The sequence below is a fragment of the Streptomyces sp. NPDC059668 genome, from assembly GCF_042734135.1.
In the GTDB taxonomy this organism is placed as follows: domain Bacteria; phylum Actinomycetota; class Actinomycetes; order Streptomycetales; family Streptomycetaceae; genus Streptomyces.
Genome location: NZ_JBHWEL010000017.1, coordinates 11,172 through 126,514, shown reverse-complemented (window position 1 = coordinate 126,514; position 115,343 = coordinate 11,172). Strand labels below are relative to the sequence as shown.

90 protein-coding genes and 1 pseudogene are annotated in these 115,343 nt (G+C 72.8%); 48 read left to right on the top strand and 43 right to left on the bottom strand.

What is annotated here, in order from left to right:
• Positions 1-273: 273 nt before the first annotated feature.
• From ACFV2J_RS15650 to ACFV2J_RS15630, 5 genes are all read left to right on the top strand, one after another.
• A complete protein-coding gene (locus tag ACFV2J_RS15650; RefSeq protein ID WP_385091954.1) occupies positions 274-1,329 on the top strand; it encodes an ABC transporter substrate-binding protein in 1,056 nt (351 codons plus the stop codon).
• A 35-nt stretch (positions 1,330-1,364) separates the two neighbouring features.
• Positions 1,365-2,375, top strand: a complete 1,011-nt coding sequence (locus ACFV2J_RS15645) for a FecCD family ABC transporter permease (RefSeq protein ID WP_385439087.1) — start codon at positions 1,365-1,367, stop codon at positions 2,373-2,375.
• A 23-nt stretch (positions 2,376-2,398) separates the two neighbouring features.
• Positions 2,399-3,490, top strand: coding sequence for a FecCD family ABC transporter permease (locus ACFV2J_RS15640; protein WP_385098228.1), 1,092 nt, complete (start codon positions 2,399-2,401; stop codon positions 3,488-3,490).
• Complete coding sequence (locus ACFV2J_RS15635; protein ID WP_385439082.1) at positions 3,487-4,299, top strand: ABC transporter ATP-binding protein; 813 nt, start codon at positions 3,487-3,489, stop codon at positions 4,297-4,299. The genes ACFV2J_RS15640 and ACFV2J_RS15635 overlap by 4 nt, the downstream gene beginning before the upstream one ends.
• Positions 4,300-4,484: 185 nt before the next feature.
• A complete protein-coding gene (locus ACFV2J_RS15630) occupies positions 4,485-6,215 on the top strand; it encodes a RecQ family ATP-dependent DNA helicase (protein WP_385097732.1) in 1,731 nt (576 codons plus the stop codon).
• A 330-nt stretch (positions 6,216-6,545) separates the two neighbouring features.
• Here the strand turns inward: ACFV2J_RS15630 and ACFV2J_RS15625 are convergent, their stop codons facing one another.
• Positions 6,546-9,794, bottom strand: a complete 3,249-nt coding sequence (locus ACFV2J_RS15625; protein WP_385095733.1) for a cytochrome P450 — start codon at positions 9,792-9,794, stop codon at positions 6,546-6,548.
• 152 nt (positions 9,795-9,946) lie between these two features.
• On the opposite strand from ACFV2J_RS15625, the gene ACFV2J_RS15620 reads away from it, so the two are divergent.
• From ACFV2J_RS15620 to ACFV2J_RS15610, 3 genes are all read left to right on the top strand, one after another.
• Complete coding sequence (locus ACFV2J_RS15620) at positions 9,947-10,570, top strand: PAS domain S-box protein (protein WP_385095736.1); 624 nt, start codon at positions 9,947-9,949, stop codon at positions 10,568-10,570.
• A gap of 305 nt (positions 10,571-10,875) precedes the next feature.
• Positions 10,876-11,685, top strand: coding sequence for a TNT domain-containing protein (locus ACFV2J_RS15615; protein ID WP_385439076.1), 810 nt, complete (start codon positions 10,876-10,878; stop codon positions 11,683-11,685).
• 91 nt (positions 11,686-11,776) lie between these two features.
• Complete coding sequence (locus ACFV2J_RS15610; RefSeq protein ID WP_385439074.1) at positions 11,777-12,052, top strand: hypothetical protein; 276 nt, start codon at positions 11,777-11,779, stop codon at positions 12,050-12,052.
• Positions 12,053-12,189: 137 nt separating this feature from the next.
• Here the strand turns inward: ACFV2J_RS15610 and ACFV2J_RS15605 are convergent, their stop codons facing one another.
• Positions 12,190-13,227 (bottom strand): NAD-dependent epimerase/dehydratase family protein, encoded by a 1,038-nt coding sequence (locus tag ACFV2J_RS15605; protein ID WP_385439071.1) that lies wholly within the window; start codon positions 13,225-13,227, stop codon positions 12,190-12,192.
• Positions 13,228-13,350: 123 nt separating this feature from the next.
• Here ACFV2J_RS15605 and ACFV2J_RS15600 point away from each other — a divergent pair, with 123 nt between their 5' ends.
• Positions 13,351-13,926 (top strand): TetR/AcrR family transcriptional regulator, encoded by a 576-nt coding sequence (locus ACFV2J_RS15600; protein WP_385090374.1) that lies wholly within the window; start codon positions 13,351-13,353, stop codon positions 13,924-13,926.
• 155 nt (positions 13,927-14,081) lie between these two features.
• Here the strand turns inward: ACFV2J_RS15600 and ACFV2J_RS15595 are convergent, their stop codons facing one another.
• Positions 14,082-15,083, bottom strand: a complete 1,002-nt coding sequence (locus ACFV2J_RS15595; RefSeq protein ID WP_385090371.1) for a zinc-binding alcohol dehydrogenase family protein — start codon at positions 15,081-15,083, stop codon at positions 14,082-14,084.
• A gap of 135 nt (positions 15,084-15,218) precedes the next feature.
• On the opposite strand from ACFV2J_RS15595, the gene ACFV2J_RS15590 reads away from it, so the two are divergent.
• The 4 genes from ACFV2J_RS15590 to ACFV2J_RS15575 all read left to right on the top strand — a co-directional run bounded on the left by ACFV2J_RS15590 (position 15,219) and on the right by ACFV2J_RS15575 (position 19,738).
• The gene (locus ACFV2J_RS15590) at positions 15,219-15,839 is read left to right on the top strand and encodes a CGNR zinc finger domain-containing protein (RefSeq protein WP_385090369.1); all 621 of its coding nucleotides are present in this window, start codon (positions 15,219-15,221) and stop codon (positions 15,837-15,839) included.
• A gap of 206 nt (positions 15,840-16,045) precedes the next feature.
• A complete protein-coding gene (locus tag ACFV2J_RS15585) occupies positions 16,046-17,308 on the top strand; it encodes an FUSC family protein (RefSeq protein WP_385090366.1) in 1,263 nt (420 codons plus the stop codon).
• Positions 17,309-17,361: 53 nt separating this feature from the next.
• Positions 17,362-18,408, top strand: a complete 1,047-nt coding sequence (locus tag ACFV2J_RS15580; RefSeq protein ID WP_385439066.1) for a hypothetical protein — start codon at positions 17,362-17,364, stop codon at positions 18,406-18,408.
• 112 nt (positions 18,409-18,520) lie between these two features.
• Positions 18,521-19,738, top strand: a complete 1,218-nt coding sequence (locus tag ACFV2J_RS15575) for a lactonase family protein (RefSeq protein ID WP_385090360.1) — start codon at positions 18,521-18,523, stop codon at positions 19,736-19,738.
• Here the strand turns inward: ACFV2J_RS15575 and ACFV2J_RS15570 are convergent.
• Both ACFV2J_RS15570 and ACFV2J_RS15565 read right to left on the bottom strand, forming a co-directional pair.
• Positions 19,706-20,431, bottom strand: a complete 726-nt coding sequence (locus tag ACFV2J_RS15570; protein ID WP_385090380.1) for a DUF2470 domain-containing protein — start codon at positions 20,429-20,431, stop codon at positions 19,706-19,708. The genes ACFV2J_RS15575 and ACFV2J_RS15570 overlap by 33 nt on opposite strands.
• A 98-nt stretch (positions 20,432-20,529) precedes the next feature.
• Positions 20,530-21,147, bottom strand: a complete 618-nt coding sequence (locus ACFV2J_RS15565) for a TetR/AcrR family transcriptional regulator (RefSeq protein ID WP_385439062.1) — start codon at positions 21,145-21,147, stop codon at positions 20,530-20,532.
• A gap of 108 nt (positions 21,148-21,255) precedes the next feature.
• Between ACFV2J_RS15565 and ACFV2J_RS15560 the strand changes: the two genes are divergently transcribed.
• Positions 21,256-22,740, top strand: coding sequence for a cytochrome P450 (locus tag ACFV2J_RS15560; protein ID WP_385090357.1), 1,485 nt, complete (start codon positions 21,256-21,258; stop codon positions 22,738-22,740).
• On the opposite strand, the gene ACFV2J_RS15555 is transcribed toward ACFV2J_RS15560, so the two are convergent.
• Entirely contained in the window at positions 22,702-23,556 is an 855-nt protein-coding gene (locus ACFV2J_RS15555) for a pentapeptide repeat-containing protein (protein ID WP_385090354.1), read from the bottom strand. The genes ACFV2J_RS15560 and ACFV2J_RS15555 overlap by 39 nt on opposite strands.
• A gap of 173 nt (positions 23,557-23,729) precedes the next feature.
• On the opposite strand from ACFV2J_RS15555, the gene ACFV2J_RS15550 reads away from it, so the two are divergent.
• Positions 23,730-24,605 carry an SDR family oxidoreductase gene (locus ACFV2J_RS15550; RefSeq protein ID WP_385439057.1) on the top strand — a complete coding sequence of 292 codons (876 nt, stop codon included), beginning with the start codon at positions 23,730-23,732 and terminating at the stop codon, positions 24,603-24,605.
• Positions 24,606-24,608: 3 nt separating this feature from the next.
• On the opposite strand, the gene sigJ is transcribed toward ACFV2J_RS15550, so the two are convergent.
• The 9 genes from sigJ to ACFV2J_RS15505 form a co-directional block, all read right to left on the bottom strand.
• On the bottom strand, positions 24,609-25,502 hold the full coding sequence (gene sigJ, locus ACFV2J_RS15545) for an RNA polymerase sigma factor SigJ (protein WP_385439054.1): 894 nt from the start codon (positions 25,500-25,502) through the stop codon (positions 24,609-24,611).
• 160 nt (positions 25,503-25,662) lie between these two features.
• Positions 25,663-26,496: an enoyl-CoA hydratase/isomerase family protein gene (locus tag ACFV2J_RS15540; RefSeq protein WP_385439051.1), complete on the bottom strand. Its 834-nt coding sequence runs from the start codon at positions 26,494-26,496 to the stop codon at positions 25,663-25,665.
• Between the two features lie 47 nt (positions 26,497-26,543).
• Positions 26,544-27,845, bottom strand: coding sequence for an alpha/beta fold hydrolase (locus tag ACFV2J_RS15535; RefSeq protein ID WP_385097290.1), 1,302 nt, complete (start codon positions 27,843-27,845; stop codon positions 26,544-26,546).
• A 121-nt stretch (positions 27,846-27,966) separates the two neighbouring features.
• Positions 27,967-28,992, bottom strand: a complete 1,026-nt coding sequence (locus ACFV2J_RS15530) for a LacI family DNA-binding transcriptional regulator (protein WP_385439047.1) — start codon at positions 28,990-28,992, stop codon at positions 27,967-27,969.
• Between the two features lie 368 nt (positions 28,993-29,360).
• Positions 29,361-29,681 carry an L-rhamnose mutarotase gene (locus ACFV2J_RS15525; RefSeq protein ID WP_385091898.1) on the bottom strand — a complete coding sequence of 107 codons (321 nt, stop codon included), beginning with the start codon at positions 29,679-29,681 and terminating at the stop codon, positions 29,361-29,363.
• Positions 29,682-29,698: 17 nt separating this feature from the next.
• Complete coding sequence (gene rhaS / locus ACFV2J_RS15520; RefSeq protein WP_385091895.1) at positions 29,699-30,781, bottom strand: rhamnose ABC transporter substrate-binding protein; 1,083 nt, start codon at positions 30,779-30,781, stop codon at positions 29,699-29,701.
• A 29-nt stretch (positions 30,782-30,810) separates the two neighbouring features.
• Complete coding sequence (locus tag ACFV2J_RS15515) at positions 30,811-31,803, bottom strand: ABC transporter permease (protein ID WP_385439042.1); 993 nt, start codon at positions 31,801-31,803, stop codon at positions 30,811-30,813.
• On the bottom strand, positions 31,796-32,836 hold the full coding sequence (locus tag ACFV2J_RS15510) for an ABC transporter permease (RefSeq protein WP_385091888.1): 1,041 nt from the start codon (positions 32,834-32,836) through the stop codon (positions 31,796-31,798). The genes ACFV2J_RS15515 and ACFV2J_RS15510 overlap by 8 nt, the downstream gene beginning before the upstream one ends.
• 28 nt (positions 32,837-32,864) lie before the next feature.
• Positions 32,865-34,382 carry a sugar ABC transporter ATP-binding protein gene (locus ACFV2J_RS15505; protein ID WP_385091885.1) on the bottom strand — a complete coding sequence of 506 codons (1,518 nt, stop codon included), beginning with the start codon at positions 34,380-34,382 and terminating at the stop codon, positions 32,865-32,867.
• A gap of 308 nt (positions 34,383-34,690) precedes the next feature.
• Between ACFV2J_RS15505 and rhaI the strand changes: the two genes are divergently transcribed.
• The 7 genes from rhaI (at position 34,691) to ACFV2J_RS15470 (ending at position 43,636) form a co-directional block, all read left to right on the top strand.
• On the top strand, positions 34,691-35,851 hold the full coding sequence (gene rhaI, locus ACFV2J_RS15500; protein ID WP_385091882.1) for an L-rhamnose isomerase: 1,161 nt from the start codon (positions 34,691-34,693) through the stop codon (positions 35,849-35,851).
• Between the two features lie 144 nt (positions 35,852-35,995).
• Positions 35,996-38,035 carry a bifunctional aldolase/short-chain dehydrogenase gene (locus ACFV2J_RS15495; RefSeq protein ID WP_385439037.1) on the top strand — a complete coding sequence of 680 codons (2,040 nt, stop codon included), beginning with the start codon at positions 35,996-35,998 and terminating at the stop codon, positions 38,033-38,035.
• Complete coding sequence (locus tag ACFV2J_RS15490) at positions 38,032-39,480, top strand: rhamnulokinase family protein (RefSeq protein WP_385439033.1); 1,449 nt, start codon at positions 38,032-38,034, stop codon at positions 39,478-39,480. Before ACFV2J_RS15495 ends, ACFV2J_RS15490 begins: the two co-directional genes overlap by 4 nt.
• Before the next feature lie 95 nt (positions 39,481-39,575).
• Positions 39,576-40,331 (top strand): (Fe-S)-binding protein, encoded by a 756-nt coding sequence (locus tag ACFV2J_RS15485; RefSeq protein ID WP_385083553.1) that lies wholly within the window; start codon positions 39,576-39,578, stop codon positions 40,329-40,331.
• Positions 40,328-41,815: a LutB/LldF family L-lactate oxidation iron-sulfur protein gene (locus tag ACFV2J_RS15480; RefSeq protein WP_385083554.1), complete on the top strand. Its 1,488-nt coding sequence runs from the start codon at positions 40,328-40,330 to the stop codon at positions 41,813-41,815. Before ACFV2J_RS15485 ends, ACFV2J_RS15480 begins: the two co-directional genes overlap by 4 nt.
• Positions 41,812-42,459 carry a lactate utilization protein C gene (locus tag ACFV2J_RS15475; RefSeq protein WP_385083555.1) on the top strand — a complete coding sequence of 216 codons (648 nt, stop codon included), beginning with the start codon at positions 41,812-41,814 and terminating at the stop codon, positions 42,457-42,459. The genes ACFV2J_RS15480 and ACFV2J_RS15475 overlap by 4 nt, the downstream gene beginning before the upstream one ends.
• 22 nt (positions 42,460-42,481) lie before the next feature.
• Positions 42,482-43,636: an ABC transporter ATP-binding protein gene (locus ACFV2J_RS15470; RefSeq protein WP_385083556.1), complete on the top strand. Its 1,155-nt coding sequence runs from the start codon at positions 42,482-42,484 to the stop codon at positions 43,634-43,636.
• A 196-nt stretch (positions 43,637-43,832) separates the two neighbouring features.
• On the opposite strand, the gene ACFV2J_RS15465 is transcribed toward ACFV2J_RS15470, so the two are convergent.
• The 4 genes from ACFV2J_RS15465 to ACFV2J_RS15450 form a co-directional block, all read right to left on the bottom strand.
• A complete protein-coding gene (locus ACFV2J_RS15465; RefSeq protein WP_385083557.1) occupies positions 43,833-44,768 on the bottom strand; it encodes an ABC transporter substrate-binding protein in 936 nt (311 codons plus the stop codon).
• Positions 44,765-45,436, bottom strand: a complete 672-nt coding sequence (locus ACFV2J_RS15460; protein WP_385083558.1) for an ABC transporter permease — start codon at positions 45,434-45,436, stop codon at positions 44,765-44,767. Before ACFV2J_RS15460 ends, ACFV2J_RS15465 begins: the two co-directional genes overlap by 4 nt.
• A complete protein-coding gene (locus tag ACFV2J_RS15455) occupies positions 45,433-46,113 on the bottom strand; it encodes an ABC transporter permease (RefSeq protein WP_385083559.1) in 681 nt (226 codons plus the stop codon). The genes ACFV2J_RS15460 and ACFV2J_RS15455 overlap by 4 nt, the downstream gene beginning before the upstream one ends.
• A 504-nt stretch (positions 46,114-46,617) precedes the next feature.
• Positions 46,618-47,412 carry a SigB/SigF/SigG family RNA polymerase sigma factor gene (locus ACFV2J_RS15450; protein ID WP_385083560.1) on the bottom strand — a complete coding sequence of 265 codons (795 nt, stop codon included), beginning with the start codon at positions 47,410-47,412 and terminating at the stop codon, positions 46,618-46,620.
• A 651-nt stretch (positions 47,413-48,063) separates the two neighbouring features.
• Here ACFV2J_RS15450 and ACFV2J_RS15445 point away from each other — a divergent pair.
• Positions 48,064-48,837, top strand: a pseudogene (locus ACFV2J_RS15445) (hypothetical protein); the annotation flags it as partial.
• 38 nt (positions 48,838-48,875) lie between these two features.
• On the opposite strand, the gene hypE reads toward ACFV2J_RS15445, so the two are convergent.
• The 15 genes from hypE to ACFV2J_RS15370 all read right to left on the bottom strand — a co-directional run bounded on the left by hypE (position 48,876) and on the right by ACFV2J_RS15370 (position 63,763).
• Positions 48,876-49,931, bottom strand: coding sequence for a hydrogenase expression/formation protein HypE (hypE, locus tag ACFV2J_RS15440; RefSeq protein WP_385439101.1), 1,056 nt, complete (start codon positions 49,929-49,931; stop codon positions 48,876-48,878).
• Positions 49,932-49,956: 25 nt separating this feature from the next.
• Complete coding sequence (gene hypD, locus ACFV2J_RS15435) at positions 49,957-51,081, bottom strand: hydrogenase formation protein HypD (protein ID WP_385095045.1); 1,125 nt, start codon at positions 51,079-51,081, stop codon at positions 49,957-49,959.
• Complete coding sequence (locus ACFV2J_RS15430; protein WP_385095042.1) at positions 51,078-51,386, bottom strand: HypC/HybG/HupF family hydrogenase formation chaperone; 309 nt, start codon at positions 51,384-51,386, stop codon at positions 51,078-51,080. Before ACFV2J_RS15430 ends, hypD begins: the two co-directional genes overlap by 4 nt.
• Positions 51,387-51,500: 114 nt before the next feature.
• Entirely contained in the window at positions 51,501-54,002 is a 2,502-nt protein-coding gene (gene hypF / locus ACFV2J_RS15425; RefSeq protein ID WP_385439025.1) for a carbamoyltransferase HypF, read from the bottom strand.
• Positions 53,999-54,778, bottom strand: a complete 780-nt coding sequence (hypB, locus tag ACFV2J_RS15420; RefSeq protein WP_385439022.1) for a hydrogenase nickel incorporation protein HypB — start codon at positions 54,776-54,778, stop codon at positions 53,999-54,001. The genes hypF and hypB overlap by 4 nt, the downstream gene beginning before the upstream one ends.
• 3 nt (positions 54,779-54,781) lie before the next feature.
• Positions 54,782-55,177 carry a hydrogenase maturation nickel metallochaperone HypA gene (gene hypA / locus ACFV2J_RS15415; RefSeq protein WP_385095036.1) on the bottom strand — a complete coding sequence of 132 codons (396 nt, stop codon included), beginning with the start codon at positions 55,175-55,177 and terminating at the stop codon, positions 54,782-54,784.
• Between the two features lie 288 nt (positions 55,178-55,465).
• The gene (locus ACFV2J_RS15410) at positions 55,466-55,570 is read right to left on the bottom strand and encodes a DUF6893 family small protein (protein ID WP_381242641.1); all 105 of its coding nucleotides are present in this window, start codon (positions 55,568-55,570) and stop codon (positions 55,466-55,468) included.
• 10 nt (positions 55,571-55,580) lie between these two features.
• Complete coding sequence (locus tag ACFV2J_RS15405) at positions 55,581-56,141, bottom strand: hydrogenase maturation protease (RefSeq protein ID WP_385098178.1); 561 nt, start codon at positions 56,139-56,141, stop codon at positions 55,581-55,583.
• On the bottom strand, positions 56,138-57,568 hold the full coding sequence (locus tag ACFV2J_RS15400) for a hypothetical protein (protein ID WP_385439017.1): 1,431 nt from the start codon (positions 57,566-57,568) through the stop codon (positions 56,138-56,140). The genes ACFV2J_RS15405 and ACFV2J_RS15400 overlap by 4 nt, the downstream gene beginning before the upstream one ends.
• A complete protein-coding gene (locus tag ACFV2J_RS15395; RefSeq protein ID WP_385439015.1) occupies positions 57,565-58,257 on the bottom strand; it encodes a DUF6084 family protein in 693 nt (230 codons plus the stop codon). Before ACFV2J_RS15395 ends, ACFV2J_RS15400 begins: the two co-directional genes overlap by 4 nt.
• Positions 58,254-58,913: a DUF5947 family protein gene (locus ACFV2J_RS15390; RefSeq protein ID WP_385439012.1), complete on the bottom strand. Its 660-nt coding sequence runs from the start codon at positions 58,911-58,913 to the stop codon at positions 58,254-58,256. The genes ACFV2J_RS15395 and ACFV2J_RS15390 overlap by 4 nt, the downstream gene beginning before the upstream one ends.
• A complete protein-coding gene (locus tag ACFV2J_RS15385; RefSeq protein ID WP_385439009.1) occupies positions 58,910-59,512 on the bottom strand; it encodes a hypothetical protein in 603 nt (200 codons plus the stop codon). The genes ACFV2J_RS15390 and ACFV2J_RS15385 overlap by 4 nt, the downstream gene beginning before the upstream one ends.
• Positions 59,509-61,293 carry a nickel-dependent hydrogenase large subunit gene (locus tag ACFV2J_RS15380; RefSeq protein ID WP_168531503.1) on the bottom strand — a complete coding sequence of 595 codons (1,785 nt, stop codon included), beginning with the start codon at positions 61,291-61,293 and terminating at the stop codon, positions 59,509-59,511. Before ACFV2J_RS15380 ends, ACFV2J_RS15385 begins: the two co-directional genes overlap by 4 nt.
• An 85-nt stretch (positions 61,294-61,378) precedes the next feature.
• Positions 61,379-62,467 (bottom strand): hydrogenase expression protein HypE, encoded by a 1,089-nt coding sequence (locus ACFV2J_RS15375; protein WP_385439006.1) that lies wholly within the window; start codon positions 62,465-62,467, stop codon positions 61,379-61,381.
• A 504-nt stretch (positions 62,468-62,971) separates the two neighbouring features.
• Positions 62,972-63,763: a hypothetical protein gene (locus ACFV2J_RS15370; RefSeq protein WP_385091506.1), complete on the bottom strand. Its 792-nt coding sequence runs from the start codon at positions 63,761-63,763 to the stop codon at positions 62,972-62,974.
• A gap of 325 nt (positions 63,764-64,088) precedes the next feature.
• Between ACFV2J_RS15370 and ACFV2J_RS15365 the strand changes: the two genes are divergently transcribed.
• From ACFV2J_RS15365 to ACFV2J_RS15320, 10 genes are all read left to right on the top strand, one after another.
• Positions 64,089-64,904 carry a Crp/Fnr family transcriptional regulator gene (locus tag ACFV2J_RS15365; protein WP_385091503.1) on the top strand — a complete coding sequence of 272 codons (816 nt, stop codon included), beginning with the start codon at positions 64,089-64,091 and terminating at the stop codon, positions 64,902-64,904.
• Positions 64,905-65,284: 380 nt separating this feature from the next.
• Complete coding sequence (locus ACFV2J_RS15360; RefSeq protein ID WP_385091500.1) at positions 65,285-67,024, top strand: hypothetical protein; 1,740 nt, start codon at positions 65,285-65,287, stop codon at positions 67,022-67,024.
• On the top strand, positions 67,021-67,602 hold the full coding sequence (locus tag ACFV2J_RS15355) for a hypothetical protein (protein WP_385091497.1): 582 nt from the start codon (positions 67,021-67,023) through the stop codon (positions 67,600-67,602). Before ACFV2J_RS15360 ends, ACFV2J_RS15355 begins: the two co-directional genes overlap by 4 nt.
• Before the next feature lie 154 nt (positions 67,603-67,756).
• Positions 67,757-70,405, top strand: a complete 2,649-nt coding sequence (locus ACFV2J_RS15350) for a hypothetical protein (protein ID WP_385439003.1) — start codon at positions 67,757-67,759, stop codon at positions 70,403-70,405.
• Between the two features lies 1 nt (position 70,406).
• The gene (locus tag ACFV2J_RS15345; protein WP_385096350.1) at positions 70,407-73,892 is read left to right on the top strand and encodes a hypothetical protein; all 3,486 of its coding nucleotides are present in this window, start codon (positions 70,407-70,409) and stop codon (positions 73,890-73,892) included.
• The gene (locus tag ACFV2J_RS15340) at positions 73,892-75,706 is read left to right on the top strand and encodes a hypothetical protein (protein WP_385438999.1); all 1,815 of its coding nucleotides are present in this window, start codon (positions 73,892-73,894) and stop codon (positions 75,704-75,706) included. The genes ACFV2J_RS15345 and ACFV2J_RS15340 overlap by 1 nt, the downstream gene beginning before the upstream one ends.
• 3 nt (positions 75,707-75,709) lie before the next feature.
• Positions 75,710-77,137: a hypothetical protein gene (locus ACFV2J_RS15335; protein WP_385438996.1), complete on the top strand. Its 1,428-nt coding sequence runs from the start codon at positions 75,710-75,712 to the stop codon at positions 77,135-77,137.
• Complete coding sequence (locus tag ACFV2J_RS15330) at positions 77,134-78,480, top strand: protein phosphatase 2C domain-containing protein (RefSeq protein ID WP_385438993.1); 1,347 nt, start codon at positions 77,134-77,136, stop codon at positions 78,478-78,480. The genes ACFV2J_RS15335 and ACFV2J_RS15330 overlap by 4 nt, the downstream gene beginning before the upstream one ends.
• Before the next feature lie 139 nt (positions 78,481-78,619).
• Positions 78,620-80,020, top strand: a complete 1,401-nt coding sequence (gene lpdA / locus ACFV2J_RS15325) for a dihydrolipoyl dehydrogenase (protein WP_385095808.1) — start codon at positions 78,620-78,622, stop codon at positions 80,018-80,020.
• Between the two features lie 18 nt (positions 80,021-80,038).
• On the top strand, positions 80,039-80,773 hold the full coding sequence (locus tag ACFV2J_RS15320) for a hypothetical protein (protein WP_385095811.1): 735 nt from the start codon (positions 80,039-80,041) through the stop codon (positions 80,771-80,773).
• 42 nt (positions 80,774-80,815) lie between these two features.
• Here ACFV2J_RS15320 and ACFV2J_RS15315 read toward each other — a convergent pair whose 3' ends face one another.
• Entirely contained in the window at positions 80,816-83,296 is a 2,481-nt protein-coding gene (locus tag ACFV2J_RS15315; protein WP_385438988.1) for a SpoIIE family protein phosphatase, read from the bottom strand.
• A 647-nt stretch (positions 83,297-83,943) separates the two neighbouring features.
• On the opposite strand from ACFV2J_RS15315, the gene ACFV2J_RS15310 reads away from it, so the two are divergent.
• Positions 83,944-85,062 carry a PP2C family protein-serine/threonine phosphatase gene (locus tag ACFV2J_RS15310; protein WP_385438986.1) on the top strand — a complete coding sequence of 373 codons (1,119 nt, stop codon included), beginning with the start codon at positions 83,944-83,946 and terminating at the stop codon, positions 85,060-85,062.
• Between the two features lie 90 nt (positions 85,063-85,152).
• Here the strand turns inward: ACFV2J_RS15310 and ACFV2J_RS15305 are convergent, their stop codons facing one another.
• Entirely contained in the window at positions 85,153-87,876 is a 2,724-nt protein-coding gene (locus ACFV2J_RS15305) for a SpoIIE family protein phosphatase (protein ID WP_385438983.1), read from the bottom strand.
• 687 nt (positions 87,877-88,563) lie between these two features.
• On the opposite strand from ACFV2J_RS15305, the gene ACFV2J_RS15300 reads away from it, so the two are divergent.
• Together ACFV2J_RS15300 and ACFV2J_RS15295 are read left to right on the top strand one after the other, a co-directional pair.
• Entirely contained in the window at positions 88,564-90,378 is a 1,815-nt protein-coding gene (locus tag ACFV2J_RS15300) for a M1 family aminopeptidase (RefSeq protein ID WP_385087696.1), read from the top strand.
• 458 nt (positions 90,379-90,836) lie between these two features.
• The gene (locus tag ACFV2J_RS15295) at positions 90,837-92,768 is read left to right on the top strand and encodes an N-acetylmuramoyl-L-alanine amidase (RefSeq protein ID WP_385438980.1); all 1,932 of its coding nucleotides are present in this window, start codon (positions 90,837-90,839) and stop codon (positions 92,766-92,768) included.
• An 80-nt stretch (positions 92,769-92,848) separates the two neighbouring features.
• On the opposite strand, the gene ACFV2J_RS15290 is transcribed toward ACFV2J_RS15295, so the two are convergent.
• Entirely contained in the window at positions 92,849-94,966 is a 2,118-nt protein-coding gene (locus ACFV2J_RS15290) for an FUSC family protein (RefSeq protein ID WP_385087692.1), read from the bottom strand.
• A gap of 269 nt (positions 94,967-95,235) precedes the next feature.
• On the opposite strand from ACFV2J_RS15290, the gene ACFV2J_RS15285 reads away from it, so the two are divergent.
• On the top strand, positions 95,236-96,450 hold the full coding sequence (locus ACFV2J_RS15285) for an alpha/beta hydrolase family protein (RefSeq protein ID WP_385087690.1): 1,215 nt from the start codon (positions 95,236-95,238) through the stop codon (positions 96,448-96,450).
• Positions 96,451-96,612: 162 nt separating this feature from the next.
• On the opposite strand, the gene ACFV2J_RS15280 is transcribed toward ACFV2J_RS15285, so the two are convergent.
• The 3 genes from ACFV2J_RS15280 to ACFV2J_RS15270 all read right to left on the bottom strand — a co-directional run bounded on the left by ACFV2J_RS15280 (position 96,613) and on the right by ACFV2J_RS15270 (position 99,302).
• Positions 96,613-97,827: a chitinase gene (locus ACFV2J_RS15280; RefSeq protein WP_385087689.1), complete on the bottom strand. Its 1,215-nt coding sequence runs from the start codon at positions 97,825-97,827 to the stop codon at positions 96,613-96,615.
• Positions 97,828-98,078: 251 nt separating this feature from the next.
• Complete coding sequence (locus tag ACFV2J_RS15275) at positions 98,079-98,504, bottom strand: hypothetical protein (RefSeq protein WP_385087687.1); 426 nt, start codon at positions 98,502-98,504, stop codon at positions 98,079-98,081.
• 36 nt (positions 98,505-98,540) lie between these two features.
• Entirely contained in the window at positions 98,541-99,302 is a 762-nt protein-coding gene (locus tag ACFV2J_RS15270; RefSeq protein ID WP_385087685.1) for a hypothetical protein, read from the bottom strand.
• A gap of 236 nt (positions 99,303-99,538) precedes the next feature.
• On the opposite strand from ACFV2J_RS15270, the gene ACFV2J_RS15265 reads away from it, so the two are divergent.
• The 8 genes from ACFV2J_RS15265 to ACFV2J_RS15230 all read left to right on the top strand — a co-directional run bounded on the left by ACFV2J_RS15265 (position 99,539) and on the right by ACFV2J_RS15230 (position 109,524).
• Positions 99,539-100,018, top strand: a complete 480-nt coding sequence (locus tag ACFV2J_RS15265) for a carboxymuconolactone decarboxylase family protein (RefSeq protein ID WP_385087683.1) — start codon at positions 99,539-99,541, stop codon at positions 100,016-100,018.
• Between the two features lie 355 nt (positions 100,019-100,373).
• Complete coding sequence (locus ACFV2J_RS15260) at positions 100,374-101,324, top strand: ATP-binding cassette domain-containing protein (protein WP_385098119.1); 951 nt, start codon at positions 100,374-100,376, stop codon at positions 101,322-101,324.
• Positions 101,321-102,169, top strand: a complete 849-nt coding sequence (locus ACFV2J_RS15255; protein WP_385098122.1) for an ABC transporter permease — start codon at positions 101,321-101,323, stop codon at positions 102,167-102,169. Before ACFV2J_RS15260 ends, ACFV2J_RS15255 begins: the two co-directional genes overlap by 4 nt.
• Positions 102,170-102,259: 90 nt before the next feature.
• Complete coding sequence (locus ACFV2J_RS15250) at positions 102,260-103,552, top strand: sensor histidine kinase (RefSeq protein WP_385096648.1); 1,293 nt, start codon at positions 102,260-102,262, stop codon at positions 103,550-103,552.
• Entirely contained in the window at positions 103,549-104,223 is a 675-nt protein-coding gene (locus tag ACFV2J_RS15245; protein WP_385096651.1) for a response regulator, read from the top strand. The genes ACFV2J_RS15250 and ACFV2J_RS15245 overlap by 4 nt, the downstream gene beginning before the upstream one ends.
• Before the next feature lie 140 nt (positions 104,224-104,363).
• Positions 104,364-105,179: a hypothetical protein gene (locus ACFV2J_RS15240; protein ID WP_385096653.1), complete on the top strand. Its 816-nt coding sequence runs from the start codon at positions 104,364-104,366 to the stop codon at positions 105,177-105,179.
• Positions 105,176-107,347: an ABC transporter substrate-binding protein gene (locus ACFV2J_RS15235; protein ID WP_385438971.1), complete on the top strand. Its 2,172-nt coding sequence runs from the start codon at positions 105,176-105,178 to the stop codon at positions 107,345-107,347. The genes ACFV2J_RS15240 and ACFV2J_RS15235 overlap by 4 nt, the downstream gene beginning before the upstream one ends.
• Before the next feature lie 2 nt (positions 107,348-107,349).
• Positions 107,350-109,524 carry a bifunctional serine/threonine-protein kinase/ABC transporter substrate-binding protein gene (locus ACFV2J_RS15230; protein WP_385438968.1) on the top strand — a complete coding sequence of 725 codons (2,175 nt, stop codon included), beginning with the start codon at positions 107,350-107,352 and terminating at the stop codon, positions 109,522-109,524.
• Positions 109,525-109,600: 76 nt separating this feature from the next.
• Here ACFV2J_RS15230 and ACFV2J_RS15225 read toward each other — a convergent pair whose 3' ends face one another.
• The 3 genes from ACFV2J_RS15225 to ACFV2J_RS15215 all read right to left on the bottom strand — a co-directional run bounded on the left by ACFV2J_RS15225 (position 109,601) and on the right by ACFV2J_RS15215 (position 112,305).
• Positions 109,601-110,140, bottom strand: coding sequence for a DUF302 domain-containing protein (locus tag ACFV2J_RS15225; protein ID WP_385087860.1), 540 nt, complete (start codon positions 110,138-110,140; stop codon positions 109,601-109,603).
• A gap of 8 nt (positions 110,141-110,148) precedes the next feature.
• Positions 110,149-110,655 carry a 4-oxalocrotonate tautomerase family protein gene (locus ACFV2J_RS15220; RefSeq protein WP_385087858.1) on the bottom strand — a complete coding sequence of 169 codons (507 nt, stop codon included), beginning with the start codon at positions 110,653-110,655 and terminating at the stop codon, positions 110,149-110,151.
• Positions 110,656-111,120: 465 nt separating this feature from the next.
• A complete protein-coding gene (locus tag ACFV2J_RS15215) occupies positions 111,121-112,305 on the bottom strand; it encodes an MFS transporter (RefSeq protein ID WP_385096682.1) in 1,185 nt (394 codons plus the stop codon).
• A 166-nt stretch (positions 112,306-112,471) separates the two neighbouring features.
• On the opposite strand from ACFV2J_RS15215, the gene ACFV2J_RS15210 reads away from it, so the two are divergent.
• The 3 genes from ACFV2J_RS15210 (at position 112,472) to ACFV2J_RS15200 (ending at position 115,210) form a co-directional block, all read left to right on the top strand.
• The gene (locus ACFV2J_RS15210; RefSeq protein WP_385096679.1) at positions 112,472-113,314 is read left to right on the top strand and encodes an IclR family transcriptional regulator; all 843 of its coding nucleotides are present in this window, start codon (positions 112,472-112,474) and stop codon (positions 113,312-113,314) included.
• A gap of 181 nt (positions 113,315-113,495) precedes the next feature.
• Positions 113,496-114,260, top strand: coding sequence for an SDR family NAD(P)-dependent oxidoreductase (locus ACFV2J_RS15205; RefSeq protein ID WP_385096676.1), 765 nt, complete (start codon positions 113,496-113,498; stop codon positions 114,258-114,260).
• Positions 114,261-114,736: 476 nt separating this feature from the next.
• Positions 114,737-115,210 carry a hypothetical protein gene (locus tag ACFV2J_RS15200; RefSeq protein ID WP_385096672.1) on the top strand — a complete coding sequence of 158 codons (474 nt, stop codon included), beginning with the start codon at positions 114,737-114,739 and terminating at the stop codon, positions 115,208-115,210.
• Positions 115,211-115,343 lie beyond the last annotated feature (133 nt).

Here is a 115,343-nt window from a genome sequence, read left to right as displayed (position 1 = left end):
CCGTCATGGCCCTGACCCTATGCACCGGACGCCCCGGCGATGGGGCCAATTCCCGGGTGACGGACGGGACCAATCCGCTGTCGGGTCCGCCGCGGCAGGGCGGTGCGACGGGGTGCGCGCGGCCGTCCGGGCGCCGCGGTGGCCTGCGGACCGGCGGCTTCCCGGGTGCGCGGGCCGGCTCCCGCACCCCCGCTTGCATGCTTCACACAGGTTTCTCATAAGGTTAGGCTCGCCTAATAATTCGCACGTGCATCACAGCTAGGAGCCCGTCACATGTCTCTTCGGCGCCGCGGCACAGCCGCAGTCGCTCTCGCCGTCGCCGCCGCGCTGTCGCTCGCGGCGTGCGGCGGTGACTCCTCCGGGAACGGGAACGGCAGCGCCTCCGCGCGGGCCGGGTCGGGCGCGAAGGACTCCAAGTCGGTGGCGAAGGGCGGCAAGGACTTCGCGGACGCGGCGGAGAAGACGGCCGCCCTGGGCACGGACGCCAAGGCGGGCCAGTGGCCGCGCACGGTCAAGCACGCGATGGGCAGCACCGAGATCAAGGCGCGCCCCGAGCGCGTGGTCGTGCTCGACGTCGGCGAGCTCGATAACGTTGTCTCCCTCGGTGTGAAGCCGGTCGGCCTGGCCCCGACCGAAGGCTCGCCGGAGCTGCCGTCGTACCTGAAGAAGGACGCGGGCGACCCGAAGAACATCGGCACCATCAACAGCCTCAACCTGGAGGCGATCGCGGCGCTCAAGCCGGACCTGATCCTGGGCAGCCAGCTGCGCGCGGCCTCCTCCTACGACGAGCTGTCGAAGATCGCGCCGACCGTCTTCTCGATCCGCCCCGGCTTCACGTGGAAGCAGAACTACCTCCTCAACGCGGCCGCGCTGGACAGGACGGCGCGGGCCGAGGCGAACCTCGCCGCGTACGAGAAGCGTGCGAAGGCCCTCGGCGACAAGCTCGGCACCCACAAGCCGACCGTGTCGATGGTCCGTTACCTGCCCGACGGCGTCATCCGGCTCTACGCCAACGACTCCTTCATCGGCACGATCCTCAAGGACACCGGCATCCCCCGCCCGAAGAACCAGGACATCGCGGACCTGGCGGCGGAGATCAGCCCGGAGAACATCGACCAGGCCGACGCCGACTGGATCTTCACCGGCGTCTACGGCGACGCCAAGGCCACGGACAAGAGCAAGGCGCAAGCCAACCCGCTGTGGAAGAACCTGAAGGCGGTCAAGGACGGCCACGCCCACGACGTGCCCGACGAGACCTGGTACCTGGGGCTCGGCGTCACCGCCGCGAACGCGGTGCTCGACGACCTCCAGAAGTACCTGACGGCCTGAGAACAGAGTCCGAGAACAGAGAGCGAGCGCGGCGCATGTCGCCACCCGATCCCACCCGCCGCCGGACCGCCCTGCTGCTGGCCTGTACGGCGATGCTGCTGGCCGCCGTCCTGCTGAGCCTCGCCGTGGGCAGCCGTCAGATCGCACCGGGCGAGGTGGTGCGGGCGCTGCTGCACGGCGGCACCGGCGACGACGCCCAGGTGGTGCGGTCGTTGCGGGTGCCGCGCACCGTCATCGGCGTGCTGGCGGGCGCCGCGCTCGCGCTCGCCGGGACGGTGATGCAGGGCGTCACCCGCAACCCCATCGCGGAACCGGGCATCCTCGGTGTCAGCCAGGGCGCGTCGGTGGGCGTGGTGTGCGCGATCGCGTTCTGCGGCGTGCACACGCTCGACGGCTACGTGTGGTTCGCGTTCGCGGGCGCGGCGCTGGCGGCGGTCGGTGTGTACGCCGTCGCCAGCGGCGGCCGGGGCGGCGCCTCACCGGTCAAGCTCGCGCTCGCGGGCGCGGCCATGAACGCCTTCCTCGCCTCGCTCGTGTCCGGGATCGCCACCACCGACGCCCGTGCCCTGGACGAGTTCCGCTTCTGGCAGGTCGGTTCCCTCAGCGGGCGCGGCACCGAGGTCATCGGCCAGATCTGGCCGTTCCTGCTGGGTGGTCTTGTCCTGGTCGCGGCGACGGCCCGGGGACTCGACGCCCTCGCGCTCGGCGACGACGCCGCCAAGGGCCTCGGCCACAACGTCGGTCTGCTGCGCGTGCTCGGCGCGCTGGGGGCGACCGTGCTGACGGGAGCGGCGGTGGCCGCCGTCGGCCCGATCGCCTTCACCGGCCTCGCCGTTCCGCACATCGCCCGCGCCCTGGTCGGCACCGCGCACCGCTGGGTGCTGCCGGTGGCCGGGCTCCTCGGGCCGGTGATGATCCTCGGTTCGGACGTGCTCGGCCGTATCGTCTTCCCGCCCTCGGAGGTACCGGTGGCCGTCATGACCGCCCTGATCGGCGTGCCGTTCCTGATCGCGCTGGTGCGGCGCCGCGCGGTGGTGCCCGCGTGAGCCCCGCGGACCGGGCACACCCCATGAGCCCCGTGAAGCGCACCGGGACCGTCGGAGGCCGGGCGGCCGTACGTCCCGCCGGGTACGCCGTCCTGCGCGGGGGACGCGCCAGCTTCCTCGTGCACCGCAGGGCGGTCGTGGTCGCGACGGCGCTCGCGGCACTGCTCGCCTGCGCGGTGGTGGCCTACCTGTGCGTCGGCGAGTCCTTCGTCGCACCGGAGGAGGTCGTCCGCGTGCTGTTGGGACGGCCGAGCCCCGACGAGCTGGTGGTGGGCACCCTGCGCCTGCCGCGACTGGTCGTCGGGCTGCTGGCGGGGGCCGCGTTCGGCGTGGCGGGCGCGCTGGTGCAGACCGTCGCGCGCAATCCGCTGGCCAGTCCCGACGTCATCGGCGTCACGCACGGCGCGGGCGCGGCGACCGTCGCCGCGATGAGCTTCGGCGCCGTCGGCCAGGGCGCGCTGCCGTACGTCTCCGTCGCCGGCGGTGTCGCGGCGGCCCTGCTGGTGTACGCCTTCGCGTGGCGGGGCGGGCTCAACTCCTCACGCTTCGTGCTGGTCGGCATCGGCGTGTCGGTCGCGCTCGGCTCGCTGACGCAGCTGTTCCTCACCAAGGGCGACTATCTGGTGGCCCAGCAGGCCAAGGTGTGGCTGACCGGGTCCCTCAACGGCCGCGGCTACGAGGAGGCGCGCCCCCTCGCGCTCGTGCTGCTGATCGGCGTCCCGGTGGCGCTGTGGGCGGCGCGCGCCCAGCGCGGCGCGTCCTTCGACGACGACACGGCCACCGCCCTCGGTGTGCGTCTGGACCGGGTCCGTCTCGGTCTGACCGCGTTCGGCGTCGTCCTCGCGTCGGTGGCGACCGGCGCCGCGGGACCGGTCGACTTCGTCGCGCTGCTCGCCCCGCAGATCGCGCGCCGGCTCACGCGCACGGCGCAGATCCCGCTGCTGTCCTCGGCGTTGGCCGGCGCGCTGGTCGTCGTGGTCGCGGACCTGCTGGCCCGCCGTCTGTTCTCCCCGATCGAGCTGCCCGTCGGCGTTCTCACCGCCGCGGTGGGCGCCCCGTACCTGATGTGGCTCATCGTCCGTACCCGCAGCCGTACCGGAGGCATCTCCTCATGAGCCGTCCGCCCGTCAGCCGCCTGTCGGCCCACGACCTGACCCTGGCCTACGAGGACCGCACCGTCGTCGAGGGGCTGGACCTGGAGATACCCGACGGCCGGGTCACGGTCGTCGTCGGTCCGAACGCCTGCGGCAAGTCCACGGTCCTGCGGGCGCTGGGCCGCCTCCTGAAACCGCGCGGGGGTGCCGTCCTGCTGGACGGCGCCGAGCTCGCCCGGGTCCCCGCCCGCCAGATCGCGCGGACCATCGGGGTCCTGCCGCAGTCCCCCACCCCGCCGGACGGCATCACCGTCGCCGACCTCGTCGCCCGCGGCCGCCAGCCGCACCAGAGGTGGTGGCAGCAGTGGTCGGAGGCCGACGAGCGGGCCGTCACCGACGCGCTGGAACGCACCGACACGGCCGACCTCCACGACCGGCCGGTGGACGAACTGTCCGGGGGCCAGCGGCAGCGGGTGTGGATCGCCCTGGCCCTGGCCCAGGACACGGATCTGCTGCTCCTCGACGAGCCGACGACGTACCTGGACATCGCGCACCAGGTGGAGGTCCTCGACCTCGTCCGCAGGCTCAACCACGAGCGCGGCCGCACCGTCGTCGCCGTCCTCCACGACCTCAACCAGGCCGCCCGCTACGCCGATCACCTCGTGGCCATGAAAGCGGGCCGCGTCGTCGCCCAGGGCCCGCCGGCCGAGGTCGTCACCGCCGAACTGGTCCAGGACGTCTTCGGTCTCTCCTGTGTCGTCGTCCCCGACCCGGTCACCGGCGGGCCGCTCGTGGTCCCCGCCCGGGTGTGGGAGGCGCGGGCGCGCTGACCAACGGACCGGCCGCGCGGCGGGGGCACGGCCGCTGCCGCCGTCAGCCAACGCGCCGTCCGGCGGACGCCGGCCCGTCGTGCCCGAGGACACGGAACGGCAACTCCCCCGCGAGCGGCCCGTTTTTCGTCCCGCCGGGGGTACACGGGCGCCGAACACCACTGGAGAGCGGCGTCAGGAGTGCCATGCGTGTCAAGGTCGGATACTTCAGGACCAGGTCACTCAGGCGACGCCTGCGCCGCTGCGCCCGTGAGGTGTTCGGCTGGGAGAGCCTGCGTCCGTCGCAACTCGACGCCATGACAGCCGTGATGGCGGGGCGCGACACCATCGTGGTGATGCCGACGGGTGCGGGGAAGTCGGCCGTGTACCAGGTGCCGGGTGTGCTGCTGGAGGGGCCGATCGTCGTGGTCTCGCCCCTGATCGCGCTCCAGCGGGACCAGGTCGCCCATCTCGCCCGTATCGAGGGGTCCGGCGCCTTCGCCGTCAACTCCGCGCAGCGCGCACGGGACAACGAGGCCGTCTGGGAGCGCGTACGCGAAGGCGGCCTGGACTTCCTGTTCGTCTCGCCCGAGCAGCTCGCGAAGGACGAGGTGGTGGAGCAGATCGCCGCGGCCGCTCCCGCGCTGATGGTGGTCGACGAGGCGCACTGCGTGTCCTCGTGGGGATACGACTTCCGGCCCGACTACCTCTCCCTGGGCCATGTCCGCGAACGCATCGGCCGGCCCCCGCTCCTCGCCCTCACCGCGAGCGCGGCGGCCCCCGTACGGGCGGACATCGTGGAGCGGCTCGGCATGCGCGACGCGTACGAGGTGGTCGCGGGGTTCGACCGCCGCAACATCACGCTGGAGGTCGTACGGCACCGGGAGAACGCGGGGAAGCGGCGGTGGGTGGTGGAACGGGCGGCGGCCGAGGCCAAACCGGGCATCGTCTACGCGGGAACGCGGCGGGAGGCCGAGGAGTACGCGCAGGAACTGTCGGCGCTCGGATTCGACAGCGCCGCCTACCACGCGGGGCTGCCGGCGGCTGAGCGCTCCCGGACCCATGACCGCTTCCAGGAGGGCGGACTCGACGTGGTCGTCGCCACTTCCGCGTTCGGGATGGGCATCGACAAGCCGGACATCCGCTTCGTGCTGCACGCGTCGGTGCCGGGTTCCCTCGACACCTACTACCAGGAGATCGGACGGGCGGGCCGCGACGGAAAACCGTCGAAGGCGATCCTCGCGTACCGGCCCGAGGACCTAGGCGTGCAGCGGTTCCGGACGGGCGCGCACCCCGACCCGGAGGCGCTGGGCGGGCTGATCGACGCGGTGCGCGAGCATCCGGAACCGGTCACGGCGACCGGGCTGCGCGAACGTACCGGGCTGTCCCAGACGCCGCTGACGTCGATGCTGCACCTGCTGGAGGAGGCCGGAGCCGTGACGACGCGCAAACGCGGCGGCGTTCGGGCGGTGCCCGGGGCGCGGCGGGACGTCTGCGTCCGCGAGGCGATGCGGATCGCCGCCTCCCGTGTCGATCTGGAGCGTTCCCGGGTGGAGATGATGCGGGCGTACGCGGAGACGAACGGCTGTCGCCGGCGCCACATGCTCGGGTACTTCGGCGAGGCACTGGCAGAGGGCGGCTGCGCGGGCTGCGACACGTGCGCCCGTACACAGGAGGTGAAGGAGGCCCCCGTCCGGACCGGAGACATCCTTTCCGGTACCGGCCCCGCCCCGCTCGGACCCGTGGCGGCCGACGGCGCCTATCCGCCCGGAACGCGGGTGGGACACACCGCGTGGGGCGAGGGCGAGGTGATGAGCGAGGAGGGGAACAGGATCACGGTGCTGTTCGAGAGCGTGGGTTATCGCACCCTGTCCCTCCCCGCCGTCCGGGCACGAGGTCTGCTGACGCCGGTGCCGTCCGCCGAGCCGAGGAGCTGACGCCGTCCCGGTGTCGTCGAAGGTCATGTGAACCGGGCGGGATCACCTGGTGCTTCGCGCCGTCGCCGGAGACCCTCACCGAGGGGACCGGCCTGCTCGCGCCGCGTACCCCGCCGCCGGCCTCCGGCGCCGTCCGGGGCCGCCCGGAGGTCTGCGTCCCGCCCCGGACGGCCGCGGCGCGGGATGCGCGCCACGAAGGTGCCGCGGCGTTCCGGCACCAGGTGCCCGCCCGCTCTCCGGACCCGCGTCGTGCCGGAAGCCGGTGGTGACCGCCTCGCGCGGCCACCACCCCCACATCGAAGGGCGTTCGGCGTCCGGCGGACGACGTGTCTACCGGGCCGTGTACACGTCCTCGACGTAACGCCCCTGGGTGATCAGGCCGTCGAGCCAGCGTTCCGCGTCCTCGCCGGGGGCCCGCTCCGCGTACAGGGCCCGGAAGGCGCTCCGCACGCCCGGTGCCATGCGTGAGCCGTCGCCGCACACGTACACCCGGGCCCCGGACTCCAGCAGGTCCCACACCTCGTCCGCCTCGGCGGCGATCCGGTGCTGCACGAAGCCGGCGCCCCCGGCGGGGGCCGTGCTGAAGGCCGGGCGCAGGGAGACCGCTCCGGCGGCCTCGGCGGCCCGGAGCTCCCCGGCGTGCAGATAGTCGGCGTCCGGGGCGTCGCAGCCGAAGTAGCAGAGCGCGGGCGGAAGCTGTTCGCCCGCCCCCAGCCGGGCGAGGCGGTCGGCGACGGCCGCACGGAACGGGGCGAGTCCGGTGCCCGCCGCGATCATGACGGCCGGTGCCGAGCCGTCGATCCGGAAGGCCTCCCGGCACGGCTGGACACGGGCGAGCACGGTGTCGCCGGGCTTGACGGCGTTCAGGTAGCCGGAGCCGACCCCTGTGTACGTGCCCCCGCCCGAGCGTGCCGGCGCCTCCAGCAGGGAGACCATCAGGTCGGCATGGGCCGGATCCGTGACCGGCGAGGAGGAGACCGAGTAGGAGCGGGGGCGCAGCGGGGTGAGGAGGTCGAGCAGCGCGGGCCAGCCGAGCGCGCCGCGCAGGGCGGGGTGTGCCTCGATCACCTCGGTCAGGGTCCGGGGGTCGGCCGCCGGTGTCCCGGAGGCCGCGGCGAGGGCCGCGAGAGCGGCGCGTTCCGGCGGGCACGGGTTGGCCGCGGCGAGGGCGGACAGCTGGCGGGCGGTCGGACGCGTCTGCAACTCGACCTGGTGGGTGAGGAGATGACGGGCCGTCACGGGACGGTCCACCACCGGGCCGTCGCGGTGGGTGCGGCCGGCCCGGATGTCGAGGAGCGTGTCCAGGTCGAGGCCGAGGGCGGTGGCGGTCCGCGCGACGAGGACCGGGTCGTTGACGGGGAGCACCGTGAGGTGGTCTCCGCTGCGGTAGGAGGTGCCCTCCGGCAGGGCCAGGCGGACGAAGCGCTTGGTGCGCGGGTACCCGGGCGCGGTGAGGTCGTACGCGTCGGTGACGGTCATGGGGACCAGGCCGTGGCGTGCGGCGAGGGCGTCCAGCGGGCCGCCGGTCAAGGCGCGGACCTCGTACGCCGTCGTGGGCTCCGCCGCGTCCGTGGGGGGTGTGGCGCGCGGGTCGCCGTGGCGCTCCAGGAGGGCGGTGCGCAGCCGGGCGGTGAAGGCGCGGACCGTGCCGGTGAGGTCGCCCGAGGCGTCGGCCGCCGTGCGCTCCAGGAGCCGGGTGCCGCCGCGTTCCGCGAGGCGTTCGTCGATGCGTGTGGGAACGTGCTGGTAGGTGGCGGCCCAGTTGCGGTCGCCGACACCGAGGACGGCGTACGTCACTCCGGCGGCCTGCGGATCCGCCTGGAGCCAGGCCTCGAAGGCGGTGGCGTCGTCGGTGGGCCGGCCGTTGTAGGACGCGGCGGTGATGACGACGGCCCGGTCGGTGGGCAGGCCGCCGGCGTACGCGTCCAGGGGTGCCACCTCGGTCGCGCAGCCGATCGCGGCGGCCTCCTCGGCGAGCGAGGCGGCGAACTCGCGGCAGGTGCCGTAGTTGCTGCCGTGCAGGAAGAGAACGCGGGTGCCGGGGTGCACCCGGGCGGGCAGGGACCGTGCGTCGGCCGGGGTCCGTCCGGGGGTCGGGATGACGCCGGGCAGTGGCGGGTGGACGCGGTCCGCTGCGGTGCGCGGGGTGAGGGCGAGGGTGAATCCGTCGGGCTTGAGGGTGAGCGTCTCCTTGACCGTCAGCGCGTAGTCGGCGTGGTCGTGCAGCCGGTAACGGTGGACGAGCATGGCCAGCAGCATGGTCGCCTCGTGCAGCGCGAACTGCCGCCCGATGCAGGCGCGTTCACCGGTGCCGAACGGCTTGAAGGCGTGCGGTGGGCGCGTGGCCTCCGCCTCCGGGGTGAACCGGTCGGGGTCGAACAGCTCGGGGTTGTCGCCCCACACCGGTTGACGGTGCAGCATCGGCGCCAACACGGTGACCGGCTGACCGGCCCGCACCGGGATGCGGCCGCCGAGCAGCGTGTCCTCGCGGGCGTGCCGGCTGAACGCGGCGGCGGTCGGCCACAGCCGCAGCGCCTCGTTCAGGACCTGTCGGGTGTAGGTGAGGCGCCCGATCTCGTCGAACGTGGGCTCGGGGTCCGCCGTGTCGCCCCAGAGCGCGTCGGCCTCACGTTGTACGAGGTGGAGCACGGCGGGGTGCTTGGTCAGGTGGTGGAGCGCGAAGGACATCGCGCCGGAGGTGGTCTCGTGTCCGGCGATCAGGAAGGTGATCACCTGGTTGCGGATGTTGGCGGTGTCGAGCGTGGTGCCGTCGGCCGGGTGCTCGGCGGTGAGCATCAGCCCGAGGAGATCGTCGGCCTCGTCGCGCCCGGTCGTGCCCCGTCCGGCGGCGACCCGGGCGGCGATCACGTCGTCGACGACCCGCGCGAGGTGGTCCGCGTCCGTGCGGAACGCCGCGTCCGCCGCCGCGTGGTCGCTGCCCGGTGTCCTGCTCAGCCGGTTCATGCTCCACTCCAGACAGCGGACCATGGACTCCACGAAGGGGTGCGGTTCGTCGCGGCCGAAGGAGCCGAAGTCGTAGCCGAACCCGGCGAGTCCGATGGTGTCGAGCGTCATCCGGGTCATGTCGTCGGGGACGTTCACGGGCCGCCCGTCGCGGGCTCCGCGGTCCCAGGACTCGATCAGCCGGCGTGCCACGCGCAGCATCACGGGGTGGTAGGTGCGCATCGAGCCGAGCGCGAAGGCGGGCATCAGGATGTCGTGCGCCTTGGCCCAGTTCGGCTCGTCGTTGTACGCGGTGAAGAGGCCGTCGGCGGCGAACTCCCGGACGTTCTCCAGCGCGGGCCCGACCGCCTTGGCGAAGCGCGTCTCGTCCGCCAGGTCGGTGACCAGGTCCAGGTCGCTCACGAACAGCGCGTCCCGGCCGTGCAACCGCCGTACGAGCACGGGACCATGACGGCGCATCAGGCCCATCATCTGCTGGAGCGGGGTACGGCCGGGGCCGAACTCGGAGATGTCGACGACCGGTACGCCGGAGGGGGAATCCGTGGGCCACAGGTCGGCGGCCTGCCGGTCGGTGGGCTGCGGCTCGGTGGGCTGCGGGTGCGCGGTGGGGGGCATGGCGCGACAACTGCCTTTCGCGGTACGGAGGTCCTGCCCGTCCAGCTTGGTCCCGGCACCCGGCGCGACCGCACCGGATCACTGCATGATTGTGTAGTCACCGGGGCCGCGAGGTGCTTGCCACGGCCCGACCGGGATGGCAGGAGGCGCGGATGGACGCGGTGGTGTGGCGCAACCGGGCGATGACCCTGTTCGACCGCATCCCGATGCCGGTCGCGGTCTGCGACGTGTACGGGGCCATCGTCCTGGCCAATCCCGCGATGGCGACGGAGTGGGGCCCTACGCCGAGCGGTCTGCGGGGACGAGACGTGCTGGAACTCTTCCGCCCGCAGGAGCCCCTCCAGATCGAGCGGATCGCGCAGGCACTGCGACTGCGCCATCGCTCGCGCTATCCGGTGGCGGTGCGCTGGGACGCGGCCGACGGCACCCGGCGCGCCGGTGAACTGACCGCGGACCCGGTCAGCGACTCCACGGAGGCGAGCACCGCGCTGCTGGTGACGGTACGGGTGCTCGGCGAGTGCCCCGACGCACGGCGGCCGCCCGGGCGGTGGGCCTCCACGGCCGAGGCGCGTGTGCTGGAACTGCTCGCGGGGGGCGCGACCACGGCGCGGGCCGCCCGGGACACGGGCCTGACCGTGGACGGCGTCAACTACCACCTGCGGCGCCTGTCCGAGCGCTGGGGAGCCGCCAACCGTACGGAACTGGTCGCCCGCGCCTACGTGCTCGGCGTGCTGGCGCCGGGGGTGTGGCCCCCCACCGCCGTCCCCGTGCCCTGAGGTGTGCGGCGCGGGGAGCTGCCGCCCGGCCCCACCGCCCCTGGACCGGATCGTCCCGCCTCCGCCCGCACCGGCCGGTGCGGGAGCGGACTTGCCGCTCCCGCACGGCTCCGTAGAGCCGGACGGGTCGGCATGGATGAAGCAACGGGATGAAGCCCGGACCCGTTCGGACGCGCTTCGGCACGTCCGCTCGCTCGGTCGGACCGCTTTGGCTTGTGTGAGTCCCGACATTCCGGTAGGCCCCACGACGCCCTCCCAGGGTGCGCGGCGGTGTGCTCCGGACACCCGTTCCCGCAGGAGGTTTGGTGAGATCGTCACATTGGTGTGCGAGTCTGGCGGCGGTGGGAGGCCTGGCCGGTTCCCTGGTGATGGGCGCCTCCGTCTCGTCGTCCGCGGTGCCCGCGGACAGGGACGGCGGCCGTCCCGGTGCCGGCACGCACGCCTGGCCCGTCAACCCGGCGCCCGCGTCGGCGGGTTCCTCCGCCCAGCGGAAGGCCGTACTCGGCGGGTCGGTCCAGCCGCGGGTGTGCAGGGGGCTGGTGCCCGCTCCCCTCGTACCCGCGCTGCGCCCGTACTTCTTCTGCGGTGACTGGCGGCTGGGCCCCCGTTGGCTGCCGACCCAGGGAGCCCTGGGACACATCCTGTACAGGTACGACCGGCTCGGCGGCCTCACGGCCGTGCGCTTCCTGGACCGGTGGTGGGACCCCTCCGCCGACTCGGGCCAGGGCGACTGGCGTTACCCGCCGGACGACGGTTACACGCACAGGAACCAGACGGTGCTCGCCGCTCCCTACAAGCTCCGCGTGGGCCAGAAGGTGGACCGTTTCGGCGCCGAGGCGGGCCGGTTCCTCGCCCCCGTGGGCACCAAGTACGGGAAGCGGTCGATCCCGCCGTCGAGCCTCAACACCATGGACCCGCGCTACCCGTACGACTACCACGTGTACAAGGTGCGCAAGAGCGTGACGGTGTGCGCGGGGAAGACCGCCCCCGGGTTCGAGCAGCCGGGCCTCGGCGTCCAGTACGTGACGTCGAGCCAGTTCTGTCCCGGCATCCCGCGGACCACGGTGGGCGACCTGGTGCGCAACGGCACCCTGGCACGGGTCAACAGGTACTAGTCCCGCCCTCGGGCCACCACGCAGGATCCCGCCGAAGCCGGGCCCGGTCGTCTCCGGGCCGGGCTTCGGCCCTGATGAAGGACTTGACGCCATGGACCGGTTCGAGCTGTGCCAGGCCCTGCGTGCGGCCGGGGTCCCCTCCGCGTACTACGAGATCCCGGACTGCCCCGGCGAGCATCGCGCGGCGGACCGCTACTTCCTCGAAGAACGTGACGGGGAGTGGCTGGTGGGCGTCCACGAGCGGGGACGGCGAGAGGTCTTCGAACGGTTCACCGACGAGGCCCGGGCGTGCGCCTGGCTCTACGAGCGGCTCGCCGACCAGGGACCGGCCCCCGGATCCGGTCAGCCGCACGGTACGGCGGGATGAGCCGAGTCCGCACGCCGGCCTCGGGCCGCGGACCGCGGTTCGTCGGCGACCCCGGCACCGGAATCGCGGCGGGGATCGCGCCCACGTGACACCACGGGCGTCCTCGCCTCCGCCGGACGGCCGGCCCGGCCCGGCACCTACGCCCGGACGTGTTCGACGGCGCCGTGCTCGATGAGGCTTCTGGCGCAGTCGAGTACGGCCTCGCGGGCGGGCCGGGGCTGCCAGCCGAGGACCCGCGCCGCCTTGTCCGTGCTGTGGCGGTTGCGGCGACCGAGGGCCGGCGTGATCTCGCGCAGCGACGGGTCCCGGAACCGGGCCGCGAGCCGGACCGCGAAGTCCGGGACCTGCCGGGTGGAGACCCGGCGGCCGTCGGCGCCGAGGCCGTCGCGCAGGATGCGGGCCATCTCCGTCATCCAGGTGAACTCCCCGGTGGCGAGGAAGCGTTGACCGGCCGCGTCCGGCGACGTCATCGCCCGGATGTGGACGTCGACGAGATCACGGACGTCCACGATCTCCAGTCCGATCCGCGGGATGCCGGACATGGCGCCGGAGACCATGCGTCCGACGATGCCGACGGAACCGATGTTGGCCGTCGTGAGGATGGGTCCGAACACGGCGCCGGGGAGCACGGTGGTCAGTTCGGTGGGGCCCGGGTGGCTGTCCACGAAGTCCCACGCCGCCCGCTCGGCGAGCGTTTTCGCGCGGCGGTAGGGGATCAGGGTGGGGTCGTCGGGGTCGGTCCACAGCGTCTCGTCGGTCACGCCCTCCGTCGCGTAGGACGACGGGCTCGCGGCGTTCGCCGCCGAGGTCATCACCACGCGTCCGACCCCGGCCCGGGTCGCGGCGCGCAGCACCCGCAGCGCGCCGTCGCGGGCCGGGGCGATGAGCGCGTCCGGGTTTCCCGGGGCGGCGCCGCCGAGCGGGGAGGCGACGTGCAGTACGCGGTCGACGCCCTTGACCGCGGCGTCCCAGCCCTCGTCCGCCGTGAGGTCCGCGACGGCGAAGCCGAGGCGGCCGGCGGGATCCACGACGGTCGACACGGCGTCGACGACGGCCTGCCTCTTCCCCTCGTCCCGTACGGTCGTGCGCACTTCGTAGCCGCCGCGCAGCAGCTCGGCGATGCACCAGCCGGCGATGTAGCCGCTGCCACCGGTCACCAGAACCACTTCGGCCATGGCCGTTCTCCGCTTCGTCAGGTGGGTGTGGGAAAATGAAACGGAAGCCCCTCCGTTACGGCTTCGAACGTACCGGAAGCCCTTCCGTTTCGCAATCCGCACCCGAACGGACCACTGACACCCGTGAACTCGCTGCCACCGAAGCCGACGCGTTCCGACGCCCGCAGCAACCGGGCGCGCATCCTGGCCGCCGCCACCGAGGCGTTCTCGGCCTCCACCAGCGCCTCCATGACCTCCATCGCCAAGCAGGCCGGGGTGGGCGTCGGAACCCTGTACCGGCACTTCCCGACCCGGGAGGCCCTCGTCGTCGAGCTCTACCACCAGGAGATCCAGAAGCTCATCGACCTCGCCCACACCCTGGCCGGCTCGCTCCCGCCGCTCGCGGCCCTGCGCGGCTGGTTCGAGGAGGTCGCCCGGTACGGCCAGCTCAAGTACGGAGTGGCCGAGGTGATCCACGCCGCGACCAACGGCGGCCTCGACGACGAGCACTACGAACCCTTCCTCGGCGCGATCACCGCCCTGCTCGACGCGGGCGCCGCCGAGGGCACGCTGAAGCCGGGGACGGACCCGGAGGACGTCCTCCTTCAGCTCAGTGTGCTGTGGCGGATCCCCCCGGGGGCCGGCAGCCAGGAACGGGCCGCGCGGATCCTCGACCTCGTCGCCGACGGCCTCCGCACCCGGCCGCCGGAATCCGCCTAGGACCTGGCAGGATCAGCGCCTCGCGTGCACGCGTCCGGGACGACCGCCGACACGGCCGAGTCCGTCCCGGACGGCCACCCCCGCCCGGCCGATCCCGACCGGTACCGGGCACCGGCCGGGGGCATGCCCCGACCGGCCCACGCGCCCGCCCGGAGTCACGCCCCGCCCTCGACGGTGAGCACGATCTTGCCGCGGTGCTCCCGCCGCTCCAGACGCTCGTGCGCGGCGCGTGCCCGCTCCAGGGGGAACACCGCCTCGACCGGCACCCGGTACCGGCCCGCCGCCACCCGTTCGGCGAGTTCCCGCAGGTCCGCGCGCGGGTCGTAGCCATGGATCTGGAGGTTGGTGAGCTGGAAGCCGAGGATCGACGCGTTCTTCGGATAGAAGTCGCGGGTGTCGACGACGCTCGGCTCCAGGGCCACGTTGGCGAGGGCGACCACCCGCCCGCCGTGGCCGACCTCGCGCAGACTCCGCCCGAAGGCGGGGCCGCCGACGGTGTCGAGGACGATGTCCGCACCGCGCCCACCGGTCAGCCGCAACACCTCGTCCACCTCGGCGTCGTCGGGGTGCGCGGAGGTGTCGAGGGTGTCCTGCGCACCGAACCCGGCCGCCCACGCGGTCTTCTCCGGTGAACCCGCCGACGCGATGACACGGGCGCCGGCTCCGGCCGCGATCTGCACGGCCGCGCTGCCGACCCCGCTCGCCGCGGCCTTCACCAGGACGGTGTCGCCCTCGGTCACCTCGGCCAGCCGGAGCAGGCAGTACCAGGCGGACAGCCACGCCACGGGCAGGGTGGCGGCCTGCGTCAGCTCGACGCCCTCCGGGAGCACGGTCACCCGCTCGGCCGGTACGACGACCAACTCGGCGTAGAAACCAGGTGCGTTCACCCCGTCCAGGGCCATGACCCGCTGTCCGGCCCGGACCCCGGTCACCCCCTCCCCCACGGCCTCCACGACGCCGGACGCCTCGACGCCCGGGATCAGCGGCGGCCGTCCTGCCCGGTGGTACACCCCGGCCCGCACGAGCGCGTCCGCCCGGTTCACCCCGGCCGCCGCGACCCGAACCAGCACCTGACCGGGGCCCGCGACCGGGTCCGGCACCTCCACCGGGACCAACACCTCGGGCCCGCCGAACTCGTCGATCCGCACCGCACGCATACCGCACCTGCTCCCTCGGGAAATCGGGACGTACCGGAGCACCCCGCGCCGGGCGGGCGCGTACCGTGACACCGGTTGAAGTGGTGTCACTCTGCGACACCTCATGAACTGGTGTCAAGGCGTTAGACTCGGGCCATGCCCGCAGCCCCCGCCTCCGCCCCCGAGCCGCAGACGGCGTTCCCCTTCCTCGGCGGCCGCCCCGCCCTGAACTTCGTCGCCACGCTCGGCAAACGGCACACCACGCCGCTCGAACGGCTCCCGGACCCCGAGGCCCTCGCCCGCTGGATCACCGAGGCGGGTCTGCACACGGGAGCGGACGACGGGCCGGTGCGGATCAGCGAGGCGGACCTCGGCGGCGCCCGCACGCTGCGCGAGGCCGTGTACCGCCTCGTGCGGGCCGCGATGCTCGAACAGACCCCGGACCCGGACGACGTCACGCGGGTGAACGAAGCGGCGGCCCTGCCCGATCTCGCGCCCCAGTTCGCCGACCCGTACGACGGACCGCGCCCGGTCCTGTGCTGGACGGCCGCGCGTCCCGGCCCCGCGGCCCTCGCGACCGTGGCCAGGGACGCCGTCCTCCTGATCGGTGGCCCCCTGCTGGGAAGGATCAAGGAGTGCGAGAACCCCACATGCTCACTGCTCTTCCTCGACGACTCCCAGGCCCGCCGGCGCCGCTGGTGCTCCATGGACCGCTGCGGCAACCTCGCCAAGGTGGCCGGCTACCGGTCCCGCGGACGCGCCGCCTCCGCCCGATGAAGGCGCCCACCCGATGAAGGGGCCCACCCCGTGAAAGGGAGGGCGCGCGAGGCGGCGCATCGCTGACCCCCGCGTGTCGATCTTCGGTGCGTCGGCGGGGCAGATCAGGGAAGGGGCCGGGCGAGGACAAATTTGGCCTCAATGCGGACAGTTACGGCCCTCGATCAGCACGTTCGGTACAGGGGCGAAAGGGGAAAAGGCCAAGGATGCGAGACGTACGTGGTGTGTGGGCCGTGGTGGGGCCACAGTTCCGGAAGTGGCACCAGGAACCCGTGGTCGTCCAGTCGGTACGGTCGGCCGCGGCGGCGAGCATCGCGTATGTGATCGCGGTCCGGCTCAGCCCCGAGCCCGCGCCGCTCACCGCCCCGCTGACCGCGCTCCTCGTCGTACAGGTCACGCTCTACTCCACCCTCACCACCGGCATCCGCCGGGTGAACTCCGTGGTGGCCGGCGTCATGGTCGCCATCGGCTTCAGCCTGCTCGTGGGGCTGACCTGGTGGAGCCTGGCGCTGCTCATCCTCGCCTCACTGGCCGTCGGCCATCTGGTCCGGGTCAGCGAGTTCGTGCCCGAGGTGGCGATCAGCGCCATGCTCGTCCTCGGCGTGACCCGGGTCGGGGACACGGCCTGGGCCAGGGTCCTGGAGACGCTGATCGGCGCGGTGGTCGGGCTCGGCTGCAACCTGCTGTTCGCTCCCCCGGTGTGGGTGGGCGCGGCCGGCCAGTCCATCGAGGACCTGGCTCGGCGCGTACGCCAGTTGATGCTGCGCATGGGGGAGGAGGCGGCGGGCCGCACCCCCGTGGAGCACGCCACCGCACGGCTGCACGAGGCACGGCGCCTGGACCACGACATCGTCGGGGTGGACGCGGCACTCCGGCAGGCCGAGGACAGCCTGAAACTCAATCCCCGCGTCCGTGAGGGCCTGCTGCACCGGATCGTGCTGCGCACCGGACTCGACACGCTGGAGATCTGCACGGTGGTGCTGCGGGTGCTCGCGCGCACCCTCACCGACCTGGCCAAGGAGCGCGATCCCGAGCCCCTGTTCGAACCGCAGGTGGGTGCGGTGCTGGAACAACTGCTGAGCGAAGTCGCCGACGCCGTGGTGAGTTTCGCCGTCCTGGTGACCACGGACGTCAGCCACAACGCCGAGTCGGCGGAGACCCGGCTCGCCGCGGAGCTGACCACGGCGTCGGCGACCCGCGACAAACTCGCCCAGCTGCTGCTCGACGGGGTCCAGCGGGACGCCCGTCAGTGGCATCTGCACGGCGCCGTCCTCACGGAGGTCAACCGCATCCTGGACGAGCTCGACACCGAGCACCGGTCACGGCGCCTGATGGAGGAACTCGACCGCGGCGCGCGTGAACAGCGCGAACGCCGCCCGCACCTCACGCGTCTGCGCGACCGATTGCGCGTCCCGCTGCCGCCGCGCCGGAACCGGAACCGTCCGGCGGCCTCGCGGCGTTCTATGTGAAAGGCCCGTGCCACGCCGGGGAGGTGCGGCGCCGACGACCAGGGGGAGCGCGGATGACCGAGGGCACCGTACGGATCGAGGAGAACTCGCTGCTGCTGCCGGGGGGTGTGCGCGTCCGCTTCATGCGGACGCTGCGCCTGCCCGAGACGGGTACGCACGGACTGCCGCCCGGCCTCGGAGAGTTCCCCCTGCGCCGCGTCGAGGACCACGCGGACACGGTGCCCGCCGAGTGGCGTGCGCGGGGCGGTGTGATGCTGCCGGTCCATCTGCGCGAGGCGATGTGGCTGAGCTTCGCGGGTTCGGCGGAACCGGCCGCGTTGCAGGTCGGGGTGGGCAAGGTCTGCGCGATCTCCGGCGAGCCGTGGAGCCCCCGGCTGTCCCTGACCCCGCAGAACCACGTGGTGCTGCCGCGTCAGCCCTGGCTCGACGGCATCAACTCCGGCAGGGGGAAGGTCCGCCAGTTCGTGGCCGTGCCCCTCGGGCTGGGGGCCACGGTCGAGGGACAGGTGACCGGCGAGGAGGTGTGGGGCGGCATCCAGCTGCAGTCGTTCCCGCTCCGTGCGGCGGAGCTCGCGAAGTGGCGCGAGCAGGAGCGGCGCCGGGCCGAGATCAGCCGGTCGGCCGCGCTGATGTCCGGCTACGGGGCCCCTCCCCCGGCGCCGGGCGGCGTGCCGGCCCCCATGGCCGCGCCCGCCGCCGCGGGGCGTGCGAGGAGCGCGCCGGCCATGGGGCTCGGTGTGGGCGGCTCGATGCGCCAGGAGATCCACCCGTCCGACCGGCCCCTCGACGCCTGGGCCCCGGAGCCGGCCGGCCGTGTGTTCGTCCACCTCGTGACGCCTCCCGAGTGGCGGCGCGTCACGGGCGAGGCTCCCCCGCCGTCGCCGGTGGACCGCGCGGCCTACACCCGGGCCGGGCTGCCCTGGTTCGAGTACTACGACGAGGACGCCGGGGATGTGGCCCCCACCGACACGCTGGGCGCGGTGCGGCCCGTCGGCGAGTGGCTCGGCGCCGACCACGAACCCTGGCAGCCGCCCTCTCCCGACCAGGTGATCCAGCTCGGGGACGCGCCGGGCAAACCGGTCACGGACGGTGACTGGTAGGAAGCGGTGCGGGTGCGCGGCGCGCACCCGCAGGCGCCGCCTTTGCGCCGCGCGGGTGTCGCACGCCATGGTGGGTGTCACGGCTGAGGCAACCGACACCCGAGGTGCAGGCATGAGCAGTGGTGCAGAACCCGAGCGTGGCGCGGGCGGCGGCTGGAGCAGGCGCCGGTTCGTCGGGGCGCTGACGGGAGCCGTCGCGGCGACGGCACTGCCCGCGCCCGCGGCCCCCCGCGCCGAGGCAGCGCGAGCCGAGGCAGCGCCCACCGTCGGCTCGCCCCCGACCCGCCGCTCGGCCGCCCCCGCCGTCCGTCCCCTGTTCATCGGCACGTACACCTCGGTCGACGGCGGCGGGAAGGGGATCGGACTGGCCACGTACGACTCCGGCACCGGCGCCATCACCGCCACCGGCACGGTGACCGGCGTCGCCGACCCCTCGTACCTGGCCGTGCATCCGGACGGCCGCACCCTGTACGCCGTCGACGAGCGGCCCGAGGGCGGGGTGACGGCCGTACGCCTCGCGGGCGACAAGGTGCTCGGCACCCGGAGCACCGGCGGCTCGGGCCCCTGCCACCTGTCGGTGCACCCGAGCGGGCACTGGCTGCTGAGCGCCAACTACGGCTCGGGCAGTGTGGCCGTGCACCCCATCGACGCCTCGGGCGCGCTCGGTGAACGCACGGCGCTGGTCAAGCACACCCGCCCGGCTCCCGGCCCCGGCCAGCAGGGACCGCACGCCCACCAGTTCATCACCGGCCCGGACGGCAGCCACGTCCTCGCCGTGGACCTGGGTACCGACACCGTCTACACCTACCGCCTGGACCCGTCCGAGGGCACTCTCGCCGAGGTGTCCCAGGCGCACACCCGTCCGGGCGCGGGTCCGCGCCACCTCACCTTCCACCCCGGCGGCCGCTTCGCCTATCTCGCCAACGAGGTGGACAACACGGTCGTGGTCTGCGGGTACGACCGGACGAGCGGGCGCGTCACCGTGGGGAAGGCGCAGTCCACGGGCACGGGGACGGGCACCAACTACCCGGCGCAGTTCCTGGTGACGTCGGACGGCGCGTACGCCTTCCTGGCCAATCGCGGCGCCAACTGTCTGACGCGCTACGCGGTCGAGGCGGACGGCGCGCGCCTGAGGCTCCTGGACACGGTGCCGGTCGGCGGCGACTTCCCGCGCCAGATCGCCTTCTCGCCCGACGAGCGGCTGCTGTTCGCCGCGAATCAGCGCTCCGGCACGGTCAGCGTCTTCCATGTCGACGCCGGGAGCGGTGGCCTGCGGCGCGCGGGCGAGCCGTTCGCGTCACCCGTCGCCGTCTGCGCGCTGCCGCTGTAGCGCGCGGGGGCAGGCGGTGGAGCTCGCCTGCGTGAGCAGCGCGTGCATCCGCTCGGTGAGCTGGGAGACGTCGTCGGCCGGCGCGTGGAAGGGCAGTCGCACGTCTCCGTCGCCCCGTGCCCGCTCGATGCGCAGGGTCAGGCCGTGCCGGTCGACGGCGAGCGGCTGGACGCGGACCGCGCCGTGCAGGCTCTCCGGCTCGACGAGGCGGGTCAGCCGCTCGACGGCGTCGGGGTGCGTGTCGGCGAGGTGGGTGAGCAGAGCGGCCTCGGCCGTGGCCAGCGGATCGGGGCCGGCGTCGGCGAACTCGTCGAGGTCGACCACGACGGCGCCGGACGCGTCACGCAGCACGGCACGCGAGGCCTGGAACCCCAGATGCCCCTCCCCCACCACGAGCCGGCCGGCCATCCAGAGGCGGGTGCGGATCCGGCGACGCACCGGGACCGGCGCGACGTCCGCGAACTCCAGGACGGCCGACGGCTCGCCGCGGGGCGCGCAGACGGCGGCGGCGAGCAGCGCGCTGTCGTCCGGCACCCGCAGCAGGATCCTGCCGTCCGCGGTGACGCTGTGCGCGCCGAGGAGCTCCTCGCGGCCGCCCTCGGCGGTCACCGCGCAGGACCAGGCCGCGGCGAGCACCGAGCGGGCGCGCTCGGCCACGGCGGGCGTGGCCGTCCAGACATGACGGTCACCCATTCGGTCACCCATCCCAACCTCCATTAGGTAAGCCTTGCCTAACCTATCGAAGATCCGGGTGTACGCCAACCGTGCCGCACCCACGGCACCCTCAGGGGTTACGGAGCGATCGCGCCCAGCAGCGCCCGCGCGCAGAGATCACGCAGCTGCTCCCGCGTCAGTTCCGCCCCCCGCAGCCACTCCAGACACACGGCCGTGGTGAAGGCGAGCCAGCCGCGCACGGCGATCCGCAGTTCGGGCCGCTCCACGGCCGCGCGGCCGAAGTCCGGGTCCGCGGCCAGCGCCTCCAGGATCTGCCGCTCCTGAGCGGCCAGGGACCGCCGGTAGACCGCGCGCACCGCCTGGTCACCGGCGGCGTCGGCGCGGTGGAAGGCGCGGAAACCGTGGGCATGCGTCTCCACGTACGCCAGGAAGGTGTCCAGCGCGGCGCCGAGCTGCTCCCGCACGGCGACCCCGGGCACCGCCGCCGTCATGCGCAGCATGCGCTCGCTCTCGCGCTCCACGACCGCGGCGAAGAAGTCCCGTTTGGTCGGGAAGTAGTGGTACAGGAGACCGCGCGACACCCCGGCGATCTCCGCGACCTGCTCGATCCACACCTCGTCGTAGGGACTCTCCGAGAACAGCCGCGCCCCCACCGACAGAAGCTGCTCCCGGCGCTCCCCGGTACTCAGCCGTCGGCGTGCGCGCTCCTCCCCTTCCCCCCGTTTCCCGGCCATGTCCGCACCTTACTTGACGTCGGTTCAGCAACGGGAACAGACTGGAATCCGCTATTGAACCCGCGTACAACAGAGCCGAACGGCCGCAGGCACAAGGGAGATCGCGTGATGGCGGAGACGACAGGGGCCGCACTGCCCAAGGGGTTCCGCAGTGCCGAGCTGGGCTGGCCGGAGCTGCACCGCATCCCGCATCCGCCGTACCGGATCCCGGTCGTCGGTGACGTGATCGGCTCCAACGTCCGCTCCCCGCTACAGGATTCGATGCGCTTCGGGCGGCGGCTCGGGCCGATCTTCCGGCGCAGGGCCTTCGGCAAGGAGATCGTCTTCGTGTGGGGCTCGCGGCTCGCGGCCGAGCTGGCGGACGAGACCCGGTTCGCCAAGCACGTGGGACTCGGGGTGGCCAACCTCCGGCCGGTCGCCGGGGACGGCCTGTTCACCGCCTACAACCACGAGCCGAACTGGCAACTGGCGCACGACGTGCTGGCCCCCGGGTTCAGCCGCGAGGCCATGGAGGGCTACCACCCGATGATGCTGGCCGTCGCCGAGCGGCTGACCGACCGCTGGGACCGGGAGCGGGCCGCCGGACGCGCGGTCGACGTGCCCGCCGACATGACGAAGCTGACGCTGGAGACGATCGCCCGCACCGGCTTCGGCCACGACTTCGGCTCCTTCGAGCGCTCCCGGCCGCACCCCTTCGTGACCGCGATGGTCGGCACCCTGACCTACGCGCAGCGCCTCAACGTGCTCCCCGCGCCGCTGGCACCCGTGGTGCTGCGCGGCGCCACCCGGCGCAACGCGGCGGACATGGCGTACCTGAACCACACGGTCGACGGTGTCGTGGCGGCCCGCCGTCGATCCGCCGGCGAAGGAGACCTGCTCGACCGCATGCTGGAGACCGCCCACCCCGAGACCGGGGAGCGGCTGACGCCCGAGAACATCCGCCGTCAGGTCATCACGTTCCTGGTCGCGGGTCACGAGACGACCTCGGGCGCGCTCTCGTTCGCCCTGCACTACCTCTCCCGGCACCCCGGCATCGCCGCCCGCGCCCGGGCCGAGGTGGACCGCGTCTGGGGCGACACGCCCCGGCCCGGCTACGACCAGGTCGCCAAGCTGCGGTACGTGCGCCGGATCCTCGACGAGTCGCTGCGACTGTGGCCGACGGCGCCCGCCTTCGCGCGCGAGGCCCGGGAGGACACCGTGCTGGGCGGCGTCCACCCGATGCGGCCGGGAGCGTGGACCCTGGTCCTGACGGCGATGCTGCACCGCGATCCGGACGTCTGGGGAGCCGATGCCGAGGCCTTCGACCCGGACCGCTTCGACGCACAGGCCGTACGGTCCCGGCCCGGCCACACCTTCAAGCCGTTCGGGACCGGCGCCCGCGCCTGCATCGGCCGGCAGTTCGCGCTGCACGAGGCGACGCTGGTCCTCGGGCTGCTGCTGCGCCGCTACGAACTGCACCCCGAGCCGGACTACCGGCTGCGGATCGCCGAGCGGCTCACGCTGATGCCGGAAGGACTGCGGCTGCGCCTCGAAGAGCGCGCGCCCGCACCGGAGTCAGCCCCGGACCGTCCAGTGATCCGGTCGGCCGACTGAACCCGGCAGCCTGGTACCGGACCCGCCCCGGGCCGCGTTCACCTGGGGCTGGGTCAGGAAGAACGCCCCGGTCAGGTCGGCGTCCGTGAGATCGGTGTCCCGCAGGTCGGCGCCGATCAGGTCCGCGCCCCGCAGATCCGCGCCCGTGAGGTCGGCGGCGATGAGGTAGGCGCCGCGCAGGTCCGCGCCCCGCAGATCGGCACCCTTGAGACGGGCGCCCATCAGGTCGGCACCCCGGCGGTCCTTCTTCCTGCCGTCCTTCCCGCGTCCGGCTCCCGCCCGTACCAGTTCGCTGGTCCGCAGCAACAGCACGTTGACCTCCTGCCGGTGCGCGCCGACGTCCAGCTCCCCCAGTTCGCCGGGGGTCAGGCGGGTCAGCCGTTCGGTGGTGGCCAGCGCGCGGCGGACGTCGGCGTGCACCGGGCCGGCCGCGGGCAGCGTGAGCGTCTCGTTCAGGTACCAGAGCAGTTCGTGGAGTCCGCGGACGACCGGGAACACGTCGAACATCTGCCGGGCGCGCTCCGCCGGGACGGAGTGCCAGTCCTGGCCGCCGAAGGTGACCTGGGAGACCTTCTGTCCGGCGCCGAAGCAGTCGTACACCGTGCAGCCCGTGAAGCCCTTCTGGCGCAGCCGCGTGTGGATCCCGCACCGCGAGTCGGCCGCCAGGTTCGGGCACGGCTTCCCGGCGTCCTTGTCGATCGCGAAGTCGGCCGAACGGGCGAAGGGCAGCGCGACGCAGCACAGCCCGAAACACTCACCGCAGTCGGCCCGCAGCTCCAGGAGCCGGTCCGTGGCTGTTGCGCTGTCTTCCTGCATGCCCCCAGCCTACTGACCCGCGAACAACCGCCTGAACTGGGCCGATGACATGACCGGCCACCGGGTGGGTGGAGCCCGGGGACGGTGCGGGGCGGCGCCCGCGGGGGACGGGGCCGGGACAAGGAGTGCTCCGGCTCTGGAGGTTTTCGGCCGCACCGGGTATCGAGGCGGCCATGGACGACACACTCCCGCGCGGCCTGCCCCTCCCTCCTCCGCTGGGCGCGAGCGCGCTGCCGCCCGGAACGTACGACGGCACGCTGGTCCTGGTCACCGGCGGCGGCACCGGACTGGGCAAGGCGATCGCCGCGGAGTTCGCGCGGCTCGGCGCCGATCTGCTGCTGGTGAGCCGCGGCACGGAACATCTGCGCACCGCCCGGGCCGAGCTGGCCGGCCTGGGCACCCGGGTGACGACGGCGGTGTGCGACGTACGGGACGCGGAGCGCGTCGCGGAGGTCTTCGACGGGTCTCCGCTGCCCGGGGTCCTGGTGAACAACGCGGCGGCCAACTTCCCCGTGCCGGCCGAGGACATGACGCCGAACGCCTGGCGGGCGGTCGTCGACATCACCCTCACCGGAACCTTCCTGATGACGCGCGAGTTCGGCCGCCGTCATCTGGCCGCCGGCACACCCGGCTCGATCATCGACGTCGGTGCCTCGTACGCCTGGACCGGCGGCCCGGGCTACGCGCACAGCGCCGCGGCGAAGGCGGGGGTGCGCAATCTGGTGGAGACCCTGGCCGTGGAGTGGGGACCGTACGGCATCCAGGTCAACGGGCTGGTGCCCGGGCTGATGCCGCACGGGGACATGACCGCCGACATCCGGGGTGCGCTGGACCGGGCGGGGACGCACGACGCGCGCCAGCCCGCGCTGCGGGTCGGCGCACCGCGCGAACTCGGCTGGGCGGCCACCTTCCTGGCCTCCCCCTACGCCCGTTTCATCACCGGCCACACCCTGGTGGTGGACGGTGCGAACTGGCAGCGCAGGGGACTCGTCGGCGCACCGGTGGTGCCGGTGCGCGACCAGCTGGGCCTCGGCCCGTTCACCGGCTGACGGTCAGTCGGCGAACGGGGAGAGGTCGAGCCGTGCCAGCCGCTCGGGGTCGGACAGGATGTACATCCCGGCGATCCTGCCGTCGGCGACGGTGACGCCCATGACCGCAAGGGGCGAGCCCCCGGGCGCCGTCACCACGCCGATCGCGCCGTTGACGAGCGCGAGCCGCGAGGAGTCCGCGAACTGCCGGAACACGAGGGCCTGCCGGGCGACGGTCGCGGCACCGCGCACCAGCTTGGACGCGGCCGCGCCGCCGACGACGGCGCCGGAGTCGGCGCGCAGCACGACCTCGGGGTCGAGGACGGCGAGCAGCGCCTCGAAGTCCCCCGCGCGTGAGGCCGCGAGGAAGGCGTCCAGGACCTTCTTCTGCCGGCCGAGGTCCGGCTCGGTCTCCGGGGCGGCTCCCTGAACGCGGCGCCGCGCACGGCTGGCGAGCTGCCGGGTCGCGGCCGAGGAGCGGCCCACGACGGGCGCGATGTCGTCGAAGGGCACCGCGAACATGTCGTGCAGCACGAACGCGAGCCGCTCGGCGGGCTCCAGCGTCTCCAGCACCACGAGCAGGGCGAGCCCGACCGAGTCGGCCAGCAGCGCCTCCTGCTCGGGATCGACCCGGTCCAGGGGACTCACGACCGGATCGGGGACGTAGGTGTCCATCGGCTCCTCGCGACGCGCGGTGCGGGAGCGCAGCATGTCCAGGCAGACCCGGCCGGCCACGGTGGTCAGCCAGGCCGCCAGGTTCCTGATGCCGCTCGCGTCGGTCCGGCTCAGCTTGAGCCAGGTCTCCTGCACGGCGTCGTCGGCCTCGCTCAGCGAGCCGAGCATCCGGTAGGCCACCGCTCTCAGGCGGCCCCGGTGCTCCTCGAACCGCTCGGCGAGAAGCCCTTCGTCGTCCCCCACCCGTCCCCCTTCCCCTCCGCCCGCGACCCCGCGCGGAGCCGTTCGCCGTCCGGACCGGGCGTCCGCCGGGCCGGACGGAGCGCGGAGCCGGTCACGTGACAGGTCCGGTGTCCACCGGGCCCGACGCCGCTCACCACCGCGTCCGATCAAAGCACGCCGGTCACTTCCCCTCGAACCTCGGCACGCGGCGGGCGCCCCTCGCCGCGTATCCCTCGCGGCAGTCCTCGGAGGCCAGGGTGAGCGCCGCCGATCCCGCGGTGCGGTCGAGGGCCGCCGCGAGGCCCGCGTCGGCGTACGCGTCGATGTCCTGTTTGATGCCCCGCACCGCGAGCGGCGCGTTCGCCGCGATCTCTGCCGCGACGGCACGGGCGGCCTCGTCCAGTTCGCCGCGGGCGACCACGAGTTGGACCAGGTGGAGCCGCTCGGCGGTGCCGGCGTCCAGCGAACGGCCCGTCAGGGCGAGGTACTTCGCCCACCCGGCGCCCGCCTCCCGGGCGATCCGCAGATCACCTCCCGCGTCGACGGCGACCCCGAGCCGTGCCTCCGGCAGCGCGAACACCGCGTCGTCGGCGGCGATCCTGACGTCCGCCATCAGTGCCAGCTCGAAGCCGAATCCCAGACAGTACCCCTGGACGGCCGCGACCACCGGCTGCGGCAGACCGGCGAAGACCGCGAACCGCTCGTGTGCCCAGCGGATCCCCTCGTAGTAGTTGCGGGCCCGCTCCGCGTCCGTGCGCCCCTCGATCGCGCCGCCCGGCGCCGTCACGTCGATGCCCGCGCAGAAGGCCCGCCCCTGTGCCCGCAGCAGGACCACCCGCACCGATGCGTCGAAGCGGATCCGGTCGGCCAGCAGGCCGAGTTGGCGCGTCGACTCCCAGCTCCACGCGTTGAGCCTGCCCGGACGGCAGAGGGTGAGGACGCCGACCCCGTCCTCGACCTCCAGGCGCAGCCGCTCCTCACCCTCCGGGACGTCGGTGCGCAAGGTGTCGATCATCCGTGCCCCCTCTCGGTTCTGACAACCCGTCAGAACCGTAGGGGACCTCAGACCTCGTCGCGCGTCAACGCCAGCAGACGGTCCAGTACGCGGGACCCGCCGGCCCGTACGCCGTCGTGCTCGAACTCGTCGGTCACCCAGGTGCGCAGACCGCCGATGGCGCGGGCGGTGCGCAGCGCGTGCTCCGTGTCGACGTACATGTCGTCGTGGTAGACGGCCGCGGCCACCGGGACCTCGTTGGCGGCGAGGCGGGCGGGATCGTACAGCGGTCCCCAGTCGGTGCGGGCGGCCAGTTCCTCGGCGGTCTCGCGCAGTGGCCGCAGCGCGGGGTCGGTGTCGAACATCCACGGGTGCACGGACTCGCCGGTGAACAGCAGCGGTCCCTCGTCCGCCAGAGTCTTGGCCGCGTCGAACTGCGGGAACTCGGCGCGCACCCGCTCGGCGGACCAGGCGGTGGGCCGGTCGTCCTGCCCGTAGATCGCCTCGTGGATCAGCGCGTACAGCGGGTGGCCCGCGTGCGAGAGCAGCCCCTGCACCTCCTCCTGGAAGGCGTCGGAGAGGGCCGGGCCCTGCGGGGTGCGGACGAAGGCGTCCTCCAGGAGGTAGTGCAGCCGGTGGCTCCCCTCACTGCCGCCGAGGAGGATGCCGAGCGACTGGAAGGCCTCGACGGTGAGCCGGTAGCCGCCACTCAGGACCGGCTCGTGCCGTACCAGGTACTCGGCGATCTGCCGGGCGCGCTCCACGTCCTGAGGGTAACGCGCGTAGTGTGCCGCGACTTTGCGTTCGATACGGGGGTACGCGGCGCGGTAGACGTCGTCCGCGTGCGCGTCCAGTCCCGGCAGTCCGCCGGTGATCAGGACCGCGCGCAGGCCCTCGGGGGCCGTCGAGAGGTAGTTGACCGCGCAGAAGCCGCCGAAGCTCTGGCCCAGTACGGTCCAGGGCGCGCCGCCGGTGAGCCGGGGGCGGATGGCCTCGCAGTCGCGGACGATGGAGTCGCCGCGGAAGTGCGCGAGGTAGTCCGCCTGTGCGCGCGGGCCGCCCCGCAGCGGGAGTGTCTGGCGGTTGGCGGGCGTGGAGTGGCCGGTGCCGCGCTGGTCCAGCAGCAGGACCCGGAACTCCTTGAGCGCGCGGCCGAGCCAGGCCTGCTTGCCGACGAAACGGTTGGCGCCGAAGCCGGGGCCGCCCTGGAGGTAGACCAGCCAGGGGAGGTCCTGGTGCGCCTTCTCGCTCGCGACGACCGCGCGGGCGAACAGCGAGATGCTCTCCCCCGACGGCTCGTCGTGGTCGAGGGGCACGGTGAAGCGGTGGTCGGTCAGGACGACACCGGGCTGACGGTAGCTGACGGTCAACGGGACTCCCCAGACGTACGGATTCCAGGCTGCGTCCCAGTTGAACACATGCTCCCCGGCCGGCGGAGCCCGGGGATCAAGAAACCGTACTGAATGACCGCTCAGCACCGGGCGGGGGGATTCAGCGTGCGGACAGGCTGGAGCGGCGTACCACCAGCTCCGGCTGGAGGACCACCCGGCGGTGCTCGTGCGGCACCGGAGCCGTCTCGGCCTCCGTCTCCTCCAGCAGCAGCTCGGCGGCGAGGGCACCCATCGTCATGGCGGGCTGGCGCACCGAGGTGAGCGGGACGGCCGCCGCGGCGGCGAACTCGATGTCGTCGTACCCGACGATCGCGAGGTCGTCGGGGACGCCGACGCCTGCCGCGTACATGGCCTGAAGGACGCCGAGGGCGAGCAGGTCGTTGGCGCAGAAGACGGCGGTCGGGCGCACGGCCAGGCCGAGGAGCCGGGCGCCGGCGTCACGGCCCGCGGCGACGTCCAGTCGCTGGGTCGGCAGCTCCCTGAGCGCGCTGGGCGGCAGCCCGGCCTCGGCCAGCGCGTTCAGCGCACCGGTGCGCCGGTCGGTGACCTGGTTCAGTCCGGGCGGTCCGCTGACGTACGCGATCGAGCGGTGACCGGCGTCGACGAGGTGGCGTACGGCCAGCGCGCCGCCCTCCACGTCGTCGACCGAGACCGAGCACTCGGTGGTGCCCTCGGCGACCCGGTCGACCAGTACGAAGGGGATGCCGTTGCGGCGGAAGGTCTCGATGTTGCGCCCCGTCGCGTCGGCGGGGGTGAGCAGCACCCCGCGGACCCGCTGCTCGGCGAAGAGCGACAGGTAGTCGGCCTCCTCGCTCGCGCTCTGCGCGCTGTTGCAGACCATCACGCCGAGCCCGGCGTCCCGGGCGGCCCGCTCGGCGCCGCGCGCCACGTCGACGAAGAAGGGGTTTCCCATGTCTAGGACGAGCAGGCCCATGATCCGGCTGCGCCCGGCCCGCAGCTGGCGCGCCGACTCGCTGCGGACGTAGCCCAGCCGGTCTATGGCCGACTGGACCCGCGCCCGGGTCTCGGAGGCCACCGTGTCCGGGCGGTTGATCACGTTCGAGACCGTGCCCACGGAGACTCCGGCGGCGCGGGCGACGTCCTTGATACCCACCGACTGAGCCATCAGGCAGGAACCTCCAGGTAAACGAGAAGCGGCGGGCGGGCCTTCACATTACCCGCGCACTCCTGGGGACCGGCGCTCATGCGGGCAGCCGGGACGCGACGACGTGAGGTGCCCGGGGCGCCGTGCCGCCGGGCTCTCTCCCGTACGAGAACGACGGCGTCCCGGCCCTCGGGACGCGGGTCTCGCCGATGACGGACTCCTCGGTCCGGGCGCCCGCCGCGGTCCTGCCGGGGCCGAGCGCGCCGACGACGGGCACCGCCGCCGGTGACGGGGCCCGGGCCGGCGGGGGCGGCCCGGCGCGGACCCGCGACGGCGCCCGCCGGCACCGCCTCGCGCGGGGTGCGTCGTCTCATGTACGGAACTCCTGGTCAGGCGAGATGGAAGACTTCGGTGAGGGGTTTCATCGCCTCGTCGGGTCCGGCGCCGTCCAGCGATTCGAAGAACGGCGCCATCTCCGCCTGCCAGCGGGCGTTGACGTCGGTGGCCTCCATGGCGGCCCGGGCGGCCGCGAAGTCCTCGGTCTCCAGGTAGCCGACCAGCAGCCCGTCCTCGCGCAGGAACAGCGAGTAGTTGTGCCAGCCGGTGGCCGAGAGTGCCTGGAGCATCTCGGGCCACACGGCGGCATGCCGCTCGCGGTACTCGTCGAGGCGGTCCGCCCGGACCTTCAGCAGAAAGCACACACGCTGCATCAAGGACCCTTCAGCCCCTAGAAGTTGAACTGGTCGATGTTCTTGGCGTCGAAGACGGTCGGCTTGCCCAGGTTGATCACGCCGTCCTTGCCGATGGTGAAGCTCCCCATGTCGCCGGCCTTGAAGGTCTCGCCCTCCTTGCCGCTGATCTGTCCCGACACCAGCGCGACGGCGGTGCGGGCGGCGAGCTCACCGAGCTTCGCCGGGTCCCACAGCTCGAAGCCGTCGACGGTGCCGTTCTTGACGTACTTGCGCATGTCGTTGGGGGTGCCGAGGCCGGTCAGCTTGACCTTGCCCTTGTACTTGGAGCCGGACAGGTACTGGGCCGCCGCCTTGATGCCGACCGTGGTCGGGGAGATGATCCCCTTGAGGTTCGGGTGCTCCTGGAGAAGGCCCTGGGTCTGCTGGAAGGACTGCTGTGCGTCGTCGTTGCCGTAGGCGACCTTGACCAGCTTGACGTCCTTGTACTTGGGGTCCTTCAGCTCGTCCTTCATGAAGTCGATCCAGGTGTTCTGGTTCGTCGCGGTCTGCGCGGCGGACAGGATCGCGATCTCGCCCTTGTAACCGATCTGCTCGGCGAGCAGCTGCACCTCGGTGCGGCCCAGGTCCTCGGCGCTGGCCTGCGAGACGAAGGCGTTGCGGCACTCGGGCTTGGTGTCGGAGTCGTAGGTGACGACCTTGATCTTGTTGCTCATGGCCTGCTTGAGCGCGGTGCACAGGGCGCCCGGGTCCTGTGCGGACACGGCCATCGCGTCGACCTGCTGCTGGGTGAGCGTGTTGACATAGCTCACCTGGCCGGACGTGTCGGTGGCGCTGCTGGGGCCGACCTCCTTGTACGTGGAGCCCAGTGCCGTCAGCGCCTTCTCGCCACCCTTGTCGGACGAGGTGAAGTACGGGTTGTTGACCTGCTTGGGCAGGAACCCGACCGTCAGGCCCTTCTTGGTCGCCGCGTTCGGGTCGGCCTTGCCGGCCGTGGCGTTCGAACCGCTGTCGGCCTTCACGTCCTTCTTCGTGGTGCCACCGCAGGCGGTGGCCGCCAGGGCGAGCGAGGTGACGGCGGCGAGCGCCACGCAGGTGCGGCGGATCGTTGACTTGCGCATGGCGGAAGTTCCTTTACGAGGGTGGGCGGTTACGAGGTCGGAGTCGAGGCGGCTCTGCGGCCCGCCCTCGCTACGGAGATCTGCCGCGCGACCCGGGGGCCGAGCACGGAGACGACGAGCAGAACGCCGGTGACGACGATCTGCGACTGCGCGGAGACGTTGGAGAGGCTCATCACGTTCTGCAGCGCGCCGAGCAGGAAGACCCCCGCGATCGCGCCGCCGAGCGTGCCCTTGCCGCCGTCGAAGTCGATGCCGCCCAGCAGGACGGCGGCGACGACGGAGAGTTCGAGGCCGGTGGCGTTGTCGTAGCGGGCGCTGGCGTAGTGCAGCGCCCAGAAGACGCCGGTCAGCGAGGCCATGAAGCCGGTGGCGACGAAGAGGATCAGCTTCTGCCGCTTGACCCGGATGCCGGCGAACCGCGCGGCCTCCTCGTTGGCGCCGACGGCGAAGGCCGAGCGTCCGAACGGGGTGGCGTGCAGGACGACCACGGCGATCGCGAGGAGCACCAGGAAGGGCAGGAAGGCCTGCGGGACGAAGGTGTTCCCGATGCGCCCGGCCGCGAAGTCCTGGTACTGCGTGGGGAAGTCGGTCACCGCGTCCGAGCCGAGCACGATCTGCGCGATGCCCCGGTAGGCGGCGAGCGTGCCGATGGTGACGGCGAGGGAGGGCAGCCCGAGCCGGGTCACCAGCAGGCCGTTGACCAGTCCGCACACCACGCCGAGCAGCAGGCACAGCGGGATGATCGTCTCGATCGCCATGCCCTGGTTCCACAGGGCGCCCATCACCGAGCCGGACAGACCGGCCGTGGAGGCGACCGAGAGGTCGATCTCGCCGGCCACCACGAGCAGGGTCATCGGCAGCGCGATCAGCGCGATGGGCAGGGTGTTGCCGATCAGGAACGACAGGTTGAGGGCGTTGCCGAAGCCGTCGACGAAGCCGAAGGAGAACAGCAGCAGGACGATGAGGAGGGCGCCGACGACCGTGTCCCAGCGGACGGCGCGCGCGAGGGGCGAGTCAGCCATGGCGGGCGTTCCTCTTCTTCAGTGCGGAGGCCACGCGCAGCGCGACGATCCGGTCGACCGCGATGGCGAGGATGAGCAGCACACCGTTGATGGCGAGCACCCAGACGGAGCTGACGCCGAGCGCGGGCAGCACGCTGTTGATGGAGGTGAGCAGCAGCGCGCCGAGCGCGGCGCCGTAGACGCTGCCGGAACCGCCGGTGAAGACGACACCGCCGACCACCACGGCGCTGACGACGGTGAGTTCGTAGCCGGTGCTGGTGCCGGAGTCGACGTTGCCGAACCGGGCGAGGTACAGCGCGCCGGCGAGGCCGGCGAGGCCGCCGCAGACGACGTACGCGGTCAGGATGCGCTTGCGGACCGGGATGCCGGCCAGCCGCGCGGCCTCGGGGTTGGAGCCGAGCGCGTACAACTCCCGTCCGCTGCCGAAGTGCTTGAGGCAGTAGGCGGTGACCAGCAGTACGGCCAGGGCGATCAGCGCGAGGTAGGGCACCGCCGAGATGCCGCCGGAGCCGAAGTCGACGAAGCTGCCGGGGAGGTCGGCCGCGGTGATCTGCCGGGAGCCGACCCAGATGGAGTCGATGCCGCGGATGATGTAGAGCGTGCCGAGGGTGACGACGAGCGCGGGCACCTGGCCGAGGCTGACCAGCAGACCGTTGACGAGTCCCCATCCGACGCCGAGCAGCACCGCGAGGAACACCGCGACGACGGGGTTCCCGCCGCCCTGAAGATAGGTGCCGGCCGCGAAGGCGCTGATGCCGAGCGTGGAGCCGACCGACAGGTCGACGTTCCGGGTGATCACCACCAGCGACTGGCCGGTGGCGACCAGCACCAGGATGGTCGCGTTCAGCAGCAGGTCCTTGATGCCCTGTTCGGACAGGAACTGGCTGTTGCCCAGCTGGGTGATGACGATCATCACCAGGAAGACGGCGAGGATGGCGAGTTCGCGCATCTTGAAGACGCGGTCCACCAGCCGGGTTCCGCTCGACCGGGGGACCTCGGCGGCGGGGGCGGGGTTGGGCGCGGTCACCGTCATGCGGCGGCCCTCCCGGTGTCGGTCGGCGTCATGCGGCGGCCCTCCCGGTCGCTGCGGCCATCACGGATTCCTCGGTGGCTTCGGAGCGCGGGATCTCCGCGGTGAGCCGGCCCTCGTGCATCACGAGGACCCGGTCCGCCATGCCGAGGATCTCCGGCAGGTCGGAGGAGATCATCAGGACGGCGACGCCGTCCGCGGCCAACTCGCTGAGCAGCCGGTGCACTTCGGCCTTCGTCCCGACGTCGATACCGCGCGTCGGCTCGTCCACGATCAGGACCTTGGGGCCGGTGGCGAGCCACTTGGCCAGCACGACCTTCTGCTGGTTGCCACCGGAGAGCGTGGCCACCGTATCGGCGATCCGGGCGTACTTGACCTGGAGCTTGACGGCCCAGTCGAGGGAACGGCTGCGCTCGGCGCCCCGGTCCATCAGGCCCGCCCTGACCGTCGTACGGAGCCCGGTCAGGCCGATGTTGCGCTCGATGGACATGTCCATCACCAGGCCCTGGGCGCGCCGGTCCTCGGGGACGAGGGCGAGGCCCGCGGACATGGCCGTCGAGGGCGCGCCGTTAGTGAGCGCCCTGCCGTCGACCTCCACCTCCCCGGCGTCCCAGCGGTCCACGCCGAAGACGGCCCGGGCCACCTCCGTACGGCCCGCGCCGACGAGCCCGGCGAGACCGACGATCTCACCGCGCCGGACGTCGAAGGAGACGTCGGTGAAGACGCCCTCGCGGGTCAGACGGCGCACGCTGAGGGCGACCTCGCCCGCCTCGACGTCCTGCTTGGGGTAGAGCTCGTCGAGGTCGCGGCCGACCATCCGGCGTACGAGGTCGTCCTCCGTCATGCCCTCCAGCGGCTCGCTGGATATCAGGGCGCCGTCGCGCAGGGTCGTGACCCGCCGGCAGATCTGGAAGATCTCCTCCAGCCGGTGCGAGATGAACAGCACCGCCGAGCCCTGCTCGCGCAGGGTGCGCACCACGCCGAACAGGCGCGCCACCTCGCTGCCGGTGAGGGCGGCGGTCGGCTCGTCCATGATCAGGACCCGGGCGTCGAAGGAGAGCGCCTTGGCGATCTCGACGATCTGCTGGTCGGCGATGGACAGTCCGCGCGCCGGGCGCTCCGGGTCGAGTTCGACGCCGAGGCGCTTCATCAGTCCGGCGGTCGCGGCGTGGGTGGCCTTGTGGTCGATGCGGCCGAGCGCGCGCCGGGGCTGGCGGCCCATGAAGATGTTCTCGGCGATCGACAGGTCGGGGAAGAGCGTGGGCTCCTGATAGATCACCGCGATACCCGCGTCGCGGGCGTCGGCGGGACCGTGGAAGACAGTGGGCTCGCCGTCCAGCAGCACCCGACCGGCGTCCGGTCGGTGCACGCCGGCGAGCGTCTTGATGAGGGTCGACTTGCCCGCGCCGTTCTCACCGGCGAGTGCGTGCACTTCGCCGGGGAACAGTTCCAGGGACACGTCCCGCAGGGCGCGCACCGCGCCGAAGGACTTGGAGATGTCCTCCAGCGCCAGTACGGGGGCCGGACCCGCGTCGGACCGGTGGGTCATGGGAGCTCCTCAACGACGCGGGCGGAGAGGCCTCACGACGTCGTGAAAGGTTTCAACTAGGTTGCCGGGACGTTAGACATGTAGCCCAGGTCACGTCAATGGGTTCAGGTCGAAATTCTCGATAGCCAAAGGTCACAACCGAGTCACGGCAAGCAGTCCTCGCCCAGGGGGTTGACAGCCCTTCAGGGTGCTCATAGCTTCAGCTTTCTGAATCGTTTCAGACCACCCCTGTTCAGATCGAAGCCGTCCGGACCGAAGTCGCCGTCGCTCAGACCCGACGTCACACCCGAAGTCACAGGAGCCCCGAAGTGACCGAGCTCGCCGCGGTGAAGGCCGCACTCAAGACCCAGGCAGTAGAGACGCCGTCATGGGCGTACGGGAACTCGGGAACCCGCTTCAAGGTGTTCGCCCAGCCCGGCGTGCCGCGCAGCCCGCGGGAGAAACTGGACGACGCCGCCCAGGTGCACGCCCACACCGGCGCCGCGCCGTCCGTCGCGCTGCACATTCCCTGGGACAAGGTCGAGGACTACAAGGCCCTGGCCGAGTACGCCGGGGAGCGCGGCCTGCGGCTGGGCACGATCAACTCCAACACCTTCCAGGACGACGACTACAAGCTCGGCAGCGTCTGCCACCCGGACGCGACGGTGCGCCGCAAGGCTCTCGACCACCTGCTGGAGTGCGTCGACATCATGGACGCGACGGGCTCGAAGGACCTGAAGCTCTGGTTCGCCGACGGCACGAACTATCCCGGCCAGGACGACATCCGCGAGCGCCAGGACCGGCTGGCCGAGGGCCTCGCCCAGGTCTACGAACGGCTCGGGGACGACCAGCGGATGCTCCTGGAGTACAAGTTCTTCGAGCCCGCCTTCTACACGACGGACGTGCCGGACTGGGGCACCGCGTACGCGCACTGCCTCAAGCTCGGCCCCAAGGCGCAGGTCGTCGTCGACACCGGGCACCACGCGCCCGGCACCAACATCGAGTTCATCGTCGCCACGCTGCTGCGCGAGCGGAAGCTCGGCGGCTTCGACTTCAACTCGCGCTTCTACGCCGACGACGACCTGATGGTGGGCGCCGCCGACCCCTTCCAGCTCTTCCGGATCATGTACGAGGTGATCCGCGGTGGCGGCTTCGCCCCGGACGTCGCCTTCATGCTGGACCAGTGCCACAACATCGAGGCCAAGATCCCCGCGATCATCCGTTCGGTGATGAACGTGCAGGAGGCCACCGCGAAGGCGCTGCTCGTGGACCGGGACGCGCTGGCCGCCGCGCAGCGCGAGGGTGACGTGCTCGCCGCCAACGCCGTGATCATGGACGCGTACAACACCGACGTACGGCCGCTGCTGCGCGAGGTCCGCGAGGAGCTCGGCCTGGACGGCGACCCGGTGGCCGCGTACCACCGCTCCGGGTGGGCGGGGAGGATCGCCGCGGAGCGGGTGGGCGGGCAGCAGGCCGGCTGGGGGGCGTAACCACCGCGCCGCGTCCGCCGGGTGACCCCGGCGGACGGCCGCGGACCGTGGGCCGCAGGCCGCACGGACGCCCGGTCCCCGCCGGTGGGCCACCGCTCTCGTACGTCCTCTCTCTTCACTCCTCTTTCTCTAAGGACCAGGAACATGGCACCCCATCCCGAAGCCGCCGCTCTGCTGGCCCGTTCGCACCGGCTCGGCGCCGACCCCCGCAACACCAACTACGCGGGGGGCAACACGTCCGCGAAGGGCACCGACACCGACCCCGTGACCGGCGGCGACGTCGAGCTGATGTGGGTGAAGGGGTCGGGCGGCGACCTCGGCACGCTGACGGAGTCCGGGCTCGCCGTGCTGCGGCTGGACCGGCTGCGGGCGATGACGGAGGTCTATCCCGGTGTGGAGCGCGAGGACGAGATGGTCGCCGCGTTCGACTACTGCCTGCACGGCAAGGGCGGCGCGGCCCCGTCCATCGACACCGCGATGCACGGTCTGGTGGACGCCGCCCACGTCGACCACCTGCACCCGGACTCCGGCATCGCGCTGGCCTGCGCGGCCGACGGCGAGAAGCTGACCGCCGAGTGCTTCGGCGACACCGTGGTCTGGGTGCCCTGGCGCCGGCCCGGCTTCCAGCTCGGCCTGGACATCGCGGCCGTCAAGAAGGCCAACCCGCGGGCGATCGGCTGCGTACTGGGCGGCCACGGCATCACCGCCTGGGGCGACACGGCCGAGGAGTGCGAACACAACTCGCTCCACATCATCAGGACCGCCGAGGCGTTCCTCGCCGAGCGCGGCCGGCCCGAGCCCTTCGGACCCACCGTCGAGGGCTACGCGGCCCTGCCCGTGACCGAGCGCCGCGAACGCGCGGCCGCCCTCGCGCCGTACGTCCGGGCGCTGGCCTCCCAGGACCGCGCCCAGGTCGGCCACTTCACCGACTCCGACGTCGTCCTCGACTTCCTCGCGCGCGCCGAGCACCCCCGTCTCGCCGCGCTCGGCACCTCCTGCCCCGACCACTTCCTCCGTACCAAGGTCCGCCCGCTCGTCCTCGACCTGCCGCCGACCGCCGGGCCCGCCGAGGCCATCGCCCGCCTCAAGGAGCTGCACGCCGCGTACCGCGAGGAGTACGCGTCCTACTACCGACGGCACGCCGACGCCGACTCTCCCGCGATGCGCGGCGCGGACCCGGCGATCGTGCTGATCCCCGGCGTCGGCATGTTCTCCTTCGGCAAGGACAAGCAGACCGCCCGCGTCGCGGGGGAGTTCTACGTCAACGCGATCAACGTGATGCGGGGCGCCGAGGCCGTCTCCGCGTACGCGCCGATCGAGGAGTCGGAGAAGTTCCGCATCGAGTACTGGTCGCTGGAGGAGGCCAAGCTCCGGCGGATGCCCCGGCCCAAGCCGCTCGCCACCCGGGTGGCGCTGGTGACCGGCGCGGGCAGCGGCATCGGCAAGGCGATCGCCGGCCGGCTGGTGGCCGAGGGTGCCTGTGTGGTGATCGCCGACCTGAACGCGGAGAACGCCGCCGAGGTCGCCACCGCGCTGGGCGGCCCCGACAAGGCCGTCGCCGTGACCGTCGACGTGACCTCCGAGGAGCAGATCGCCGAGGCCTTCCGGACGGCGGTGCTCGCCTTCGGCGGCGTCGACCTGGTGGTCAACAACGCGGGCATCTCCATCTCCAAGCCGCTCCTGGAGACCACCGCGAAGGACTGGGACCTCCAGCACGACATCATGGCCCGCGGTTCCTTCCTGGTCTCCCGCGAGGCGGCCCGGGTGATGATCCAGCAGGAGCTGGGCGGCGACATCGTCTACATCGCGTCCAAGAACTCGGTCTTCGCCGGCCCCAACAACATCGCCTACTCCGCGACCAAGGCCGACCAGGCCCATCAGGTCCGGCTGCTGGCGGCCGAGCTGGGCGAGCACGGCATCCGTGTCAACGGCGTCAACCCCGACGGGGTAGTACGCGGCTCGGGCATCTTCGCCGGCGGCTGGGGCGCCCAGCGCGCGGCCACCTACGGGATCGAGGAGGAGAAGCTCGGCGAGTTCTACGCCCAGCGGACCATCCTCAAGCGGGAGGTGCTGCCCGAGCACGTCGCGAACGCGGTGTTCGCGCTGACCGGCGGGGACCTCACGCACACCACCGGTCTGCACGTCCCGGTCGACGCCGGTGTCGCGGCGGCATTCCTGCGATGAGCGAGCGGCACACGACCTTCGCCGCGGTCGACCTCGGCGCGTCCAGCGGGCGCGTCATGGTCGGCCGCGTCGGCCCGGAGGCCCTGGACCTCACCGAGGCCCACCGCTTCCCGAACCGGCCGGTACGGGTCCCCGAAGGGCTGCGCTGGGACATCCTCTCGCTGTACGCGGGAGTGCTCGACGGACTGCGCGCCGCCGGGCAGGTCGACTCCGTCGGCATCGACAGCTGGGCCGTGGACTACGGACTGCTGGACGCCGACGGCGCCCTGCTCGGCAACCCGGTGCACTACCGCGACACCCGCACCGAGGGCGTCGCGGAACAGGTGTGGGCCACGGTGCCCGCCGCCGAGCTGTACGCGACGACGGGGCTCCAGTACGCCCCGTTCAACACGCTCTACCAGCTCACCGCCGCCCGCTCGACGGCCCAACTCGCCCACGCCGAACGGCTGCTGCTCATCCCCGACCTGCTGGCCTACTGGCTGACGGGCGAGGCGGGCACGGAGCTGACCAACGCCTCCACCACCCAGCTGATCGACCCGCGGACGGGCACGTGGGCCCACGACCTCGCGGGGCGGCTCGGCATCGACCTGAGGCTGTTCGCGCCGCTGCGCCGGCCCGGCGACCCGGCAGGCCTCCTGACGCCCCAGGTGCTCGAGGAGACCGGACTGACCGGCCCGGTCCCGGTGACGACGGTCGGCTCGCACGACACCGCCTCCGCGGTGGCCGCCGTCCCCGCCGTCGGCGAACGCTTCGCCTACATCTGCACCGGCACCTGGTCCCTGGCGGGCCTGGAACTCGCCGCACCGGTCCTCACGGAGGCCGGCCGCGCGGCCAACTTCACCAACGAGCTGGGCCTGGACGGCACGGTCCGCTACCTCCGCAACATCATGGGACTGTGGCTGCTCCAGGAGTGCCTGCGCGAGTGGGACCACCCCGACCTGGGCGCCCTGCTCCGGGCCGCCGCCGAGATCCCCTCGCTGCGGTCGGTCGTGGACGCGGGCGACGCCGCCTTCCTCGCCCCCGGCCGGATGCCGGCCCGGATCGCCGACGCCTGCCGGGCGTCGGGGCAGCCGGTGCCCGTGTCCCGCGCCGAGATCACCCGCTGCATCCTCGACTCCCTCGCGCTCGCCCACCGCCGGGCGGTCGCCGAAGCGCAGGAGCTGGCCGACCACCCGGTCGACGTCGTGCACATCGTCGGCGGCGGCACCCGCAACGAACTGCTCTGCCAACTGACCGCCGACGCCTGCGGACTGCCGGTGGTGGCGGGCCCGGCGGAGGCGGCCGCGCTCGGCAACGTCCTCGTCCAGGCGCGTGCCCGGGGACTGGTCGGCGACCGTGCGTCGATGCGGCGGCTCGTCGCCCGTACCCAGCCCCTGCGGCGGTACGAGCCCAGGGGCGACGCGGCCGTCTGGCGCGCCGCGCAGGACCGGCTCGTCCGTCCGTGAGCGAGGAGCCGCCCGACTCCCTGAGCGAGGACTCCCCTGACGCCCGCCCGCCGCGTACTCTGCACTCATCCGATGATCGATCCCTAGGAGCCGCGATGCGTGTCGCTCTGTTCCTGACCTGTGTCAACGACACGCTCTATCCCGACACCGGTCGCGCCGTGGTGAAACTGCTGACCAGGCTGGGCGTAGAGGTCGACTTCCCGATGGCCCAGACCTGTTGCGGACAGGCGCACTACAACACCGGGTACCGTCACCAGGCCGAACCACTGGCCCGTCATTTCTCCGATGTCTTCGGTGGGTACGAGGCGATCGTGACGCCTTCCGGTTCGTGCGGGGCGATGGTGCGGGAGCTCTATCCGCGGATGGGCGAGCGGGCCCGGGCCGAGGGCCGCGGCGACACCCTCGCGGCCACGCTCGCCCCGGTCGTGCCGAAGACCTACGAGCTCACCGAGTTCCTGGTGGACGTGCTCGGGGTGACGGACGTGGGCGCGTACTATCCGCACACCGTCACCTACCACCCCACCTGCCACGGGCTGCGCGGTCTGGGGCTCGGCGACCGGCCGCGCCGGCTGCTCCAGGCCGTCAGGGGACTCGAACTGCGCGAGCTGCCCGGCGCCGACGAGTGCTGCGGCTTCGGCGGCACCTTCGCCGTCAAGAACCCCGACGTCTCCGCGGCGATGGGCGCCGACAAGGTGCGCAACGCCGAGTCGACCGGCGCGGACGTCCTGTGCGCCGCCGACAACTCCTGTCTGATGCACATCGGCGGCACGATGACCCGGCTGAGCACGGACATGCGGCCGGTCCACATCGCGGAGATCCTCGCGAACACGGAAGGGGAGCAGAGCGCGTGAGTGGCACCTTCGTCGGCATGCCGGCGTTCCCCGAGGCCGCCCACGAGGCGGTCGCCAACCCCACCCTGCGCGCGAATCTGCGCCACGCGACCCACACGATCCGCGCCAAGCGCGCCGTCGCCGTGTCCGAACTCGACGACTGGGCGGCCCTGCGCGAGGCCGGCAAACAGATCAAGGACCACACACTCCGTCATCTCGACCGCTACCTCGTGCAGTTGGAGGAGTCCGTCACCGCGGCTGGCGGCATCGTGCACTGGGCCGCCGACGCCGACGAGGCCAACCGGATCGTCGTCGAGCTGGTCAGGGCGACCGGCGAGAGCGAGGTCGTCAAGGTCAAGTCGATGGCCACACAGGAGATCGGTCTCAACGAAGCCCTGGAAGCGGCCGGCATCGCCGCCTTCGAGACCGATCTCGCCGAACTCATCGTGCAGTTGGGCAAGGACCGGCCCTCGCACATCCTGGTCCCCGCCATCCACCGCAACCGTGGCGAGATCCGCGACATCTTCGCCCGCGAGATGGGCGAATGGGGCCGCCCGGCGCCCGAGGACCTCACCGACACGCCCGCCGAACTGGCCGAGGCCGCCCGGCTGCATCTGCGCGAGAAGTTCCTGCGCGCCAAGGTCGGCATCTCCGGCGCCAACTTCATGGTCGCCGAGACCGGCACGCTGATGGTGGTCGAGTCCGAGGGCAACGGGCGGATGTGCCTAACCCTGCCCGAGACGCTGATCTCGGTCGTCGGCATCGAGAAGACCGTGCCGACCTGGCAGGACCTGGAGGTCTTCCTGCAGACCCTGCCCCGCTCCTCCACCGCCGAGCGCATGAACCCGTACACCTCGATGTGGACGGGCACCACGGACTCCGACACGGCGGACGGACCGCGGGTCTTCCATCTGGTCCTGATCGACAACGGCCGCACCGACACGCTCGCCGACGAGGTCGGCCGCCAGGCTCTGCGCTGCATCCGCTGCTCGGCGTGTCTCAACGTCTGCCCGGTGTACGAGCGGGCCGGCGGTCACGCCTACGGCTCGGTCTACCCCGGCCCGATCGGCGCCATCCTCAGCCCCCAGCTCCGGGGTACCGGGAGCGCGGTCGACGCCTCCCTGCCGTACGCCTCCTCGCTGTGCGGCGCCTGCTACGAGGTCTGCCCGGTCGCCATCGACATCCCGGAGGTCCTCGTCCACCTGCGCGAACGGATCGCCGAGGGCGGCCAGGTGACGCGGGAGGGCAACAAGGTCGTCCTCAAGCCCGCCAAGGGGCACGCCGCCGAGCGGGCCGCCATGCGGGCGGCGCGCTGGGCGTTCGGCCACCCGGGCGCGCTGCGCACCGGTCAGCGGCTGGCGTCCCGGACGCGCCGTTTCCATCCACGGACGCTGCCCGGACCCGGCCGGGCGTGGAGCGACACCCGGGATCTGCCGCCGGTGCCCGCGGAGCCGTTCCGCGACTGGTGGCAGCGGACCCGAGGCGGAAAGGACGTGCCGAAGTGAGCAGCAGGGAGCTGATCCTGGGGCGGGTGCGACGCGCGCTCGCCGACGTCCCCCGGGACGACACGCCGTACGAGCAGGCCGTACCGCGGGAGTACCTGCGCGAGCACGGCGACCGGAGTGTCGCCGAGACGGTGGATCTGTTGGCCGAGAACCTGGCGGACTACCGGGCCCTCGTGCATCGCTGCACGGCCGGCGAACTGGCGGCGACGATCGCCGGGCTGCTCGCCGCGCACGGCTCGGCCTCGGTGGTCGTACCGGGGGGTCTGGACGGGACCTGGCTGGCCGCGACCGAGGTGACACGGGTGACCGACCGGGCCGAGGACACCCCGGCCGAGCTGGACCGCGTCGACAGCGTGGTGACCGGGTGCGCGCTGGCGATCGCGGAGACGGGCACCCTGGTGCTGGACGGCGGGCCGGATCAGGGGCGCCGGCGCATCACGCTGGTCCCGGACCACCACATCTGCGTCGTCCGCGTCCCCGGGCAGGTCGTCGCCTCCGTGCCCCAGGCTCTGGAGCGCCTGGACCCGGCCCGCCCGCTGACGTGGATCTCCGGCCCGTCGGCGACCAGCGACATCGAACTCGACCGGGTCGAGGGGGTGCACGGTCCGCGCACCCTGGAGGTGGTGCTGGTGAGCGGCGGGTGACGGGCGCGGTTAGCGTGAGGGGATGATCCGGTTCGAACAGGTCACCAAGCGCTATCCGGACGGCACGACGGCCGTGGACGGCCTCTCGTTCGAGGTCGCGGAGGGCGAACTCGTCACGCTCGTCGGCCCGTCGGGCTGCGGCAAGACGACCACCATGATGATGGTGAACCGGCTGATCGAACCGACCTCGGGCCGCATCCTCGTGAACGGCGAGGACGTCGCCAGGGTCGACCCGGTCCTGCTGCGCCGGCGGATCGGCTACGTCATCCAGCAGGTGGGCCTGTTCCCGCACCGGACCGTCCTCGACAACACGGCGACGGTCCCTACGCTCGTCGGCTGGAAGAGGTCGAAGGCCCGGGCCCGCGCCGCCGAGTTGCTCGACCTGGTGGGCCTGGACCCGAAGACGTACGGATCCCGCTATCCGGACCAGCTGTCGGGCGGTCAGCGCCAGCGGGTCGGCGTGGCGCGGGCGCTCGCGGCGGACCCGCCCGTCCTCCTGATGGACGAGCCCTTCGGGGCCGTCGACCCGGTGGTCCGCGAGCAGTTGCAGGACGAGTTCCTGCGGATGCAGGAGGCGGTGCGCAAGACGGTGCTGCTCGTCACGCACGACATCGAGGAGGCGGTCCGGCTCGGCGACCGCATCGCGGTGTACGGGCAGGGGCGCATCGACCAGTTCGACACGCCGGGGGCCGTGCTGGGCAGCCCGGCCACGCCGTACGTCGCCGAGTTCGTCGGGGCCGACCGCGGGCTGAAGCGGCTGTCGGTCACCGAGATCCAATACGACGACCTGGAACAGCCGCCCGTCGCCCGCATGGACGAGTCCGCCGGGCGGGCCGCCGAGCGGTTGCGTTCCGGGAGCGCCCGGTGGGCGGTGGTGCTGGACGCGGAAGGTGATCTGCACGGCTGGGTGGGTGCCGACGAGCTGACCGGGGACGGCTCCGTCGGGGACCACGTCCACCGGATGAACTCCTGGGTGCCGGTGGGTGCCCCGCTGAAACAGGCCTTCGGTGTCATGCTCCAGCACGACGCGGGGTGGGTCGCGGTGCTCGAAGGCGCGCGTTTCCTCGGTGTCCTGACCCCGGCGAAGCTGCACGAGGCGCTACGGCGCTCGGTGGACGCCGACGCGCGGGGGGTCGCGCGGGGGCAGGTGGCGTTCGACTCGGTGCCCAAGGGGTGACGCTCCGCCGGGTTTCGGGGGTGTGCGTGCGGGTGGGATCAGCCGGGGGTGGGGTTGGCTGGGGTGCGATCCGGCTGCGGGCGGGTGGGGGCTGGGCGCACCGCTCCCCGCGCCGGCTGGCGGGGCGCTCCGTGAACCGGGGTGTGCCGGGTCCAGCGGCCTTCTGCCGTCGCTCGGGCCGGTCATGTCCTGCCGGTCACTTCAGCAGGCCCTTCTCCTTCAGATAGGCGCGTGCCACGTCCTCCGGGAGCCGTCGCCAGCTGTCCACCTGCTGGTTCATGGACGCCAGGTCCGCGGTCGTCAGGACGCCGTTGAGCGCGCCGAGCGCCTTGGTGACGCCCTGGCTGCCCGCGCGCGAGCGGTTGACGACGGGCACGATGTAGTCGGCGTTCTGCAGGTGCTTGTCGTCGGCGAGCAGGACGAGCCCGAACTCGTCCAGGGTCGCGTCCGTCGTCGTGGTGAGCAGCATCTGGTCCCGGCCGCTCCGCACCGCCTGCTTCGCCTGGGTGGTGCCGACGCCCTTCGGGTCGACCGCGGTGATGTCGATGCCGTACGTCTTCTTCAGGCCCGGTTCGCAGTAGGGCCGCACGACGCACTCGTCGCCCGCCGCGAGCCGCACCTTCAGACCGGACGCCCCGAGGTCGCTGAGGTTCCTCAGCCGGTGCCGCCCGGCATACCGCGCGGTCACGGCGAAGGCGTTCTGGTCGACGGCCCTGCCGGGGTCGAGGACGGTGAGCCCGCGGGGTGTCGCGAGCGACCGCAGGGCCTTCATCGTCGCGGTGAGGTCGGGCGAGCCGACCGGTGGCGCGTCGGCCCCGTGGGTCTTGGCGTTCAGCCAGTCCGCGAAGGTGGCCGCGTACTCCGGGACGACGTCGATCTGACCGGACTCCAGGGCGGGTTCGTAGAGTTCACGGTTGGCGACCGTGAGCATGGAGGTCCTGTATCCGGCCCGCTTCAGCAGCAGGGCGTACATCTGGGCCAGCAGGTCGCTCTCGGTGAATCCGGCCGAGCCCACGGTCAGGTGCTTGCTGTCGCCGGGCGGCGCGGTGACGGCGCCGCGGTTCTCCAGGGACGGGCCGGTGGCGCAGCCGGCCAGCAGGAGCACACCCGCGAGGACGGCGTGTCGCCTCATCGCGAGCCTCTCGCCAACCGGGGCGCGAGCCGTTCGGCGGTTTCGAAGACGCCCTCGACGATCAGCGCGAACCCGGCGACCAGGACGGCACCCGCGACGACCTGCGGGGTGCTCGCGAGGTTGAACCCCGCGGTGATGATCCGGCCGAGTCCGCCGCCGCCCGCGAGCGCGGCGATGGTGGCCGTCGCGACCAGCTGGACGGCGGCGATCCGTACGCCGTTCATCACCATCGGGAGGGCGAGGGGCAGTTCGACCCGCAGCAGCATCTGCCGCCCGGTCATCCCCATGCCGCGTGCCGCCCGCACCACGCTGCGGTCGACCTCGCGCATGCCGACGTACGCGTTGGTCAGCAGCGGCGGGACGGCGAACAGCACGAGCGCGACGACCGTGGGCCCCTCGCCGTATCCGCCGAGCGGGGTGAGCAGCAGGAGGACGAGGACGGCGAAGGTGGGGACGGCCCGGCCGACGTTGGAGATGTTGACCGCGAGCGCGCCGCCCTTGCCGAGATGGCCGAGGACGAGGGCGACGGGCAGGGCGATCAGGCAGCTGATGACGAGACAGACGGCGGTGAGGACGAGGTGCTGGGTGAGCCGGTGCCAGACGCCGTCGTCGCCCGTCCAGTGCGCGGGGTCGGCGAGCCAGTGCCAGGCCTCGGCGACGGTGTTCATCCGCGGGCTCTCCGGGTCCAGGGGGTGATGAGCCACTGCACCCCGAGCAGCAGGAGGTCGGCCGCGACGGCGATGACGACGCACAGCACGGACGCGGTGAGGACCTGCGCCTTGAAGTAGGTGTTCATACCGGCGTAGATGAGGTTGCCGAGGCCTCCGAAGCCGACGATCGCGCCGACGGTGACCAGGGAGACGGCCGACACGGTGGCGATCCTCAGGCCGGCCATCGCGGCGGGTACGGCGAGCGGCAGTTCCACGGTGAGCAGCAGCCGGACGGGCCCGTATCCCAGGCCGCGCGCGGCCTGCCGGGTCTCCTCGGGGACGGCGCGCAGACCGGCGAGGATGTTCCGTACGAGAAGGGTCAGCGAATAGAGGACGAGACCGGCGACGACGAGTGCCGCGGAGAGTCCGTACACGGGCAGGAGCAGCGAGAACATCGCCAGCGACGGGACGGTGTAGAGGACGGTGGTCACCGCCAGCACCGGGCCGGCGGCCCAGCCCCAGCGGCGGGCGAGGACGGCCAGCGGCACCGCGACGACGAGTCCCAGGAGGACGGCGATCGCGGTGAGCCGCAGGTGCTGGGCGACGGCGTCGAGGAGGATCTGGCGGCGGGTGGTCAGATACGCGCCGCAGATCCACTCGTTGCGCGCGAGGCAGTCGTCCGGAGGCGCCGTCATCTGTCCATTGCAGCGGGCCCGCAGGGGTGCTGCGCGTTCTGGTGACCCGTACGGGGAGTCACCGGCTGCCCGCGTCGGCGCCGGTTCCGTGCCCGTCGTGGCCCAGGGGCGGGCGGCGGTGGAGAACGGGGCGGAATCCGACGGTGTCGGAGCGCGGAGATTTTTTCCGCCTGCGCGTCGGATCTTCCGGCCGATATTCGCGTGCCACGGGAATGGAGGGCCGGAAAGGGCGCGGACCGAGCGGAAATCGGGCGGCGGCGCTCGCAACCCGTCGCCCGGAATTTGTTTGGATCGGGCCCACCCAGGTAGTTCGAAGAGAGGCGGTCCGCTGGCCAGCCATTCCCGGGAGGGTTCGGCAGTGAGCCCGCCCCCCGGCCGCCCGGATGGGGCGACCCACCGGACGGCCGGGCAGCCCCGCGCCTCTGGGCTCCGCGCCACTGGGCTCCGCACGACCGGGCTCGGCGGCACCGGGCTCGCGCCGCCCCCGCTGCCCGACCTCGGCTGCTACGCGGCCTCGGCGAGCAGTTGCTCGCGCAGGGTGGTGCAGCACGTGCTGAGCAGCCGCGAGACGTGCATCTGCGAGATCCCGAGCTGCTCGGCGATGCTGAGCTGCGTCATTCCGCGGAAGTAGCGCAGGTAGAGGATGGTGCGCTCGCGTTCCGGGAGGTCGCGCAGCGCGGGCTTGACCGCCTCGCGGTCGATGACCAGGTCGAATCCGGCATCCGGCTCGCCCAGCGTGTCGGCGAGCGCGCATCCGTCGTCCTCGCCGGGCAGCTCGGCGTCCAGCGAGAGGGTGGCGAAGCAGTCCAGGGCTTCGAGCCCGAGGCGTACGTCGTCCTCGCCGAGGTGCGCGCACTCGGCGATCTCGGTGACGGTGGGCTGCCGGCCCGGTGTGGTCTGCGAGAGCTCCTTCAGCGCCGTACGCACCCTGGCGCGCACTTCCTGGACGCGGCGCGGCACGTGCAGCATCCACATGTGGTCGCGGAAATGGCGCTTGATCTCGCCGGTGACGGTCGGGACGGCGTAGCTCTCGAAGGCGTTGCCCCGGGTGGGGTCGTAGCGGTCGACGGCCTTGAGCAGGCCCAGAGCCGCGACCTGCGCGAGGTCCTCGACGGCCTCTCCCCTGCCCCGGTAGCGGCCGGCGACGCGCTGCGCCATGGGCAGCCAGGCCCGGACGATCTCGTCCCGCAGCGCCTCCCGCTCGGGCCCCTCGGGAAGTCCGGCGAGCCGCACGAAGGCCTCGCCGGTGTCGGGGGCGTCGTCGTGCGGGTGATGCCTCGTGCTGACGGTGGTGTGCATGGCGCTCACGGCTCCCTCAGGGCTACTGCCGGGCAGTCCATGGGGTGGGCGCACACGGATGAGCGGGGCACACCCGCGATCTGGCGGACCAGCTCCCACGGACGTGCCTCCTGTCCGAAGCACTGTGACTTAAATTACCCTATTTCGGTCATCCGGAACCTCTGGATTCCTTAAAGTGACGCCGGGCATCCGGTCGACGCTGGAGCGTAGGGAAAACGTCCGTCGAAAACATCCGTCGCATTCCCGCAATCCCGCATTCCCGCATTCACCGGCGGTCCGATCGCGCGGCCCCGTTGAGCGCCGTTCTCGCGCCGCCCTCCGTCTCCTGAATTCTCACGCGTCCCGCGTTCACGCTCCCCTTCTTCACGCGTCTCGAATTTCCGCGGAGAACGAGCGGGGTTCCCGGGTGCGCGCCGCGCGGAACCCGCCCCACGACGGCCGTCCCCTCGCCACGCCGTACCGCGCCACCGGGCCGACCGACCTTCGTATCACCGGGCCCGTCTCTGCGACCAGCGGATCCAGGGGTTTCGGCGGACCTGTTCAGGTTGTGTTCAGGCTGCTCGCGGCGCCTGGCAACACCTGCACCAGAAGCCCCAAAGCAATGGCAAAGACCCCTGTGACCAGGCCAGTTCGCCATGTCATCGTGCGAGCATGAGCACAGAGCACCTCACCCGCCGCCGTCGCGCCGCCCTCGCCACCCACGTGGCGAGCAAGGTTCCGGAAGTCACCGTCTACTTCTGGGTGATCAAGGTGTTGACCACCGGTATGGGTGAGACCGCCTCGGACTTCCTCGCGCAGCGGCTCGGCCCCGTCCCCGCGGTCGGCCTCGGCGGCGTGGCCCTCGCGGCCGCGCTGGCCCTCCAGCTCACCGCCCGCCGCTACGTCGCCTGGATCTACTGGACCGCGATCGTCATGGTCAGCGTGTTCGGCACGATGGCCGCGGACGTCCTGCACGTCGGCCTCGGTGTGCCCTACACGATCTCGACCCCGTTCTTCATGGTCGCGCTGGCGGCGGTCCTCGTCCTCTGGTACGCGAGCGAACGCACGCTCTCCATCCACAGCATCCACACCCGCCGGCGCGAACTCTTCTACTGGGCCACCGTGCTGGCCACCTTCGCGCTCGGCACCGCCGCCGGGGACCTCTCCGCCACGGCCGGCCTCGGCTACCTGGGCTCGGCCGTGCTCTACGCCGTCGCCATCGCCGTCCCGGCCCTCCTGCACCGCTGGAACGCCCTCAACGCGGTGGCCGCCTTCTGGTCGGCGTATGTCATCACCCGCCCGCTCGGCGCCTCGGTCGCCGACTGGATGGCCCTCGGGCACGCGCGCGGCGGCCTCGGACTCGGACTGGGCCCCGTCACCCTGTCCTGGACCGTCGCCATCGTCGGGTTCGTCGCCTACCTCGCCGTCTCGCGCGACGACGTCCGGGACACCCCGCGCCCGGCCTCCGTGCGGGCCTCCGCGCCTCAGCAGATCCTCGGCAGCTGCTCCCCGATCGGCAGGTCGACCACCCGGGTGCCGCCCAGCCCGGTACGGGCCACCACCATGCCCGGATGGTCGGCCACCACTTCACCGATGACCGTCGAACCGGCGCCCAGCGGGTGCGCCCGCATCGCGTCGAGCACGGCGTCGGCGTGCTCACGGGGGACGAAGGCCACCAGCTTGCCCTCGTTGGCGACGTACAGGGGGTCCAGCCCCAGCACGGCGCAGGCGTTGGCGACCGCGGGCGGGACCGGGACCTCCCGCTCCCGGATGACGACCCCGGTGCCCGAGGCCGCGGCGATCTCGTTCAGGGAGGCCGCGAGGCCACCCCTGGTGGGATCGCGCAGTACGTGCAGGTCCGGGGTGACCGCGAGCATGGCGTCGACCAGGCCGCCGAGCGCCGCGCAGTCGCTCTCGATCTCCACCCCGAACTCCAGGCCCTCGCGGACGCTCATGACGGCCACGCCGTGCACACCGATCGCGCCGCTGACCATCACCACATCGCCGGGCACGACCCGCTGCGGACGCAGGTCGACACCCGCCGGGATGAGCCCGATCCCGGCCGTGTTGATGTAGATCCCGTCGCCGTGTCCGGACTCCACCACCTTGGTGTCACCGGTCGCGATCTCCACGCCCGCGGTGCGCGCGGCGGCACCGAGCGCCTCCGCCACCCGGGCGACGGTCTCCATCCCGACGCCCTCCTCCAGGATGAAGCCGCAGGAGAGGTAGGCGGCCCGGGCGCCGCTCATGGCGAGGTCGTTGACGGTGCCGTTGACGGCGAGGTCACCGATGCTGCCGCCGGGGAAGAACAGCGGCCGCACCACGAACGAGTCGGTGGAGAAGGCCATCCGCACACCGCCGAGCGTCACGGCCGCGGAATCACCCATCTGGGCGAGGACGCCGCCGCCGAACGCGGGCGCGAAGACGTGCTGGACGAGTTCGGCGGAGAGCGCCCCGCCCCCGCCGTGCCCCATGACGACACGGGGCTGGTCGCGCAGCGGGGCCGGGCAGGTCCAGGCCGCGGGGTCGAGGACGGGCATCCGCACGCCGGTGGTCTCCGTGGTGTCAGACAACGGGGCTCGCCTCCCGGGGGGCGGGGGTGAGGTCCAGCCGCCGGTAGAGGTAGTAGGCGGCGCACGCGCCCTCGCTGGAGACCATGGTGGCTCCGAGCGGCGTGCGGGGGGTGCAGAGGGTTCCGAACGCCTCGCACTCGTGCGGCTTGAGCAGGCCCTGGAGGACCTCACCGCTGCGGCACTCGGCCGGTTCCCGGGTCTGGATGCCCTCGACCGAGAAGCGGTGCTCGGCGTCGTGGTCACGGTACTTGGCGGACAGCCGCCACCCGCTGTCGGGAATCACGCCGATACCGCGCCACGCCCGGTCGGTGACCTCGAAGACGTCCTCCAGCATGGTGCGCGCCGCCGCGTTCCCCTCCGGGCGGACGGCACGGGGGTAGGCGTTGTCGACGGTGTGCTCGCCGCGCTCCAGCTGCGCCACGGTCCGGCGTACGCCTTCGAGGATGTCCAGCGGCTCGAACCCGGTCACCACGATCGGCACCCGGAAGCGCTCCGCGAGTTCCGGATACTCCTCCACGCCCATCACACTGCACACGTGTCCCGCCGCCAGGAACCCCTGGACCCGGCAGTTCGGGGACTGCATGATCGCCTCGATGGCCGGGGGTACCCGCACGTGGGACACCAGCAGACTGAAGTTCCTGATGCCGAGCCTGCGGGCCTGGTACACCGTCATGGCGTTGGGCGGCGCGGTCGTCTCGAAGCCGATGCCGAAGAAGACCACCTCCCGGTCCGGGTTCTGCTGGGCGATCCGCAGGGCGTCGAGCGGTGAGTACACGACCCGGACGTCCCCGCCCGCTCCCCGCACCTGGAACAGGTCCCGCCCGGTGCCGGGCACCCGGAGCATGTCGCCGAAGGAACAGAAGATCACCCCGGGTCGGGAGGCGATCTCCAGCGCCTTGTCGATGACCTCCAACGGTGTGACGCACACCGGACAGCCGGGGCCGTGAATCAACTCGACCTGCTCCGGCAGGAGTTGGTCGATGCCGTGCCGGATGATGGTGTGCGTCTGTCCGCCGCACACCTCCATCAGGGCCCACGGCCGGGTCACGGTGGAGTGGATGTCGTCGAGCAGCCGGCGCGCCAGGTCCGGGTCCTGGAACTCGTCGATGTACTTCACAGTCGCGCCCCCTCTTCCTCGGGCGGCAGCGTTCCGCCCGCCTCGGCGGCCATCTCCCAGGGGTCGCCGAACTCCTCCTGGAGCATGCCGAGGGTGGCGAACAGTTCCAGCGTCTGCTTCGCCGACTCCTCGTCCAGCCGTTGCAGGGCGAATCCGACGTGGACGATGGCGTACTCGCCGACCTGGAGGTCGGGCAGGTACTCCAGGCACACCTCCTTGACCACGCCGCCGAAATCGACGTTGGCCATCCGGGTACCGTCCCGTTCCTCGATGTCCAGCACTCTGCCGGGTACCGCCAGGCACATGGGCCTCTCCTTGCTGTGGGTCACGCGGGTCACGCGGGTCATGCGGGTGATGCGTCGTTGCCCGGCCGGGCCGGGGCCGGGCCGGTTCGGTTCAGTTCGGTTCGGTTCGGTTCGTCAGTCGGCGGCGGCGGTCCGTTCCGCGGCGCGGGCGGCCACCACCAGCTGGCCCAGGGCCAGGCCGCCGTCCCCCGGCGGCACCAGGTGGTGGCGCAGGACCGTGAAGCCGTCCGCGCGCAGGGCCGCCGCGCAGGCCGCGGAGAGCAGGGAGTTGGCGAAGACACCGCCGGTCAGGGCGACCGTGTCCACTCCGTGCCGCTGCCGTGCCAGCGCGCAGAGCCGGTGGACGAGTACGGCGACGGACCGGTGGAAGCGGGCCGCCACCAGGCCCGGGGCCACGCCCGCGCGCAGATCGCCGACGATCGCCGCGAACACGGGCGCCGGGTCGGCGAGGACGGGCGCCGGGTGGACCGGGACGGACGCCGGGCCGGTCGGCACGGACGCCGGGTCACTCGGGACGGACGCGGCGCCCGTCCGTCGGCCGCCGCCCGGCCCCACGGTCCGGTCCTCCTGTTCCGGGCTCCGCACGGCGAACCCGTACGCCCCGGTGTCCCCGGCGGGCGCCGTCAGCGCGGCGGCCTCCAGAGCGACCGCCGCCTGGGCCTCGTATCCGGACCGGTGGCAGACACCGGCCAGGGAGGACACGGCATCGAAGAGCCGGCCCATGCTGGAGGTGGGGACGCAGTTCAGGTCGCGCTCCAACTGCCTCTCCAGCACGCCGCGTTCGTCGGGCGGGCAGGCGGACGTGCAGGGCAGGTCGTCCGACCAGTCGATCCCGGCCGCCCGCAGATGCGCGAGCGCCATCCGGTACGGCCGGTGCACGGCGGCGTCACCACCGGGCAGCGGCACGTACGCGAGGTGCCCGAACCGGACGAAGCCGTCGTAGTCCGCGAGCAGGAACTCGCCGCCCCACACCGCTCCGTCGTCGCCGTACCCCGTGCCGTCGAAGGCGACGCCGAGCACCGGCCGGGTGCCGTCGAGGCCCGCCTCGGCCATCGCGGCGGCGACATGGGCGTGATGGTGCTGGACGCGTACGACGGGCCGTCCGGTCGCGTTCCGGTCGGCCCAGCGGGCGGACCGGTAACCGGGATGCCGGTCGGCCGCCAGCAGTTCCGGCCGCACCGGGGTGATCGACTCCAGCTGCGCGACGGCCCGCTCGAAGGCCCGCTGGGTGGCGAGGTCGTCCATGTCTCCGATGTGGGCGGAGAGCCAGGCGCGGCGGCCCTCGCCGAGACACAGCACGTTCTTGAGGTCACCGCCGACGGCGAGAGCCGGCCGCACGGGCACCGGAAGGGTCAGCGGCAGCGGCGCGTAACCGCGGGCGCGGCGCACCATGAGCGGCTCGCCGTCGCACACCCGCAGCACCGAGTCGTCGCAGGGCACATGGATCGGCCGGTCGTGGGTGAGCCAGGCGTCGGCGAGGTGGGCCAGCCGCCGCAGCGCCTCCCCGTCGTCGGTGACGATCGGCTCACCCGAGACGTTGCCGCTGGTCATGACGAGCAGACGGGGGCCGTCGGCGTCGCCGGGCAGGCCCAGGAGCAGGTGGTGCAGGGGGGTGTACGGCAGCATCACACCGAGGTCGGGGCTGCCGGGCGCGACGGACCCGGCCGGCCACGGGGCGTGCGGAGCGTGCGTGCCGCCGGTCTGCCGACGCAGCAGCACGATGGGGCGGGCGGCGCCGGTGAGCAGACCGCGTTCCTCGAGGCCGGGACGCACGAGGTGCCCGATGTCGTCGAGGCTCCGGGCCATGACGGCGAACGGCTTGTCCCCGCGAGCCTTCCGGCGGCGCAGCAGGGCGACGGCGTCGGGGTTCGTGGCGTCGCAGGCCAGGTGGTAGCCGCCGAGTCCCTTGACCGCGAGGACCGCGCCGTCCGCCAGGAGCCGGCGGGCCGCGGCGACCGGTTCGTCGCGCGTGACCGCTCGCGGCGGCCCCTCGTCCCCGGGCCGGGGGACGAGCAGTCGCAGCCGGGGGCCGCAGGCGGGGCAGGCGACGGGCTGCGCGTGGAAGCGCCGGTCGGCGGGGTCGGCGTACTCGCGCGCGCAGTCGGGGCACATCGGGAAGCCGGCCATGGTGGTGTGGGCACGGTCGTAGGGCAGACCCGTGACGATGGTGAACCGGGGCCCGCAGTGGGTGCAGTTGACGAAGGGGTGCCGGTGGCGCCGGTCGGCGGGATCGGCGAGTTCCCGCAGGCACGCGGCGCAGGTGGCGGTGTCCGGCGGGATCAGTGTCCGGGCCGGTCCGTCGGTGCGGGAGGCGAGGATGCTGAACGCGGTGTCCCCGGTCGCGGGCACCTCCTCGTGCTCGACGGACTCCACGCGGGCCAGGGGCGGCGCGTGCACCGCGATCCCGTCACAGAACCGGGCGACGGCCCCGGGTGCCCCCTCGACCTCGGCGATGACGCCTTCCGGGGTGTTGGTCACGTGCCCGCGCAGGTCGAGGCCGGTGGCGAGGGTGTAGACGTACGGGCGGAAGCCGACGCCCTGCACGACGCCCCGCACGAGGACCCGACGGCGCAGCGGCGTCTCGCCGACGGCGGCGGGGGACCGTGGCCGGCTCACGGGTGGGAGTGCGCCATGGCGCCGGTGCCGTCGGGGTGCTCGTGGACGTGGTGAGGGGGCGCGGCCGCGGCGTGCGGGGAGGCGTCCGGGCGCTGTGCCATGACGGGGGCGTGCCGGGGAGCGCCGTCCGCGGCCGCCAGCGCCCGGTCGAGCAGGGTCCCGATCCCGAGGTCCCGGCGGACCGAGGTCAGCAGCACCTCGACGCCGGGGTTGACGCGTTCGACGTTGGCGCGGAACGCCGTCTCGTCGAACTCGACGGCCTCGGCGATGTCGGTCTTGGTGACCACGACCAGGTGGGCGAGGCCGAAGGCGGTGGGGTACTTGAGGGGCTTGTCCTCGCCCTCCGTGACGGAGGCGAGCACGACGCGCAGGGTCTCCCCCAGGTCGTAGGAGGCCGGGCAGACGAGGTTGCCGACGTTCTCCACGAACAGCAGCCGGGTGCGGTCGGGCAGCCAGCCCTCCACGTGGCGGCGGAGCATGTCGGCCTCCAGGTGGCAGAGTCCGTCGGTGAGGACCTGCTTGACCGGGACGCCCGAGCGTGCGAGCCGTACCGCGTCGTTCTCGGTGGCGAGGTCGGCGGTGAGCGCCGCCACCGGCACGGACCGCCGCCGGGCCAGGTCGAGTTCGCGTTCCAGCAGGGCGGTCTTGCCGCTGCCGGGGCTGGACAGCAGGTTGACGACGGTGGTGCCGCGGGCGGTGAGTTCGGCGCGCAGGGTGTGCGCGCTCTCGTCGTTCTTGGCGAGTACGGCCTGCTGCAGGTCGACCACACGGCACATGGTTCAGCGCTCCTCGGGGATCGGTTCGCGGAGGTGCGCGTGCGTGGGGCCGTCCTCCCACTGCACGCTGAGGATCTGCAGTTCGCGGCCCGCCGGCAGGTCGGTGCCGGCTCCGCCGCAGCGCGGGCAGGTCAGCAGGGGCGGCATGCCGACGGCCCATTCGTGGGCGCAGGGCGCGCAGCGGGCCCGTCCCGGCACCGACTCGGTGACGAGTTCGGCGCCTTCGAGCAGGGTCCCGGCGCAGGCCAGTTCGAAGCAGAAGGAGAGGGAGTCGGGCACGACGCCGGCGAGTTCGCCCACCTGGAGCCGTACCGAGCGCACGGCCGTGACGTCGCCGGCACGCTCCGCCGCCTCTTCCACCTGGCCGATCACGGCCAGCGCGATGGACATCTCGTGCATCGGTCTCCGTCCTGGCAGGGTCCGGTCCGCGTGGGCCGCCACCCGGTCGGCCGCCCCGTGCGGCACCCTGTGGGGCGGGGCACGGAGCGGCGCGGGGGCGTGGATCGGGGCGTGGGGCCGGGCGGCCGCCGCCCTCCTGAGAGGTGAGGCGCCGCCCTCATTAGAGGGGAGGCCTCCGGGCGGGGTGGCCCGGCGCGCCGTCGCCGCCCGGCCGGGTACGCCGTTCGCCGCAACGGCGTGGCACGCTCCGGCGCGCCCCGGCGGTCACCCGGCCGGGAGAGCGCCGGCTCACATGCTGCGCATCCTCAGGTAGCGCCTGATGTCGGGCAGGGACTGGACGAGTACGGCGGCGACGACCGCGGCGACCACGCCGCCGACGAGGGTCTTGATCATGGTTCTCTCCTCACTTCGCGGCTTCGCCGACCGTGGCCCGCGGCGCGGACTCTCCCGGCTCGTCGGCCCGCAGCAACTCTTCGATCAGCCGGACGGCTTCCGGTACGGCGGCGGCGACCGGCGGGCTGAGGCCGATGCCCTCCTCCACCGAGGCCGGTTCGCAGCCGAGCACCAGCGTGCGCCGGGGCGGTTGTCCGCCGGTCCCGGCGCAGAGGGTCCCGAGCAGCGCGAGCACGGTGTCGGGGGTCATGCGGTGCCCGTCCAGGACCGCGCCGGGCGGCGCCTCCCCGTCGGCCCCGTCGTGCTCGATGACGTAGAGGGTGCCGGGTGCATCGCCGCGCGCGGTGGCGTCGACCAGGATCAGGGTGTCGTAGCCGTCCAGGACCTGGTAGGCGAGATGGACTCCCCGTACGCCGATGTCCACGGCCTCGACGTGGGCGGGCAGTTGCCTGCCGGACAGGGCACGTACGGTCTCGACGCCGAACCCGTCGTCGCCGAGGAAGATGTTCCCGATGCCGGCGACGAGGACCCTGCCGCCCGGCGGGCGGGGCCGGTCCGGGGCGGTGCTCATGCGCCGGCCTCCAGCGGGGTGACCTCGTCCGGCTGGAAGTACAGGTAGCGGCCCTGTTCGCGGCGGATGTCCGCGCCGGGGTCGTCCTCGACCGTCACCGCGAGATGCACCACGCCGTCCACGTCGTGCAGCACGGCCTCGACCCTCGCGGTGCGCCCGGCCAGGAACAGGTCCTGGGCGTCGGTGCGGCGCAGGCCCGGTCGCAGCAGCACCCGGCTGCCCGCGCCCAGTGAGTGCCCGTCGACGACGACCCGGTCGTGGCCGGGGTCGAATCCGGCGTCGCTCGCCGGGTCCCACCAGGGCGTGTCCGGTCGCGGCACCCCGAACTCGTCGGGGAATCCGGCCGCGGCGGGGGCGGGGGCCGATCCGGTCACCTCGCGCAGACTGCGCACGGCCCCGTGCAGGCGCTCCAGGACCTCGGGGGGCATCGAGTCCGCGAGGTCGATCACGGCGGCGGCCCGGTCGTCGGTCCCCCGTGCCTCGCGTTTCTCCTCGTCGGTGAGGGCGGCGGTGCGCAGCGCGAGGATCTCGTCGATCTCGGTGGCGTCGTACAGCGCTCCGGGGCTCTCCGGGGCGATGGCCGGGTGGTCCTCCAGGATGATCGGTGAGGAGAGCACCACGTCGGCGCGGCCGGGCTCGCCCGCGAGCACGGGCCAGGTGTGGAGGTTGCGGCAGGCCGCGACCGCGCCATTCGCCCACTCGGGGGGATCGGTCATCGAGAGGAAGGACCCGGCGCTCAGTCCCATGAGCAGGTGGGCGGCGACCAGGGAGCGCGGCAGGGCCGCGTCCCGGTCGGCGGCCGCGCCGTCCGTGGGTGCCCAGGTGCTGGTGTTCTCCACGACGGCGGTCAGCCGCATCACCCGGTAGGGGCCTTCGAGTTCGCGGGCCGACAGTCTCAGGGCGCCCGCGGTCTCCTCGTAGCGGCGGACGAGGCGGCCCACCGGGCGGCCGGTCCCGTCGAGGACGGGTTCGGTGTCCTCGGCGGCGGGGAGGCCGAAGGGGATCGTGACGCCGTCGCCGAGGAGTTCGTCGACCCGCACGACCGCCTCGACGTGTTCCTCGGTTCCCTCGTCCCAGGGGACCAGGGTCCGGTCCCCGAGCCGGAGTTCGGGGACCGTGTCGAAGCCGCCGTCGGGGCGTGCCCGCTGGACGGTCCGGCGCCGGGCGCGCAGGAAGCGCAGCTCGACCGCGAGGGTGGCGTCCGTCCTGGGTTCCATCAGGCATTCGGTGTGCTGGAAGTCGTGCTCCTCGGTCGCGGCGCCCCAGGCGGGCGGTACGAGGACGCCGAACTGCCAGCGCAGCCGGTTCTTGGCGGCGGAGGCCCGGTACGGGTAGAGCACGTAGCCCTCGAAGAGGACGGCGTCGGCGACCTGCCGGGCGAGGGCGAGACGCGCCTCGGTCTCCGGGGCGAACGCGGTCACGCTCACGGAGCGGTCCTTCCGGTGATGCGGGTGAGGGTGGACCCCGGCCGGGGTGTGCCGGGAGCCGGGTCGGCGCCTTCGTCGAGCAGTGCCCGTACGGTCGCGTCCCAGGACGGCAGCGCCCGGCGGGAGCGGAAGGCGAGCAGGGCGTCCATGGTGTCGTGGGGCAGCCGGATCCAGCCGCAGCCGGGGAAGTGCTGTTCGACCATCTCCCGCCAGGTGGCGACGGGCATCCGGAAGACGGCCTCGCGGTCCCACGGGACGGGCTCGACACGGAAGCCGCCCGCTCCGGTGAACGCGGTGCCGGAGAAGAGCATCAGGAGCGGCACCTCGCCGTCGGTGAGGGCGTCGAAGTAGCGGGTCGCGGCGATGTCCATGTCGTAGGTGCAGGGCACGACGAGGTCCGTCTCGGTCTCGCCGGTGAAGGCGGGGACCATGAGGGACACCTGTGCGAACTCCACCGGCTGGAGGGTGCTGCCCCAGCGGGAGCGCTCGCCGAAGAGGTCGGCGAGCCCGTCGGCCTCCGTCTGCTCGTAGCCGCGCCGGGCGGGTTCGATGCGGATCTGGCAGCGCAGCGCGACGGCGTGCACCGGCTCGTCGCCGACGGCGGTGACACGCAGCCGGAAGACGAGGGTGGGGCCGGCGGCGTACCGGTCGGCGCGCACGCCGGTGCAGGTGAAGGAGAACTCCGTCACGGCCGGCTCTCCTCCCCCACGGTCCGGGTGCGTTCCCCGACCCGCTCGAAGAACGTGTCCAGGGCGGCGCGGGCCTCCGCGCCGCCGTCGAAGCCCTGCCACAACAGGCGCATACGGCCGACCAGTTCGTAGCAGATGTCGATGGGTACGAGGGCGCACTCGACGCGGCCGTCGACGCGGCGCAGCAGCAGTGCCTCCACGTCGGGTTCGAGCAGTGCGGCGAGACGGCTGCCGCCCAGGACCGTCTTCCACACGGCGGGGTCGAGCTCGCTCTCGGTGGCCCCGGCCGGGCTCGGGTAGAGGGCCACCAGCCGGTCGAGCGCCGCGTTGCGGAAGAAGAAGGCGACGCCGACCGGGATCTGCAGCGCTTCCCAGGCCCCGTCGTCGAGACGGTGGTCCGGGTCGGTGAGGTAGCGGTCCGGTACCGCGCGGAAGCGGCCCGCGGCGGCGGCGCCCGGCTGCTGCATGAGAAGGGCGCAGGGGACGCAGGCGCAGACGAGGGCCCGCTTCTCGGTGTCGACCAGGTGGCGGTGGTGTGCCTCGTCCACGGCCACCGCGCACAGTCCGCACCGTTCCTGGCGCGGCTGACGCCCGGTCAGGAACCGGCGCAGGCCCGGTCCGCGGGTGGCCGGGCGGGCGCCGGTGGGCGCGCTCACGCGGTCTTCGCCGGAGCCGGGCGGCCGGCGGTCCGGCCGTCCGGGCCGAGGCCGATCTGCAGCAGCGGGGGCTCCCCGGGCGTGCCGGCGGACTGCAGCTCGACGGTCGTGACCTCGGGTGCGAAGCAGGCGAGCGCGTCCTCGGCGGCCTGCCGCGCCGTCGCCCCGTTCGCGGCGCACCCGCAGCCCGAGCCCGCCGCGGCGGCGGACCGGAGCCTGAGGGTTCCGGTCGCCTCGTCGAAGTCCACGACGTCCAGCTCGTGTTCCCGCACGGTGTCGAGCGCGCGGGCGATCCGGGTCGCCCGGTCCTCGGGATGCAGGTCGTGCAGGACGAGGAGGCTCGCGACCAGCTCGTCGCCGAGCAGCGGCGCGACCGGGTCACCAGCGGCGTGCCGGTTCCCGGGCGCGGAGAGCAGCTGGAGCGCCCGGGCCAGTCCGGCCCCGTAGAAGTCCATCAGGGCCTGCACCAGTTCCTCGGCGGCCGCGCGGACGGCCGGGTCACCGGTGGCGGCGAGCCGGTCCAGTACGTCCTCGATCCGCAGGCCGGTCTGCGTGGCGTCCACCGGGGGCGTCGCCTCGGCCGCCCGCGCCGCGCTCATCCGCCCAGTCCGCTCAGGCCGGTCGGCATGTGCATCTTCTGCACGGTCTTGCCGCCGCCCACGTACATGTGGACACCGCAGGGCAGGCAGGGGTCGAAGCTGCGGACGGCGCGCATGATGTCGATGCCCTTGAAGTTCTCCGGGGAGTTCTCCTCGAAGATCGGGGTGTTCTGCACGGCGTCCTCGTACGGGCCGGGGGTGCCGAAGGTGTCCCGGGTGCTGGCGTTCCACGGGGTGGGCGGGTACGGGTGGTAGTTGGCGATCTTGCCGTCGCGGATCACCATGTGGTGGGAGAGGACACCGCGGACCGCCTCGGTGAAACCGACCCCGATGCTCTCGTCCGGCACCTCGAACTTCTCCCAGGTCTGGGTGCGTCCGGCGCGGACCTCCTCCAGGGCCTTCTCCGCGAAGTGCAGCGCGACGGCGGCGGTGTAGGCCTGGAAGTAGGTGCGGGCGCGGTTGCGCTCCAGCGCGTTGCTCCAGCGCGGGATCTTCCACTCGAAGGTGGTCTCGGGCTTCGTCATCGTGCGGGGCAGGTTGATGACGACGCTGTGCCCGGTGGCCTTGACGTAGCCGGTGTCGACGAGGCCGGACAGGGCGGTGGACCACAGCCGGGCGATGGGGCCGCCGCCGGTGTCCAGGGCGAGGTGGTCCTTGCCGTCGAACCAGCGGGGCGACATGACCCAGCTGTACTTGTCGTCGAAGTTCCGCTTCTGCGGGGCCGGGATGGTGTGCTGGTTCCACGGGTGCCGCGGGTCGACCGGGTTGCCGAGCGGGTCGTGGGTGACGAACTGCTCCTGGCCCTGCCAGTCCTCGTAGTAGGAACTGCCCAGCAGGATGCGGATGCCGAGGTTGATCTCGGTGAGGTCGTTGGTGACGAGTTTGCCGTCGACGACGATGCCAGGCGTGACGAACATCCGCCGGCCCCAGTCCGTCATGTTGGCGTAGGTGAAGTCGCAGTACTCAGGGTCGTTGAGCGCGCCCCAGCAGCCGAGCAGCACGCGCCGGCGTCCCACTTCCTCGTAGCCGGGCAGGGCCTCGTAGAAGAAGTCGAAGAGGTCGTCGTGGAGGGGGACGACGCGCTTCATGAACTCCACGTAGCGCATCAGCCGGCTGAGGTAGTCCGTGAAGAGCTGCACGGAGGCGATGGTGCCGACACCGCCCGGGTAGAGCGTGGAGGGATGCACATGGCGCCCCTCCATGAGGCAGAACATCTCGCGGGTGTACCGGCTCACCTGGAGCGCCTCGCGGTAGAACTCGCCCTCGAGGGGGTTCAGGGAGCGCATGATGTCGGCGATGGTGCGGTAGCCGTGCTCCCCGGCGTGCGGTGCCTCGGTGCGCTCGGCGAGTTCGAGGACACCGGGGTTGGTCTCCTTGACCATCTTCTCGCAGTAGTCGACCCCGACCAGGTTCTCCTGGAAGATGTTGTGGTCGAACATGTACTCCGCGGACTCGCCGAGGTTGATGATCCACTCCCCGAGGTGCGGGGGCTTCACGCCGTACGCCATGTTCTGCGCGTACACCGAACACGTGGCGTGGTTGTCACCGCAGATCCCGCAGATGCGGCTGGTGATGAAGTGGGCGTCGCGGGGGTCCTTGCCCCGCATGAAGACGCTGTACCCGCGGAAGACGGACGAGGTGCTGTAGCACTCCGCGACCCGCTTCTGCTTGAAGTCGATCTTCGTGTGGATGCCCAGGCTGCCCACGATCCGGGTGATCGGGTCCCAGGCCATCTCCATCAGGCCGCTGCCGTCGCCGGCCGGCTTCGTCTTCGGTGCCATCGTCTCTGTCGTGCCCTTCTTCGCGCGGGTGGTCCGGGAGGGGGTGGCCTGGGTGGTGGGGCTGCGCCTCAGCTGGGGCGGGGGGTCACCACGGCGGCCGGTATCCGGTGGTGATCCGGTCCCCGGTGTGGCGCCACTTCGGCTCCTTGTCGACGGCCTGGGTCGTGAGGGTCCGCAGTCTGCGGACCACCGCGCCGTAGGCGCCGCTGGCCTTCGTGGACAACTTCGCGCCGGGCGGTTCGTCCATGAAGGGCATGAACTTGTCCGGGAACCCGGGCATGGTGCAGGCGATACAGATGCCGCCCACGTTCGGACAGCCGCCGATGCCGTTCATCCAGCCGCGCTTGGGCACGTTGCACTTGACGACCGGACCCCAGCACCCCAGCTTCACCAGGCACTTGGGCGAGTCGTAGGTGGTCGCGAACTCGCCCTGCTCGTAGTAGCCCGCCCGGTCGCAGCCCTCGTGCACGGTGGCACCGAACAGCCACGCGGGGCGCAGCTTGTCGTCGAGGGGGATCATCGGGGCGGAGCCGGCCGCCTGGTACAGCAGGTAGGTGAGCGTCTCGGCGAAGTTGTCCGGCTGGATCGGGCAGCCGGGCACGCAGACGATGGGGATGCCGGCGTGCGACGTCCAGTCCCAGCCGAGGTAGTCGGGCAGGCCCATCGCGCCGGTCGGGTTGCCCGCCATGGCGTGGATACCGCCGTAGGTGGCGCAGGTGCCGATGGCGACGACGGCCAGCGCCTTGGGCGCGAGCCGGTCGATCCACTCGCTGGTCGTGATCGGCTGGCCGGTCGCCGGGTCGTCCCCGAAACCGGACCAGTAACCCTCGGGCTTGATCGACTCGTTGGGGATGGACCCCTCGACGACCAGCACGAACGGGTCGATCTCGCCCCGCTCCCCCTTGAAGAACCACTCGATGAACGTGTCCGCGCCGCCGACCGGGCCGCACTCGAAGTCGATGAGGGGCCAGTGGACGGCGATCTTCGGCAGGCCGGGCAGGCCGCCGAGGGCGATCTGCTCGATGCTCGGCTGCATCGCGGCCGTCAGCGCGACCGAGTCTCCGTCGCAGCTCAGCCCCGCGTTGATCCAGAGGATGTGGATCGTGGGGGTCTCGTCGGCAGGCGCACCACCGGCGTCCGTGGCGCCGGCCGTGCTCGGCGTCGTCGCTGTCATGGGACCGCCTCCTCGGGGAGGTGAGGGATGAGATCCCCTCGGGGAACGAAAGCCCTTTTGGGGATTAAAGCATTCAATTCGACCATCAGCTCTCTTGGTACCACTCCTCCGGCCGCGACGGGATGCGATGAACGTCCGTTCCAGTGACGGGAGCCTGCGGGCGCGCCTCCGGTACGAGCTCGGGCTACTCGGGTGAATTCATGCACAAGTGAACGAACGTGGATGAATACGGAAGGTCCCGGAGAGGCGTGCGACAGCGGGGGTCCTGGGTGTCCGGGGCAGGAGCGTCCGGGGTGTCCGGGACGGGCGTGTCAGGTCGTCATGGTGGACGGATCCCTCCGGTGGCGGCCCCGCTCCGGTCGACTGCGATGGTCGGACACGGCGGACGGCGTGTCCCGGGCGACAGGCTGTGGGGTCACCCGAAAGCGGGGGACCAGCCGCCACCCGGCGGCGGGCCGGGCCGGTGTCGCCCGAGGGGCGCCGCTCCGGGCCCCGGGACGGGGTTCAGAAGCTGGGGACCCGGGACAGCAGGGTCACCAGCCGTTCGGCGGGGGCGAAGAGCGGTTCCAGGCGTTCGTACTCGGCGGCCTTGTCCGCCGACGCGAGGAGACGTCCGGGGGTCAGTGCGGCGTGCAGGGCGAGGCCGCGCCCGACGATCGCGTGGTGCAGGATCCACAGGACCGGGACGGTCACGCCCGCGGGCTCACGGCCGCAGGCGACCAGGGCGACCGCGCCGCGCAGGTTCTCGGTGACGGCGACCTTCGCGATGACGTCCTCGAAGGGTGCGACCAGGGAGTCCAGCGGTGCGGGCGCGCCCGCACCGGACGGCAGGCGGTCGCACTTCGTGAACACCAGCACCAGCGGCGTCAGCCGCCCGTCACGCCCGGCGAGAGCCCGCTGCACCAGCGCGGCCATGCGGTGCAGGGCCGCGCGGTAGGGATCGTCGCCGAGCAGTCGGGGCGCGTCGGCGAACACCATGATCCCGTCCGCGCGCGTCAGGCCGGGGAGCATCTCCTCGTCCGCCCGACCCGGGAGGTACCGGTGGTCGCGCCAGCGCACCGGCAGCACGGCGCGCCCCTGGTGGTGGAGTTGCAGTTCGAGGACATCCCGCCGGCACCCCGCTCCGGGGCCGCGTCCCCGCAGCACCTCCTCGGCCGCCGCGGTCAGTTCCTCGTGCAGGGACGCCTCCTCGGCACACAGTCCGAAGCCCTGGATGCCGTCGCGCATCGCCGCGTACATCAACGAGAGGTAACTGCTCTTTCCCACCCCGCCCTGTCCGAGCATCACGATGTCCATAAGGCTCCTTCGGCTGGCGCGCGGGCGGCCGGGCCATGGTGGCGGAGCGAACCGGGCAAGAACCGGTCAGGTGACCGGTTGCCCTGACAAGACATGATGAGTCGAGACACCGCGAGGGGAATACGTACACTCTTTCGACCTCAAGAGTGTTCTGTCCATCTGATTCACCGACAACTCTTTTGTGCGCTAAGTTCCTCGCACCGGCACGCCGGTCCGTGCACGAAGCGGACGGTGTCGACCGAGGGGGGACCACATGCGCGACCACACTCATTCCAGTCCCACGAGCCACTCGACGCCCCTGAGCCGCTGGCCGCGGGGGACGCTCATGGCCAATCTGGCACCCGACGACCGGAACGCGCTGCTGCGGCTGGGCCGGGTCGTGCGTCACGGGACCGGTGACGTCCTCATACGCGAGGGCGGCCCCGAGACCACCGTGCTGCTCCTCACCGACGGCTGCGTCAAGGTCGTCGGTGCCGTGGAGGACGGGGGCACGGTACTGCTCGCCCTGCGGGTGCGCGGCGAACTGGTCGGCGAGGTCTCGGCGTTGGACGGGCAGCCGCGCTCGGCCACCGTGATCGCCGCCCGCCCCACCGTCACCCGCACCCTGACCAGCGCCGTCTTCCTCTCCTTCCTGCGGGAGAGCCGCGACGCGGCCGAGGTCGTGCAGCGGTCCGTGGCCGGCAAGCTGCGCGGCGCCACCCGCCACCGCATCGACACGAGCGGCGGCACGGCCACCGTCCGGCTGGCCCGCACCCTGGACAACCTGGTCCGCAGCTACGCGAGGGCCGTGCCCGAGGGGCTGCGGATCGACGTACCGCTCAGCCACACCGATCTGGCCGCGCTCGCCGGCATCTCCGACGCGAGCGTGCAGCGCGCGCTGCGCAGCCTCCGGGCCGCCGGGGCCGTGACCACCAAGTACCGGGGCGTCGTCATCCGCGAACCGGGCATCCTGCGGGCCATCGCCGCGCAGAGCGACTGGCCCGCGGCCGACGGCAGCGGACTGCCGGCCGTACCCACTCCGCGCGCCCCTCGTCCGCCCAGGCCCAAGCGGGCGCCCCTCGAACCGCCCGCGCCGCACTCCGGGCCGGCCTCCGGCCTGGCCGCGCCCGCCGACGACACTCCGCTGTCCGAGGCCGGCTGACCCCGCGCGACCCGCCGGCCCACCGAGCCTCGGACACCGGCTCGGCGGGCCGTGGTCAAGGTGAATACGTCAGCGGAATACGTCACCTGACCGAATCTCGCCGCACCAACACGCCGACAGTGGGCCGGTGACAACCGGCCACTTACGGGGGGTGGTGTGCTGTGAGGCTGTTCCGGCTCGTTCCGCACCGAAGGCGAGGACGCGCACCCGCGCAACCTCCGACACCGGGTCCCACACATCGCGAACCTGCCTCTCTGGCAGCCGAGTTGGGCGATCTGGCCGAGCATCCGAGACTCGCCAGGCACAGTGCCGCGTTACGCGACCTCGCGGACGCGGTCAGCAGTGGCAGAGGACTCGAGGTGTGGGCGGGCGGCAGTCTCGTGACCGCCTACGGAGGGCCCGACGCGCTCGGCGACGGCCCCGCCGAGAAGGGCGACCGGGCACGCCGGCTCGGGCTGCTGCCGACGGCGCTCGTCTTCGTCCCGCTGCTGATCACCTGGTTCGGGCTGGGCGCGGCGGCCTGGGCCAACCAGCGCATGAACGAATCCGGCGGCCACTCCGACGGATCGTTCCTCACACTGTGGCAGCAGGGCTTCGACGGACATCTGTGGCCGTTCCTCCGCTTCGACATGATGGCGGTCTGGACGGTGCTGGCGCTCGCCGCACTCGCCACCACCACCATGCTGCGCCACCGTTGGGAGGAGCGCGACGAGCGCGAACGTCTGGTGCTCTCCCAGCGGCTGTCCGGGGCCCTCGCGCAGACCGAGGCACTGGCGGTCCGCGCGGCGGCCACCTCGCCACGCCGGTTCACCGAGGAACTGCAGGGCGCGGCAGAGGAGTTGCACACGCTCCTCGGCAGGGCCGTCGACGTCCAGGAGGGCGCGCGCCGGGCCGTGGCGCAGGCGGACGGGGCCACCGACCGCACCGTCACCGCCCTGACCTCGCTCGACTCGGCGCTCGTCGTCCTGCGCGCGGGAGCCTCCGAGGCACGCGAGGCCACGCGCGGCGCGTCCACGGCCGCGGGCCAGGTCGCCCAGGGAGCGGACGCGCTGGCGAACGGCGTGGCCACGTCCGTGGCCGCGCTGCGCGACTCGGTCGGCGAGGCGGGGCGGATCGCCGCCGAACACATCGGCGCCGCCGGGGCCTCCGTCGCCGACCGCTTCGACGCGGTCGCCTCGGCCGCCGAACTGCGCGGTTCCGCCGTGGCCGACCGTGCCACCGAGTCCATGGAGCGGATCCGTGACGAGGCCAGGGACACCCTGGAAAGGACACAGGCCTCCCTGAACGAGTCGACGCGGCTGCTCACGGCCACCGTGCAGGGACTGGACCGCACCCTCACCTCGCTGCCCACCGCGCTGGAGGGTTCGGCCGCCGAGGGAGCCGACCGCATCGGCATGGCGTACGACATGGCCGTCACCGCCCTCGCCGCCTCGCTGCGCCAGGAGGTGCGCGAGGTGTCCGCCGAACTGGCCGACCGCATCGACCAGTTGCACACCGTCGTGAACGGCCAGCGGGCGGTCCAGCGCGAACTCGGCGGCGGCCAGCAGCAGATCCAGGACCTGCTCCGCACCGCCACGGCCGACTTCGAGCAGGCGCTGCGCCGCGTCACCGGCGGCCTCGACGAGGCGGGGCGTGCCGTCGTGCACGGATCGGCCGAACTCAACGCGGCAGCTCGTGAGTTGCGCCGAGCGGCGGACGACTCCCGGCCCCCCGCGGACGCGGCTCCGCGCTCCCCCTCTCGGTCCGGCCCGATCCCCTCGTCAGATCCCGACTCCCCTCCCGTCCCAATTTCCGGCCCCGGTCCCGGCGTCGGCTCCCAAACGCCTCATCACCGGGCCGTACACCCCGTGCCCCCGGGCGTCGGCCCCCACCCGGGCCCCGGCTCCCCGAGCCCCTCCGGTACCCGTCCCCGGCCCGCGGCCGCCGCCCCGACCGAACCCGGCCGAGCCCACGGAACCACGCCCGCGCCCGCGCCGACACCGGCACCGGCACCGGCACCGGCTTCTCCACCCGCGCCCGTCCCCGAACCGGCGGACACCCTGGAGAGCCCGTCGACGCATCGGCTGCGCAAGCCCGTGCGGAGCGACGCCGGGGGCGAGCGGCGGGAGGGAACCCGGTGACCCGCCGGTCGAGGCGCGCGACGGTGCCGTACCTCGCGGGGTGGCTCTTCGCCGACGTGCTGCTGGTGATCGTGCTGGTGGTGCTGGGGGGCGAACGGGCGCCGCACGACAGGACGGCCGCGCAGGACGCGTCACCCGCACCGACACCCAGCGCACGGCGGTCGCCCTCTCCGGAGCCGACCGTGACACCGACACCGACACCGACACAGCGGGCCCGGCCGGGCGGGCTCGACCCGGCGACCCGGTCGATCACCGTGCACACCGACGCGGACGCACTGGTCGCGGGCTCGAAGTCCGCGAAGGCCGATCTGGAGCGTCAGGTCGCCGACGGGATCGAGCGGTTCAAGGGACGGACCGCGGCCTTCGTCATGGTCTTCGGGACCGTCCACGGCGCGGGCGGAGCCGTCGACAGCGGACGCAGCGACGCGTACGCCACCGCGGTGGCCCGGTTGCTGCCGAGGACCGAGCCCGCCTTCTTCCCGCCGTACTCGGAGAAGATCATCCGCGGTTACCACGACAGCAGCGGCGACATCAGCTCGGGGACGGCCCGGATCGAGCTCTTCTTCCTGCTGCGGTGACGTCCTTCGCCCGCCCCGGTTCCCTCCCCCGCCTCGAACCGACCGCCCGGACCGACGGCCCGGGCCGACCGCCCGACCGGCGCGCGCCGGTTCACCCGTACGACGCGCGCGGGGACGGCGCACCCACTCACAGCCCAACGGAGCGTGGAGCATCGTGACCGTATTCAAGAAGAACCCGAGCCTTTCGGAGCTGCGCGAGTTCACCGACCAGACCCTGACCATGCTCAGCGAGCAGAACATCCCGGACACCCCCGAGGCCTACGAGGCGCGCGACCGGATCCAGTCGCTCGCGGCGGAGCTCGACGCACGGCTGAACGCACCGGTCACCATCGGGGTGGTCGGCGAGTACTCGGTCGGCAAGTCCCTGCTCCTGGGCACCCTGTTGGGCAAGCCCGACCTGCTGCCGGTGGAGGCGGGACCCAGCACCGGCAACATCACGGTGCTGGAACTGTCGCGCGGCGAACCGGGCAGTCCGACGACCGCCGCCGAGAACACGGACGTCGCCTTCCTCACCGAGAAGCAGCTCGCCGCGTGTGTGGGCGCCGTCCTCGACGACCTGGTCCGCGTGCTGGACGAACGGCACCCCCAGCTCGGTGCGGGCACCGCGCTCGCCGGCTACAACCCGGTGACCGATCCGCGCGGTTGGGCCCCCTTCGAGGCGTGGTATCCGCGGCTGTGGCCCGCCGCGGGCGGACCGGTCGCCTACGAGACGATCGGCGCCGCGCACCGGGACGCCGTCACCGAGCTGTGCCGGGTCCGCGACGCGGCCCTGAGCCAGCGCGACCTGCTCGGCACCTCCGTCGGTGTGTCACGGAAGGCGGTCGATGCGGCGCTGGTCCTCGGAGCCGCCCGGCGCACCCCTGAGACCCCGCCCAAGCGGGTCGTGCAGCCCGTCGACGCGGGCCAGTTGAAGAACGCCGACACCGCGGTAGCCGCGGAGGCGCTGCGCCGCGCGTTCCCGCTGGTCGAGAAGGTGACGCTGCGGGTCGAGGTCTCCCCCGACCACTGGGACCTGTCCGGACTGATCTCGCAGGACACCGCGGTGCGGCTGCTGGACTTCCCGGGCATCAACGCGGCCGGTTCCTACGGCCGCGACACCTTCCTCAGCCGCCGCGAGCTGGTGTCCGTGCACACCATCCTGCTGGTCATCAGCGCCGTACGCCCCGAGTCGAAGGGCGCCTCGACCTTCTGGGACATGCTCACCGAGGACGGCCGGGAACCGCAGGCCCTGGCCAGCGCGGCCCTCGTCGCGGCGAACGCCTTCGACCTCGCCAAGCCGCCCGCACTGCACGACGTTCCGGAGGGCCCGCTGCCGCTGCGGCAGCTGCTGTCGCACTCCGCCGAGGTCAACGGCGTGCACGTGTACGGGAACAAGTTCGTGCACCATCGTGAGGACGGCATCGTGGCCGTCTCCTCGATCGCCGCCATCCGCGCGCACCAACTCCCGTACACCGAGACCTCTCCCGAGACCCGGGAGCGCATCCACAAGGCACTGGCGGACCTCGAACCGCCGGGCGCCAAGCGGTGGGAGAAGATCGCCGACCGGTTGCGCCGGGCGGACGAGACCAACCCCTGGACGGACCGGCTGCGCGCCTACGACAACGACGGCGGCATCCAGCGGCTGCGTCTGCTGATCGACCACCACGTGCGTCGCCACGGGCTGGAACAGAAGCTGGAGCGGGCGCGCAGCTCCCATCGCAAGCTGTGGCGCGAACTGAGCCTGCTCCAGCGGCAGGTGCACCGGGCCTCGGGGAGCGAGCAGCCCGAGGGGTACCGCGAACTCCGAGAGAGGCTGGCCGAGTTCCGGGCTCTGCTCGACCTGATGCTGCCGACGCTGTACCAGCTCAGTACCCCCGCGCCGCGCGTGAGCGGGGCCGACGACGCCTCGTACGCCGCCGAACTCGGCGGACGGCCGCCCCGCCGCGAGGAGATCGCGTACTCCGTGCGCGACGACGTCTTCGACTGGCGGGAGTGGCAGGAGCTGCTGGGCCGGGCCGAGCGGGACCGCAACCATCTCGTCCCCCGCAGCGAACCGCCCGCGCAGGGCGGCATCAGCCATCTGCCACGGCCCGGCCGGGCCGCCGGCGCCCCGGCGGAGGCGCCCGGCGGCGAGGAGTCGGCCGACGTCACGACGACCTTCCTGGACAAGTTCCGCGCGCTCGTCGACCGGCGCACCGGAGAGGAGCACGACCAGCTGCGTGTCTGGTTCGACCACTGGGCGGCGTACTGGCAGGACGAGTTCGGGCCGCTGCGCGAGTGGATGGCGGACCCGGCCACCGACAGCCTGCTCAACGACCTGTTCACCCGGCTGCGCGGCAGCGCGCACCGGGCCGACAACCAGCTGAACCACCTGTGGACGGCTCTCAACCCGGCACACGCGCGGCAGCGGGTGGAGGAGCTGGCGTCCGTGCCCGGACCGACGCCCGCCGACCAGGAGAACCGTTTCCCGATGCGGGCTCCGCACGCGCTGCCCTGGGACCACCGCATGCCCAGGCTGGAGGACCAGCGCTCCGAGGAACGCGAACGGCACCCGCTGCTGGTGGTGCAGTTGCGCCAGCACACCGCGGACGCCGCCGCCCGGCTCGTCACCGAACACCTCGGCCGCACCCTCGCCTTGATCGAGAAGGACCTGGTCGCCCTGTACTCGAAGACCGTGGAGTACCTGCCCCGGGAGAACGAGGTGCGCGCGCCGCGCAAGCCCCTGGGGGCGGACCCGCACTCCGGCGGGGACGGCACCGGTGCCACGGAGGTGCCGGTCGAAGAGCCCATCGACATCCTGATCCGAGCCTGGAGCGACGACTGACATGAGCACCGAGCTGACCATCTCCTTCCGCGCCCCGCACGATGATCCGGCCTCGGGTGTCGTGCCGCTGGGCCGCAGGCAGTTCCGCCTCTACACGGGCCCGGAGGGCATAGCGCTGCCCGAAGTCGTCCTGGAGCAGGAGGGCACCGGCGGCAGCCGCATGGTGACCGTGCACCTGCCCGCGCGCATCGAGGTCATCACCCCCAGCGGCGGCCTCGTACCGGCGCAGCTGGCGCAGGCCCTGGCCGACTGCTGGGTGCCGCAGCAGTACACCTCGATCACCGTGGAGGGGCCGCGCACCCTGTCCCAGGACACCATGCTGCCGACGGCCCTGGTGCACCCCGCGTCCGCTCCCCCGGCCGCCGCGGGCGACGAGCCGTTGCGGCTGGACGTCCACTGGAGCGTCGACTACGCGTCGGTCGAGCACGCGGGGACGGCGCACGGCCGCGTCATGCTGGAGTTCGCGCCGCAGGGGGAGGAACCAGCGGCACCGCTGCAGCCGGAGGACGACGACGAGTTCCTGACCCTGCGCGACATCACGGGCAGCACGCACGAGCACGAGTTCATCGTCGTCGACTTCGGGACGACGGCCTCCACCGCCACCCTGCACGACCCGACGCGGATCCGGGCACAGCTGGTGGATCCCGCACAGGCCCGCTCACTGACCGACCTGCTGACGGACCTGCTCGCGCCGCCCGCCGACGCGCCGGCGGAATGGCGCAAGGAGGTGGACGCGCTGCTCGCCGGGCCGCTCGCGCTGCCGCGCAGGAACGTCGAGGTGACGGGCACGGAGGCACTGGCCCGGCTGAGCGACTCCGATGTCGCCGACGCGCTGATGCTGCGCGTCGAGGCCCTCCGCGAGCAGGCGGGTCCGGACCTGCGGCGCTGGCTCAACCGGCGGCTGCACACCGGGTACGCGGAGGTCATCGGCGCTCCGCCGCTGAACCGGCACGCGCTCAGGGCCGTCGAGTACCCGGACGACTCGGGCCGGCTCACCTCCGCGCCGGCCAGCGCGCTGCGCGAGATCGACTACACCGACGGCACCGTGCCCGAGCACCCCCGCGACCGCGGCTTCGCGCTGTGCGGCAACGGGCCCGAGGGGCTGCCCGGTGTGAAGGGGCTGACGGGCATCAAGAGGGCGGCGCTGCAGCTCACTCCGGAGCCGGTGGCGGACTCCGACATGTCCGCGGACCATCTGGCCCAGCACATGTACCTGTTGCTGGTCGACGGCGCCGAACAGACCACGTACAACCCGGCTCTGGACACGATCAGCCGGATGGCGACGGTCGTCGTCACCTATCCGACGACGATCCTGCCGGAGGTCAAGGAGAAGCTGGAGAAGCTGGTCCGCACGGCGCTCGGCGGCCCCCGTGTCGTCATGGACTTCGACGAGGGTCTCGCGGCCGGACTGTACTTCCTGATGGGCGACCTGACCGACAACCTCAACGCGGGTCTGGAGTCGCTGCGCGCGCGCTGCCGACGGGTCGGGGACAAACCGCCGACGTGGCAGCGGATCATGCTGGTGATCGACATCGGGGGCGGCACCACCGACATCGCGCTGCTGCGGCTGACCCTCGTCGACCAGACACCGGAACTCGCCGACGACCAGGAGTTCGTGGCGGGCCGGGACTACCGGCTGGAACCCGAACTGCTCGGGTCCACGGGACACGAGCGGCTCGGCGGCGACCTGCTGACGCTCCAGGTCTTCTACTGGATCAAAGCCCGGCTGGTGGACGAACTGAGCGTCCGGACAGGGCCGTTCGGTGAGGAACCGGACGACGGCGAAGGGGGTGGGCACGACGTACCGGGCCGGCGCGGAGGTGTGCCGCGGCGCGCGTACGCGGACGCGGTGGCCGAGCGTGCGGCCGACGAGCTGGACACGATCGTCTCGCCCGAGGTCCGCGCGGTCCTGTCGGAAGCGCTGCCCACGGACTGGGCCGGGATCAGCGACCCGGCCGAACGGGACGAGCGCAGAACCCGGTTCGAGCTGCTGTGGAGGCTCGCCGAGCTCAAGAAGCGCGAGCTCGGCGCCCGGGGCGCGGGAGACGCCGTGCTGGAGCCGGAGCGGGTGGCCGACGTCCTGAACGCGGGACCGAACCACCGGCTGGGCGCGGTGCAGGGCCAGATCACCCTGGACGCGGGGCAGTTCGCCAAGCTCGTGCAGCCCGTGCTGCGGCGGGCCGCCGCGCTCGGCGCCGACCTCGTGCGCGGCTCGTTCCGCCGGGCCCACGAGGAGAACGAGGAGCGGCGCGCGAAGGGCCTGCCGGAGCTCCCCGAGCCCCTGCTCGACCAGGTCGTGCTGTCGGGGCGTACGAGCCGCATGGCCCAACTGGAGGGCGAGGTCCGGGCGGTGCTCCGGCAGAAGGGCGCGGACGGCGGCGACGGTCTCGGCTGGCACAAGAACACGGAGCTGTCGGCCGAGGTGAAGTACGCCAAGCAGGTCACCTCGCTCGGCGCGGCCTGGGCCCACTCGGTGCGCAACGTCGCCGGGCAGGTCGGGTACGGCGACGACGAGGGCGGACGGGCCGGGGCCACCATCCGGCTGAGCGATCTGGACATCAGGCTCCAGGGGCTCTTCTCCAGTCTGCCGTGCGACTTCGGTCCCCGCGGTCACATGGACCGCGTCACCCCGCTGCTGCGGGCGGGCGACCCCTATGTCGAACTCGACACCTCGGGGCGGCTCGGGGTCCGCACCGGCTGGAACGCGCTCAGTCGCACGCTGTCCATCCACCGGTACCTCGGGTCGGGCGACTCGCTGCAGTGGGGTGCCTTCGACCTCGCCCTGGCGGCGAGCGCGGAGGGGTTCAAGCCCACTCCGTCGGTGTGGCGGCCGCCCAGCGGCAGCCGGCGCGGGGTGCGCTACCAGATCGAGATGGACAACCGGCTCGTGCCGTACATCCTGCTGTGCAACGGCCCCGCCCATCTGCTCGTCGACGGTCCCGCGGTCCCGTTGGACGGCGCGGTGTCCGGGCTCGCCTTCGACGCCGAACTGCCGAGCTGCTCGGTGCCCGGCCGGATCTGCGTCAACGCGGGCACGGACGACAACGGCGTACGTCGTCTGGTGGAGGTGTTCCCGCCCTCGTCACCCGACCTGGCGGGCGACGCGGTGGTGTCCGCCGACGGCTATCTGCCGGAGTCCTTCCATCCCACGCTCGACCTGCACGACCTGCCGGTGCCGGGGCGCGTCGCCGCGATCCCGGTGCCGCCCACCGACGTCAACAACACCTTCACCTACGAGTTCTTCCTGGACCGCGGTGACGGGGCGCCGGTCTTCCTCGGCTATCTCCCCGCGGTTCAGGACGGCCGGCACCACGCCACGCTGGACGCCCACGGCCAACTGCGCGTGCACCGCGGCCTGGTGCCCTACCTGCCCGCCGAGAAGCTGCGTCAGGTGGAGGAGGTTCCCGGCCGGGTGCTGCGGCTGCGCATGGACCCGCCCACCAACAAGCTGAACCACCACTGGGATCCCAACAGCGGGAGGCACTGATGACCGACGCCCACGAGCACGGGCCGAGGCACGCGCACGCGCTGCGGCTCGGTGCCTTCGCCGAGGCCGCCACCGCCGTGCTGGACTCGCCCTCCCAGTGTGGCGAGGCGATGTTCGAAGCGCTGCACGAGTGCTGGCTGGCTCTCCAGAACGTCGCCGGTCACCTGCCTCCGTACCGGGACGATCCGCGTGAGGTCGTCGAGCGCTTCGAGGAGGCGCGTACGCACCTGGGGCGGGCGTTGCGCGAGGCCTCGGCGCTCGCGGCGGCCACGCCTGGTGAACGTCCGGCGCGGGGCGGCCCGTTCGCGTCGGACGGGGCCGAGGGCTGGGACGGACGCGGGGGCGAGGCCGAGGACGCGGAGAGGGACGAACCGATCGACCGGACCGGCCGGACCGGCCGGTCCGAGGGGTTCGACGGGTTCGCCTCCGTCGAGGGGACCGGGGCGGATCCCGGGCCGGAATCAGGCCGGAAGGAGCGGGTGACCGACTCGCCGTCCCAGGCGCCCGAGGGACCTGAGGGACCTGAAGCACCGACGTCGTCAGAGACCCTGGAGGCGTCGGAGACATCGAAGGGCCCAGAGGCGCCGGAGGTCCTGGAGGCGTCAGAGGTCCCAGTGGTGCCAGAGGCCCCAGTGGCGCCAGAGACACCGGATGGGCAGATCCGGCCGGATGGACAGGTCCCGCCGCCGGATGGGCAGGTCCCGCCGGGTGAGCAGGTCCCGCCGGAAGCGGCGGAACCGTCCTCCGGCGCGGCCGAGTCGGCCGGCCCCCAGCCGGTGCCGGGGTCACCGCACGGCTCCTCGTCCGGGCCCCCGGCCGTTCCGACGGAGCCGTTGGCGGACTTCGCGGCCGTACTGGAGCGGTTGGAGTCGGACCTCCGGAGCGAGCAGGTCCGCTACCTCCCCCAGCCGGCGTCTCCCCGCCGGGACGACCGTGACGCGGAGACCGCCGAGCTCGTCGGGCGGGTCTGGCGGCGCGTCCACATGGCGCTGCTGCGGCTGCCCCGCGACGTGGCCGCGGAGTGGCGTACGGCGTCGGCGGCCAAGGCCTCCCTCGCGGGCCTCCCGGTACCGGACGAGGACGTCGCCGATCCCGACGTGATCGTCCCCGGGCTGCCGGACGGCCTGTGCCCGGTGGAACGGCTGCCGCTCGACTTCGCCGACCTGCCGGCCGCCGCCGGGGAGGTGGACCCCAAGTTCCACGAGTGTCTCGGCCTTCCGGCGGCCGGGATCGCGCACCTTCCGCCCGGTGACCCGCGCCCGGCCTGGGCGGTGCGCGCCGCGCAGGCCGAACGGCTGGCCGCGCTCGATCCCGAACTGCACGTCGCGCTCCTCCACGACCACCAGCCGGGCAGCCTCGCCGAGCAGGAGCACCGGGACAAGTACGAACGCAGGCTGGCCTCGCTGCTGCGCACGGCCGGACAGAGCCTGGACGAGACGATGGCGTGGACGCGGGAGAACCGGCTCGGTGCCGCCCACAACCTGGACATGGTCCTGGGCGGGCTGGTGCACAGACGACCGGCGGCCGCCGAGAGTTGGTGGTACCAGTGGCGCACCCGGGTCTCCCAGATCCTCATCCCGCTCGCCGAGGACGCCAACTACGAGGTGATCTCCAGGCCGTTGGAGGATCTGCGCCGTGACTTCGCGGCGGAGTACACCATCGAGGAGACCGTGAAGGGGGTCGCCGGCTCCAGCGAACCCGAGGTGCAGTGGGTGGTGTGGACGGCGTTGCGCCGCAAGAAGGGCGCGAACTACGGGCCCAACAAGCACAAGGGCCGCGTCGTCGTACGCCCGGCCGAGCCCACCCGGCGGTGACTGATGACCCTCCAGCGAGGCACACCGCACGCGTCCGACGTCCCTCCCCCGGCGCCGGATCCGTGCGCCGGCTCCCAGGACACCGCGTCGCCGGCCCGGCTGCTCGGCGCCTGCGCGGCCGGGCGCGCGGGCGGCCTCTCCCCGCAGTTGGTGGCGGACCTCGCGGCGTCGTGCGGCCCGGCGCGGCAGGACATGGTGGTGCTCCGCGTCGTCGTGCTGCGTACGGGTGCCGCCGCCGCGGGCCTCGTCCCGCTACTCACCGGGGTGCGGCTGCCCGAACCCCCCGCCGCGAGCGACCTCGTACCGCTTCTCCACGCCCACCATCCCTCGGTGGAGCCGGAGTTGCGGATCACCGAGGGCCATCGAAGGGCCCTCGACCGGGCGGCCCGGCGGCTCCTGCGGGACAGCACCGCGGCGGGCACGGCCCGGGCCGCCGGGGCGGACCGGTACGGAACGGTCAGCTGGCTGAGGATCCGCGCGGCACAAGGGCGGGACCGGTTCTTCGTGACGCGCTGGACGGGCGAGGACAGCGTCGCACGGGCCTGGCGGCGCATACAGGACGTGACGGCGGCCGGCCCGGAGCCCACCACCCACGCCACCGCGCCGGACGGACCCGATCTGCCGGCGACGCTCTCGGCCTCCTTCGCGGGCAGCCCCCTGCCCTGGCCACCGGCGGGCGACGGGACGCGTCTGACGGTCACGGACGTCCCCGTACCGGTGGAGGGCGCGCTCGCGCCGTACGCCCGTGAGGTCCTGGACTCCGCGCACCTGGTGCTCGCCTGCGCACCGCATCCTCAACTCGCGGGCCGGGAACCGCTGTCCGCCGGATTCCGGACGCTGCTCGCCGGTTCGGTGGGCGGTCCCTGCCGGCCGCCCGTGATCCTGGTGTCCTGCGTACCGGAGCACGACGGGGCCGACTTCCTCTCCGGGCTGGTCGGCTGGCTGCGCGGCGCCCTGCCGCACACCGTCGGGCCGTTCACCCGCGGTCTGCCCGTGCACGCGGTGTACCCGCCGAGGGCCGAGGACGCACTGCGCGTGCTGCTGCATCCCGTCGACCGGGCCGCACCCGCGCGGGCACGCGCCCTGGAACTCTGGGCGGCGAGCGGTCTGTCCGCCCTGTGCGCGTCGGCTCTCGCGCCCGCGCTGCGGGACGCGCGCACGTCCACGGCCCGCCTCAGCGCCCGTCGCTTCCGGGCTGCACTGCACGACATCCGGCTCGACGGGTACGACGTTCCGCCCCGCACGGGCCGGGCGGCCGCGTCGGCCGCCGACGTGCTCGCCTCGGAGGTGCCCGCCCACCGGCTCTGGGACGAACTGGACCGGTTCGCCGCGGTGCCGCTGGCGCGACGGGTCGTCCGGCGGTCGCCCCCGACCGCCGCACCGGACGGCCCTCCACACGATTCACGTCCCCGGGGAGACATCGGACCATGACCTCCACCACCTGGCTGATCATCCTTCTCGTCCTGTCGCTGGCGGGGAACGCCGTGCTCGCCTTCCGGCTGGTGCGCACGGGCCGCGCCGTACTGCCGTCGGCTTCCGTTCCGACCGCGCTGGCCCAGTCGTCCGGAGTGGATCCCGAACGCGACTCCTCGCAGCTCCAGTTGGAGGAGGCACGGCGGGAGGTGACCGCGGCGCACGAGCTGCTGCGCGGGCGGGATCTCGAACTCTCGCGGGTGCGGGAGCTGCTGAAGGAGGCCCAGGAGCGGTCGGCGACCGCCGCCATGCAGCCCGCGGGTCTGCGACAGGAACTGCACGCGGCGCGACAGCGGTTGCGGACCCTGGAAGGCGAGGTACGCATTCTGGCGCGGGAGCGGGACGACGCGCGTTCCGACGCGGACGGCCTGAAGCGGCGCCTCGCCGAGGCGGAGGCCGAGGGCGGGACGCCGCTCGGTCCGAACGCGCTGTCCCCGGCCATCCCCCGGCGGCTGCCGCTGGGCCGGGACGCGACGTCGGACAGCAGTGTCGACGGCGCGGACCTCGGACCGCTCGTCGTCCGCGCCGCGTCGGTGCGCGGCGACCGGGCCCGACGCGAGGGGGAGCACCGGCGCGAGGCGTTCCTGCTCCGGTTCGTCGAGGAGATACGGACGCCGACCCTGCTCAGCGCGGTGGCGGCGGGGGTTCCGCACGGGCGCTGGTCGCAGTCCGCGGCCGACCGTGCCTGCCGCAACCTCGCGGCACAGGTGGCCCGTTACGGGGACGCGCTGGGCCATCAGCTCTACCGGCCGGCCGGCTCGGACGACGACCTGACCGGACTGCTGCGGACGGCGCTGCAAGGTGTGGCGCACTCCATGCGGCTCGTGACACGCGGGGAGGGGCCGGGCGGCGAACCGGACGACGCCGCGATCGGGGTGGCGCTGACCGGGTTGTTCTCACGTCTGGGCGACAGCCGCCATCGGGAGCACGTGGCCTTCGGGATCGGTGACGGCGCGCTGATGGTGCTGCGCGACGGAGTCTGGAGCAGTGCGTTCACCCCCGGTGGGACAGCGGGCGAGCGCGGGCTGCGGCTGCCCGCCGCCGCCCAGCAGGTGCGCTGCGCCCGTCTGACCACCCGGCCGGGTGACCTCCTGGCGCTGTGCAGCTCGTCCCTGGCGGAACTGCTGGTGCGCCCCGAGGTGGGGGACTGGTTCGCCGCGCGTTGGGCGGGGCGCCAGCCCTATCTCACCTCGTTCCTCTCCGAGGTGAACGTGCCGGTCCGGTCCCCCGGGGGTGACCGGACCGTCGTCTGTCTCTGGGACTTCGGTGACGCCCGGGAGACCCCGCCGGCGGATTCCTGACCCGCCCGGCCCCGCCCGGTACGGGTGCCGGCGCACCGGCACCCGTACCGGGCGGGAGTCCCCGGACCCTTCACCCTTTCCGGCGCCACCCCCGCCCGACAAGATCGGCATGCGGGGCCGGAGTACTAGGCTGGCCGCCATGAGCGCACACTTTGACGTAGTGGTCCTGGGCGCCGGCCCGGGTGGATATGTCGCGGCGATCAGGGCCGCCCAGCTCGGGCTCAGCACGGCGATCGTCGAGGAGAAGTACTGGGGCGGAGTGTGCCTCAACGTGGGGTGCATCCCGTCGAAGGCGCTGTTGCGCAACGCGGAGCTGGCCCACATCTTCACCCAGGAGGCCAAGACCTTCGGCATCCGGGTGAACGGGGAGGTGACCTTCGACTACGGCGAGGCCTTCACCCGCAGCCGCAAGGTGGCGGACGGGCGCGTCAAGGGCGTCCACTACCTGATGAAGAAGAACAAGATCACGCAGTACACGGGGCGTGGCACCTTCAGCGACGACCACACCCTTCAGGTCGCCCTCACCGACGGCGGCGCGGAGACCCTCACCTTCGACCACTGCATCGTCGCCGCCGGCGCCACCACGAAACTGCTGCCGAACACCTCGCTCAGCGAGCGCGTGGTGACGTACGAGGAGCAGATCCTCTCCGACACGCTCCCGGAGAGCATCATCATCGCGGGCGCCGGCGCCATCGGTGTCGAGTTCGCCTACGTCCTGCACAACTACGGCGTCGAGGTCACCCTCGTCGAGTTCCTCGACCGTATCGTCCCGCTGGAGGACGAGGAGGTCTCCGCGGAGCTGACCCGCCGTTACAAGCGGCTCGGCATCAACGTGCTGACGTCCACCCGCGTGGAGGCGATCAACGACTCGGGCGACTCGGTCAAGGTGATGGTGACCACGGGCGGCCAGCGCCAGACGCTCCACGCCGACAAGGTGATGCAGGCGATCGGCTTCCAGCCGCGGGTGCAGGGCTACGGCCTGGAGAACACCGGTGTCCGGCTCACCGACCGCGGCGCGATCGACATCGACGGGCGGTGCCGCACGAGTGTCCCGCACATCTACGCCATCGGTGACGTGACGTCGAAGCTGATGCTCGCTCACGCGGCCGAGGCGATGGGCATCGTGGCGGCCGAGACCATCGCCGACGCGGAGACCATGGAACTCGACTACGTCATGATCCCGCGGGCGACCTACTGTCAGCCGCAGATCGCCAGCTTCGGCTGGACCGAGGCGCAGGCCCGTGAGAGGGGCTTCGACGTGCAGGTGGCGAAGTTCCCGTTCACCGCCAACGGCAAGTCGCACGGTCTGGGCGACACCGCGGGCTTCGTGAAGATCCTCAGCGACGCCCGGCACGGGGAACTCCTCGGCGCCCATCTGATCGGGCCCGAGGTCACCGAGCTGCTGCCGGAGCTGACGCTCGCCCAGCAGTGGGACCTGACCGTCCACGAGGTCGCGCGCAACGTGCACGGCCACCCGACGCTCGGTGAGGCGGTCAAGGAGGCGATCCACGGGCTGGCGGGTCACATGATCAACATGTGACCCGGGACAATCCTCGTCATGACCGACGGGACGAACGACGCCGAGAGCCGGCTGGCCAGGATCGAGCGGCTCCTGCAGAGCCGGGAGCGCGAGGTGGCACCGGCCTGGCGCCGGGCGACGCGTGGTGAGCCGCGCTGGGCGGTGACCGCCGTGATCCTGGTGGCGGTCGCCCTCCAGCTGACGGTGCCGCACGGGCTCGCCCTCCAGCCGTACTGGGCCCTGCCCGCCCTGGAGTTGGTGCTGCTGGCCGGTCTGATCGTGGCGAACCCCCGGCGGGTGGAGCCCCGGAGCCGGTGGCTGCGGTGGCTGGGCCTGGCGCTGATCTCCGTGATCAGTCTGGCCAACGGCTGGGCGGCGGTCAGGCTGGTGGCGGGCCTGGTGACCGGCACCGAGGGCGAGGAGGCCGGGCCGCTGCTGCTGACCGGCGGTGGGATCTGGCTCACGAACGTCATCGTGTTCGCCCTGTGGTACTGGGAGTGGGACCGCGGCGGACCGATGGCACGGGCCCGCGGCCATCACCAGTACGCCGACTTCCTCTTCGTGCAGATGCAGACCCCCGAGACGGCGCCTCCCGACTGGGAACCCGCGTTCCTGGACTACCTGTACCTGTCGTTCACCAACTCCACGGCGTTCAGCCCGACCGACGTGATGCCGCTGTCGCGCTGGGCCAAGATGCTGATGATGCTCCAGTCCTCCATCTCGTTGGCGACCGTGGTCCTGGTGGTCGCGCGGGCGGTCAACATCCTTCGCTGACGCGGTGGTCGAACGCGCACACCGACGCTCTTCCCCTCCCCGTCACGGGATCTCCTGTTCGGCCCAGATGATCTTTCCTTCGGCGGTGTACCGGGCGCCCCAGCGGTGGGCGAGCTGGGCCACCAGGAAGAGGCCTCGACCGCCCTCGTCGGTGCTGCGCGCGTGCCGCAGCCGCGGGGCGGTACTGCTGGCGTCGGCGACCTCACAGGTCAGGCGCGCGTCCCGGAGCAGCCGCAGCCGGATGGGCGGCGTGGCGTAGCGGATCGCGTTGGTGACCAGCTCGCTGACGATGAGTTCGGTCGTCATGGCCAGGCCGGCGAGGCCCCAGGCCGTCACCTGGCGGGTCGCCCGGTCGCGCAGTTCGCCTACGGCGGCCGGGTCCAGGGGAACCTCCCAGGAGACGACGTGGCCGGGATCGAGGGTGTGGGTGCGCGCGAGGAGCAGGGCGATGTCGTCGGGCTGGGGGTCCGGGACCAGCTGCCGCACCGCGGTCTCGCAGAGGGCCGCGAGGTCGGCGCCGGACCGGGACAGCACCTGCCCGAGACGGGCCATGCCCTGGTCGACGTCCTGGTCGGCCCCCGCGATGAGCCCGTTCGTGAAGAGACCCAGCAGACTGTTCTCGGCGATCTCGATCTCCATGGCCTCGAACGCCATTCCGCCGAGTCCCAGCGGTGGCCCGGCGGGAAGCTCCGGGAAGCGGACGTGACCGTCGGGGGAGACGACGACCGGGGGCGGGTGGCCGGCCCGGGCCATGGCGCACCGCCTGGTCGCCGGATCGTAGACGGCGTACAGGCAGGTGGCTCCGAGGAAGGTCGAGACGGTCCCGTCCTCCGTCTCCTCGGCGGTCCCCTCCTCGCTCAACCGGAGCACGAGGTCGTCGAGGTGGGCCAGGAGTTCGTCGGGCGGCATCTCCATGTCGGCGAGGGTCTGGACCGCGGTGCGCAGGCGTCCCATGGCCGCGGCCGCGGAGATGCCGTGCCCGACCACGTCGCCGACGACCAGGCCCACCCGCGCGCCGGACAGCGGGATCACGTCGAACCAGTCGCCGCCGACCCCGCCGGTCGCGTCGGCCGGCAGATAGGACGAGGCCACCTCCAGCGCCGTCCCACCCGTCAGGGCGTGAGGCAGCAGACTGCGCTGAAGGGTGACCGCCGCGGTGTGTTCGCGGGTGTAGCGGCGGGCGTTGTCCACGCACAGCGCCGCCCGCGCCACCAGCTCCCGGGCGAGCAGCACGTCGTCCTGGTGGAAGGAGACGGGGTTCAGCGACCGTACGAACGTGGTGAGGCCCAGGGTGGTGTTCCGCGCCCGCATCGGCACGGAGATGAGGGAGTGCATGCCGAACTCGCGGAGGCGTTCGGCCCTGGCGGGCTGCTCGCCGCCCCACAGACGGCCGTCCGGGTCGAGGACCGGGATGAAGACCGGTTCGCCGCTGACGAGCAGACTCAGGCTGTGCGGCGGGGGGACGAACTCCACCTCGTCGCCGATCCGGGCGACGGCCTCCGGGCAGCCCTCCCGGGCCGAGCTCATTCCGGCCCGGCGCATCACCGGCTTGGCGCGGGCGGGTCCGGCGTCGGACAGCCAGGTCCCCTGTCCCTCGGCGCTGAGGACGGGCTCCAGCAGATCGACGACGACGAAGTCGGCGAAGCGGGGAACGGCGAAGTCGGCGAGTTCCTGGGCCGTCCGGATCACGTCCAGGGTCCTGCCGATGCAGGTCCCGGCCTCGTTGATCAGGGCCAGGAGCCGGCGGGCGTTCCAGCGCTCGGTGACGTCCAGCACCAGGTAGCAGACGCCGGTGACGGAGTCGCCCGCGTCCACCAGGGGGAAGAAGGAAGCGGAGTAGGCGTGTTGGCGATGCGGGTCGGACCAACTCCATCCCGCGTACTCGTGGTCGGTGATCGGGGCCCCGGTCGTCAGCACCTGGCGCATCAGGGCCTCGATGGTGTCCGCCTGCATCCCCGGCAGCACCTCGCTCAGACGGCGGCCCAGCCGCTGGTCACGGGGGACGCCGCCGAGGCTCTCCAAGGTGTCGTTCAGCCAGAGGTAGCGCAGTTGCGGGTCCATCACGGCCATGCCGACCGGCGAGCGGGTCAGCAGACCGTCGAGGACGGACTGGCCGACCGTCCACTGCGGCCGCTGTTCCCGTGCCGAGATCAGGAAGCACTCGTCCGCGCCGACCGGAAAGGACGCGGACACCCGCAGGTCGACCTCGACACGGGCGCCGTCGCGGTGCCGCAGGGGGATCAGTCCGTTCCAGCCCGCGCCCGCACGGCACCGTTCCGCGACGCCCGCCACGCGGGCCGGGTCCCCGGGCATCGCGAGCAGCGGGGCGGCGGAGCGGCCGACGACCTCCGCGCCGGAGTAGCCGAGCAGCGCCTGCGCGCCCCGGGTCCAGCCGACCACGACGCCGGCGACGGAGACCACCGCGACCGCGTCGTTGGACGCGTCGAAGACATCGCGCGGCGGTCCCGCCCCCGCGGACGGCGGCGCGTCCGGATCGTCCCGACCAGAAGCCATGGCACCCATCCTCGCCACCTCCCCGTGTTTCCGCCCGGCCGCCCGATCCGCGCGGTCCGAGGAGAACGGTCCGGGGAGAACGGTCCGGGGAGAACGGTCCGGGTCCAGGGGCCTCGGCGTCGTCTTCCGCGCTTCGGGAAAGGCCGGGAGCCGCGAGTCGGGAGCCGGCGGGGCGGAGCCGGGTCCGGGTCGGCGGGTCAGCCGGGTCGGCGGGGTCGGCCGGGTCGGCGGGGTCGGCCGGGTCGGCGGGGTCGGCCGGGTCGGCGGGGAGGACCTCCACCGGGCGGCTTTCCTCCCGTCCGATGCGGTTCAGCCCCTCGCGAGGATCTCCACGTCGTAGGATTGCCCCAAAGATCCCGACATGCCCCTGCCGGAGCCATGACCGGGTCGAGCTGTGGAGCCGCATCAGGCCGGTTGTCCTGACCAAGCCCGCCAGGAGTTCTCGTGCACAGGCCGCTTGAGTGGATCCGCCAGGATCTCTGTCCGGGCCCGGGCTTTCCCTCCGTGCGTCCGGCCGGTTCTCCCCGGCCGCTCCCGTCGGTGCCGCGCCCCCACGGGAGCGGGCAGTGAGGTGGCCCGGGAGCCGCGGAGCCGAACGGCGCCGCGCGGAACGCTCGAGGACCACAGGTCTGCAGGGGCCGACGACGCCCCTGTGGATGCGCTGGCTTCCGGCCCTCTACGTCGCCTTCCTCCTCGTGCTCGAACCCGTCACCCCGGTGCAGTGGCCGGTCAGCTTCCTGCTCATCGCCCTCCCCCTCGTCGCCGCCTACGCCCACGGCCCGGCCGTCGTCGCCGCCGTCACGGTGTTCGCCGTGGTGTTCGAAGGGGTCCTGGCCGGAACCCCCTGCTGCGCGGGCCGCTCGGTGGGCTATCTGTGGGAGCGCCACTACGTGGCCTCGTACATCTCCACCGCCCTGGTCGGCGTGCTCGGCACGATCCTGGCCGCCCACCGGATCCGCCGGGAACGGACCCTCGCCACCGTGCGCTCCGTGGCCGAGACCGCGCAGCGCGTGCTGCTGCGCCCGGTGCCCCGCACACTCGGCCGGATCTGTGTGGAGACCCTCTACCTGTCCGCCGCCGCGGAGGCACGCATCGGGGGCGACCTGTACGAGGCGGTGCCCACCGCGTACGGGGTCCGCCTGCTGATCGGCGACGTCCGCGGCAAGGGCCTGGTCGCGGTGGAGACGGCCGCGGCGATGCTCGGCGCCTTCCGCGAGGCCGCCCACGACGAACCCGATCTGGCCGGGGTGGCGCGCCGGGTCGAGAGGAGCATGACCCGCAGAGCCGCGCAGCTGCCGGGCAGCGAGGGCGCGGAACGCTTCGTCACCGCGGTGTTCGCCGAGATTCCCGACGACGAACCCGTCGTCCGGATCGTGAACTGCGGCCACCCCCCACCGCTGCTCATCGACCGTGACACCGTCACCGAGCTGGACTCGGCCGACCCCTCGCTCCCCCTCAACCTGGGCGTCCTGGTCGGGGACGACTACCACGCGGACGTGGTGCCCTTCCACCCCGGCGACCAACTGCTGCTCTACACCGACGGTGTCACCGAGGCCCGCGACCGCGCCGGGAACTTCTACCCGCTCGCCGAACGCGTCCGGTCCTGGTGCCGCCTCCCGCCCCGCGAACTCCTCGACAGCCTCCACCAGGACCTGCTGGCGCACAGCGGCGGAAACCTCGACGACGACACCGCCGCCCTGGCCGCCTACCGCACCCCCGACCAGCCCCCGAACCGGCCCCCGAACCGGTCCGCCCCGCCCCGCCTCACCCCGTAGCGAGTGGTCCGTGGCCGAGGGCCCCGGCGGAGAGCGTTCCCGGGTTCGGATGTCAGGAGGAGAAGCGGGGCGGCGCTCCTGGCGGACGTCCTAGACCGGGTCTTCCCGCTCCGCGGCCTTCTGGCAGGTCTCCGCGACGTCGGCCGGCAGCGCCTGTTCGGCCCAGATCACCTTTCCCTGGGGGGTGTACCTGGTGCCCCAGCGCTCGGTCACCTGCGACACCAGGAACAGGCCGCGACCGCCCTCGTCCATCGTCGCCGCGTACCGCAGATGCGGTGAGGTGCTGCTGCCGTCGGACACCTCGCAGATCAGCGTACGGTCGCGGATCAGCCGTACGTGGATCGGCTCCGAGGCGTAGCGGATGGCGTTGGTGATGAGCTCGCTCAGGACCAGCTCCATGCCGAAGCCGAGCTCGGACAGGTCCCACTCCGCGAGCTTCTGGGACAGGGCGTCGCGCATTCCCGCGACGGCGGCCGGATCCAGCGGCACGTCCCAGTCGGCGATCCGGTCCCGCGGCAGACCCCGGGTGCGGGCGATGAGCAGGGCCACGTCGTCCTTCGGACGCCCGGGCAGCAGCTCCTCCAGCACGGCCCGGCAGCTCTCCTCGGGCGACCGGTCGGGATGACCCGCGAGCGCGGCGCCCAGCAGGTCCATCCCCACGTCCAGATCGCGCCTGCGGTCCTCGATGAGACCGTCGGTGTACAGGACGAGCTGGGTTCCCTCCGCGAGCTCCAGCTCGGTGGTCAGGAACGGCATGCCGCCGAGGCCGAGAGGGGGGCCGGCCGGCAGGTCCGGGAAGGTGACGGTCCCGTCGGGGTGGACGAGCGCGGGTGCCAGGTGCCCCGCGCTCGCCATGACGCAGCGACGCGACACCGGGTCGTAGATGGCGTAGAGGCAGGTGGCCCCCACGACGCCCACGGCGGTGTCCGTCCCCGCCTCGTCCTGGTCGATGAGGCCCACCAGGTCGTCCACGTGGCTCAGCAGTTCGTCGGGCGGCAGATCGAGGGTGGAGAAGTTGTGCACCGCGGTCCGCAGCCGGCCCATCGTCGCCGCCGCGTGCAGACCGTGACCGACGACGTCGCCGACGGCCAGCGCGACCCGGCTCCCCGGCAGCGGGATCACGTCGAACCAGTCCCCGCTGACGCCCGACTGGGCGGGCAGATAGCGGTAGCCGACCTCCAGCGCGCTCAGCTCGGGCAGGGCCCGCGGCAGCAGGCTGCGCTGGAGGGTGACCGCCAGCGCGTGTTCGCGGGTGTAGCGGCGGGCGTTGTCGATGCTCACCGCGGCCCTGGCGACCAGTTCCTCCGCGAGCGACAGCTCCTCCTCGTCGAAGGGCTCGTGCTGCTCGCAACGCCAGAAGTTGGCCATGCCCAGCACGACGCCGCGGGCCTGGATCGGGGCGGCGATGAGCGAGTGGATGCCGTAGTCCATGATCCGCCTGGTGCGCGCGGGGTCCTGCGCGTGCCAGCCCGTGGCGATCGACAGATCGGGCACCAGTTCGGAGTGGCCGGTCCCGTAACCGCGCGCCTGGGGCGTGGAGGGCACGAAGTCGATCAGCCGGCCCTTCTCGTAGAGCGGGTGGTCCTTCCGGATCCCGCACACCGCGGTGCGCCGCATGCCGGTGGCCGTGAGAGCGGGCTCCTCTCCGCGCAGCACGGCGTCGGCGAGGTCCACGGTGACGAAGTCGGCGAAGCGCGGCACCGCGACCCTCGCCAGCTCGTCGGCCGTGCGCAGTACGTCCAGCGTGGTGCCGATGCGGACGCCGGCGTCGTACAACAGCTTCAGCCGCTCGCGGGCGGTCTCCGCCCGGCCGGTCACCGCCTGGAGTTCGGTCGAGTCGCGCAGCGTCACCACCGTGCCCTTCGGACCTCCGCCGCGGTCCGTGGGCCGCTGGTTGACCGCGAGCAGCCGCTCCCCCGCGAAGTGCACCTCGTCGGTGGCCACACGTCCGGAGACGAGCAGTTCCACCGTCTCCTCATCGAGGGTCGACAGCTCCGAGACGAACCGTCCCTCGGCGTCAGGGGGCAGCGCCAGCAACCGTCTGGCCTCGTCGTTCGCCAGCAGCAGCCGCCCGTCGCCGCCGATGATCAGCACCCCTTCCCGCACGGAGTGCAGCACCGTGTCGTGGTGGTCGTACATGCGGGTCATCTCCGCCGGGGCCAGGCTGTGCGTCTGCCGCCGCAGCCGCCTGCCCACCAGTGCCGTGCCGCCGGTGGCCACCACCAGCGCCCCCGCCCCGGCGCCCAGGATGATCGGCAGCTGCCGCGCCACCTGGTTGGTCACGTTCTTGACCTTCATCCCCGCGGAGACGAGGCCCACCACCTTGTTCGCGTCGTTCTTGACGGGGACGGTGGCCTGCACCTCGCGGCCGAGCGGTCCGTTGACGCTCTCCGTGTAGATCTTGCCCGCCAGGGAGGGCGCGATGTTGCCCACGAACCGCTTCCCGATCAGACTCGGCAGGGGGTGGGTGTAGCGGATCCCTTTGGTGTTCAGGACCACGATGAAGTCGACTCCGGCAGCCTTGCGCGCGGCTTCGGTGAGCGGCTGGAGGATCTTGCTCGGCTGGGGGCTCTCCAGCGCCGCCACGACACCGGGAGAGTGCGCGAAGGTCTCCGCTACCGCGAGGGAACGCCGTTTGGCCTCGGCGTCGGTGTCGCGCTTCGACTGGAGGGCGAGTCCGAGCACGCCGAAGGCCACGAGCAGCACGACCAGTGCCACCTGGAGAACCAACACCTGCCCGGCTACGCTGCGCGGGCTCTTGCTGACCAGTGGCCTGAGTGAAAACCGTCCAAAACCGGCGAAACGATTCGCCATGTGACCTTTCTAGCACTGGTGATCCCGGGCGGCCATGGGCCACCCGGGGTGCGGACCCGCCCCGCCCGGCACTTCACCCCTCCGGCTCACCTCCGGGGAGGGTGGCCGTCGCGGCGCCGATGGCCGCGAGGTGCCGTCCGCACCTCGGGCCTCCCGGCGTGGGCGGTCGTGACGTACGGCATCGCGGGGTGAGGGGTCGCGGGGCCGGCCCTTGCGCCGCCGACCGCGCCACCGACCTTCCGGCCCTCGGACGGACGGAACCCGCCCCTGCCCTCCACCCCTTCCCTCGTCCCCCTGATAGTCCATGCGAGCGGACGATATGGGTGGATAAGCGACTCTTCACGCCTCTTGGTGTCATAGTGCGGCCATGAAGATCGCGACCGCCGTCGGCCCGGTCCCTCGCGGGACGGCGGTCCACGCGCGCCCGTGGTCCGGCGGCCGCGCCCACCGACCGACGACCGCTCCGGTCCGCGGGTCGGGGACCACCCCGGCCGGCCGGCCGGGGACCGCCACTCCGGTACGCCGGCCGACAGGTGCTCGCGTATGCCGGTCGAGGTCCACGCGCGCTTGCCCGGGTAGGACCGCGGCCACTCGCGTGCGCACGGCCGAGGGCTCGTGCACGGCCGGGTGTACGAGCATGGCCACTCGTGCGCACACGGCCACGGGCTCGTCCACCACCGGACGCCCGTGCGCGACGACATCCACCCGCACAACCTTGCGCCGGCGTACGACGGCATCCACCCGCAGGTCCCGGTCCCCGTACGCATCCGCGTCCCCGCACGCGGCCGCGACCTCGTACGCATCCGCGTCGCCGCACGCAGCCGCGACCTCGTACGCAGCCGCGTCCCCCGCCGCGCGCACGCGACCCCGTGCGTGCGGGGGCGTCGGCCGGTTCCTCCGGTGAGCGCGCCGCTCACGCCAACCCCGCGGGAGGCGGCCCCGGGGGGACCCCCTGGCAGGGACCCCCGCTCCCGTCGCGCGGTCGTCGCCCTCACCCTGACCGGTGCCGTCGGCATCGTGGGCGCGGTCGCCCTCGCCGGCGTCCTCCCCGCCGGGGACCACCGGGCCTCCGCCCGTCCCGGCACCCATGCCCCCGGCCCCTCCCCCGCGCCCCCCGCCTCGCCCGGTACCGCCCCCTCCCCCGGCGCCCCGGGCATCGGCGACCCGCTCATGCCCCTCGACGGCAACGGTGGCTACACGGTCCGTCGCTACACCCTCGACTTCGACTGGGCGGCCCCGCGAACACCGTTCGGCGCGAGCACCACCATCGACGCCACCGCCACGCAGGCCCTCTCCCGCTTCGACCTCGATTTCGCGGGCAACACCCTGCGCGAGGTCACCGTCGACGGCGCGCCGGCCCGCGCCGTGCGCGACGGGGACGAACTCGTCGTCACACCCGCGCGGCCCATCCCCCACGGCGGCGCCTTCACCGTGCGAGTCGACTACACCGCCGACCCGACCCGGCAACGGCACCGCGGCGACGCCATCGCGGAGTACGGCTGGGTGCCGACGCCTGACGGCACCCTGCTCTACCCGCAGCCCGACGGCGCCAAGATGATCTTCCCGGTGGACGACCACCCGAGCCTGCGGGCACCGGTCACCTTCCACATCACCACCCCGCCGGGTCTCGGCGCGGTCGCCAACGGCAGGCTCGTCGAGCGCGTCCGGCGGCCCGACGGCCGCGTCCGCTGGACGTACGACTCCGAGCACCCCGTCGCGGCCCAGCTGGTCCAGGTCGCGATCGGGAAGTTCGCGTTCGCCGAGAGCACCGGACCGCACGGGCTGCCCGTTCGTGACGTGGTCCCGGACGGCCTGGTCGACCGCACCAGGGCGTACCGCTCCCTCACCGCCGCGCACCTGGCCTGGCTGGAACGGCGGCTCGGCCCGTACCCCTTCCGCCGTTACGGCGTCCTGGTCGGGGACACCGACCTGCCGGTGGCGCTGGAGACGCAGTCCCTGTCCGTGGTGCCGAGGGCCGACCTGCTGGGCGACCGGGTCGACGCCGAGCGCAACCTCGTCCACGAGCTGGCCCATCAGTGGACCGGCGACAGCGTCGCCATCCGACGCTGGTCCGACCTTTGGCTGAGCGAGGGACACGCCCGCTTCTACGAACGTCTGTACTCCGGCTCCCACGGCGGCGACAGCCTCGAGAGCGCCATGCGGACGGCGTACGAACGGCACGACCAGTGGCGTCATGACGACGGGGCGCCCGCCGAACCCGACTCGGACGCGCGTCTGTTCAAGCAGATGCGGTACGACGGTTCGGCGCTGGTGCTCTACGCCCTGCGGGAGAAGGTGGGTGAGGAGACCTTCGGCAGGATCGAGCGGTCCTGGGTGACGACGTATCAGGGCCGTACCGCCGGCACCCACGATTTCGTCGCCCTCGCGTCCGGCGTCGCCGGCCAGGACCTGAGCGCCTTCCTGACCCCGTGGCTGTACGGGGCGCGCACCCCGCCCATGCCGGGGCATCCCGACTGGCACCCGGACCCGGTCAGGGGCTGAGCCGCCGCGCCGCCCGTCGGACCGTCAGACCATCGGACCGACAGACCACCCATGCGTCGGCCCGGTCAGCCCGACCATCCGTCAGTCCGACCGGGCGTCAGTTCGAGTGCCCGCCAGTCCGTCATATCGGCCCCTCGTAACGGCCCGTCATGCCGGCCGTCGCACCCCGCCGTCGTAGCCCCGTTCCGCTCACCCTCGCGCGAGACGGGGATCTCTGCTGACCACCTGTCAGATTCCGTACATCTGCCGCCGACCGGGTGGCCTCTGCCTGGCCGCTGGTCCACACCGGTGACGCTCGACGCGCCGTCGCGTGTCGGGCACGGAAACGTACAAGGGGTGGTGCAAGGGGCAACTCCTTGTCCTGGCCGCGACGAGCATGGTTGGAGATCTCCGGGATGAAGACACGTGCCGCCCGCCGAAGCCCCGGTGCTGGACGAGGGCGCCGCCGGACCGTCCGCATGACCGCGTCCGCCGCGCTGCTGATACCGCTGCTGACCGGCGCCCCGGCCTGCGGCGGCCCGACGGCCGAGCGGAAGCTGCAGAACGTCTTCACGGACGCCGCGGACGAGTACCACGTGCCGCGGAGTGTGCTCATGGGTGTCTCGTACCTGCAGTCGCGGTGGGACTCCCGGCCGGGCACCCCGAGTGTCGCCGGCGGCTACGGTCCGATGCACCTGGTCGACACCCGTCAGGCCAAGGCCCCGGCGACCTCGCCGAGCGCACGGGCCGATGCGCCCGCGATCGCGGCGGGGCCGTCGGCCGCACCCCCCGTGGGCTCCTCGGGCAGCCCCGCCGAACAGCCGGCGGACCTGCGCCGCGCCGCCCTGCTGATCGGGGCCCCGGCGGGACGGCTGCGGACGGACACCGCCGCCAACGTGCGCGGCGGCGCGGCGCTCCTGGCCGCGACCCAGCGACAGCTCGGCAGACCGCTCAGCGCCGACCCGAAGGACTGGTGGGACGCGGTGGCGCGCTTCTCGGGCACGGATGACGCCGTGTCGGCCGCGGCGTACGCGAACGACGTCTTCTCGCTGATCCGCCAAGGCGCGCACCGCACCACCGACGCGGGAGAGCAGATCACCCTTCCCGCCAGCCCGCGCGTGCGCCCCCGCGCCACCGACGAGCGGAAGGCGTACCGGCCGAAGGAGGTCGAGTGCCCGCCGGAGCTGGACTGCGACTGGCTCAGCGCGCCGTACGTACGGACGGACGACGGCAGTTACGGCAACCACGACGTGGCCGACCGGCCCCGGGACCAGAGGATCGACTACATCGTCCTCCACGACACGGAGGCGACCCTGCGGTCGATGCTGCAGACCGTGCAGAATCCGAAGGAGCCCTCGTGGCACTACTCGATCCGTTCCAGCGACGGCCATGTGACCCAGCACATCAGGACCAAGGACATGGCCTGGCACTCGGGCAACCAGATGGTGAACGCCCGTTCGATCGGGATCGAGCACGAGGGATTCCTCAAACAGCCCGGCAGCTGGTACACGGAACAGATGTACCGGGCCTCGGCCCGTCTGGTGCGCTACCTGGCGAGGAAGTACGACGTCCCGCTCGACCGGCAGCACATCCTCGGCCATGACAACGTACCGGCTCCGACCGCCTCCTCCGTTCCCGGCATGCACGACGACCCGGGACCCTTCTGGGACTGGCGGCACTACTTCGACCTCCTCGGCGCGCCCCTGCGCGCCACCGCCGGGGCCGACAGCGACATGGTGACCGTGCTGCCGGACTACGCCACCCACCGGCCGGAGTTCACGGGCTGCACCGAGGCCGGCACGCCGTGCGCGCCGCACGGCTCCAGCGCGGTCCGCCTGCACACCGCGCCGGACGAGAGCGCTCCGCTGGTCCAGGACCCGGGCAGACGCCCGGGGGGCGAGGCCTCCACGGTGGACGTCGACGATCTGGGGTCGCGGGTCTCCGCGGGCCAGACCTTCGCGGTCGCCGGCTACGAGGGCGACTGGACGGCGATCTGGTACCAGGGCGTGCGGGCGTGGTTCAGGAACCCGGTGACCCGCCCGACCGCCGTCGGCGCGAGCGGCCGGATGGTGACACCGAAGGCGGGCCTGAGCGAGGTCCCGGTCTACGGACGTGCTCTCCCGGAGAAGGACGCCTACCCGCAGGACGTGCCGGCGCAGTCCGAGTCGCCGTTGCCGTACCACTTCCTCGCGGGGCAGCGGTACGCGACTCAGGCCCGCCTCGTCGGGTCCCACATCGACCGGTCTCAGTTCCGTGACACGCCGAGCCCGGTGGTGACGGGCCGCGAGGAGTGGTACGAGATCCAGCTCGGCCAGCGGATCGCCTTCGTCCGGGCGAGCGACGTGGACGTGGTCGGGTCACGGGGGTCCGAGCCCACGACGGGACACGCGGCGCCGCCACGCGAGCGGTGACCGGTACGGCAGGGCGCGGGTCCAGGTCCGCGCCCTGGTCCGCACCCAAGGTGCCCGGTGGGCTTCACGGCTTCACGGCTTCACGGCTTCACGGCTTCCCGGCTTCCCGGCTTCGCGGTGAGGGAGGTCTCGATGCGGCGGAGCTGATGGTCCATGGCCGTCAGCCACACTTCGAGGTCGACGAGGGTGGGCAGCCCCGGATGGTGCCGCGGCAGCGGCGGAGCGCAGGGGCGTCGACCGGGCGCGGGGGTCTGTTCCGTGGTGAAGCGCAGGGCGATGCGGTCCACGTCCGTCGTCAGCTCGGCCGCCGTCCGGCGCGCCCATGCGCGGGCGTCCGGCGGCACGTCGGTGGTCGGTACCTCGAAGCAGGGAAGCCGCTGGGCGCCGAGCACGGTGTGGTACGCCACCACGAGCACCCCGTGCCAGTCGGCCTGGACGTCCTCCCGGGCGGTGGGCGGCTCACTGCGGAACTGCGCGTAGGCGGCCTCCGCCAGCCGCAGGTGATGCAGGGTGCGCGAGGTCGAGGGTGCGCAGGGGTCGGCCCCGGGTGCCTCCAGCAGCGCGTCGACCGTGGCGGGCACCAGCGCCCCGCAGGAGCGCAGCAGGCTCGCCATGGTGCGGCGGACCTCCCGCCGCGCCCCCGCCGGCCAGGCCAGCAGCCCGCACAGCAGGCCGATGACACTGCCGGTGACGACATCGACGAGGCGTGCCTCCGACAGCCGCCAGGTGGTCGGGGCGATCTGGGCGAAGGCGAGGGCGACCACCAGGGTGAACAGCCCCTGGGCGTAGGCGACTCCGAGCCGGGGCCCCAGGTCGAAGGCGATGAGCATGCCGGGTACGAGGAGAACGGCGTAGGCGTCCAGGTGCCGTCCGACCGCGATGAGCAGCGCACCCGCCGCGACGGCGCCCACGAGATTGCCGAGCACCGCCTCGCGCACCGCGCGCCAGGTGGCGCCGACCGTGGTGCGCGCGAGGGTGAGGACCGTCAGCAGGACCCAGAATCCGTGCGCGAGGTCGAGGGTGCCCGCGACGAGCCGGGCGACGGCGAGCCCGCACGCGACCCGTACCGCGTTCTGGAACCACACCGAGCGATGCGTCGCGTTGCCCACGATCCGGCGCGTCCACAGCGACGCGGTGGACAGGTCCACGTACCAGAAGAGGTCACGGGGCGAGAGCGGCGGGCCGCGGTGTCCGGCGGCGGCGACGCCCACGGCGGTCACCACGATCCACGCCGACTCCGCCAGCGTCAGTACCGCGGCCTGCCGTCGGAGCACCCGGCTGTCGACGTCCTGTTCCCCGGGATCGGCCGCGCGGCGGATCCGGGCGGCCTGGAAGCGCTCGATCTCCTTGCGGAGCAGGTCGGCCGACGGCGGTGGCCGACCGGTGCGCAGGGCCCCGGCCAGGTCGGCGCAGATGTCCGCGACACGGGCCCGGAGCACCGCGGACGCCGGGTCCGTGCCCAGCGGTACGCCCTCGGACGCGGACAGCTCGGACTGCGAGGCCAGTTGGTCCAGGATGCGGCGGGCCGCGCCGCCCGCCTGTCCCAGGGCCCGGTCCCCGCGGCCCGGTCCGGTGGGGCGCTCACCGGGTGCGACCCGGGACAGCCGCATCCCCTCGCTGAGTGCGCGCAGCCTCGCGACGGGAACGCGGTCCGGCTCGGCCGCCGCCACCGCGGCCGTCTCCAGCGCGTCGGCGAGCAGGTCGCGAAAGGTCCTGTCGGGAGGGCCGCGCAGAAGGTACGTCTGGCACAGCGCGAGGAGCACGACGCCCACGGCCACGCCCGTCAGCCGGCCGCCCAGCGTCTGGGGGGCGTAGGGCGGGAAACAGGCCAGGATGTACAGGAGTTGCAGACCGGGCGCGGGTCCGGCCGCGCGAGGTCCGGCCACCACGCTGAAGGTCAACAGGAATCCGACGACCAGCATGCCCGCCACGGCGGCCGCGGTGGACTGCGCCAGTGCCGTGCCCAGGGCGACGAGAGCCAGTCCGAACGGCAGGGTCCGCAGGGTGACGCACGCCTGCTGCCGGCCGGTCCCGGGAATGGAGGACAGCAGGCCGAGCGCGATGGGGGCGAACAGCGCGTACAGCGCCGCCAAGGGCTCGTGGAGACCGTAGAGGAACACGTAGAAGCCGACGGCCGCCGAGCAGGTGACCTGCACGGACCGCCGTACGATCGCGGAACCGCCGGGCCCGGACCTCATACCCGCTCGCCGCCCGCGCCGGCCCGCGCACCACGGTCGGCCCGTGGCGGGGGTTGCGGCGGTGCGCTCATGGGGCACATGCGGGCGTTCCTCTCGGCAGGCGCCACGGATGCGCGGCGACCGGGCCTCTGCTCATCTTCGACCCGGCGGAGGACCCGCGCACGTGGTGGCGGTCGTGCCGGGTGCGGGAGGGCGGGGGGACTCGTAGCCTGAAACGGCGCGGTCACGGGGCCGGGGGGCGTCCGACGGCGGGGGCAACGGGAGTCGCCATGGCGTACCGGTTCAACGAGAACGACCAGTTCGACCACGAGATCCGGCTGGCGCTCGGCTCCGCCTGGCGGCAGGGCGCGGACGTGGGCGAGGTGCTGGCGACCTCGGCCACCGTGGCGGACGCCGGTGGCGAGACCTGGTTGTGGACCTGGGCCGCGCTCGGCCGTCATGTCCGGGCGCAGGGCGAGAAGTGCGCGGCCCACGGGCGGTCGGTCTCCGCCCGGGACGCGTTCCTGCGGGCCGCCGGATACTTCGGGCTGGCCCTCGTGGGCGTCGAGTCCTGCGCGGACCCCGGGACAGCGCTGCGCGAGGTGTTCGGGGAGCACCGCGACTGCTTCGACCGGTTCGCGCGGACGTGGGACCCGCCCGCCGAGCGGGTCGCCGTCCCGTACGGGGCCGGAACGCTGCCGGGCTACCTGGTGAGCCCGCCCGGTCCGCCGCTCCCGCTGCCGACGATGATCGTCAACAACGGCGGCGACAGCCCGCTCAGCTCCGCCTGGACGCTTCTCGGCGCGCCCGCCGTGGCCCGGGGACACCGCGCGCTGCTGTTCGACGGGCCCGGTCAGCAGTCCATGCTGTTCGACCACGGGGTGACGTTCCGTCCGGACTGGGAGAAGGTCGTCACGCCGGTCGTGGACTTCCTGTCCGCGCGGTCCGACGTCGACGCCGAACGCATCACGCTCGCCGGCGTCGGCCAGGCCGGATACTGGGTTCCGCGCACGCTCGCGTTCGAGCACCGCATCGCCGCCGCGGTCGCCGATCCGGGTGTCGTCGCCGTCGCGGAGAGCTGGTGGCACCGCCTCGGCCCGGAGCTGCGCGGTCTGTGGGACTCCGGTGAGCGCGACACCTTCGACCGCGTCGTCCGCGAGGCACTGGCCGCGGACCCGGCGCTCGCCGCGTCGTGGCGCCGGCGGGCCCGGCCGTACGGGGTGGACTCGCCGTACGACCTGCTGGCCGAGGTCTCCCGGTACGACGTGACCCCGGTGGCCGGGCGGATCAGGACCCCGCTGCTGATCACCGCCCCGGAGGGGGAGCACTTCTGGCCCGGCGCGCCGCGGCGGCTCTACGACGCGCTGCCCGGTCCGAAGGCGCTGGTCTGCTTCACCGAGGCCGAGGGCGCCCCTCTCCACGGCGAGCCGACGGGCCGCGCGCTGTTCGAACAGCGTGTCTTCGACTGGCTGGACGACCGCCTGGCGGCCGGACCGCCGGACTGACCCGTCCCGGCCCTCGCGGGCACCGCCCGGGACATCGCGCCCCGACGCTCGCGGACACTCGTCCCGGGTCCGGCACACAGCGGTGCGGGGCCCCGGGGTCCGTCCCCCGGAACCCCGCACGCCGGTGTCCGTCAGGATTTCAGCAGGCGGTCCGTGAGGACCTCAGCAGGCACCCTCGTCCTGCCAGACACCCCAGTCGGAGGCGACCGGAGTCTCGTTCTGGGTCCACCACTTGGCCTTCCAGTTGTGCTTGTTGTACGACACCTCGTTGCCGGCCGTGTAGACGGCGGTCGGGCTCCAGGCCGCCTTGCACCCCGTGCCCGGAGGCGTCGGGGTCGGGGTCGGGGTGGGAGTCGAGGTGGGCGGCGTCGCTCCGGCGAACTTCACCGAATACTTCGCGAAGTCCCAGGAGTTCTGCGCGACGCTGGAGCAAGTGCCCGATGTGCGACCGCCGTTGTCGGCCGGGGTGCACTGGCGGTCACGGTTGAGGGACCAGAACGTGAAGCGGTCCATGTGGTGACCGGTGGCGTAGTCCAGCACGGTCTGGAAGTCGGCCTGCGTGAAGTACTCGCCGGTGTCGCTGCGGCCGTTCATCCCGGAGAAGCCCTCGTGGGCGTAGGCGGTCGCCTGGTCCCAGCCGAAGGTGGACTGCAGGATCTGGTTGAAGTTGGTGAGCGCGCTGGTCTGCGAGGCCGCGCCGTTGAAGCCGCCGTCGAACGGCATGATGGAGAAGTTGTTCGGGGTGAACCCCTGCGACTTGGCCTCCAGCAGCATCTGCTTGCCGAACCAGCCGGTGCCGTCCGCCGTGCCCGCGGTGGTGACCGAGACGTACAGACCGGGGTTGTTCTGCTGGAGGATCCGGGCGGCCCCGATCTCGTTCTTGATGGCCGCGGTGTTCTCGTACTCCGGCTCCTCCAGGTCGAAGTCGATGGCGTGCAGGCCGTACTTGGTGATGACCTGCTGGTACGCCGCCGCGGTGGCGGCCGGGTCCGAGCACGCCTGGCCGAGCTTCGTACCGCCGTACCCGCCGATGGAGACGGAGACGTCGCCGCCCCTGGCGCGGATGGTGTTGACGACCGACTGGACGGCGGTGTCGGAGGAGACCGCGGCCGTGCCGCCCCATGTGGGGCTGCATCCACCGCCGTTGGGCGCGAGGACGAAGGCCAGCTGGAACGCCTTCAGGCCGGTGGCGTCCATGATGGCGGCCGGGTCCGGCGGATCGTTGTCGAGCGGCATCAGGTAAGGAGCCGCGGCGTACCAGCTGTTGCCGAGTGCGGAGGTCGCACCGGAAGCGCTGCCCGCGACCAGTGCGGTCGTGCCCGCCGCGGCGAGTCCGACGGCGGCGACCGCGCCCAGACATGCGCGAAGACGTCTCACTGTGCCTCCAGGGGAGAGGGGTTGGCCCCAGCTTCGTGACGCTGTTGCGGTCATGTCAATGGATTGGCCTAGACCAGATTCCCCTTTGGACTAGACCATGCGAATTCTTTACCTCGCGGGCGCGGGCGCGGGCGTGCGCACGGACGCGGGCGCGGGCGCGGCGTCGGGCCCCGGACTTGGGCACGGGAGCCGGGGCCGGGGGCCGGGGCCGAGGGCCGGGTACAGGGGCCGGGGCCGGCCGGGGGGTCAAGTCACCCTTGTCGGCCCTCCAGCGCCGACGCCACGCGCTGCGCGGTCTTCTCCCCGGCGTGCTGCTTGATCAGGCCTTCCTTGGCCACGGCCCGTACCCGTATCCCGGTGCTGGCCTCCTCCACACGGGTCACGGTGACCGTGACCACGACCGGGTTCAGCGCCGCGAAACCCGCCCCCGACATCACCCGCAACGCCACCCGGTCCGCCCCGGACTGGAGCAGGGACGGATCCGTGCCGCCCGTCGACTCGACCAGGCTCCCGCGGACGCGTTCGAGGGCGAGATCGAAGCTCAGCGGCAGCCGCAGCTCTATCTCGTGGACGTCGTGTTTGAGGAACCTGGCCGCGAACTTCGCGCCGAGGCGCCCCTGTCCGGCGATCGCGCCGAGGGCCTCTTCCAGAAGCCTGTCCTCCGAGTGATCCAGCATCCGACTCCCCTGCCCCTCACCTGCACGAATGGCCGCTCACCCTAGCGTGCGAGGCCCCTCTCCCGGAATGCGGTCACCCCCTCGGTCCCCGGGGCCCGCCCCGGACCCGGTCCGGGCCGGGTTCCGCGCCCCGGCCCGTGCCCGGACGTACGCCGGGTACCACTTCGTGAAGCGGACCGCCGCGACCAGCATCGCGATCGGGACGACCCAGTTGAGCCAGTCCGCGCCCGACGTCACCCGCAGGGCGAGCAGCCCCAGCAGAGCCGTGACCAGGAACACCCCGCCCCACACCGCCGTCAGCACCCGGTTGGTGCGCCGGAACACCGGTGAGTCCCAGTACTCACGGGGTACCGACTCGCGGGCGTACTGCTCGGTGAACGGTGTGAACGCGAGGGACCCGAGGGCCACGGCGGCGATCACCCCGTTGGACAGCGTCTGCGCGTAGGTCTCCAGCCAGATCAGTTCCTGACGGTCCAGCACGAGACCGAGCACGCAGACGACGGCGAAGAACACCACACCCGCCGCTTCCAGGACCTTGAGGCTTCCGTGCCGCAGTTCGGGAACGTTGAGGACCAGCGCGGTGACGAGCGCGGCCAGGGCCGCGTACTTCCATGTGCTGGGACTCGCCACGACGTCGAAGACGATCCAGGGGGCGAACCCGAGGAAGACGCCGCGGGGGTGCGGCGGTTCACGGCCGGACGGGTCGGTCGGCGCGGGCGCCGCGGGCCCGGGTCCGGGCGGCGGAGTCCTGCCGGTCCCCGTCCCGCCGGGGCCGCGCGTCGCATCGGGTGGAGCCATCGGGCACCTCCGTGGCCTGAGCCGCCGGGTCGGGCCGAGGGCAGGAGGTGTCCCCCGGCTCGGCGCTGAGGCGAGACCTCTGCCTCTCATGCTGCGACCGACCCGCCCCCACCGCATCCGCTGCGCCCGTCCGGCCGGGAGACGCAGGTCACATCCGACCGCCCCGCCCCCGTGTCACATCCCGCCGGGCCCGTCCGTCAGGGGTGTGTATCCACCGACGCAACGAGGAGACCGCCATGAACGCCGACGCCCGACTGAACCTCTTCAACAAGGCCATCACGGCCCAGTTCGCACGGCACATCAACTCGGCGGGCAAGGTCGTATCGGACTCGGCACTGCCCCACCCGACGCAGGAACTGGTGAAGCTCCGTGCCAGCCAGATCAACGGCTGCGGCTTCTGCACCGACATGCACACCAAGGACGCCGCGCACGCCGGCGAGTCCGCCCTCCGCCTCAACCTGGTCGCGGTCTGGCGGGAGGCCACGGTCTTCACCGACGCCGAGCGCGCCGCCCTGGAGCTGACCGAGGAGGGCACCCGCATCGCCGACGCCGCCGGGGGCGTGTCCGACGAGGTCTGGGCGAACGCCGCCAAGCACTTCGACGAGGAACAGCTCGCCGCGCTGGTGTCCCTCATCGCGCTGATCAACGCCTACAACCGCTTGAACGTCATCGTCCGGCAGCCCGCCGGCGACTACCAGCCCGGCCAGTTCGGATGACCGGAACGGACTGACCCCCGAGTCACCGCCCCGGGCGGGCGGGGGGGGGGGGGGCGGGGGCCCCGCGCCCCCCCCCCCCCCCCCGCCCGCGCCCAGCCGCCCGCCCCCCCCCCCCCCCGGCCCCGGGCCGCCCCCGCCCGGGCCCGCCCCCCCCGTACCGCCCCCGGGCCCCGCCCGCCCCCGCCCGCCCCCGGCCCACCGCTCCCGATCGCCTCGCGGCCATCGGGTGGTACCGCGGTACCACCCGATGGCCGTAGTTCACCCCCCGGTACCACGGCTCGTGGGGTCCCTGGCGTCTAACGTCGCAGGTGAGGCGCTCCAGAACCGGTGTGGCGCCCGGACGCGAGGGAGAGCGATGATCGAGGCACAGCAGCTGACCAAGCGGTACGGGGAGAAGACGGCGGTCGACCATCTCGACTTCGTCGTCCGGCCCGGCACCGTCACCGGCTTCCTGGGGCCCAACGGCGCGGGGAAGTCGACCACCATGCGCCTGATCGTCGGGCTGGACGCCCCGAGCAGTGGCTCCGTACGGGTCGGTGGCCGCCGCTACGCCCAGCACGCCGCTCCCCTCCAGGAGGTCGGCGCGCTGCTGGAGGCCAAGTCGATCCACCCCGGCCGTTCGGCGTACAACCACCTCCTCGCGCTCGCGCTCACCCACGGCATCCCCCGCCGCCGGGTCGACGAGGTCATCGAGCTGGCCGGGCTCGGCAGCGTGGCCAGGAAGCGGGCGGGCGCGTTCTCGCTCGGCATGGGCCAGCGCCTCGGCATCGCCGCGGCCCTGCTGGGCGATCCGCAGACGGTCATGCTGGACGAGCCGGTCAACGGTCTCGACCCCGAGGGCGTGCTCTGGATCCGCAATCTCCTCACCGAGCTCGCCGCCGAGGGCCGTACCGTCTTCGTCTCCTCGCACCTCATGACCGAGGTCGCGCTGGTGGCGGACCACCTGATCATCGTGGGACGGGGCCGGCTGCTGGCCGACACCACCGTGCACGACCTGATCCGCGAGGTGGGCGGCGACACCGTGAAGGTGGCCACCGCCGATCCCGCCCGGCTGCGGGAGGTGCTGGCCGGTCCCGGCGTCGACATCACCGGCCACGCGGGCTCCGAGGAACTGCACGTGACGGGTGTGACGGCACGCCAGATCGGACTGAAGGCGGCCGAACACGGCATCGCGCTGTTCGAACTGAGCGCGAAGTCCGTGTCCCTGGAAGAGGCCTTCATGGACCTGACCAGGGATGCCGTCGAGTACCACGGCTCCACCACCGCGACCGGCGCCGGCGTCGAGACCCCCGGGAGGGCCGCATGAGCACCATCACCGCGACCGAGACCTCCGCTCCGCTCCCCGCACCCGTCACCCGCCCCGACTACCGGGTGACCGGACGCCGGGTGCTGCACTCGGAGTGGGCCAAGCTGTGGTCCCTGCGCTCGACCTGGATCACGCTCGGCCTCGGCCTCGTCTTCCTCGTCGCCTTCGGCCTGATCGCCGCGGCCCAGTTCAAGTCGAGGATCAACTCCGGCCACCACATGGACCCGGACTTCGCCCACTCCACCGCCGTCAGCCTGTCGCTGTTCGGCACGAACTTCGCGCAGCTGGCGCTGGGTGTCCTGGGCGTGCTCGTGACGGCGGGCGAGTACTCCACCGGCATGATCCGCTCCACGCTGGCCGCGGTCCCGCGCCGGCTGCCGGTGCTCTGGTCCAAGTCGGCCGTGTTCGGGCTGGTCTCCCTCGCCGTGGGCACCGTCGGCGCGTTCGTCGCCTTCCTGTTCGCGAGCCAGATCGTGTCCGGTACGAGCGCGGCCATGACCTTCTCGCACCCGGGTGTGGTGCGCAGCCTGCTGGGCGCGGGCCTCTACCTCGGTCTGGTCGGTGTGATCGGCGCCGCCCTCGGCGCGCTGCTGCGCTCGGTGGCGGGCGGCATCTCGGTGCTGGTCGGCGCGCTGATGCTGGTCCCCGGCCTGATCTCGCTCCTGCCGAGTTCCTGGCAGGACGACATCAGCCCGTACCTGCCCAGCAACGCGGGCGAGTCGATGTTCGCCCTCACCCACGACAGCACCACCCTGTCGCCCACCGCCGGGCTCGTCGTCTTCCTCGGCTGGACCGTGCTGGCGCTGGCCGGAGCCGCCTACCGGCTGGTGCGCAGCGACGCCTGACGGCCCGCACGCCACGCGTAACGTCCGCTGTCGGTGCGGTACCCGGCTCATCCGGGTGCCGCACCGGCATGCCTCGCCCACGATGGACAGGTGACATCCGTGACCGCCGACGACACCGCCGGTATGAGCCCGCTGTTCGCCCGGCTGACCCGCGGCGGACAGTGGCTGCGGCAGGCGGACCGGGCGCGTCCGTGGGTACTGGACACGGCCGTGGTCGTCCTGGTCTTCCTGATGTTCTGTCTGGCGGACCTGGTGCACGGGCACGACGGGCGGCGCGAGCTGGCCGCGCGGTTCACCCGCCCGCCGCTCGCCGGGATGCTGGCGTTGCAGGCGGGACTGGTGCTGCCGCTCCTGTGGCGGCGCAGGAATCCGACCGCGGCCTTCGCCGTCATCACGGCGGTCTTCCTCCTCCAGTGGTCGCTCGGTGTGCTGCTGCGCGCCGACGTCGCCCTGCTGATCGCCCTGTACAGCCTGACGCTGCACGGAACGCTGCGGCATCTGGCGTGGGCCTGCGCCGTCACGGCCGTCGGCCTGGTCCTGGTCGCCGTGCGGGCCTCCGCCGTGGTGTCCGTCTGGGACGCGCTGTTCTTCCTGTTCAGCACGGCGATCGCGGCCGTCGCCATGGGGATGGCGGTGCGCATCCGACGGGCCCAGCTCGCCGGGCTGCGGGAGCGGGCGGCCCGGCTGGAGATCGAACGCGACCAGCGCAGCAGACTGGCGGCGGCCACCGAACGCACCCGGGTGGCCCGCGAGATGCACGACATCGTCGGCCACAACCTCGCCGTCATGATCACTCTCGCCGACGCCGGGGTCTACGCCTGCGACGTCACCCCCGAACGGGGCAAGCAGGCGCTGCTGCTCATCGGCGACACCGGCCGCCAGGCCCTGGGTGAACTGCGCCGAATGCTCGGCGTGCTGCGCGAGGAGGCCGAGGCTCCCGCGCTCAGTCCCCAGCCGGGCATCACCGACATCGACGCGCTCTGTGCGCGCATCCGCTCCGCCGGCCCCCTGATCACCTATCGGACGGCCGGTGACACGGACGCGCTGGACGGCGGCGTACAGCTGACGGTCTACCGGATCGTCCAGGAAGCGCTGACCAACAGCCTCAAGCACGCCGGAGCCGACACCCGCATCCACCTCACGATCGCCGTGGAGGGCGCGCGGGTACGGATCCGGGTCCAGGACACCGGGTCACCGGGCGGCCCGCGGCCCGCCGGTCCCCCGAACGAGGAAGGGCACGGGCTCGCCGGCATGCGCGAACGTGCGGCGCTCTACGGCGGCACGGTCGACGCGGGGCCGGTACCCCGGCCCGGCGGTGGATGGACCGTACGGGCGACCCTGGATCTCACCCCGCTCCCCGGCTCCGAAGGCGGCACCCCTTGACCACCGTGCTCATCGTGGACGACCAGCCCCTCCAGCGCTTCGGCTTCCGCATGCTGCTGGAGTCCGTCCCCGACACCGAGGTGGCGGGCGAGGCCGCGCACGGCGCCGAGGCCGTGCGCAAGGCCGCGGAACTGCGCCCCGACGTGGTCCTCATGGACGTCCGGATGCCGGGCATGGACGGTATCGAGGCCACCCGCCGGATCATCGCCACGGGCGGCCGCTCCCGGGTCCTCGTACTGACGACCTTCGACCTGGACGAGTACGCCCACGCGGCCCTGCGCGCCGGGGCGAGCGGCTTCCTCCTCAAGGACGCCCGCCCCGAGGAGCTGTTGGCGGGCATCCGCGCCGTCGCCGCGGGGGACGCCGTCATCGCCCCCGCCCTGACCCGGCGTCTCCTCGACGCGTACGCCCAGCACCTGCCCGGTCAGGGCGCGGCGGACGCGGACGCCGACCCGAGGCTGCGCTCCCTCACCGACCGCGAGCGGGAGATCCTGGTGGCCATCGGCAGGGGCTGGAGCAACGGGGAGATCGCCGCGCGTCTCGTCCTGTCGGAGTCCACCGTCAAGACCCACGTCGGCCGGGTCCTCGCGAAGATCGGCGCGCGCGACCGGGTCCAGGCGGTCATCTTCGCCTACGACCTGGGCCTCGCCCGCCCCAACAGCACCGCGTGACCCGGCCGGGAGACGGGGCCGGTTGTCCGCCGGCCGTCGCGTGGCGCCGGCGGAGGAACGGACCCGGACGGCCTCGTAGTGTCCCGGAGGCATAGTCGCTACGCTCGCTGTGGGGAACATCCGTGCGGATGGGGGCGTCGATGGCGTACCGGAGACCGGTGTGGCTGTGCTGCGGAGTCTTAGCCACGGGGCTGTTGCTGGCCGCCTGTTCGGGGCCGGGGAGCGCGGACACCGAACCCACCGCTTCCCGGAACGCGACCGCGAACCGCGGCAAGGGCGCCACCTCAGCCCCGGCCCCCAGCACCACCCGGCTGGACTTCAGACCCGATCCCGGCCGCGCCCCGCACACCCGCGCACAGGGCGCACGCCTGGCCCGCGCCGTCGCGGCGGCGCCCGTCGACTGGGGCCCCGGCTTCGTCAAGCGCACCCCGTACGAAAGCGATCCCGGCGAGTGGCCCGTGCTCGACACGCACTGTGTCTGGCAGCGCGAGGCACTGCCCGCGACGGTACTCGCCACCCTCACCCGCTACAGCGAACTGCCCGCGGAGCCCGGCAAGGGCCCGGTCCGGGTCGCGGCCGTCGTCACCGTGCACCGGACCGTGCGGGACGCCGAGTGGGAGATGGCCGAGACCCTGGAGGAGGCGCTGCGCTGCCCCGACCAGCAACTGCGCCAGGGCGAACGGATCAGCGGACTGCTCTCGCAGGGGTCGGACTTCGGACTGCTGGGCAACTCCACCGCCGAGGACACCCTCACGGAAGGCGGCAAGTACTCCAGCGAGGAACTCGGCGGCCCTTACTACTACTACTGGGTCCAGAGCCGGCTGGCCCAGGTCACCGTGGCCGTCGTCGGCAGGGGTGCCAAGGGCCGGTCCGGTGACGAGGTCGACGCCGCGCTGCAACAGGGAGCCGCCCAGATGGTGAGCCTCGCCCAGAGCGAGCTGGAGGGACCGCGGTGACCGGGCGTCTGCTCCCCACCGACCCCTCCTCCGTCGGCGGACACCGGCTGCTGGCCCGCCTCGGCGCGGGCGGCATGGGCGTGGTCTACCTCGGCCGTACGGAAGCCGGGGCGCTGGCCGCCGTCAAGGTCATCCAGGCCGAGTACGCGGACGAGCCGGACTTCCGGGCCCGGTTCCGCCGCGAGGTCGAGGCGGCCCGCCGGGTGGTCAGTCCCTGGGCGGTGCCGGTCACCGGCGCCGACCCCGACGCGGCGGCACCCTGGCTGGCCACCGCCTTCGTGCCCGGCCCCTCGCTCGAGGAGGCGGTCGCCCGTCACGGCCCGCTGCCCGTCCGGAGCGTGCGGGTCCTGGCCGGGATGCTCGCCGCCGCGCTGCGCGAGGTGCACTCCGCCGGGCTGGTGCACCGCGACGTCAAGCCCGCCAACGTCCTGCTCGCCGTGGACGGCCCCCGCCTCATCGACTTCGGGATCGCCCGCGCGGCCGACGAGACCGCGATCACCTCCACCGACCTGGTCGTCGGCACACCCGGCTTCCTCTCCCCCGAGCAGGCCGAGGCACGGGGCGCGGCGGTGGGACCGGCGAGCGACATCTTCTCGCTGGGCTGTCTGCTGGCGTACGCGGCGACCGGCCGTCCGCCGTTCGGCACCGGCACCGCGGACGCGCTGCTCTACCGCACGGTCCACGACGAACCCGACCTGACGGGCCTCGGAGCCGAGGAGGACGCCGAGGACGCCGGGCTGCTGCCCCTGCTGCGCCGGTGCCTGGCGAAGGACCCGGCGAACCGCCCGACGCCCGAGCGGCTCGGCGCGCTGCTGCCGGTGGAGGACGCGATCCCCGAGGGCGGCCGGATCGACTGGCTGCCCGAGGACGTCGTACGGGCCATCGCCGACCGCTCGTCCGAGATGCTGGCGCTCCCGGACATCGAGCCGACCGCCGTACCGGCGCCGGGGGACGCGGAGCGGGCGGCGCCCGGCCGGCGGCGCCTGCTCGTGCTGGCGTCCGGAGCGGCGGTGCTCCTCGCCGGTGGCGGCACCGCGGCCTGGGCCGTCCTGCGCGACGACGGCGGTCCGGGGACACCGCAGGCGCGGGCCGGCCGCTGGGCCGTCGGGGTGCAGGCCGATCTGAGCGGGGCGCGGAAGGTGGCGGGGCAGGCGCAGGAGCGCGGCGCGCGGCTGGCGGTCGAACAGTTCAACTCCCGTGCGGACAAGCCGTTCGAGCTGACGCTGAAGACCGCGGACGACGGGGGCGGCGCCGGGCGTGCGCCGGGCGCCGCCAGGAAACTGATCCAGGACACCGACGTGCTCGCGGTGCTCGGCCCGACCACCGACGAGGCGGCGAGCGCGGTCCTCGGCGCGTACGACGAGGCTCTGCTGCCGGTGCTGTGCGTCTCGGCCGGCGGACTGATCCTGACCTCCCAGCAGTACCGGTCCTTCGTGCACTGCCGCCCCAGTGACGCGGCCGTCGCCCTCCCGATCAGCATCTATCTCATGAAGCAGAAGGGAGCGCTGCGGCCCGGTCTGCTCCAGGACCGCACCGCGCAGACGTACGCCCAGGAGTCCGCGTCGATCAACGCCATCATGCTGCGCCGGCTGGGCCGGCCGGCCTATCCGCGGGTGATCCCGGCGCACACCGACGACGTGGGACCCGTCATCGCCGACATGCTGCGGTCCGGCATCGGCTCCTTCATCTACGCCGGTGACGCGCGGGGCGGCGCCCGGGTGGCCCGGGGACTCGCGGCGGCCGGCTTCGACGGCCCCCGGCTCACCCCGCAGGCCGTGATCGACCCGGCGTTCCTGGAGCTGGCCGGTGAAGCGGCCGAGGGATGGCTGCTGACCGCCTCCTTCGTCGACCCGTCCGCCGTGCCCGCCGCGGCGGCCTTCACCGCCGCCTTCCGTAGACGTTTCGGTGCCGCGCCCGGCTACTACGCGGCCGAGGCGTACGACACCGTCAACCTCGTCGTCCAGGAGCTCGTGAAGGCCACGAAGGGCGGACGGCCGCCGAAACGCCAGGAGTTGCTGGGCCTGTTGCGCAAGAGCCGATACAAGGGCATCACCAAGGAGTTCTCGTTCAAGCCGGAGGACGGTTCGTTCGCCGGCTGGGGTGTCTTCCTGCACCGGGTCGAGGGCGGCAGGTTCCGCTTCGTCGGCCCCGCGCCCTCCGAGGTGTAGCGATGAGCGGTGTGCGCCCCGGCGAACACGCGGCCGTGCACGCGCTCAAGCCGGGTGACCCGCCCTTCGTCGGCGGTCACCGGCTGCTCGGCCGGCTCGGCGCGGGCGGCATGGGCGTGGTCTATCTCGCCCGTTCGACGGGCGGGGCGCTGGTCGCGCTGAAGGTGATCCGCGAGGAGTACGCGGCCGACGACGGCTTCCGGGCCCGGTTCAGGCGCGAGGCCGAGGCGGCGGGCGGACTCACCGGGCGGTGGGTGGTCCCGGTCACCGCCGCGGACCCCGGCGCCCGCGAGCCCTGGCTGGCGACCGCCTTCGTGCCGGGTCCCTCGCTGGCCGAGGCGGTCACGCTGCACGGGCCGTTGCCCCACCGCACGGTCCGCGCCCTGGGCTCCCGGCTGGCCGAAGCGCTCGCCGAGGTGCACGCCGCGGGTCTGGTGCACCGGGACGTCAAGCCGGGCAACATCCTGCTCGCCCTGGACGGACCCCGGCTGATCGACTTCGGCATCGCCCGTTCCACCGGTGCCACCGCGCTGACCGCGAGCGGCGTGGTCATCGGCTCGCCCGGCTACCTCTCGCCCGAACAGGCGCGGGCCGGTGACGTCGGCCCGCCGAGCGATGTCTTCTCGCTGGGCTGCGCCCTGGCGTACGCGGCGACCGGCCGCCGTCCGTACGGTACCGGCACTCCGGCCGCGGTCGTCTTCCGCACGGTCCACGAGGAACCGGACCTGGACGCCGTACCGCGGGCCCTCGTCCCGATGCTGACGGTCTGTCTCGCCAAGGACCCGCGGGACAGACCCACCGCGCGGGAGGTGGCGGAGGCCCTCTCCGGCACGGACGGACCGGAGGACGACTGGCTGCCGTCCGCACTGCCCCGGCTGATCGCGGAACGCTCGGCCGCCGTCCTGGCCCTGCCCGATCCCGGGCCCGCCACGCTCGTGCTGCCGCCGGAGCGGCCCGGCCTCTCTCGGCGTCGCGTGCTGACGCTGGGCTCGGCGGCCGGAGTGGTCCTCGCGGGCGGCGGGCTGGCGGCCTGGGCCGCCTCCAGACCCGCGGCGGGCAGCGACGGCACGACCGGTTCCGGACCTCTGCCCCGGTACGTCGTCGGGCTGCACGCGGACCTGTCCGGACCGGGCAGGGCGGACGGCCGGGCCCAGGAACGGGGTGCGCGGCTGGCCGTGGAGCACTTCAACTCCCGCCCCCGCGACGGCCGCGCCTTCGATCTGGCCCTCAAGGTCGTCGACGACGCGGGGACGGCCGGGCGGGCCCGGGAGGTGGCCGGAAGGTTCGCCGCCGACCACGACGTGTACGCCGTCATCGGCCCGACCGGCGACGCCTCGACCCGGGCCGCCCTCGCCCGGTACGAGCAGGCCCTGCTGCCCCTCGTGACCGTCTCGTCCGGCGCGGGCCGGTTCTCGAAGACCGGCACCCGCGCCTTCTTCCAGCTCCGGCCTGACGAGTACTCACTGTCCTCGTGCTTCATCCATTACCTCACCCACACCGAGAAGAGCCTCAGGACCGCCCTGGTCGACGACCGGGCGGCCAGCCGCTCCAGCTGGCAGATCGTCAAGGACCTGACCACGTTCCCGCCCGCCGACGGCACCACCACGACCCAGGTCGTCGCCGCGGACAGCGAGGACTTCGACACCGTCGCCGCCGCCGTGACCGCGTCCAGGGCGCAGGCCGTGGTGTACGCGGGCTCTTCACCGCACCGGGCCGCCCGGTGCGCCCGCGCGCTGGAACGGGCCGGATTCCGGGGCACCCGCATGGCACCGCAACCGGTCCTGGAGCCCGCGTTCCTCAAGGAGGCGGGCACCGCGGCCGAGGGCTGGGTGATCAGCACGACCTATGTGGACCCGGCCCGACTGCCCGGCGCGGCCGGCTTCGTGACGTCGTACCGGAAACGCTTCGGGGTTCGCGCCGTCGAGCGCTTCGCGGTGGAGGCGTACGACGCGCTGTTCTTCGTCGCCGAGGCGCTGCGCCAGCTGGGCGGCGTCGGGGTCGAGCGCGGAGCCATGATCCGCAGGCTCCGCACGACCACCTACAAGGGGCTCGCCAAGACCATCGCGTTCAACACCGTGACCGACGAGTTCCAGTGGGTCGAGGGCCTCTTCGTCCACCGTGTGCACGACGGCAAGCCGGACTTCCTGGGCCGCTACGACCGGCTCGGGAAGACCTGACCCGGGGACACGCCAGGACGCCCAGGGCCTCGTCTCCTTCGGCGTGACGGTTCGTCGATCATTCGAGCATCCGAGATCAACAATCGGTGAGCGCGGCCGGCACGGGAGCATCGAGGTGCTGAAGCAACGCGGCGAGCTTGTGATCCAACTCGAGTCCCACCTTGGTGATTTGAGGTGTGTTGAAGCTGCCGAACCGGGTGCTGGGCTGGTCGACGGTGAACCACGCGACATCGTCGGCGTCTTCCACGATGGCTGTGCGCAGGGGGGCATAGAGCAGAATGGCCGGGTTGTAGCGGTACATTCTTTGCGCCATGGTGTGATTACCCATGAGGTATTCGACGCAACGGCCCCTGTCCCCGGCGAGACGCATCATCGACGTGAAGTCGTGGGACCAGTAGATGATCCAGTCATGCGGCGCGTTCTCCGCGGTGGCCTCAAGAATGGTCTGCCAGTCGACGCCCTTCTCGACGAGGGCGGCGAACCGTTTACTCTCGAAGACGGGAACTGCCCGCTCGTAGCGATTCCTGAATTCGTCGAACGAGTCGTCGACCTGTACCGTCAGCCGATCGACCCGGTGCGAGATCGTTTCGATCCTGCCATTCGATGATTGGGCCACGGTTCTCTCTAATCTTTCCCGAAGACCGTGGCAAGTGCACGGTCGACTTCCTCCTGCGTACCCGCCTCGAAGTAAGCCCGCCAGCCGTCCCAGTTAGGAATCCTGCCATCCATGCCCCAACACAGATCAGGGATCACGTATACATGCACCCATGGCCCCCGGGCGGGCAACAGGCCTTCTCCGCTGACGGAACGGACTGCGGCTGTGACCTTCTCCAGAACCAGTTTGGTGTCTTCCGGAGTCGGCAGAAGCTTCCGTGGAGCTATCACATCGACCTGCCACTGCGCAGACGGATCACCAAGGCAATGCGGATTGTACCAGTTATCGGGATCGAATTCGTAGTACTGAACCCACGACGTCTGCTGGTGACGTGGCGTGTTTCGGAGTTTCTCAACCTCCGCCACAGCCGCGATCAATTTGTCGCCGAGTTCACGCTTTCGTTCCGCACTCAATTTATCTTTCATCACGTGTACGCGTACGAAAACCATGGCCGCCGCCTCCCATTCCCCCTCCACCCCTCCTTCCACTCTACGAACGTTCCCGGCCTCGGCAACTCGCAGGATGACGGCTGGGTCTGGCTGTCACCTCGGCGAACACCGACAGGAATCCCTTGCTGAAGATCGCTCATTGTCCCGCGCCCGACACATCACGTCCTCGTGGACAGGAATCCGGAGTCATACACCGTTGACGCGCTCCTACGCATGCGCGAAGCCCACTTCGAGCGCGTCACCAACGGATTCGAAGAACCTGGAGCAGTCGCTTCGAAGAGCGTTTCGTCCCGGCGCCGGGCGTCGGCCACGCTCGTGCTCAACGCGCCTAAGGGCTGTCCCGTAATCCCCGGCGGGCGCACGACGACAGCTACGGCACCTCGCCGCGTTGTCGGATCGCCCGAATACACCCAGTATGAGGACGACCCTCCGCCTTGCGATGCACCGCATCCGACGCCGCGCGCTGATCCACCGGGGATTACGGGACAGCCCTTAGGGCGTGGCCGGCCGCCGGAGCAGGTAGAGGCCTGCGACGGAGACCAGGACGGCCATGCACGCGATGAACACCAGCCCGGCGCCCTCCAGTCCGATCCGGTCCGCCAGCACTCCCGCGCCGATCACCGGCACCGAGATGCCCACGTACGCCACCACGAACAGCAGGGAGATGACCGCCGCGCGCTGGTCGTCGGGGGACGCCTGGGCCACCGTGGACAGCGCCCCGCGGAACGCGAGCCCCTGTCCGGCCCCGCCGACGACCGCGCTCAGCACCACCAGCGCCAGCAGGTCCCACCGCAGCGCGCCCGCGAGCAGCGCCAGCCCCGCGAGGAGTCCGGCGCAGCCCACCGGCAGCGACCGGTCCGGCCCGATGACACCGACGGCCAGTTGCCCCGCGGTCGAGGAGAAGAAGGCCAGGGCGACGACCAGCCCGCTCACGGCGCGGCTGTGCACGTCCAGGGAGTGTTCGAGGAAAGCCGGACCGACCGCCGTGAACACACCGAACAGCGCGAACCCCACGAACGCGGCGATCGCCGCCGGTCCGAAGACCGACCGCACCCGCGCGGGCAGGCCGGGCCGTTGTGGCCGTACCGTACGCGCCGACCGCCGCTGCGCCACGGTCTCCGGCAGCCTCAGCAGGACCATGACCGAGCAGGCCACCAGGACGAGATGTACGGCGAAGGGCAGGTAAAGCGGCCACGGGGCGTACTGCGCCAGCAGTCCCGCGAGCAGCGGACCGCAGCCAAGACCGCCCATGTTGGCGGCCGTCGCCACGAGCGTGGCCCGGGCGCCGCTGCCGTGCGGTGCCAGATCGATCACGTAGGCCGTGGCGGCGCCGGTGAACAGACCGGCGGACAGTCCGGACAGCAACCGTCCCGCGTAGAGCCAGCCCAGCCCGGTGGCACACAGGAAGCAGACGGCGCCGGCCGCCGCGAACCCCAGGCCCCACAGCAGTACCGGTCGCCTGCCCACGGCGTCGGAGGCGTTGCCGGCCAGCAGCAGCACGCCGATGACTCCGAAGGCGTACACCGCGTACACGACGGTGACCATCAGCTCGGAGAACCCGAACTTCTGCTGGTAGAGGGTGTACAGCGGGGTCGGCAGTGTGGTGCCGGCCATGCACACCGCGAACACCGTCCCGCCGAGCAAACACTGGCGCCACCCTCGGCGAACACCGTCCATGCCGCCGACAGTAACCCCGTGCGCCGCCCCGGACCGGTTCGGCGTGCCCGGCGTGCCGGACGTACCGCGCGCAGGACGAGGCGCGGGACGGTTGAGTAGTGGTTACTGATCCGCCGCCCGCCGTACGTGGCCACAGTGCTCGTGTGACGACGACGGGGGATGCTCCATGGGACAGGGCTTCGGGCAAGGATTCGGGCAGGGTTTCGGGCAGGTGCGCGAGCCGCACGAGACGCTTCGGGACGGGGCGCGCGTACCGGCGCCGTGGCAGGGCGGACGAGGGGTGCTGGAGGGCGCGTTCCAGGTGATGGCGGTGCTGGACCAGGCGGGCCAGGCGGGGTTGACCAGCCTCGCGGCGCGGAGCGGACTGCCGAAGTCGACGGTCTACCGGCTCCTGGGGCAGTTGGCCGAACTGGGCGCCGTGGAACGGCACGCCGACGTCTACCGGTTGGGGCCGCGGATGTTCCGGCTCGGGCAGGGGTGGCAGCCGTATCCCGGGCTGCGGACCGCGGCCCGGGAGCCGGTGCGGCGTCTGGTCGCGGCCACCGGGGCGACCGTGGGCGTCAGCGTGCTGCGGGAGGGACGGACTCTCGTCCTGGACTGGACGGCCGGTCAGGACACCGCGCTCACCCCTCTGCTGGACGTGGCCTCCTGGCCGTGGTTCACGGCGGCGGGCAAGGTCCAGGCCGCCGGGCGTCCGGGCCCGCGCCCGGACCCGGACGTGCCCGCTTCCTGGCCCCGCGAGGCGGCGGCCGTCCGGGAGCGCGGCGTCGCCTTCGACCGCGGGGAGGTCGTGGAGGGGGTCTGCTGTGCGGCGGTGCCGCTGCTGGGCGCGGGCGGTGCCGCTGTCGGAGCGCTGTGTGTGCTGACCACGGTCCCGCGGCGCCTGGAGCCGCTGGCGGACGTCGCCCAACGGGCCGGCGAGGCGATCACGGCCCGTCTGCGGCAGAGACGGCCGGGGGCGGTCCCGGCCCGGTCCGTCCCCCGTGGTGCACCGGCTGTGCCGCGATGAGGGCCCTCCGGTGAGCAGGGCTCCGGGCCCGGTCGGGCGCCCAAAGTTTGGACTTGCGGGTCCAATTTTTTCCTCGCACAGTGGACCGCGTGCCCTGGCCGTCCAGGGCCCCGCTCGCCCGTAGGCCCTGTGCGCAACGGCCGAGCGTGTCCACGGTGGAGAACCGAGCAACGGAGTGATCATGTCGATGCGTCTTGAGGGCAGGACCGCCCTGGTGACCGGGGCGACCAGCAACATCGGGCGGGCGATCGCGGAGGCCTTCGCACGTGAGGGGGCGCACGTCGCCGTCTCCGGCCGCAGCGCCGAGCGGGGCCGGGAGGTCGTCGAGGGGATCCGCGCGCGCGGCGGCCGCGCCGACTTCGTACGGGCCGACCTGGACGGCAGCGCCGCCGCCTCACGGGCACTGGCCCAGGAGGCGACGCGGGTCCTCGGCGGCCGTGTCGACGTCCTGGTCAACAACGCCGGCATCTACCCCGGCGACGTCACGACGGCCACCGACGAGAAGACCTTCGACCAGGTCTATGCCGTGAACGTGAAGGCCCCGTTCTTCCTGACCGCGGCGGTCGCCCCCGCGATGGCGGAGGCCGGCGGCGGGGCCATCATCAACCTGGGCTCCTGGATCGCCCGCCTGGGCATTCCGGTCGCCGCGCTCTACAGCTCCACCAAGGGGGCGGTGGAGACGCTGACCCGGGCCTGGGCGGCGGAGTTCGGGCCGCTGGGCGTGCGCGTGAACGCGATCTCCCCGGGTGTGGTGCAGGAGTCCGCACCGGGCGAGGCGCACCCCGCCGAGGTCATGATGAAGGGCACCCCCGCGGGGCGGATGGGCACCCCCGGCGAGATCGCGGACGCCGCCGTGTACCTGGCCGCCGACGAGTCCTCGTTCGTGCACGGCATCGTGCTCGACGTCGACGGCGGCCGCACCACCGCCGCCGTCATCGCCGCCTGAGGCGACACTCGCCCGCTGCCGGTGCGTCACGAGCGCCGTGCCCGCCGCCGCACCGGGCAACGGAGTTGACGGCCGGCCCGCGTGGATCTGCCGGGACCCCTGTCATGTCCGTTGCGTCGAAGATGAGTTGACCGGCGTCGAGTCCAACCCGGTTCCGGCGTCGGCCCTCCGGGCCGCCTCCCGGACCCGGCCTCCCGGTACCGCGCCTGGTACCGCGCCTCCGGTACCGCGCCTCCGGCGTCGGGCCTCCCGGCAGCGCGTCTGCCGGCACCGGTCGCCCGGACCCGCCCCCCTCCCCCGCCGCGCCCCTTCGCCGACGCCGACGCCGACACCGACACCGACACCGACGCCGTCAAGGACCGGACGTCGGCCGCGCCTGGCAGATTGTCGCCGTTGACCCGTATGTACGGCACATGACAGCGTCAATCCGCCGGGGCGGCAGGCCCCGGGCGCATCCGAAGAGGGGACCGATCAGCATGGGTGGCAGACGGCTCACGTACACGGTGGCGGCGGCCACGACGGCCGCGCTCCTCCTGGGCGCCTCGGGCACGGCCGCCGCGACGGCGACCGGTCCGGCCCCGGCGGCGACGGTCCCGAAGGCGGTGAACGCCTCGGGCCAGAGTGACTACTCACCGGAGGAGGAGGCACACCTGCGGGAGGTCGCCGCCTCCATCTGGAACGCCGACCTGGCCGCGGGATGGAACATGAACCCCGACGTCGCCGACGTCCTCTCCCAGGCCACCGGGGAGATCCTCCGGTGCTCCGAGGCCTTCGCCCTGGTCCCCCGGCCGCCCGGGTTCCTGCCGGGTGTCGGGTATCTGCTCAGTTACTGGAAGAACCTCAAGGACTACTTCCTCGTCGTGAGGGACAACCGGTCCTACCGTGCCTGCGTGGTGACCGCGGCGGCGAACCACCGCTCCGCGATCGAACTCGCCTCCATGGGCATCTGACCGGACGTGGCCCACCAAGGCCCGGACGGGGCGGGGGCGCGGGGGGGGGCGGGGGGGGGGGGGGGATTTTAGACAAAGAACAGCACACACAGACACGGTGTGTATAGTTTTGGGGGGTGGGGGGTGAGAGTGG

Excerpts from the sequence above, each read along its gene's own strand:
- ACFV2J_RS15650 (WP_385091954.1), top strand. The coding sequence starts at position 274 with ATGTCTCTTCGGCGCCGCGGCACAGCCGCAGTCGCTCTCGCCGTCGCC.
- ACFV2J_RS15645 (WP_385439087.1), top strand. The coding sequence starts at position 1,365 with ATGTCGCCACCCGATCCCACCCGCCGCCGGACCGCCCTGCTGCTGGCC.
- ACFV2J_RS15640 (WP_385098228.1), top strand. The coding sequence starts at position 2,399 with ATGAGCCCCGTGAAGCGCACCGGGACCGTCGGAGGCCGGGCGGCCGTA.
- ACFV2J_RS15635 (WP_385439082.1), top strand. The coding sequence starts at position 3,487 with ATGAGCCGTCCGCCCGTCAGCCGCCTGTCGGCCCACGACCTGACCCTG.
- ACFV2J_RS15630 (WP_385097732.1), top strand. The coding sequence starts at position 4,485 with ATGCGTGTCAAGGTCGGATACTTCAGGACCAGGTCACTCAGGCGACGC.
- ACFV2J_RS15625 (WP_385095733.1), bottom strand. The coding sequence starts at position 9,794 with ATGCCCCCCACCGCGCACCCGCAGCCCACCGAGCCGCAGCCCACCGAC.
- ACFV2J_RS15620 (WP_385095736.1), top strand. The coding sequence starts at position 9,947 with ATGGACGCGGTGGTGTGGCGCAACCGGGCGATGACCCTGTTCGACCGC.
- ACFV2J_RS15610 (WP_385439074.1), top strand. The coding sequence starts at position 11,777 with ATGGACCGGTTCGAGCTGTGCCAGGCCCTGCGTGCGGCCGGGGTCCCC.
- ACFV2J_RS15605 (WP_385439071.1), bottom strand. The coding sequence starts at position 13,227 with ATGGCCGAAGTGGTTCTGGTGACCGGTGGCAGCGGCTACATCGCCGGC.
- ACFV2J_RS15595 (WP_385090371.1), bottom strand. The coding sequence starts at position 15,083 with ATGCGTGCGGTGCGGATCGACGAGTTCGGCGGGCCCGAGGTGTTGGTC.
- ACFV2J_RS15590 (WP_385090369.1), top strand. The coding sequence starts at position 15,219 with ATGCCCGCAGCCCCCGCCTCCGCCCCCGAGCCGCAGACGGCGTTCCCC.
- ACFV2J_RS15585 (WP_385090366.1), top strand. The coding sequence starts at position 16,046 with ATGCGAGACGTACGTGGTGTGTGGGCCGTGGTGGGGCCACAGTTCCGG.
- ACFV2J_RS15580 (WP_385439066.1), top strand. The coding sequence starts at position 17,362 with ATGACCGAGGGCACCGTACGGATCGAGGAGAACTCGCTGCTGCTGCCG.
- ACFV2J_RS15575 (WP_385090360.1), top strand. The coding sequence starts at position 18,521 with ATGAGCAGTGGTGCAGAACCCGAGCGTGGCGCGGGCGGCGGCTGGAGC.
- ACFV2J_RS15570 (WP_385090380.1), bottom strand. The coding sequence starts at position 20,431 with ATGGGTGACCGTCATGTCTGGACGGCCACGCCCGCCGTGGCCGAGCGC.
- ACFV2J_RS15565 (WP_385439062.1), bottom strand. The coding sequence starts at position 21,147 with ATGGCCGGGAAACGGGGGGAAGGGGAGGAGCGCGCACGCCGACGGCTG.
- ACFV2J_RS15560 (WP_385090357.1), top strand. The coding sequence starts at position 21,256 with ATGGCGGAGACGACAGGGGCCGCACTGCCCAAGGGGTTCCGCAGTGCC.
- ACFV2J_RS15555 (WP_385090354.1), bottom strand. The coding sequence starts at position 23,556 with ATGCAGGAAGACAGCGCAACAGCCACGGACCGGCTCCTGGAGCTGCGG.
- ACFV2J_RS15550 (WP_385439057.1), top strand. The coding sequence starts at position 23,730 with ATGGACGACACACTCCCGCGCGGCCTGCCCCTCCCTCCTCCGCTGGGC.
- ACFV2J_RS15540 (WP_385439051.1), bottom strand. The coding sequence starts at position 26,496 with ATGATCGACACCTTGCGCACCGACGTCCCGGAGGGTGAGGAGCGGCTG.
- ACFV2J_RS15530 (WP_385439047.1), bottom strand. The coding sequence starts at position 28,992 with ATGGCTCAGTCGGTGGGTATCAAGGACGTCGCCCGCGCCGCCGGAGTC.
- ACFV2J_RS15525 (WP_385091898.1), bottom strand. The coding sequence starts at position 29,681 with ATGCAGCGTGTGTGCTTTCTGCTGAAGGTCCGGGCGGACCGCCTCGAC.
- rhaS (WP_385091895.1), bottom strand. The coding sequence starts at position 30,781 with ATGCGCAAGTCAACGATCCGCCGCACCTGCGTGGCGCTCGCCGCCGTC.
- ACFV2J_RS15515 (WP_385439042.1), bottom strand. The coding sequence starts at position 31,803 with ATGGCTGACTCGCCCCTCGCGCGCGCCGTCCGCTGGGACACGGTCGTC.
- ACFV2J_RS15510 (WP_385091888.1), bottom strand. The coding sequence starts at position 32,836 with ATGACGGTGACCGCGCCCAACCCCGCCCCCGCCGCCGAGGTCCCCCGG.
- ACFV2J_RS15505 (WP_385091885.1), bottom strand. The coding sequence starts at position 34,382 with ATGACCCACCGGTCCGACGCGGGTCCGGCCCCCGTACTGGCGCTGGAG.
- ACFV2J_RS15495 (WP_385439037.1), top strand. The coding sequence starts at position 35,996 with ATGGCACCCCATCCCGAAGCCGCCGCTCTGCTGGCCCGTTCGCACCGG.
- ACFV2J_RS15490 (WP_385439033.1), top strand. The coding sequence starts at position 38,032 with ATGAGCGAGCGGCACACGACCTTCGCCGCGGTCGACCTCGGCGCGTCC.
- ACFV2J_RS15485 (WP_385083553.1), top strand. The coding sequence starts at position 39,576 with ATGCGTGTCGCTCTGTTCCTGACCTGTGTCAACGACACGCTCTATCCC.
- ACFV2J_RS15470 (WP_385083556.1), top strand. The coding sequence starts at position 42,482 with ATGATCCGGTTCGAACAGGTCACCAAGCGCTATCCGGACGGCACGACG.
- ACFV2J_RS15465 (WP_385083557.1), bottom strand. The coding sequence starts at position 44,768 with ATGAGGCGACACGCCGTCCTCGCGGGTGTGCTCCTGCTGGCCGGCTGC.
- ACFV2J_RS15460 (WP_385083558.1), bottom strand. The coding sequence starts at position 45,436 with ATGAACACCGTCGCCGAGGCCTGGCACTGGCTCGCCGACCCCGCGCAC.
- ACFV2J_RS15455 (WP_385083559.1), bottom strand. The coding sequence starts at position 46,113 with ATGACGGCGCCTCCGGACGACTGCCTCGCGCGCAACGAGTGGATCTGC.
- ACFV2J_RS15450 (WP_385083560.1), bottom strand. The coding sequence starts at position 47,412 with ATGCACACCACCGTCAGCACGAGGCATCACCCGCACGACGACGCCCCC.
- hypE (WP_385439101.1), bottom strand. The coding sequence starts at position 49,931 with ATGCCCGTCCTCGACCCCGCGGCCTGGACCTGCCCGGCCCCGCTGCGC.
- ACFV2J_RS15430 (WP_385095042.1), bottom strand. The coding sequence starts at position 51,386 with ATGTGCCTGGCGGTACCCGGCAGAGTGCTGGACATCGAGGAACGGGAC.
- hypB (WP_385439022.1), bottom strand. The coding sequence starts at position 54,778 with ATGTGCCGTGTGGTCGACCTGCAGCAGGCCGTACTCGCCAAGAACGAC.
- hypA (WP_385095036.1), bottom strand. The coding sequence starts at position 55,177 with ATGCACGAGATGTCCATCGCGCTGGCCGTGATCGGCCAGGTGGAAGAG.
- ACFV2J_RS15410 (WP_381242641.1), bottom strand. The coding sequence starts at position 55,570 with ATGATCAAGACCCTCGTCGGCGGCGTGGTCGCCGCGGTCGTCGCCGCC.
- ACFV2J_RS15405 (WP_385098178.1), bottom strand. The coding sequence starts at position 56,141 with ATGAGCACCGCCCCGGACCGGCCCCGCCCGCCGGGCGGCAGGGTCCTC.
- ACFV2J_RS15385 (WP_385439009.1), bottom strand. The coding sequence starts at position 59,512 with ATGAGCGCGGCGCGGGCGGCCGAGGCGACGCCCCCGGTGGACGCCACG.
- ACFV2J_RS15380 (WP_168531503.1), bottom strand. The coding sequence starts at position 61,293 with ATGGCACCGAAGACGAAGCCGGCCGGCGACGGCAGCGGCCTGATGGAG.
- ACFV2J_RS15375 (WP_385439006.1), bottom strand. The coding sequence starts at position 62,467 with ATGACAGCGACGACGCCGAGCACGGCCGGCGCCACGGACGCCGGTGGT.
- ACFV2J_RS15370 (WP_385091506.1), bottom strand. The coding sequence starts at position 63,763 with ATGGACATCGTGATGCTCGGACAGGGCGGGGTGGGAAAGAGCAGTTAC.
- ACFV2J_RS15365 (WP_385091503.1), top strand. The coding sequence starts at position 64,089 with ATGGCCAATCTGGCACCCGACGACCGGAACGCGCTGCTGCGGCTGGGC.
- ACFV2J_RS15345 (WP_385096350.1), top strand. The coding sequence starts at position 70,407 with ATGAGCACCGAGCTGACCATCTCCTTCCGCGCCCCGCACGATGATCCG.
- ACFV2J_RS15340 (WP_385438999.1), top strand. The coding sequence starts at position 73,892 with ATGACCGACGCCCACGAGCACGGGCCGAGGCACGCGCACGCGCTGCGG.
- ACFV2J_RS15335 (WP_385438996.1), top strand. The coding sequence starts at position 75,710 with ATGACCCTCCAGCGAGGCACACCGCACGCGTCCGACGTCCCTCCCCCG.
- ACFV2J_RS15330 (WP_385438993.1), top strand. The coding sequence starts at position 77,134 with ATGACCTCCACCACCTGGCTGATCATCCTTCTCGTCCTGTCGCTGGCG.
- lpdA (WP_385095808.1), top strand. The coding sequence starts at position 78,620 with ATGAGCGCACACTTTGACGTAGTGGTCCTGGGCGCCGGCCCGGGTGGA.
- ACFV2J_RS15320 (WP_385095811.1), top strand. The coding sequence starts at position 80,039 with ATGACCGACGGGACGAACGACGCCGAGAGCCGGCTGGCCAGGATCGAG.
- ACFV2J_RS15315 (WP_385438988.1), bottom strand. The coding sequence starts at position 83,296 with ATGGGTGCCATGGCTTCTGGTCGGGACGATCCGGACGCGCCGCCGTCC.
- ACFV2J_RS15310 (WP_385438986.1), top strand. The coding sequence starts at position 83,944 with ATGCGCTGGCTTCCGGCCCTCTACGTCGCCTTCCTCCTCGTGCTCGAA.
- ACFV2J_RS15305 (WP_385438983.1), bottom strand. The coding sequence starts at position 87,876 with ATGGCGAATCGTTTCGCCGGTTTTGGACGGTTTTCACTCAGGCCACTG.
- ACFV2J_RS15295 (WP_385438980.1), top strand. The coding sequence starts at position 90,837 with ATGACCGCGTCCGCCGCGCTGCTGATACCGCTGCTGACCGGCGCCCCG.
- ACFV2J_RS15290 (WP_385087692.1), bottom strand. The coding sequence starts at position 94,966 with ATGAGGTCCGGGCCCGGCGGTTCCGCGATCGTACGGCGGTCCGTGCAG.
- ACFV2J_RS15285 (WP_385087690.1), top strand. The coding sequence starts at position 95,236 with ATGGCGTACCGGTTCAACGAGAACGACCAGTTCGACCACGAGATCCGG.
- ACFV2J_RS15275 (WP_385087687.1), bottom strand. The coding sequence starts at position 98,504 with ATGCTGGATCACTCGGAGGACAGGCTTCTGGAAGAGGCCCTCGGCGCG.
- ACFV2J_RS15270 (WP_385087685.1), bottom strand. The coding sequence starts at position 99,302 with ATGGCTCCACCCGATGCGACGCGCGGCCCCGGCGGGACGGGGACCGGC.
- ACFV2J_RS15265 (WP_385087683.1), top strand. The coding sequence starts at position 99,539 with ATGAACGCCGACGCCCGACTGAACCTCTTCAACAAGGCCATCACGGCC.
- ACFV2J_RS15260 (WP_385098119.1), top strand. The coding sequence starts at position 100,374 with ATGATCGAGGCACAGCAGCTGACCAAGCGGTACGGGGAGAAGACGGCG.
- ACFV2J_RS15255 (WP_385098122.1), top strand. The coding sequence starts at position 101,321 with ATGAGCACCATCACCGCGACCGAGACCTCCGCTCCGCTCCCCGCACCC.
- ACFV2J_RS15240 (WP_385096653.1), top strand. The coding sequence starts at position 104,364 with ATGGCGTACCGGAGACCGGTGTGGCTGTGCTGCGGAGTCTTAGCCACG.
- ACFV2J_RS15230 (WP_385438968.1), top strand. The coding sequence starts at position 107,350 with ATGAGCGGTGTGCGCCCCGGCGAACACGCGGCCGTGCACGCGCTCAAG.
- ACFV2J_RS15215 (WP_385096682.1), bottom strand. The coding sequence starts at position 112,305 with ATGGACGGTGTTCGCCGAGGGTGGCGCCAGTGTTTGCTCGGCGGGACG.
- ACFV2J_RS15210 (WP_385096679.1), top strand. The coding sequence starts at position 112,472 with ATGGGACAGGGCTTCGGGCAAGGATTCGGGCAGGGTTTCGGGCAGGTG.
- ACFV2J_RS15205 (WP_385096676.1), top strand. The coding sequence starts at position 113,496 with ATGTCGATGCGTCTTGAGGGCAGGACCGCCCTGGTGACCGGGGCGACC.
- ACFV2J_RS15200 (WP_385096672.1), top strand. The coding sequence starts at position 114,737 with ATGGGTGGCAGACGGCTCACGTACACGGTGGCGGCGGCCACGACGGCC.